The 114637-nt window shown below is 67.6% G+C and carries 99 protein-coding genes and 5 pseudogenes (2 of these 104 only partly in view); 35 read left to right on the top strand and 69 right to left on the bottom strand.

The genetic code is table 11. The annotated features are described in order from the left end of the window. From murJ to recN, 5 genes are all read right to left on the bottom strand, one after another. Positions 1-425, bottom strand: partial view of a murein biosynthesis integral membrane protein MurJ gene (gene murJ / locus ACFTE1_RS07950; RefSeq protein WP_380621769.1) — the beginning only. It extends 1261 nt beyond the left edge of the window; only the first 425 of its 1686 coding nucleotides appear in the window; its start codon is at positions 423-425; its stop codon lies beyond the left edge, outside the window. A 12-nt stretch (positions 426-437) separates the two neighbouring features. Then, positions 438-1322, bottom strand: a complete 885-nt coding sequence (locus ACFTE1_RS07945) for a hypothetical protein (RefSeq protein ID WP_380621771.1) — start codon at positions 1320-1322, stop codon at positions 438-440. Positions 1323-1324: 2 nt separating this feature from the next. Next, a complete protein-coding gene (locus tag ACFTE1_RS07940) occupies positions 1325-2251 on the bottom strand; it encodes a copper transporter (RefSeq protein WP_380621773.1) in 927 nt (308 codons plus the stop codon). Continuing rightward, positions 2251-3444, bottom strand: coding sequence for a putative cytokinetic ring protein SteA (steA, locus tag ACFTE1_RS07935; RefSeq protein ID WP_380621775.1), 1194 nt, complete (start codon positions 3442-3444; stop codon positions 2251-2253). Before steA ends, ACFTE1_RS07940 begins: the two co-directional genes overlap by 1 nt. A 218-nt stretch (positions 3445-3662) precedes the next feature. Continuing rightward, positions 3663-5411, bottom strand: a complete 1749-nt coding sequence (recN, locus tag ACFTE1_RS07930; RefSeq protein ID WP_380621777.1) for a DNA repair protein RecN — start codon at positions 5409-5411, stop codon at positions 3663-3665. Between the two features lie 376 nt (positions 5412-5787). On the opposite strand from recN, the gene ACFTE1_RS07925 reads away from it, so the two are divergent. The 3 genes from ACFTE1_RS07925 (at position 5788) to ACFTE1_RS07915 (ending at position 9185) form a co-directional block, all read left to right on the top strand. Further along, positions 5788-8190, top strand: coding sequence for a hypothetical protein (locus tag ACFTE1_RS07925; RefSeq protein WP_380621779.1), 2403 nt, complete (start codon positions 5788-5790; stop codon positions 8188-8190). Between the two features lie 141 nt (positions 8191-8331). Then, positions 8332-8601: a hypothetical protein gene (locus tag ACFTE1_RS07920; protein WP_380621781.1), complete on the top strand. Its 270-nt coding sequence runs from the start codon at positions 8332-8334 to the stop codon at positions 8599-8601. Next, the gene (locus tag ACFTE1_RS07915; RefSeq protein ID WP_380621783.1) at positions 8598-9185 is read left to right on the top strand and encodes a hypothetical protein; all 588 of its coding nucleotides are present in this window, start codon (positions 8598-8600) and stop codon (positions 9183-9185) included. Before ACFTE1_RS07920 ends, ACFTE1_RS07915 begins: the two co-directional genes overlap by 4 nt. 6 nt (positions 9186-9191) lie before the next feature. Here ACFTE1_RS07915 and ACFTE1_RS07910 read toward each other — a convergent pair whose 3' ends face one another. Then, positions 9192-9728, bottom strand: a complete 537-nt coding sequence (locus ACFTE1_RS07910) for a GNAT family N-acetyltransferase (protein WP_380621785.1) — start codon at positions 9726-9728, stop codon at positions 9192-9194. Positions 9729-9789: 61 nt separating this feature from the next. Here ACFTE1_RS07910 and ACFTE1_RS07905 point away from each other — a divergent pair, with 61 nt between their 5' ends. After that, the gene (locus tag ACFTE1_RS07905) at positions 9790-10560 is read left to right on the top strand and encodes a hypothetical protein (RefSeq protein ID WP_380621787.1); all 771 of its coding nucleotides are present in this window, start codon (positions 9790-9792) and stop codon (positions 10558-10560) included. A gap of 70 nt (positions 10561-10630) precedes the next feature. Here the strand turns inward: ACFTE1_RS07905 and ACFTE1_RS07900 are convergent, their stop codons facing one another. The 4 genes from ACFTE1_RS07900 to ACFTE1_RS07885 form a co-directional block, all read right to left on the bottom strand. Continuing rightward, positions 10631-11950 (bottom strand): M20/M25/M40 family metallo-hydrolase, encoded by a 1320-nt coding sequence (locus tag ACFTE1_RS07900; protein WP_380621789.1) that lies wholly within the window; start codon positions 11948-11950, stop codon positions 10631-10633. A gap of 21 nt (positions 11951-11971) precedes the next feature. Next, complete coding sequence (locus ACFTE1_RS07895) at positions 11972-13177, bottom strand: cation:proton antiporter (protein ID WP_380621791.1); 1206 nt, start codon at positions 13175-13177, stop codon at positions 11972-11974. Between the two features lie 72 nt (positions 13178-13249). Beyond that, positions 13250-13735 (bottom strand): cation:proton antiporter regulatory subunit, encoded by a 486-nt coding sequence (locus ACFTE1_RS07890; protein ID WP_380621793.1) that lies wholly within the window; start codon positions 13733-13735, stop codon positions 13250-13252. 159 nt (positions 13736-13894) lie between these two features. Next, positions 13895-14443, bottom strand: a complete 549-nt coding sequence (locus tag ACFTE1_RS07885) for an NAD(P)H-dependent oxidoreductase (protein ID WP_380621795.1) — start codon at positions 14441-14443, stop codon at positions 13895-13897. Positions 14444-14712: 269 nt separating this feature from the next. Here ACFTE1_RS07885 and ACFTE1_RS07880 point away from each other — a divergent pair, with 269 nt between their 5' ends. Then, positions 14713-15333, top strand: a complete 621-nt coding sequence (locus tag ACFTE1_RS07880; RefSeq protein WP_380621797.1) for a TetR/AcrR family transcriptional regulator — start codon at positions 14713-14715, stop codon at positions 15331-15333. A gap of 63 nt (positions 15334-15396) precedes the next feature. On the opposite strand, the gene ACFTE1_RS07875 is transcribed toward ACFTE1_RS07880, so the two are convergent. From ACFTE1_RS07875 to pyrR, 14 genes and pseudogenes are all read right to left on the bottom strand, one after another. Further along, on the bottom strand, positions 15397-16410 hold the full coding sequence (locus ACFTE1_RS07875) for an NADP-dependent oxidoreductase (RefSeq protein ID WP_380621799.1): 1014 nt from the start codon (positions 16408-16410) through the stop codon (positions 15397-15399). A gap of 106 nt (positions 16411-16516) precedes the next feature. Then, positions 16517-18430, bottom strand: coding sequence for a primosomal protein N' family DNA-binding protein (locus ACFTE1_RS07870; protein ID WP_380621887.1), 1914 nt, complete (start codon positions 18428-18430; stop codon positions 16517-16519). A 238-nt stretch (positions 18431-18668) separates the two neighbouring features. Beyond that, on the bottom strand, positions 18669-19865 hold the full coding sequence (metK, locus tag ACFTE1_RS07865; protein WP_380621801.1) for a methionine adenosyltransferase: 1197 nt from the start codon (positions 19863-19865) through the stop codon (positions 18669-18671). Positions 19866-20003: 138 nt separating this feature from the next. Further along, positions 20004-21206 carry a bifunctional phosphopantothenoylcysteine decarboxylase/phosphopantothenate--cysteine ligase CoaBC gene (gene coaBC, locus ACFTE1_RS07860; protein WP_380621803.1) on the bottom strand — a complete coding sequence of 401 codons (1203 nt, stop codon included), beginning with the start codon at positions 21204-21206 and terminating at the stop codon, positions 20004-20006. A gap of 83 nt (positions 21207-21289) precedes the next feature. Next, complete coding sequence (rpoZ, locus tag ACFTE1_RS07855) at positions 21290-21553, bottom strand: DNA-directed RNA polymerase subunit omega (protein WP_380621804.1); 264 nt, start codon at positions 21551-21553, stop codon at positions 21290-21292. Between the two features lie 96 nt (positions 21554-21649). Further along, positions 21650-22228 carry a guanylate kinase gene (gene gmk, locus ACFTE1_RS07850; protein WP_380621805.1) on the bottom strand — a complete coding sequence of 193 codons (579 nt, stop codon included), beginning with the start codon at positions 22226-22228 and terminating at the stop codon, positions 21650-21652. Positions 22229-22248: 20 nt separating this feature from the next. Continuing rightward, positions 22249-22572, bottom strand: a complete 324-nt coding sequence (mihF, locus tag ACFTE1_RS07845) for an integration host factor, actinobacterial type (protein WP_380621807.1) — start codon at positions 22570-22572, stop codon at positions 22249-22251. Positions 22573-22964: 392 nt separating this feature from the next. Next, on the bottom strand, positions 22965-23882 hold the full coding sequence (gene pyrF / locus ACFTE1_RS07840) for an orotidine-5'-phosphate decarboxylase (RefSeq protein WP_380621809.1): 918 nt from the start codon (positions 23880-23882) through the stop codon (positions 22965-22967). A 625-nt stretch (positions 23883-24507) separates the two neighbouring features. Further along, a pseudogene (locus ACFTE1_RS07835) lies at positions 24508-25542 on the bottom strand (quinone-dependent dihydroorotate dehydrogenase); the annotation flags it as partial. A gap of 155 nt (positions 25543-25697) precedes the next feature. Next, positions 25698-29060, bottom strand: a complete 3363-nt coding sequence (gene carB, locus ACFTE1_RS07830; protein ID WP_380621811.1) for a carbamoyl-phosphate synthase large subunit — start codon at positions 29058-29060, stop codon at positions 25698-25700. Then, positions 29053-30243, bottom strand: coding sequence for a glutamine-hydrolyzing carbamoyl-phosphate synthase small subunit (gene carA / locus ACFTE1_RS07825; RefSeq protein WP_380621813.1), 1191 nt, complete (start codon positions 30241-30243; stop codon positions 29053-29055). The genes carB and carA overlap by 8 nt, the downstream gene beginning before the upstream one ends. Then, positions 30244-31560: a dihydroorotase gene (locus ACFTE1_RS07820; protein ID WP_380621815.1), complete on the bottom strand. Its 1317-nt coding sequence runs from the start codon at positions 31558-31560 to the stop codon at positions 30244-30246. Further along, complete coding sequence (locus ACFTE1_RS07815) at positions 31560-32477, bottom strand: aspartate carbamoyltransferase catalytic subunit (protein WP_380621817.1); 918 nt, start codon at positions 32475-32477, stop codon at positions 31560-31562. Before ACFTE1_RS07815 ends, ACFTE1_RS07820 begins: the two co-directional genes overlap by 1 nt. After that, a pseudogene (pyrR, locus tag ACFTE1_RS07810) lies at positions 32474-33050 on the bottom strand (bifunctional pyr operon transcriptional regulator/uracil phosphoribosyltransferase PyrR). The gene ACFTE1_RS07815 and the pseudogene pyrR overlap by 4 nt, the downstream one beginning before the upstream one ends. A gap of 419 nt (positions 33051-33469) precedes the next feature. On the opposite strand from pyrR, the gene ACFTE1_RS07805 reads away from it, so the two are divergent. Continuing rightward, positions 33470-33970, top strand: coding sequence for a transcriptional regulator (locus tag ACFTE1_RS07805; protein WP_380621821.1), 501 nt, complete (start codon positions 33470-33472; stop codon positions 33968-33970). A 103-nt stretch (positions 33971-34073) separates the two neighbouring features. On the opposite strand, the gene nusB is transcribed toward ACFTE1_RS07805, so the two are convergent. The 12 genes and pseudogenes from nusB to ACFTE1_RS07745 form a co-directional block, all read right to left on the bottom strand. After that, positions 34074-34607 (bottom strand): transcription antitermination factor NusB, encoded by a 534-nt coding sequence (gene nusB, locus ACFTE1_RS07800; RefSeq protein WP_380621823.1) that lies wholly within the window; start codon positions 34605-34607, stop codon positions 34074-34076. 2 nt (positions 34608-34609) lie between these two features. Beyond that, positions 34610-35173 carry an elongation factor P gene (efp, locus tag ACFTE1_RS07795; RefSeq protein WP_380621825.1) on the bottom strand — a complete coding sequence of 188 codons (564 nt, stop codon included), beginning with the start codon at positions 35171-35173 and terminating at the stop codon, positions 34610-34612. Between the two features lie 66 nt (positions 35174-35239). After that, positions 35240-36790 carry a YfcC family protein gene (locus ACFTE1_RS07790; RefSeq protein ID WP_380621827.1) on the bottom strand — a complete coding sequence of 517 codons (1551 nt, stop codon included), beginning with the start codon at positions 36788-36790 and terminating at the stop codon, positions 35240-35242. 8 nt (positions 36791-36798) lie between these two features. After that, positions 36799-38316: a YfcC family protein gene (locus ACFTE1_RS07785; RefSeq protein WP_380621829.1), complete on the bottom strand. Its 1518-nt coding sequence runs from the start codon at positions 38314-38316 to the stop codon at positions 36799-36801. Positions 38317-38335: 19 nt separating this feature from the next. After that, positions 38336-39640 carry a M20/M25/M40 family metallo-hydrolase gene (locus ACFTE1_RS07780; RefSeq protein WP_380621889.1) on the bottom strand — a complete coding sequence of 435 codons (1305 nt, stop codon included), beginning with the start codon at positions 39638-39640 and terminating at the stop codon, positions 38336-38338. Between the two features lie 88 nt (positions 39641-39728). Next, positions 39729-40151, bottom strand: coding sequence for a type II 3-dehydroquinate dehydratase (aroQ, locus tag ACFTE1_RS07775; protein ID WP_380621831.1), 423 nt, complete (start codon positions 40149-40151; stop codon positions 39729-39731). Then, positions 40148-41242, bottom strand: a complete 1095-nt coding sequence (aroB, locus tag ACFTE1_RS07770) for a 3-dehydroquinate synthase (RefSeq protein WP_380621891.1) — start codon at positions 41240-41242, stop codon at positions 40148-40150. Before aroB ends, aroQ begins: the two co-directional genes overlap by 4 nt. 3 nt (positions 41243-41245) lie before the next feature. Continuing rightward, positions 41246-41722 (bottom strand): annotated as a pseudogene (locus ACFTE1_RS07765) (shikimate kinase); the annotation flags it as partial. Continuing rightward, positions 41715-42902 (bottom strand): chorismate synthase, encoded by a 1188-nt coding sequence (gene aroC, locus ACFTE1_RS07760; RefSeq protein WP_380621833.1) that lies wholly within the window; start codon positions 42900-42902, stop codon positions 41715-41717. The pseudogene ACFTE1_RS07765 and the gene aroC, both read right to left, overlap by 8 nt. 95 nt (positions 42903-42997) lie before the next feature. Then, positions 42998-43519: a hypothetical protein gene (locus ACFTE1_RS07755; RefSeq protein ID WP_380621836.1), complete on the bottom strand. Its 522-nt coding sequence runs from the start codon at positions 43517-43519 to the stop codon at positions 42998-43000. Between the two features lie 48 nt (positions 43520-43567). Then, a complete protein-coding gene (locus ACFTE1_RS07750) occupies positions 43568-44155 on the bottom strand; it encodes a prepilin peptidase (RefSeq protein ID WP_380621838.1) in 588 nt (195 codons plus the stop codon). Positions 44156-44459: 304 nt separating this feature from the next. Next, the gene (locus ACFTE1_RS07745; RefSeq protein WP_380621840.1) at positions 44460-44975 is read right to left on the bottom strand and encodes a winged helix-turn-helix transcriptional regulator; all 516 of its coding nucleotides are present in this window, start codon (positions 44973-44975) and stop codon (positions 44460-44462) included. Positions 44976-45058: 83 nt separating this feature from the next. On the opposite strand from ACFTE1_RS07745, the gene ACFTE1_RS07740 reads away from it, so the two are divergent. Continuing rightward, complete coding sequence (locus ACFTE1_RS07740; protein WP_380621842.1) at positions 45059-46399, top strand: MFS transporter; 1341 nt, start codon at positions 45059-45061, stop codon at positions 46397-46399. Here ACFTE1_RS07740 and ACFTE1_RS07735 read toward each other — a convergent pair. Beyond that, positions 46358-47584, bottom strand: coding sequence for an MFS transporter (locus ACFTE1_RS07735; protein ID WP_380621844.1), 1227 nt, complete (start codon positions 47582-47584; stop codon positions 46358-46360). The genes ACFTE1_RS07740 and ACFTE1_RS07735 overlap by 42 nt on opposite strands. A gap of 111 nt (positions 47585-47695) precedes the next feature. Between ACFTE1_RS07735 and ACFTE1_RS07730 the strand changes: the two genes are divergently transcribed. Then, entirely contained in the window at positions 47696-48571 is an 876-nt protein-coding gene (locus tag ACFTE1_RS07730; protein WP_380621846.1) for a LysR family transcriptional regulator, read from the top strand. On the opposite strand, the gene ACFTE1_RS07725 is transcribed toward ACFTE1_RS07730, so the two are convergent. The 4 genes from ACFTE1_RS07725 to ACFTE1_RS07710 all read right to left on the bottom strand — a co-directional run bounded on the left by ACFTE1_RS07725 (position 48561) and on the right by ACFTE1_RS07710 (position 51511). After that, positions 48561-48887 (bottom strand): RNHCP domain-containing protein, encoded by a 327-nt coding sequence (locus ACFTE1_RS07725; RefSeq protein WP_380621848.1) that lies wholly within the window; start codon positions 48885-48887, stop codon positions 48561-48563. The two genes, ACFTE1_RS07730 and ACFTE1_RS07725, sit on opposite strands and share 11 nt — an antisense overlap. Before the next feature lie 596 nt (positions 48888-49483). Next, positions 49484-50074: an FKBP-type peptidyl-prolyl cis-trans isomerase gene (locus tag ACFTE1_RS07720; RefSeq protein ID WP_380621850.1), complete on the bottom strand. Its 591-nt coding sequence runs from the start codon at positions 50072-50074 to the stop codon at positions 49484-49486. Between the two features lie 54 nt (positions 50075-50128). After that, on the bottom strand, positions 50129-50491 hold the full coding sequence (locus tag ACFTE1_RS07715; RefSeq protein ID WP_380621852.1) for a hypothetical protein: 363 nt from the start codon (positions 50489-50491) through the stop codon (positions 50129-50131). A gap of 12 nt (positions 50492-50503) precedes the next feature. Continuing rightward, positions 50504-51511, bottom strand: coding sequence for a helix-turn-helix domain-containing protein (locus tag ACFTE1_RS07710; RefSeq protein WP_380621854.1), 1008 nt, complete (start codon positions 51509-51511; stop codon positions 50504-50506). 152 nt (positions 51512-51663) lie between these two features. Between ACFTE1_RS07710 and ACFTE1_RS07705 the strand changes: the two genes are divergently transcribed. Beyond that, a complete protein-coding gene (locus tag ACFTE1_RS07705) occupies positions 51664-52422 on the top strand; it encodes an SDR family oxidoreductase (protein WP_380621857.1) in 759 nt (252 codons plus the stop codon). Between the two features lie 101 nt (positions 52423-52523). On the opposite strand, the gene ACFTE1_RS07700 is transcribed toward ACFTE1_RS07705, so the two are convergent. Genes ACFTE1_RS07700 through ACFTE1_RS07690 form a run of 3 tightly spaced genes read right to left on the bottom strand, consistent with a single transcriptional unit; the run spans position 52524 to position 55951 of the window. Continuing rightward, on the bottom strand, positions 52524-54305 hold the full coding sequence (locus ACFTE1_RS07700) for a hypothetical protein (RefSeq protein ID WP_380621859.1): 1782 nt from the start codon (positions 54303-54305) through the stop codon (positions 52524-52526). After that, positions 54302-54949 (bottom strand): hypothetical protein, encoded by a 648-nt coding sequence (locus ACFTE1_RS07695; RefSeq protein WP_380621861.1) that lies wholly within the window; start codon positions 54947-54949, stop codon positions 54302-54304. Before ACFTE1_RS07695 ends, ACFTE1_RS07700 begins: the two co-directional genes overlap by 4 nt. Positions 54950-54979: 30 nt before the next feature. Further along, the gene (locus ACFTE1_RS07690) at positions 54980-55951 is read right to left on the bottom strand and encodes a CBS domain-containing protein (RefSeq protein WP_380621863.1); all 972 of its coding nucleotides are present in this window, start codon (positions 55949-55951) and stop codon (positions 54980-54982) included. 124 nt (positions 55952-56075) lie between these two features. Between ACFTE1_RS07690 and ACFTE1_RS07685 the strand changes: the two genes are divergently transcribed. Continuing rightward, on the top strand, positions 56076-57521 hold the full coding sequence (locus tag ACFTE1_RS07685) for a TIGR02710 family CRISPR-associated CARF protein (protein ID WP_380621865.1): 1446 nt from the start codon (positions 56076-56078) through the stop codon (positions 57519-57521). Positions 57522-57585: 64 nt separating this feature from the next. On the opposite strand, the gene ACFTE1_RS07680 is transcribed toward ACFTE1_RS07685, so the two are convergent. Together ACFTE1_RS07680 and uvrA are read right to left on the bottom strand one after the other, a co-directional pair. Then, positions 57586-58614 (bottom strand): proprotein convertase P-domain-containing protein, encoded by a 1029-nt coding sequence (locus ACFTE1_RS07680; RefSeq protein ID WP_380621867.1) that lies wholly within the window; start codon positions 58612-58614, stop codon positions 57586-57588. A gap of 520 nt (positions 58615-59134) precedes the next feature. Continuing rightward, entirely contained in the window at positions 59135-62074 is a 2940-nt protein-coding gene (gene uvrA, locus ACFTE1_RS07675; RefSeq protein ID WP_380621869.1) for an excinuclease ABC subunit UvrA, read from the bottom strand. A 539-nt stretch (positions 62075-62613) separates the two neighbouring features. Between uvrA and ACFTE1_RS07670 the strand changes: the two genes are divergently transcribed. The 3 genes from ACFTE1_RS07670 to ACFTE1_RS07660 are packed head-to-tail and all read left to right on the top strand — an operon-like array spanning position 62614 to position 68496. Beyond that, on the top strand, positions 62614-63669 hold the full coding sequence (locus ACFTE1_RS07670) for a hypothetical protein (protein ID WP_380621871.1): 1056 nt from the start codon (positions 62614-62616) through the stop codon (positions 63667-63669). Then, positions 63666-65258, top strand: a complete 1593-nt coding sequence (locus ACFTE1_RS07665; protein WP_380621873.1) for a DNA polymerase Y family protein — start codon at positions 63666-63668, stop codon at positions 65256-65258. The genes ACFTE1_RS07670 and ACFTE1_RS07665 overlap by 4 nt, the downstream gene beginning before the upstream one ends. Then, complete coding sequence (locus tag ACFTE1_RS07660) at positions 65251-68496, top strand: error-prone DNA polymerase (protein WP_380621875.1); 3246 nt, start codon at positions 65251-65253, stop codon at positions 68494-68496. The genes ACFTE1_RS07665 and ACFTE1_RS07660 overlap by 8 nt, the downstream gene beginning before the upstream one ends. An 18-nt stretch (positions 68497-68514) precedes the next feature. Here the strand turns inward: ACFTE1_RS07660 and ACFTE1_RS07655 are convergent, their stop codons facing one another. After that, positions 68515-69246: a hypothetical protein gene (locus tag ACFTE1_RS07655; RefSeq protein ID WP_380621877.1), complete on the bottom strand. Its 732-nt coding sequence runs from the start codon at positions 69244-69246 to the stop codon at positions 68515-68517. Positions 69247-69705: 459 nt separating this feature from the next. Between ACFTE1_RS07655 and ppdK the strand changes: the two genes are divergently transcribed. Continuing rightward, positions 69706-72330, top strand: a complete 2625-nt coding sequence (ppdK, locus tag ACFTE1_RS07650; protein ID WP_380621879.1) for a pyruvate, phosphate dikinase — start codon at positions 69706-69708, stop codon at positions 72328-72330. Positions 72331-72437: 107 nt separating this feature from the next. Here ppdK and ACFTE1_RS07645 read toward each other — a convergent pair whose 3' ends face one another. The 3 genes and pseudogenes from ACFTE1_RS07645 to ACFTE1_RS07635 all read right to left on the bottom strand — a co-directional run bounded on the left by ACFTE1_RS07645 (position 72438) and on the right by ACFTE1_RS07635 (position 78095). Further along, entirely contained in the window at positions 72438-75242 is a 2805-nt protein-coding gene (locus ACFTE1_RS07645; protein WP_380621881.1) for an AfsR/SARP family transcriptional regulator, read from the bottom strand. A 472-nt stretch (positions 75243-75714) separates the two neighbouring features. After that, positions 75715-76489, bottom strand: a pseudogene (locus tag ACFTE1_RS07640) (transposase family protein). A gap of 436 nt (positions 76490-76925) precedes the next feature. Continuing rightward, positions 76926-78095 carry an IS4 family transposase gene (locus ACFTE1_RS07635; RefSeq protein WP_380762923.1) on the bottom strand — a complete coding sequence of 390 codons (1170 nt, stop codon included), beginning with the start codon at positions 78093-78095 and terminating at the stop codon, positions 76926-76928. Between ACFTE1_RS07635 and ACFTE1_RS07630 the strand changes: the two genes are divergently transcribed. From ACFTE1_RS07630 to ACFTE1_RS07620, 3 genes are all read left to right on the top strand, one after another. Further along, positions 78094-79881, top strand: coding sequence for a reverse transcriptase/maturase family protein (locus tag ACFTE1_RS07630; protein WP_380622364.1), 1788 nt, complete (start codon positions 78094-78096; stop codon positions 79879-79881). The two genes, ACFTE1_RS07635 and ACFTE1_RS07630, sit on opposite strands and share 2 nt — an antisense overlap. A 79-nt stretch (positions 79882-79960) precedes the next feature. Then, the gene (locus ACFTE1_RS07625; RefSeq protein ID WP_380622366.1) at positions 79961-80497 is read left to right on the top strand and encodes a hypothetical protein; all 537 of its coding nucleotides are present in this window, start codon (positions 79961-79963) and stop codon (positions 80495-80497) included. Positions 80498-80536: 39 nt separating this feature from the next. Then, positions 80537-80746 carry a hypothetical protein gene (locus ACFTE1_RS07620; protein WP_380622368.1) on the top strand — a complete coding sequence of 70 codons (210 nt, stop codon included), beginning with the start codon at positions 80537-80539 and terminating at the stop codon, positions 80744-80746. A gap of 302 nt (positions 80747-81048) precedes the next feature. Here ACFTE1_RS07620 and tnpC read toward each other — a convergent pair whose 3' ends face one another. Continuing rightward, positions 81049-82533, bottom strand: coding sequence for an IS66 family transposase (gene tnpC / locus ACFTE1_RS07615; RefSeq protein WP_380762661.1), 1485 nt, complete (start codon positions 82531-82533; stop codon positions 81049-81051). Between the two features lie 148 nt (positions 82534-82681). Here tnpC and ACFTE1_RS07610 point away from each other — a divergent pair, with 148 nt between their 5' ends. Together ACFTE1_RS07610 and ACFTE1_RS07605 are read left to right on the top strand one after the other, a co-directional pair. Then, complete coding sequence (locus ACFTE1_RS07610) at positions 82682-83071, top strand: hypothetical protein (RefSeq protein WP_380623502.1); 390 nt, start codon at positions 82682-82684, stop codon at positions 83069-83071. Between the two features lie 86 nt (positions 83072-83157). Further along, on the top strand, positions 83158-83610 hold the full coding sequence (locus tag ACFTE1_RS07605; protein ID WP_380762920.1) for a GNAT family N-acetyltransferase: 453 nt from the start codon (positions 83158-83160) through the stop codon (positions 83608-83610). Positions 83611-83648: 38 nt separating this feature from the next. Here ACFTE1_RS07605 and ACFTE1_RS07600 read toward each other — a convergent pair whose 3' ends face one another. Further along, a complete protein-coding gene (locus ACFTE1_RS07600) occupies positions 83649-84554 on the bottom strand; it encodes an EamA family transporter (RefSeq protein WP_380623504.1) in 906 nt (301 codons plus the stop codon). Positions 84555-84623: 69 nt separating this feature from the next. Here ACFTE1_RS07600 and ACFTE1_RS07595 point away from each other — a divergent pair. Continuing rightward, positions 84624-85486: pseudogene (locus tag ACFTE1_RS07595) on the top strand (LysR family transcriptional regulator). Positions 85487-85538: 52 nt separating this feature from the next. Here the strand turns inward: ACFTE1_RS07595 and ACFTE1_RS07590 are convergent. Then, entirely contained in the window at positions 85539-86012 is a 474-nt protein-coding gene (locus ACFTE1_RS07590; RefSeq protein ID WP_380623506.1) for a hypothetical protein, read from the bottom strand. Positions 86013-86196: 184 nt separating this feature from the next. Continuing rightward, entirely contained in the window at positions 86197-86709 is a 513-nt protein-coding gene (locus ACFTE1_RS07585; protein WP_380623508.1) for a cupin domain-containing protein, read from the bottom strand. A 124-nt stretch (positions 86710-86833) separates the two neighbouring features. Here ACFTE1_RS07585 and ACFTE1_RS07580 point away from each other — a divergent pair, with 124 nt between their 5' ends. From ACFTE1_RS07580 to ACFTE1_RS07570, 3 genes are read left to right on the top strand one after another with little or no spacing between them, the layout of a single operon-like run. Then, positions 86834-87211, top strand: a complete 378-nt coding sequence (locus tag ACFTE1_RS07580; RefSeq protein ID WP_380623510.1) for a hypothetical protein — start codon at positions 86834-86836, stop codon at positions 87209-87211. Continuing rightward, on the top strand, positions 87208-91551 hold the full coding sequence (gene eccCb / locus ACFTE1_RS07575; protein ID WP_380623512.1) for a type VII secretion protein EccCb: 4344 nt from the start codon (positions 87208-87210) through the stop codon (positions 91549-91551). The genes ACFTE1_RS07580 and eccCb overlap by 4 nt, the downstream gene beginning before the upstream one ends. 13 nt (positions 91552-91564) lie before the next feature. Further along, a complete protein-coding gene (locus ACFTE1_RS07570) occupies positions 91565-92845 on the top strand; it encodes a hypothetical protein (protein ID WP_380623514.1) in 1281 nt (426 codons plus the stop codon). Positions 92846-92859: 14 nt separating this feature from the next. On the opposite strand, the gene ACFTE1_RS07565 is transcribed toward ACFTE1_RS07570, so the two are convergent. Together ACFTE1_RS07565 and ACFTE1_RS07560 are read right to left on the bottom strand one after the other, a co-directional pair. Further along, positions 92860-94317, bottom strand: a complete 1458-nt coding sequence (locus ACFTE1_RS07565) for a plasmid pRiA4b ORF-3 family protein (protein WP_380623516.1) — start codon at positions 94315-94317, stop codon at positions 92860-92862. A 112-nt stretch (positions 94318-94429) separates the two neighbouring features. Continuing rightward, positions 94430-95020, bottom strand: a complete 591-nt coding sequence (locus tag ACFTE1_RS07560) for an NAD(P)H-dependent oxidoreductase (RefSeq protein WP_380762657.1) — start codon at positions 95018-95020, stop codon at positions 94430-94432. 548 nt (positions 95021-95568) lie between these two features. Here ACFTE1_RS07560 and ACFTE1_RS07555 point away from each other — a divergent pair. Both ACFTE1_RS07555 and ACFTE1_RS07550 read left to right on the top strand, forming a co-directional pair. Then, positions 95569-96066 (top strand): HAD domain-containing protein, encoded by a 498-nt coding sequence (locus ACFTE1_RS07555; RefSeq protein WP_380623520.1) that lies wholly within the window; start codon positions 95569-95571, stop codon positions 96064-96066. Between the two features lie 266 nt (positions 96067-96332). Next, entirely contained in the window at positions 96333-96704 is a 372-nt protein-coding gene (locus ACFTE1_RS07550; RefSeq protein ID WP_380623522.1) for a hypothetical protein, read from the top strand. Positions 96705-96731: 27 nt separating this feature from the next. On the opposite strand, the gene ACFTE1_RS07545 is transcribed toward ACFTE1_RS07550, so the two are convergent. Further along, complete coding sequence (locus ACFTE1_RS07545; RefSeq protein ID WP_380762654.1) at positions 96732-96866, bottom strand: hypothetical protein; 135 nt, start codon at positions 96864-96866, stop codon at positions 96732-96734. A 293-nt stretch (positions 96867-97159) separates the two neighbouring features. Between ACFTE1_RS07545 and ACFTE1_RS07540 the strand changes: the two genes are divergently transcribed. Further along, positions 97160-97372 (top strand): hypothetical protein, encoded by a 213-nt coding sequence (locus ACFTE1_RS07540; protein WP_380623524.1) that lies wholly within the window; start codon positions 97160-97162, stop codon positions 97370-97372. Between the two features lie 55 nt (positions 97373-97427). Here the strand turns inward: ACFTE1_RS07540 and ACFTE1_RS07535 are convergent, their stop codons facing one another. Then, positions 97428-100061 (bottom strand): DNA/RNA non-specific endonuclease, encoded by a 2634-nt coding sequence (locus ACFTE1_RS07535; RefSeq protein ID WP_380623526.1) that lies wholly within the window; start codon positions 100059-100061, stop codon positions 97428-97430. 198 nt (positions 100062-100259) lie between these two features. Beyond that, positions 100260-100574: a transposase family protein gene (locus ACFTE1_RS07530; RefSeq protein WP_380623528.1), complete on the bottom strand. Its 315-nt coding sequence runs from the start codon at positions 100572-100574 to the stop codon at positions 100260-100262. A 200-nt stretch (positions 100575-100774) separates the two neighbouring features. On the opposite strand from ACFTE1_RS07530, the gene ACFTE1_RS07525 reads away from it, so the two are divergent. Further along, on the top strand, positions 100775-101911 hold the full coding sequence (locus ACFTE1_RS07525; RefSeq protein ID WP_380762651.1) for an ISAs1 family transposase: 1137 nt from the start codon (positions 100775-100777) through the stop codon (positions 101909-101911). 354 nt (positions 101912-102265) lie between these two features. Beyond that, entirely contained in the window at positions 102266-102919 is a 654-nt protein-coding gene (locus tag ACFTE1_RS07520) for a hypothetical protein (protein ID WP_380624711.1), read from the top strand. 62 nt (positions 102920-102981) lie between these two features. On the opposite strand, the gene ACFTE1_RS07515 is transcribed toward ACFTE1_RS07520, so the two are convergent. From ACFTE1_RS07515 to ACFTE1_RS07500, 4 genes are all read right to left on the bottom strand, one after another. Further along, a complete protein-coding gene (locus ACFTE1_RS07515; protein ID WP_380624713.1) occupies positions 102982-103203 on the bottom strand; it encodes a hypothetical protein in 222 nt (73 codons plus the stop codon). Then, positions 103196-103417 carry a hypothetical protein gene (locus ACFTE1_RS07510; protein WP_380624715.1) on the bottom strand — a complete coding sequence of 74 codons (222 nt, stop codon included), beginning with the start codon at positions 103415-103417 and terminating at the stop codon, positions 103196-103198. The genes ACFTE1_RS07515 and ACFTE1_RS07510 overlap by 8 nt, the downstream gene beginning before the upstream one ends. Beyond that, positions 103414-103626, bottom strand: coding sequence for a hypothetical protein (locus tag ACFTE1_RS07505; RefSeq protein WP_380624717.1), 213 nt, complete (start codon positions 103624-103626; stop codon positions 103414-103416). Before ACFTE1_RS07505 ends, ACFTE1_RS07510 begins: the two co-directional genes overlap by 4 nt. Positions 103627-104335: 709 nt before the next feature. After that, positions 104336-104866: a DUF6624 domain-containing protein gene (locus tag ACFTE1_RS07500; RefSeq protein WP_380624719.1), complete on the bottom strand. Its 531-nt coding sequence runs from the start codon at positions 104864-104866 to the stop codon at positions 104336-104338. Between the two features lie 105 nt (positions 104867-104971). On the opposite strand from ACFTE1_RS07500, the gene ACFTE1_RS07495 reads away from it, so the two are divergent. Continuing rightward, positions 104972-105364 (top strand): hypothetical protein, encoded by a 393-nt coding sequence (locus ACFTE1_RS07495; RefSeq protein WP_380624721.1) that lies wholly within the window; start codon positions 104972-104974, stop codon positions 105362-105364. 345 nt (positions 105365-105709) lie between these two features. Here the strand turns inward: ACFTE1_RS07495 and ACFTE1_RS07490 are convergent, their stop codons facing one another. Then, a complete protein-coding gene (locus tag ACFTE1_RS07490) occupies positions 105710-105937 on the bottom strand; it encodes a hypothetical protein (protein ID WP_380624723.1) in 228 nt (75 codons plus the stop codon). Positions 105938-106143: 206 nt separating this feature from the next. Between ACFTE1_RS07490 and ACFTE1_RS07485 the strand changes: the two genes are divergently transcribed. The 4 genes from ACFTE1_RS07485 (at position 106144) to ACFTE1_RS07470 (ending at position 108224) form a co-directional block, all read left to right on the top strand. After that, a complete protein-coding gene (locus ACFTE1_RS07485) occupies positions 106144-106503 on the top strand; it encodes a hypothetical protein (protein WP_380624725.1) in 360 nt (119 codons plus the stop codon). 78 nt (positions 106504-106581) lie between these two features. Continuing rightward, positions 106582-107082, top strand: a complete 501-nt coding sequence (locus tag ACFTE1_RS07480; RefSeq protein ID WP_380624727.1) for an NUDIX hydrolase — start codon at positions 106582-106584, stop codon at positions 107080-107082. Positions 107083-107238: 156 nt separating this feature from the next. Continuing rightward, the gene (locus ACFTE1_RS07475) at positions 107239-107676 is read left to right on the top strand and encodes a helix-turn-helix domain-containing protein (protein WP_449329518.1); all 438 of its coding nucleotides are present in this window, start codon (positions 107239-107241) and stop codon (positions 107674-107676) included. After that, a complete protein-coding gene (locus ACFTE1_RS07470; RefSeq protein ID WP_380624731.1) occupies positions 107616-108224 on the top strand; it encodes an IS630 family transposase in 609 nt (202 codons plus the stop codon). The genes ACFTE1_RS07475 and ACFTE1_RS07470 overlap by 61 nt, the downstream gene beginning before the upstream one ends. Before the next feature lie 68 nt (positions 108225-108292). Here ACFTE1_RS07470 and ACFTE1_RS07465 read toward each other — a convergent pair whose 3' ends face one another. The 4 genes from ACFTE1_RS07465 to ACFTE1_RS07450 form a co-directional block, all read right to left on the bottom strand. Then, positions 108293-108838, bottom strand: a complete 546-nt coding sequence (locus tag ACFTE1_RS07465; protein ID WP_380624733.1) for an NUDIX hydrolase — start codon at positions 108836-108838, stop codon at positions 108293-108295. Between the two features lie 175 nt (positions 108839-109013). Beyond that, entirely contained in the window at positions 109014-110243 is a 1230-nt protein-coding gene (locus ACFTE1_RS07460; protein WP_380624735.1) for an RNA-guided endonuclease InsQ/TnpB family protein, read from the bottom strand. 171 nt (positions 110244-110414) lie between these two features. Next, positions 110415-110825: an NUDIX hydrolase gene (locus tag ACFTE1_RS07455; protein ID WP_380624737.1), complete on the bottom strand. Its 411-nt coding sequence runs from the start codon at positions 110823-110825 to the stop codon at positions 110415-110417. A 96-nt stretch (positions 110826-110921) separates the two neighbouring features. Next, the gene (locus ACFTE1_RS07450; protein ID WP_380624739.1) at positions 110922-111398 is read right to left on the bottom strand and encodes a hypothetical protein; all 477 of its coding nucleotides are present in this window, start codon (positions 111396-111398) and stop codon (positions 110922-110924) included. A gap of 225 nt (positions 111399-111623) precedes the next feature. Here ACFTE1_RS07450 and ACFTE1_RS07445 point away from each other — a divergent pair, with 225 nt between their 5' ends. Both ACFTE1_RS07445 and ACFTE1_RS07440 read left to right on the top strand, forming a co-directional pair. After that, the gene (locus tag ACFTE1_RS07445; RefSeq protein ID WP_380624741.1) at positions 111624-112631 is read left to right on the top strand and encodes a RelA/SpoT domain-containing protein; all 1008 of its coding nucleotides are present in this window, start codon (positions 111624-111626) and stop codon (positions 112629-112631) included. A 72-nt stretch (positions 112632-112703) separates the two neighbouring features. Continuing rightward, positions 112704-113201, top strand: coding sequence for a hypothetical protein (locus ACFTE1_RS07440; RefSeq protein WP_380624743.1), 498 nt, complete (start codon positions 112704-112706; stop codon positions 113199-113201). Between the two features lie 9 nt (positions 113202-113210). On the opposite strand, the gene ACFTE1_RS07435 is transcribed toward ACFTE1_RS07440, so the two are convergent. Further along, a protein-coding gene (locus tag ACFTE1_RS07435) for a hypothetical protein (protein ID WP_380624745.1) crosses the window boundary here: on the bottom strand, positions 113211-114637 show its 3' portion. 319 nt of this gene lie beyond the right edge of the window; 1427 of the gene's 1746 nt are visible here — the last part of the coding sequence; the start codon falls outside the window, past its right edge; it ends in the stop codon at positions 113211-113213.

The raw sequence follows: 114637 nt of genomic DNA, 5'->3' as shown, positions 1-114637 counted from the left end.
GTGGCCGCGTCGAGCACCTCGGGCGCCATCTTGTCCGAGGCGACCAGCACCACCAGGGGGCGGGCGAACACGACCACCAGGACCGCCAGCGGCACGAGGACGACCACCGCCCAGGTCAGCAAAGTCGAGGCCAGGCGGGAGACCTCGTCCCTGTCGCGGCGCGCGATCGGGGCCGCCAGCAGCGGGACCACCAGGGCCGCCAGCGCGCCCCCGGCCACCAGCTCGAAGATCATGTTGGGAATGGTGTTCGAGTTCTGGTAGGCCGCGGTCATACCGGCCAGACCGACCCCCCAGCCCAGCACGAGCATACGGGCGAACCCCGCCAGGCGCGACCCAATGGTGATCGCGCCGATGAGCGTGGCGGACTTGCCTACTCGGTCGCCGGGCGGGGCGGGCGCCTCGGCTCGCGATGGTTGGTCGGTCATTCGGCTCTTTCGCTACTTGGCGGTGTCGCGTCCCAGTTCGTCCAGTTCCCGCAGGATGGGCGTCTCGGCGATGACCTCGGTGAACGACACCCTCTCGCTGGCGAGCGTGAGTCCGGCTATGGCGGCCAGGGCCAGCCCCCGCCCGATCAGGCCGGTGCGGGCGACATAGCTGAGGCCCAGGAGGGCGCCCAGGGAGTTGGCCCCGCAGTCGCCCAGCATGGTCTTGCCCTCGAGGTCCTCGGGCAGGGCCGTGGCGGCGGCGGACTGGACGGCCACGGCGGTGTTGATCGCCGGGACGGCTGTGGAGGGGGCCCTCTTCCCCGCGCGGGCAGAGAGGAGCAGGGAGGACGCGGTCGAGACCTTCAACGCGCGGCCGGGTCGGAGGTCGAAGAGGTTGACGAGGTTCGCGGCCCCGGCGATGACCCCTCCCCCGACGGCGGTGGAGAGCAGTCCCCTCCACCCGCGCCTGCGCTTGTCCGAAGAGGCGTCGACCAGCGCGGCGGAGGCGAGTCCGGCGGCGCTGATGCCGAGGATCTTCACGGCCCCGGCCGAGAGGCGCCCCTCCTTGAGCGCTCCGAGGTGTCCCTTGAGGCCTTTGGCCGACTCTCCCTTGGTGTCCTCCATGTCGTCGTAGAGTCCGACGGCCCCGCTCACCAGGCCGCTGCAGGCGGCCGCGGCGGCGTAGGCGGGGGTGGAGGCGCCGGCCACGGCCCCGGCCGTCGCGCCGATGGCCACTCCGGGGCCCTCGGCGAGGGAGACCACGTCCCCCTTGTGGTTGACGCGTTCGAGGTCGGCGGCTCGTTTAGAGGAGCGGACGGCGCTGATGGCGGCGGTGGTGGCTCCAGCCGCCACCGCCCCGAGGGCCACTCGCCCCAGCGACTGCTTGATGGTTCCCACTGTCAGATGCTTTCGGGTAGAAGGCTGTCGGCGTTGTCTCCGTTGCCCAAGGCTACCGCTTCCGAGCCGACGGCCAGCGACACGGTCGCGGCCACGGTCGCCACCTGCCCCTGGGTGGTGGAGACATTGTCGACGGTGGAGACGGTGTCGGCGAGGTCGGTGCGCACAGTGGACATCGCGTCGTTCTGGCCGCCGTCGGCCATGGCCAGCGTGGTGGCCGCGTCGGCGGCGAACGCGCCGGTGAGGGTCGCGACCGAGCTGTTGTAGTAGTCGGCGTCGGAGCCGGAGGCGCCGCCCTTGCCGACGATGAGGACCGCGTCGGCCTCGCCGGTGAGCTTCTGGTCGACGGTGAGCACCTCGAGGGCCTGGGCGGCCTCGGTGACCGTGGTGATGTCGCCTTCGCTGACGTCGACCTCCTCGCCGCCGGACTTGGAGGTGGCGATCCCGGAGAGCAGGACGCCGGCGGCCTCGACGCCGTCGTAGACGACCGGGGCGTCCATGTCGTCGGGGGTGACGTCCTGGGCCAGGTCGGTCAGGCGCTCGCTGGTGGCCTGGTCGAAGAAGGAGTCGTGCAGCCGTATCCGCCCGGCGTTGCCCGCCCCGGAGTATCCCAGCATCTTCTCCACGCCCTCGACCGCGTCGGGCTCGGCGTCGGGGAGGGTGACGAGGAGGACGTTCTGCCCGGAGAGCTTGTCGGCGAGGTAGGTCGGGGCGATCTCCGTGGCGAAGGACTGGTCGTCGGCGAGCTCTTCCTTCAGCGTGTTGATCTCGTCGCGCAGCTGCTGGTTGTTCTCCTTGAGGTTGTTCGTCGTCTCCGACAGCGCGTCCACCGCGGGACCGTTGAGCGCGGCGGTGCCGAGGATGAGGCCGACGGTCAGGGCGAGGAACACCGCCGTCAGGGAGATCAGGTGATAGCGGAAGTTGATCATTAGAAGAGCCTTTGGATCTGGAAGATGAGGCCGTCCCACCAGTCGGCTAGGACGTCGATGAAGGAGCGTCCCACCGCCGAGATGGCGACCGCCGTGGCCATGGCGGCCAAGGCGGAGACGATGAGCAGCAGCAGCGCCGAGAAGGAGACGTTCTGGCGGTAGAGGCGGCTGACGCCCTTGGCGTCGACGAGCTTTCCTCCGACGCGCAGGCGGGTGAGGAAGGTGGAGGCCATGCCGCCGCGTCCCTTGTCGAGGAACTCCACGAGCGTGACGTGGGTTCCGACGGCGACGATGAGCTCCGAGCCCTTCTCGTCGGCCAGGAGCATGGCGATGTCCTCGCTCGTGGCCGCCGCCGGGAAGGGCGTGGCCGAGACGCCGAGCTTGTCGGTGCGCTCCATGCCCGGCGCGCGGCCGTCGGCATAGGCGTGGACGACGACCTCGGCGCCGCAGCGCAGGGCGTCGTCGGAGACGGAGTCCATGTCGCCCACGATCATGTCGGGGGTGTAGCCGGCCTCCAGCAGCGCGTCGGCCCCGCCGTCGACGCCGATGAGGACGGGCTTGAACTCCCTGATGTAGGGGCGCAGGACGTCGATGTCCTCTTTGTAGTTGTATCCGCGGATGACGATCAGGCAGTGGCGGCCGTTGAACTTGGTGCGCACCTCGGGCACGCCGACGCCGTCGAGGAGGAGGTCGCGCTCGCGTTTGAGGTACTCCATCGTGTTGGCGGCGAAGGCCTCCAACTGGACCGAGAGCCCCTCGCGGGCGGAGTCCATGTCGGCGTTGACCGAGTCCGCGGTCTCGCGCCGGCCCTGGGCGACGACCTCCTCGCCGAGGTAGACCTTGTCGCCCTCGATGCTGATGCGCTTGCCGTCGCGGACCTTGTCGAAGATCTCCTCGCCGACCTCGTCGATGAGGGTGATCCCGTTCTCCACCAGCACTTGCGGCCCGAGGTTCGGGTAGCGCCCGGAGATGGACTTGGAGGCGTTGACGACGGCCTTGACCCCGGTGGCGACGAGCGAGTCGGCGGCCACGCGGTCGAGGTCGACGTGGTCGATGACGGCTATGTCGACCGGTTCGAGGCGCCCGCACAGGCGCTTGGTCCGCCGGTCGAGCCGGGCCGGTCCGCTGAGTCGGTCGCTGGACCCTTCGGCGTCGCCCGCGCGGGACGACTTTCGCAAACTACGTACACGCATCAGAAATATAATGCCACCTTCCGGTCACGGCGGGCGAGCGACGCGCAGCTTTGTCAACTGTCCCGCGGGGAAATCATACGAACGGCGGAGCGCCGTCCGACGGCGGGGCGGCCCCCTCTCTCCGCCCTGGAGGGAGGGCTACCCGCCGCTAGCGACCCACGCGCCTATGGCGCCATGCAAAGGTCTGCCTCCCTCGAAAACCCTGGGGGCGAGGAAGCTCACACGGTGGAGGCCTTCGCCTTGGCCGCCTGGGCGAGGAGTTCCTCGGCGTGGGCGACGCCCAGGTGGGAGTCGGGCATGCCCGCGAGCATCCGGGCCAGCTCCCGGGCGCGGTCCACGTCGGCCACGGAGGAGACGCCGGAGGTGGTGACGGTGCCGGAGGTGTCCTTGGAGACCACGAGGTGGGTGTCGGCGAACGCCGCGACCTGCGGCAGGTGGGTGACGACGACGACCTGGTGGCGGCGGGCCAGCGCGGCCAGGCACTGGCCGATGGCCGTGGCGGCCTGCCCTCCGACCCCGGCGTCGACCTCGTCGAAGACGAGGACGGGCGGCGAGGAGACGCCGGCGAAGACGACCTCGATGGCCAGCATGACGCGGGAGAGCTCGCCGCCCGACGCCCCCTTGTGGAGCGGAGCGGGCGGGGCCCCGGGGTGGGGGCGCAGGAGGATCTCGACCTCGTCGGCGCCGTCGGCGGCCAGGCCGGCCTCGGAACCGCCGACCGAGAGGTCCAGGGTGCCCTTGCCGGCGGAGCGGGGGCGCACCTCGGCGGTGACCTCCGCGTGGGGCATGGCCAGTTCCTTCAGCTCGGTGCTCACGCGGCCGGAGAACGCCTCGGCTGCCTCGGTGCGCCTGCGGCGCAGTTCCTCGGCGGAGGCGGTCGTCTCGGTTTCGAGGCGGGCGGCCTCCTCCCGGGCCCGTGCGATGAGCTCCTCGGAGTTCTCGAAGCGCTCCAGGCGGTTCCGCGCCTCCTCGGCCCAGGCGAGGACGCCGTCGATGTCGGGGGCGAAGCGGCGGAAGAGGCTCTTGAACGAGGCCTGGCGCTCGTAGATCTGCTCCAGGCGGCCCGGGTCGCTCCCCAGGTCGTCCAGGTAGGACGAGAGGTCGACGGCCGTCTCGGACAACAGGGTCGAGGCTTCGGAGATGCGCTCGGCGAGCGCTCCGAGGACCTCGTCGTGGTCGGCTTCGGCCTGCAGCAGGCCGGCGGCCGAGGCGGCGGCGTCGATGGCGCCGAGCACGCCGGCGGCGTCGTCGCCGCTCATGATCTCCGAGGCTCCTTGCACCGCACGGCGCAGCGTCTCGGAGTTCTCCAAGCGGCGGGCCTCGGCGGCGAGTTCCTCCTCCTCGCCGGGCGCGGGGTCCACCGCTTCGACGGCGGCCAGGCCCTCGCGCAGTTCGGCCGTCTCCCTCTCGGCGCGCTCGGCGTCGGCGACGAGCTTCTCGAGCTCTCCGCGCGCCTCCTGCAGCGAGTGGAACAGCCCCTGGTACTCCTCCAGGGCGGCGGCGAGGCCCGGTCCGCCGAAGCGGTCCAGGGCGCCGCGCTGCTCGGGGGCTCCCAGCAGTCGCATCTGGTCGGACTGGCCGTGCACGCTGAGGCACGCGGTTCCGACGTCGCCGAGCGTTCCCAGCGGGACGGACCGTCCGCCGACCCAGGCGCGCGAGCGCCCTTCGGGCGAGATGGAGCGCGCGAGGAGGACGGTTCCGTCGTCCTCCGTCTCGGCGTCGGCCTCTTCCAGGATGCGGCGCAGCTCCTTGCCGCCCTGGTCGACGCGGAGCCGGCCTTCCAGGCGGGTCTTCTCGACCGATTGGGGGGCGCGGGAGTTGCGGCCTCCGAAGAGGAGCCCGAGTCCCGCCACGACCATGGTCTTGCCCGCACCGGTCTCTCCGGTGACACAAGTGAGCCCGGGGGAGAGCGGTAGCTGAGCTTCGGCGATCACACCAAGATTCCGGATACTAAGCTCGTCCAACACACCGCTAGCTTATCGCCCTCGACTGACGCGGTCCCACGGTCCGGCCGAAGTTGGTGTCCCCTCCACCCCCGGGCACCCTCGGTGCGGTCCCCGTCGCGGAGCGAGTTTTCCCGAACCCGTCGAAGAATGTTCACGTCTCCGTATTGCGCGCGTAAAGATCCCATGATTGAGTGAATTGACATACCTTTATTCACAAGACGGGGTCGGAGCGCCCGTAACGGGGACACGGCGGCTCACCGCCGCGCGCCCAGAGAGCCCGGACCGGTCCCGCCGGCCCCGAACCGACAGAACGAGCCCAGGTGAAAGGCGCCGAGTAGACATGGGATCATATGATGTGCCACACCCCGGCACCTTTCACCGAAGCAAAGGAGCTTCCATGCGCCTCCCGGCATTCCGACGGCCCTGGCGGGCCGCCCTCGCCGCCGCCGGCCTCACGGCCGCCCTCCTCGTCCCGAGCGCCTCGCAAGCCGAGGGAGCCCACACCCGCCTGGGCGAAGTCCAGGGGTCGATCGCCCAGGACGAAACCGACTTCCGCTCACCCCTGCTGAACCAGAAGGTGACCGTCCAGGGCGTCGTGACGCAGCGGACCCTCGACGGCAACGGCGCCAACGGGTTCTTCCTCCAGGAACGCGCCGACGCGACCGACGGGGACCCCGACTCCTCGGACGGGATCTTCGTCTACAACGGCGAGTACACCGATCTCCGCACCGCCTACGACTCGCCCGCCGAAGAAGAGTACGGATCCCGCTGGGACGTATCGGTCGGAGATGAGATCGTCCTCAAGGCCACCGTCAAGTCCTATTACGGCAACACCCAGTTCACCGGCTCCAGCGCCTTCGTGTGGGACGTCGTCGACCACCACGGCGACCCGCGCGCCGTGGTCGCCTCCCAGGAGGCCGCCCCGCCCGACGACGCCGAGGACGCCCGCCGGTACTTCCACCGGCGCCTCGGCATGCAGCTGACCGTCGCGGCCGACTCCGCGATCGTCTCCAACCGCGCCACCTACGGCGCCGACTCCGAGATGTGGGCGGTCCACCCCGACCACGAGATCGCCCAGCGCGGGGACTACTCCGCCCGCGCCTTCCGCGACGCGCACCCGCTGGACAACGACCCCTCCTCCCCCGACGGCAACGGCTACCGCTTCCTCATCGGCGCCATGGGCGTCAAGTCCGCCGCCGGGGACTCCGACGAGCTTCTGCCGCAGGCGAAGACCTACGACCGCGTCACCGAGGACACCGCCGGCGGCGTGTACCTGACCTACGGGAAGTACGCCCTCAACCCCGAGAGCCTGTCGCTCGAGGACGGCCTCTCCCCCGACGCGAACAACCCGGTCTCGGCCCCCTCGCGCTCCGAGGCGGCCGTGGCGGCCTACAACGTCGAGAACCTCTACGACCTGCGCGACAACCCGGAGTCCGGTTGCGACTTCGAGGGAAACCCCGGCTGTGACGACGGCGTGGGCACCATCGACCCGCCGTTCAACTACGTGCCCTCCTCCCAGGAGGAGTACGAGGACCGCCTCGCCCGCACCGCCGACCAGATCGTCAACGACCTGCACGAGCCGGCCGTGCTCCTCGTGCAGGAGACCGAGGACCAGGACGTCTGCTCCGTCGAGGGCGGAGGACTCGTCTGCGACCTCGAGAACACCGGCGAGTCCAACGCGCACAAGGACGGCGCCCCCGACTCGCTGCAGGAGCTCGCGCTCGCCATCGGGGCCGCCGGAGGCGCCGAGTACCGGGCCGTCTACGACTCCGACGCGGGCGACCTGCGCGGCATCACCACCGCCTTCCTCTACCGGACCGACCGCGCCGAGCTCCTCGAAGCCCGCGACGGGGACCCGCTCCTGGGCTCCTCTCCCGCGATCGACTACGACGGCGCCGCCCTGGAGTCCAACTCCGACGTGCAGAACCCCAAGGCGCTCAACGCCGAACTGCCCGAGCGCGTCACCGACGAGTGCACCAAGTCCGGTCCCAAGGAGTGCGACGGGGTGAACGTCTACCCGCGCGCTCCCCAGGTCGGCCACTTCCGCGTCTGGAGCGGCGAGCCGGGCCTCTCCTCGTCCGATGAGGTCTACCTCGTCAACAACCACTTCTCCTCCGGGCCCGACCGCCGTGTCCTGCAGCGCATCGAGCAGGCCGACTACCTGGCCCGGGTGAGCGAGGCCGGTTCGGCCGACGGCGCCTTGCTGCTGGCTGGCGGCGACTTCAACGTCTTCCCCCGGCCCGACGACCCCTACGCCGAGGGCGAGCGCATCAGCGGCGACTGGTACGGGCCCTCCGACCAGTTGAAGGCTCTTTACGACAGCTCCATGGAGAGCCTCTACGCCGTGTCCCTGGAGGAGGAGCCCGTCTCCGCCTACACCTACGGCTATCAGGGACAGACCCAGACGCTCGACCAGTTCTGGGCGAACCCCGCGGCCATGGAGCGGTTGGCGGACGTCGGCGTCGCCCACATCAACTCCGACTACACCGCGGTCAACTACGGTCTCGGCGAGGAGCCGGAGATATGGAACCGCGGCGTGTCCGACCACGACCCGGAGGTCGTGGCACTGGGCATGGTCTCGTTCGACTCGGTCCGCGGACTGGTCGGAGACCTCCGGACGCGAGGAGAGCTGAGCGGCGAGCAGGCTGCTTGGCTGGACAAGAAGATCGGTCAGATCGAACGCCACCCGCACAAGGTCCGTCAGGTGACGGCGAAGCTGGACCAGTGGTCCAGGAGCGGGTCCCTCGACGGAGACGTCGCCGCCGCGCTGAGGGCCGAAGTGGCCCTCCTGGCAGGCTGACCTCGTAGAATCCGCCGGGTGCGGCCCCGTCCGTCACGGGGCCGCACCCGTTTTCGCGTTCCGGAGAGACCTCCGGACAGCTCCACTGGAACTTTGCCGCGCGATTCAGCTGTGTCGGTGGCCTCTCCTACCATCACCGCTATGAAGCGAAAGAGAAACGGCGCTCCAACGCCTGAGAAATTCCGAAATCCCATATCCCACCTACTGAAGACCGTATTCAGTGGAATCGCCGCGCTGGCCGTTCTCATCTTCTCTGCCTGGGCGGTGTACGCCTGGATCCGCACTGGAAACTCCGAGCTTGCGAAACACGCGGCCGAACTCGCGATTGTCCTAGTCGGTGCGTATCTTACGATGCACGGCATCCTGACTCCGATCTCCGTTCCCGAACGCCACAGGAGGATCACCGGATGACGGCGATTCTCACCCTCACCGCGATCAGCCTCTCCACCATGGCGGCATTCACAATTCTGTTCATCCAGAACTTCCGCCGGTATACCGCTCAACGCGGTCGATACCCGATCGGATCGGAGGACACCGTCGATCGGGAGAGAATAAAGTACAAGACGTTCTTCACCGGCCTCCAGATGCGATGGCCCGATCCCGATGAACCGTCGATCATCTTGGACCGTCGAACCGCTTATCGTCTGGCTTACCGAGCGGAACGCCACGCCATTCACATGCAGACCGTCGGCGAATTTCTATTCGTTGCAGGCTCTTCCTTCTTCGCCGTGTCCACATTCAATCTCTGGAACGAGGCGCCCGACCTCGATCCGCGTTCGGCTGTGCCCTTCTTCGTAGTGTTCGCCTTGGTGCTCATGGGAATTCTACTCAAGAACCAGACCTACCGCTTCTGGATCTCCAAGGCCTACTCATACGAGGCCAGGGGCGATGAGATGGCGGACGAGGAAGAAAAGCCCGTTGAGGAACCCGGACGCAAATCTCTCGGTAGTCATTTCCTCATTGCGCTGCGAAACTATCTTCACGAACGCCGTTGACCCGCCTCAGGGTCCCGGCTCGCGCCAGTCCTCATTGACTACCTGGTAGATCACGTGGTCCTGCCACCGCCCGGCAATGCGAAGGAACTCTGGGGCGAAGCCGATCCGCTGGAAGCCCGTCTTGGCCAGTACCCTCTGCGACGCGACGTTGTGCGGCAGGGTCTCGGCCTGGACCCGGTGGAGGCCAAGGTCGTCGAAGGCGATCTCCCTCATCTCCGCCACGGCTTCGGTGGCCAGGCCCTTCCCGTTGGCGTCGGCGCTGACCCAGTAACCGGCGTTGCAGGAGTAGAACGCTCCGCGGGTGATGCCGCTGAGGGTTATCCGGCCGGCGATGCCGCCGTCGGAATCGAGGATCACGTGCGGCAGCATCGTGCCCGCCTCGGCCAGTTCCAGGGCGGACTCGATGAGGCGGTGCTGGCGCCGCACGGTGAAGTAGTCACCGGACCGCTCGGGCTCCCAGGGAGCGAGGAAGTCCCTGTTCTGAGAGGCGAGGCGGGCCAGCTCCGGCGCGTCGCCGACGGCGACCAGGCGTGTTCTGTCCATTGGAGCGAGCATAGGCCTCTCTGTGTTTGATCTGCGACGCGGTGTCCGATAGGATGCCCGCATGATTCCCGACCGAGTGCGCCAGATCGTCGACGAATACGAGTCCCTCGTGGACGAGCACGCGCCCGACCTGGTCGAATCGCTCTATATGACCGGTTCGGTCGCCCTCGCGGGCTGGCGCGAAGGGCACTCCGACATAGACTTCGTCGCCGTGGCCGCGCGCGAGCCCGACGCGGAGGACCTGTCCGCCCTGGGCGAGATCCATTCGCAGATCCCCGAGGACGTCCGCTTCGAGGGATTCTACCTCTCCCCCGCCCAGCTCGTCCGCCCGCGGAGCGGTACCGCCGTCGCGGTATCCGGAAACGAGGTGGAGACCGTCGACGGCGAAGACGTCCCGCTGGCTCTGTGGGCGGAACTGGCCGCGAAGGCCGTCGTCGTCTCAGGCCGCGCGCCCGGCGAGTACGGGTTGACGGAGTTCCCCGAAGGCTGGGACCGGTGGCTCAGGGAAAACCTCGACGGCTACTGGAAGCGGCTGGCCGTGGAAGGCCTCGCGAAGCTGGAGGGCCGGGCGGACTCGGACCCGCTGCCCGCCGTCACCGCCTACCACTACGCCTCGGGGTCGCAGCGGCTCTACTACACCCTGCGCCACCGCGACTTCCTGTCCAAGCAGCAGGCGCTCCGCTATGCGCTGCAGAAATTCCCCCAGCACGAGGCGGTACTGGAGAAGGCCTGGAGGCACGGCGAGGACGAGCCGCAGTCCTTCACCGTCGCGGACGGGAAAGCCGCCTGCCGCCTCATTCTGGACGTGGTTCGGGACGCCGAACGACTCTGACTTCCTCCGCCGCAAAGCCGACGACGATCCGAGGGGGCGGGCCGCCGTCGACCCGCCCCCTCGTCAGCCCCTAGACCTGCTTCAGGAAGCGGTCCATGACCTTCACGCCGAACTGGAGCCCCTCGACGGGGACACGCTCGTCGATGCCGTGGAACAGGCCGGTGAAGTCCAGGTCGGCCGGAAGCTTGAGGGGGGCGAATCCGAAGCAGCGGATGCCCAGCGAGTTGAAAGCCTTGCCGTCGGTGCCGCCGGAGAGCATGTAGGGCACGGTGATCGCACCCGGGTCGAGATGGCGGATCGACTCGGCCATCGCGTCGACGATCGGCCCGTCGAAGGTCGTCTCCACCCCCGGCTCGCGCATCTCGTACTCGATCTCCACCCCGGGCCCGATCAGCTCGCGGATCTTCGCCTCGAGCTCCTCGCTGCGCCCCGGCAGTGAGCGGCAGTCGACGACGGCCTCGGCGGAGGAGGGAATGACATTGGTCTTGTAGCCGGCGTCCAGCATCGTCGGGTTGGCCGTATTGCGCAGCGTCGCGCCGACCAGGCGCGCCATGGGTCCGAGCTTGGCCAGGGCCTCCTCGGGCCGGTCCGGGTCCAGCCGCACGTCGAGGTGCTCGGACACGGCGTCGAAGAAGTCCCGCACCGCGGGCGTGATCTCCACCGGGAAACGGTGGTCGCCGATGTTGGAGACGGCCTTGGCCAGTCGCACGACGGCGTTGTCGTCGGCGACCATGGACCCGTGGCCGGGGCGGCCGGTGGCGCGCAGGCGCATCCAGTCCAGGCCCTTCTCGGCCGTCTGCACGGTGTAGGCGCGCAGGTCTCCGCCGAGCCCGATGGAGAAGCCGCCGACCTCGCCGATGGCGTCGGTCACGCCCTCGAAGATCTCGGGGTGCTTCTCGGCGAGGAACCAGGCGCCCTTCTTGCCGCCGGCCTCCTCGTCGGCGGTGAACACCAGCACGAGGTCGCGGGGCGGGACGATGCCGTTGCGCTTCCAGTGGCGCACCAGCGCCAGCACCATCGCGTCGAAGTCCTTCATGTCGACCGCGCCGCGGCCCCAGAGATAGCCGTCCTTGATCTCCCCGGCGAAGGGGTCGACGCTCCACTCGTCGGCCTGGGCGGGCACTACGTCGAGGTGCCCGTGCAGCAGCAGCGCGGGGCGGGAGGAGTCGGATCCCTCGAAGCGGGCGTGGACGCTCGCGCGGCCGGGCTGGGACTCCAGGATCTCCGGCTCCAGGCCGACCTCGGAGAGCAGCTCGGCCACGTACTCGGCGGCGGCGCGCTCGCCGGCGGACGTGGCGTCGTCGCCGGTGTTGGTCGAGTTGATGCGGATGAGGTCCCGCGCGATGGTGACGACTTCGCTCTCGAAGCCGGGTTCGGAAAGGTTCGTCATGATCTTGTTCTACCAGTCTGGTCAGTCGGCCGCCGCGGCGGTCCGACGGGCGGCCAGCCGCGCGGCCTTGAGCTTGCGCACGCGGCGCTTGATGATGGGATCGGCCGCGCGGACCAGGAGCGGCCCGGTCGCGGCCATGATGAGGACGTAACAGGCCGCGAGGCTTGCCAGTCCGTCCTGGAGCCCGGCCGAGACGGCCAGGCCGGCGATGACGATGCTGAACTCGCCGCGGGGCAGCAGGATCAGCCCGGCGCGGAGCTTCGCGCTGAACTGCCCTCCGGCCTCGCGGGCGGCCCACCACCCGGTGCCGAACTTGGTGGCCATCGAGACGACCGCCAGGGCCAGGGCGACCGGCAGGAACGGCGGGAGGTTCTCCGGATTGGTCTGGAGCCCGAAGTTCACGAAGAAGACGGCTCCGAAGAGGTACTTGAGCGGCTCGATGACCTTCTCCGCCGTCTGCGAGACCTCTCCGGACAGCGCCATACCGACAAAGAAGGCCCCGACCGCGGTGGAGACGTGGATCTGCTCGGCCAGCCCGGCGACGACCAGGATCGTGCCCAGCAGCTTCAGGAGGAGGACCTCGTCGGAGGGGGAGGACAGCGCCCGGCTGAGGAACTCGCCGCAGCGCGAGGCGACGAAGAAGGCCCCGGCGATGGCCAGCGCGGCGAACCCCAGCCCCCAGGCGGCCTGGCTGAACGCGAGCCCGGCGAGCGCCGTGGTCAGGATGGGCAGGTACAGGGCCATGAGGAGGTCTTCGGCGACGAGGATGCCGAGCACGGTGGGGGTCTCCCGGTTGCCCAGCCAGTTGAGGTCGGTGAGCATCTTGGCGATGATGCCGGAGCTGGAGACGTAGGTGACGCCGCCGAGCACCATGGCGCCCAGCGGCCCCCAGCCGAGGAGGAAGGCCACGACGACGCCGGGGGAGGCGTTGGCGACCAGGTCGAACAGCGCCGAACGCCATCCGGTCCTCATGGTGCCGATGAGCTCTTTGGGCGAGTACTCCAGTCCGAGGACGAAGAGGAGGAGGATGACGCCGATCTCGGCGCCGGTGGTGATGAAGTCGCGCGAGGCGCTGAGGCTGTAGACGCCGCCGTCGCCGAAGGCGAGCCCGGCGAGGAGGTAGAGGGGTATGGCGGAGATCCCGATGCGCCCGGCCACAGCTCCGATGACGCCGAGGGCGAGGATGATGCCTCCCAGTTCCAGCAGCAGTTGCACGAGATGGCTCATAGGCGTCCCATTCCTGTCTCCTTCGGGGCGGCCATTATGGCCTGTGCCGGTTACGGACCTCGGTCGCGGGGATTAAATCTCCCCGCGGAGAATCCGGTCGACGGCGTCGACGGACTCGCTGGTGCCGATGGTCACGAGCTTGTCGCCGACGTTCAAGGAGGTGGCCGGGGTCGGCTGAGTGGTGACCTGGTCGCCGTGGATGATCGCCACGACGCTGGCTCCCGTGCGTGTGCGGGCCTTGGTGTCGCCGAGCGTCCTGCCCGCGTAGGGGCTGGCGGCATCGACGGTGAGTTTGCGGGAGACGAGGTTGTCGATCTCCTTGTGGAGGCTGTTGATCTTCTCTATGATGCGGGCCCCGCCGAGAAGCTCCCCTATGGAGGAGGCCTCGTCGGAGTCGAGGACGATGCACTCCAGAGTGGAGTCGGGGTCGTCGGGATCGTAGACGACGAAGTCGCGTCGGCCTTCGCGGTGGGCGACGATGCTCAGGCGGACACCGCGCTTGGTCTCCATCTCGAAGCGCACGCCGATGCCGGGGAGCTCGGTCCTCAGGACGTCCACTGTATTCTCCTTTGTCAGGTCGGGCGGTGCCACAACCTTAACTCGGCGGGCGGGGGCGCGGGCTGTCGGACGCCGCCGGCCCGGCCGGGTTTCGCGGTTCTCACGAAAAGGAGCCGGCGGGGCGCTCCGAGTCCGGAGCGCCCCGCCGGCTCGGCGCGTCTAGGAGCGGGCGGCGGCGACCAGGTCGCGCAGGAGCCCGTCCAGCTTGGCGGCGTCCTCTTCACGGGCGAGGGCGCCGGCCTCGTCGGTGGCCTCCGGGGAGGCCGCGATCGGGGTGGGCTCGCCGACGACGGCGGCTCCGGCCACCGTGTAGGCGCGGTGGAGCGACTCCACGGCCCAGAGGCCGCCGTTCGGGGAGGGGCTGGCGCCGAAGCCGGCGGCCGGCTTGCCCTTGATGACGCCGTTGGCGTAGGGGCGGGAGACCCAGTCCAGGGCGGTCTTGAGGTGGCCGGGGAGGAGGCCGTTGTACTCGGGGGTGGCGGCGAAGACGGCGTCGGCGCCGGCGACGGCCTCGCGGAGCTTGGCGACTTCGGCGCCCGGCTCGGCCTCGTGGTCCTCGTTGAAGGCGGGCAGCCGGTCCAGGTTGTCGATCCAGGTCGCGTCGATGTCCTCGGCGAACCGGTTCAGAGCGGCGCGCAGCACCGAGGTGGAGTGGGAGTCCTTGCGGAGGGAGCCGGCGAGGACGGCCACCTTGACGGGAGTGGTCATGGTTAGGGTTGCCTTTCTTCGCGGCCCGGGGCGGCCCCGGGCGCAGGTTCGGGGGCGTCTGATCGCCGTCCCCGAAAAATTACTTGGTCGACCAAATTTAACTCCGGGAGGCGCCCGTTCATTCCCGCCCGAGCCCGAGTTTGACGACCGTCACACCGATCGGGAACCTGCGAGCGTTTTTCGGGTACCGGACCGTACCGTGAGTACCACGGCAGCGGCCCGCGGCACACCGGCGGACGAGCGGGCGCCCGTAGCCAGGAAGGTGGTCCATGTCCAGCGAACCCGCCCCACCGACCCCGGCCGCGAGCGACGGCGCGCCCTCCTCCCGCCTGACCGAGGGCGACTGGGTGGAGGCCGCCAACGACATCCTCGTCGAGGAGAACGTGCGCGGCGTCAAACTGGAACGGCTGTGCCGCAGACTCGGCGTCACCAAGGGAAGCTTCTACTGGCACTTCAAGAGGCGCGCCGACCTGCTGACCGCCATTCTGTCGGCCTGGCGCAAGAGGACGACGCTGGACACCATCAGCCGCCTGACGGCCGAGGGAGCTCGCTCGCGCCTGTCCGAGCTGCTGCGGCGGCCACGGCGCCCCAGGGCCGCCCGGCCGCAGGCGATCGAGGCCTCCATCCGCGACTGGGCCCGAAACGACCCCGTGGCGTGCGAGGCCCTCACCGAGGTCGACGCCATCCGCATGGAGTTCTTCCGGAGGATCTTCCTCGACGAGGGATTCTCCGAGCGCGAGGCCGAGACGCGGGCCTACACGGCCTACTGCCTCATGATGGGCGACTCGGTCCTGAACAAGTCGCTGGCCAACCGGGGCGGGGACTTCGCCAAAGAGGCGGTGGAGCTGCTCCTCTCCAAAGACCCGCGCCCGGAGTCGGAGGCCGGCTGAAGCGGCCGCCGCCCGAGACGGGCGGCGGATCCTGGTCGCGGCACCGCATCGGGCCCGCGGCCGCTAGTCCCCGGTGAGTCGGACGACCATCTTGCCGGTGTTGCCGCCGCGCATCATCGACAGGAATCCGTCCACGGCGTTCTCCACCCCGTCGACGAACGTCTCCGTCCGGGCGAGCTTCCCCTCGCGCACCAGGTCGGCGGCGAACCGGCGGTACTCGCCCATCTTGTCCAGATGGTCGAGCACCATGACTCCCTGGAAGTCCAGCCTCTTGATCACGATCTGGTAGAGGTTGTCCGGGCCGGGGACGGGTTCGGTGGCGTTGTACTGCGAGACGGCCCCGACTCCCGCGATGCGCCCGTGGTCGTTGAGGACCTCGATGGCCGCGCGCAGCTGGTCTCCGCCGACATTGTCGAGATAGACGTCGATCCCGTCCGGAGCGGCTTCGCGCAGTTCCTTCTCCACGTCGCCGGCGCGGTAGTCGATGCCGACGTCGTAACCGAGCTCTCCGGTCAGACGCGCGGCCTTCTCGGGGCCTCCGGCCGTTCCGATGACCTTGGAGGCGCCCAACTCCCTCGCGATCGCCGCCGCGGCGCTCCCCACGGCGCCGCCCGCACCCGAGATGAAGACCGTGTCGCCCTCGCCGACCCCGGCGGTGTACTTGAGGGCCGCGTAGGCCGTCAGCCCGGTGGGCCCGAACTGGCCCAGGTAGATCGCGGAACCGAACTCTTCGGTGTCGACGACCTCCACGGCCCCGGCCGGGAGCAGCGCGTGGGTGCGCCAGCCGGCCCGGTGCGCCACGGTGGACCCCACCGGGACCTCGTCCGAGGCCGACTCGACGACCGTCCCGACCGCGCCGCCGTCCATGACCGCGCCGAGATCGTAAGCGGGCACGTAGGAGTCGCCCTCGTCCATCCGGCCGCGCATGTACGGGTCGACGGAGAGGTAGTCGTTGCGCACCAGCAACTGCCCGTCCGCCGGGGAACCCAGAGCTGTGTCCACGAGGGCGAAGTCCTCGGGGACGGGTTCTCCGACGGGGCGGGAGACCAGGTGGACTTCTTTGGCGGAGACGGACATCGGGATCACCTTTCCGGGTCGGTACCTGTGTGTCCGAGTTCAACGGAGAACAGTGCCCGCACCTTCCCGCACGAGACGATCACCTCATCCGGGAATAGAGGCGCGCCTAGGCGATCCGGCGCGGATCGACGACCACCTTGACGATCTCCGCCCTGGCCTCCGCCCGGCGCGACCTCGGCTGCGACCGCCGCGAGACCACCTCCGCGAGAGCGTCGACGACCGCTCCGGTGCGCCGCTTCTCCAGGCGCAGCAGAACCCTCTCCGACTTCTCGTCCAAGGGCAGGGGACCGAGGACCTCCACGTCCCCGCAGGCGCGGACGACGTCGTCGGCGACCCTGTCCGGCTCCCCGTTCGGCCCCTCCAGCGCGATCATGCGCGTGACGGGCGGGAAGCGCAGCTCCCGCCGCTCTTCGCACTCCCTCGCCGCGAACCACCGCGCGTCCCAGCGCAACAGCGCCTGCACCGGGCGCATGGCGCCGTCGGCGGCCACCACGACCCGCCCGTCCGAGCGGGCCAGCGACGCGGCGTTCATCCAGCGCCGCAACGCCTCCTCCTGCGCGTTGAGGTCGGCGCGCGTCAACTGCGCCCACGTGTCGATGAGGACGACGGCGCCGTAGCCGTGCGGAGCGGGGGGCTCCACGCCCGGCGTGGCGATGACGATGCCGTCCTCCGCCGCCTCCAGCCTCTCCTCGCCCGTGGAGACGCGCACCTCCGTGCGGGGGAAGGCCAGGCGCAGTTCGTCGGCGGTGCGGTCGGTGCCCCGGACGCTCGCACGGATCTCCGTCGAACCGCAGTCGCCGCACGCCCACCGCGACTCCTGGTGCCCGCACCATCCGCACGCCAGGATCCTCCCCCGGCCGGGCAGCCTCAGCGGCCCCCCGCACCCGGAGCACCACTGCCGACGGTGGCACTTCGCGCACGCCACCGCGGGCAGGTAGCCCAGGCGCGGCACCTGGACCAGGACCGGCGCGCCGTCGGCCAACGACTCCCGCATCGCCTGCAGCGCGGCGGTCGGGAGGCGCGCCTGGGCGTTCGAGGTGTCGCGGGCCAGGTCGGAGTCGTCGCCCGTCGGGGCGATATGGGGCAGCGCCTCGCGCAGGGGCCCCCGCGCGGGGACCATGTCGTGAGCCCAACCGGACTCCACCAGCAGCTGCGCCTGGGCGGTGCGGGCGTAGCCTCCGACCAGCACCGCGCACTCCTCCCGGGCCGCTCGCGTCAGCAGGACCTCCCTGCTGTGCGGATAAGGCGCGTGCCTCTCCGCGTACGACTCGTCCCCGTCGTCCCAGAGGGCCACCAGCCCGAGGTTCCGGACCGGGGCGAACACGGCCGCGCGGGTTCCGGCGGCGACGAGGACCTTCCCGCGCTTGGCGGCCAGGAACGAGCGGTAGCGCGCCGAGGGGCCCGCCAGCGCCGTCAGGAGGACGTGGCGGTCCTCCCCCAGGACGCGGGTGAGAGCGCCGTCGAGGAGGCCCAGGTCGGTATTGTCGGGCACCGCCAGGAGGGCGCCCTGTCCGCGCGAGGCGACGATCGCGGCGGCCTCGGCGAAGCGGGCCGCCCAGTCCTCGCCGGGCAGCGCGTTCCACACGACGCGGGGAGCCTTGCCCTCTCCCAGCGCCCGGACGAAGGCCTCTCCGGCGGTGTAGCGGCCGAACCCGGTCCGCTCCGGAGCCTCGACCCGCGGGGCGGCGGGGATCTCCGTGCGCTCCAGAGACTTGCGCCGGTCGCCGACCGGCACGGCCAGCTGCAGGACGTCCGCCAGCGTGCCGACATACCTCCGGGCGACGGCCTTGGCCAGCTCGTAGACCCTCTCATCGAGCAGCGGCTCGACCGAGAGGACCTTGGCGACCGACTGGAAGGCCCCGGAATAGTCCGACTCGCCCTTCAGGTCCACGACGAAGCCGGAGACGGTCTCGTTCTTGAACGGGACGCGGACCAGCGAGCCGACCGAGATCTCCGGACGGAGCCGGTCGGGGACCTTGTAGTCGAAGAGGTAGTCCAGGTGGGGCAGCGGCTTGTTCACCGCGACCACGGCGAAGAAACCCTGCGCCCTGGACAGGGATCCGGCGGGGTCGAGGGAGTCGAACAGCGAGGCGTCCACCGGTCCATGTAACCACGACCCGCCGACTCCGGCCGGGCCTCGCCCGCCTCGTTCCGCCCGGCTCACCCCCGCCGGCCCCGGGGACGGAACCGCCTGCGGGCACGGTGAAGCCGCCGACGACCGAGTCGTCGGCGGCTTCACCGTGACGCGTTGCGGCGGCCTACTCGCCGACGGCGGACTTCAGCGCCGCCGCGCGGTCGGTCGACTCCCACGTGAACTCCGGCAGCTCGCGGCCGAAGTGCCCGTAGGCGGCGGTCTTCGAGTAGATCGGGCGCACGAGGTTCAGGTCCCGGATGATCGCGGCGGGGCGCAGGTCGAAGACCTCGCGGATGGCCGTCTCGATGCGCGCCGGGTCGACCGCGGCGGTGCCCTGCGTGTCCACCGCAAGGCTCACCGGAGCGGCCTTGCCGATCGCGTAGGCCACCTGGATCTCGCAGCGTTCGGCCAGTCCGGCCGCCACCACGTTCTTGGCCACCCAGCGGGCCGCGTAGGTCGCCGAGCGGTCCACCTTCGACGGGTCCTTGCCCGAGAAGGCGCCGCCGCCGTGGCGGGCGTAGCCGCCGTAGGTGTCGACGATGATCTTGCGCCCGGTCAGGCCCGCGTCGCCCATCGGCCCGCCGATCTCGAAGCGGCCGGTCGGGTTGACCAGGAGGTTGTAGTCGCTGATGTCCAGTTCGAGGCCCTCGACCACCGGAGCGATGACGTGCTCGGCGATGTCGGGCGTCATGAGGGTCTCCAGGGAGATGTCCGGAGCGTGCTGCGAGGAGACCACGACGGTGTCCAGGCGGACCGGCCGCTGCCCCTCGTACTCCACCGTCACCTGGGTCTTGCCGTCCGGGCGCAGGTAGGGCACAACGCCCTCCTTGCGGACCTGGGTCAGACGCTGGGACAGGCGGTGCGACAGCGCGATGGGCAGGGGCATCAGCTCCGGCGTCTCGCGGCAGGCGTAGCCGAACATGAGGCCCTGGTCCCCCGCGCCCTGCAGGTCCAGCTCGTCGTGGGCCGCGGCGTCCTGGCGGGACTCGTAGGCCTTGTCCACGCCCTGGGCGATGTCGGGCGACTGGCTCCCGATCGAGACCGACACGCCGCAGGAGGCGCCGTCGAAGCCCTTCTTGGAGGAGTCGTAGCCGATGCGGAGGATCGTGTCGCGGACGATGGCGGCGACGTCGGCGTAGGCCGCGGTCGTCACCTCGCCCGCCACGTGGACCTGGCCGGTGGTGATCAGGGTCTCGACGGCCACGCGGCTGGCGGGGTCCTCCGTCAGCAGGGCGTCCAGGACCCCGTCGGAGATCTGGTCGGCGATCTTGTCCGGGTGGCCTTCGGTGACCGACTCGGAGGTGAATAGGCGACGTGCCACGGTGCTCCTCAATCGTGCAGTAGTCGACCCCTCGTCGGGTCGGGGACGTGCGGTGGCGCGACCGTAGCCGCGCGTGCAGATTTCCATTTTAGGGCACGAATATCGTGTCACCCAATTCCCACACGCCCGGATGCGATGTCAGTCGCGTTCACCATCTGGGACGAGGCGTTCCGCGATGTGGCCGATCAGGGCGTGGGCGACGGCGTCCTTGTCCGACTCCGCGAGCTCGGCGACCACTCCCCCGGCGTCCAGCAGGCTCACGGCGTTGCGGTCCGAGCCGAAGACGCGCCCGGCGGAGACGTCGTTGTACACGGCCAGGTCGGCGTTCTTCTTCGCGAGCTTCTTCTGGGCGTTGGCCAGGCCGTCGTCGGTCTCGGCGGCGAAGACCACCAGCACCTGGCCGGGCCTCTTCGCCTCGCCGAGAGCGGCCGCGATGTCGGGGTTCGGGTGGAGTTCCAGGTCGAGCGTGTCACCCGTCCGCTTGATCTTGCGCTCGGAGAAGTCCGCGCGGAAGTCGGCCGGGGCGGCGGCGAGGACGGCGGCGTCGGCGTCGGGGAAGGCCCGGGCGCTCGCCTCCAGCAGCTCGACGGTCGTGTTCACCCGCTCGAAGGAGACCCCGGCGGGGACGGGAGTCGACATGTGCGCCCCGATGAGGTGGACGTCGGCCCCCGCGGCGGCAGCGGCGGCGGCGATGGCCGCGCCCTGCTTGCCCGAGGAGTGGTTGCCTATGAAGCGGACGGGGTCGATCGACTCCCGGGTCCCGCCGGCCGAGACGACGATCCGGTATCCGGACAGGTCCGCCGGCGGCCCGTGCGTGTAGGCCTTGAGGAGGGTGAAGAGCTCCTCCGGTTCGGGCAGGCGGCCCGCGCCGGTGTCCTTGCCGGTCAGGCGCCCGACGGCGGGCTCGACGACATGGGCTCCGCGCTCGCGCAGCGTGGCGACGTTGGCGCGGGTGGCGGCGTTCTCCCACATCTCGGTGTGCATGGCGGGGGCGTAGACGACCGGGCACGTGGCGGTGAGGAGCGTCGAGGTCAGCAGGTCGTCGGCGCGGCCGGTCGCGGCGCGGGAGAGCAGGTCGGCCGTCGCGGGGGCGACCGCCACCAGGTCGGCCTCGCGGCCCAGCTTGACGTGGCGGACCTCGTCGACGTCCTCGAAGACCTCGCTGGTCACCGGGTGCCCGGAGAGGGCCTCCCAGGTCGCGCGGCCGACGAAGTTCAGGGCCGAGGCCGTGGGAACCGGGACCACGTCGTGGCCGGCCTCCTTGAGCAGCCGCAGCAGGATGGCCGACTTGTAGGCGGCGATGCCGCCGCTGATCCCCAGGACGATGCGCACGGAGCCCAACCCTTCTCGAAAAACGGCGTATACGTGAGCGGGGCCCGGCGCAGAGTGCACTGCGGCCGGGCCCCGTTCGAGTCTGTCAGACCCTAACCCTCGGTTTTGCGGGTCTCGAGGAGTCCCTTGTCGTACTCGCGCAGGGCGATCGACAGCGGCTTCTCCTCCGGCGTGGTCTCCACCAGCGGACCGACGTACTCCAGAAGGCCCTCTCCCAGCTGGGAGTAGTAGGCGTTGATCTGGCGGGCGCGTTTGGCGGCGTAGATGACCAGCTGGTACTTCGACTGGGTGCGATCGAGCAGTTCGTCGATCGGCGGGTTCGTGATGCCGACTGGGTCGGCTACTGTCCCAGGCACGTGTTTCCCTTCGCAGGTATTTAGGTGTTCGCAGATGGAACTTCGGTTGGTCTCCGGACGACCGCCGCACCGACGCGGCGGACTCGACTCGGGCCTCTAGTGGGCCGCTTTAACCGGAGAGCCGAGCAATTCTACCAATTCCGTGGCCGCCTGTTCAACAGAGACGTTCACGATTGTGTGGTCGAACTCAGGTTCGGCCGTCAGCTCCTCGCGAGCCGCGCTCAGGCGGCGCTCGATGGTCGCCGCGTCCTCGGTCCCCCTGCCGGTCAGGCGGCGCACGAGCTCTTCCCAACTCGGCGGGGCCAGGAATACCAGCTGGGCCTCGGGCATGGACACCCGGACCTGCCGGGCGCCCTGGAGGTCGATCTCCAGCAGGGCGGGCAGACCCGCCTCCAGCTGGCGCTCGACCGGCCCGCGGGGAGTCCCGTAGAGGTTGCCCGAGAAGGACGCCCACTCCAGGAACTCCCCGGCAGCGATCATCTCTTCGAATCGCTCGTGCGAGACGAAGTGGTAGTCAACCCCGTCGGTCTCACCGGGCCGGGGGGACCGCGTCGTCGCGCTGACCGAGAGCCATACCCACGGGTAGTGCTGCTGGATCAGAGCCTTGACGCTGCCCTTCCCGACCCCGGAGGGACCGGCCAAGACGGTCAAACGCTGGGCGTTGATGCTGCTCACAGGTCAACTACTACCCGATACTAGGCGTTGTCGGAGCTGAACTCGGCCAAAAGGGCGGCGCGCTGGTGCTCGCCCAGCCCGCGCAGGCGACGGGAGTCGGCGATCTTCAGCTTCTCCATGATCTGCACGGCGCGCTTGTCGCCGATGCCAGGGAGGGCCTTCAGAACGGCCGAGACCTTCATCTTGCCGGCGATGTCGTCCGTGGCGGCCGACTTCAGAACCTCTTCGAGGCTCTTCTGGCCGGACTTCAGCTGTTCTTTGAGCTCAGCGCGCGCTTTGCGGGCGGCGGCGGCCTTCTTCAGTGCTTCTTGACGTTGTTCCGGCGTCAGTTTAGGGAGCGGCACGGGGTCTCCTTGCAGTCTATCGATGTCTTCATCCCCCGCCCCTGGACGGGGGATCCGGTCCGTAACCACGGTGTAGTTACTTTTTCGTTGTTGTTAGCCGAGGATAGTACCTGCTTGCCGAGTTTGGCGAGCCTATCCGGCCAATGCGAGGCACTTCTCAGCCCATTTCCCAGCTCAGACCGGAGAATCCCAGTGAAACCCCAGCTAGAGCCCGGTATTGCCGACCGGTTCTCCGCGCACGGAATCCGGAGCCCCCACCTGCGAAGCCTTCGCGGCTGTGCAGGTGGGAACGGGTCTGCCTTGAAGCATACCCGGCGAGGGAACTGTAACCCCTCGGTGCGACACGTCGACGCGCGGGGAGGGGTTTCCCCCCTTCGGGGAACAATTCCCGGTCATTGCCCTGTGGCTCTGCGGACTTCGTCCTGGAGTCGCGTGACGGCCTCGCGGAGGCGGGCCGGAGAGGGGCCTTCGCGGGATATCTGCCGGGAATAGGTGGGAATCGCCTGGTCACGGGCCGGACCGAGGACGCGTGCCAGGTCACCGGGCTTGCCGCCCTGGGCGCCCATGCCCGGCACCAGGATCGGGCCGTTGAGGTGGGCCAGGTCGTGCGCCGCGTCACGGTGCTTGACCGAGGTGTGAGTAATGCCGTAAGTCGACTCACTCAAACGCGCGTCGTCTGCCGAGACGCACGGCCCGATCGTCGCTCCGACCACCACTCCGAAGGAGCCCATGGGGTCGGTGTCGCCGTTGTGCGTGGCGACCTCGTCGATGACGGCCTGCGCCACCGTCTGCCCGTCGCGCTTGCGCGCCAGCTGGACGCGCTTGCCCTCCGGGTTGGAGGTGCGGGCGAGGACGAAGACGCCCTTGTTGTGCGCCAGCGCCAGGTCGAAGGCCGGCTGGAGCGAGCCCACGCCCAGGAAGGGGCTGACGGTGATCGCGTCGACCGCCAGTGGCGAGGACGGGTCCAGGTAGGCCTCGGCGTAGGCCTGCATGGTCGAGCCGATGTCGCCGCGCTTGACGTCCAGGACGACCTGGACGCCCGCCTCGCGGGCGGCGGCGACGGTCTTCTCCAGCACCGCCACGCCCTTGGAGCCGAACCGCTCGTAGAACGCCGACTGGGGCTTGACGAAGCCGACGGCTCCGGCGACGGCCTCGACCATGGCCATGGAGAACCGCTCCAGGCCCTCGGGGTCGTCCTCGAGTCCCCAGGACTGGAGGGTCGAGGAGTGGGGGTCTATCCCCGCGCACAGAGGTCCGTATTTCTCGAACATGCGGTTCACGCGGGCGCCGAAGGGCGCTGTCTCTGGCACCGGAGGCACATCCTTTCAAGAAGGCGCTGGATACAGGGCGCTGTGAAGTTCTCTTACAGGTCGACTCTTGAGTGTAGGCCGATGCGGGCGCGCTCGGCCAATCACCGTGGTCCGGCCGTCCCTCCGGGCGTCAGCCCGGCGGAGTCGGTTCGGGACGGCCGGGTTCGTCCGGCCCCTGGTCAGAGGAGTCGTCCGGAGCGCGGTGGCGCCCCCGGGAGGTCCTCGGACCCGACGGGATCCCGCTGGGCGGGGTCGGATTCTGGACAGGGTGGCCGCCCGTCTGCGGCCGAGGGCTCTGCACGGGGTGGCCGCCGGTCCGCGGCTGAGTGCTCTGGACCGGGTGGCCGCCGGTCCGCGGGGCGCTCGGCATCGCTCCGGGCGGGGGAGGCGTGGCACCCGTCGCCGGCGGTGTCGGGCCCGCCGGAGGAGGCGTCGAACCCGACGGCGGTGGCGTCGACGCGGCGGGAGGCGGTGTCGGGCCTGCCGGTGGCGGGGTCGAGCCCGTAGGCGGCGGTGTGGAACCCGCGGGAGGCGGGGGCGAGCCCGCCGGCGGCGGCGAGGGCGGCACTACGGGGGCCTGCACGGAGTTGCTGTGCGCGTGGGCCGGCGGGATGGACATGCGGCGCCGGTAGCGCTTGACCGACTGCTTCACCAGGCCCGGGCCGCCGTAGATGAAGCCCGTGTACAGCTGCACCAGGGAGGCGCCGGCGTCGAACATGGCCTCGACGTCGTCGGGCGTCATGAGCCCGCCCGAGCCGATGATCGGCAGCTTCCCGTCCGTCTCGCGGTGCACGAACTTGACGACCGACCGCGAGTACTCCGTCAGCGGGCGCCCCGACAGGCCGCCGGCCTCGGGGGCCAGGTGGGCGTCGGAGTCGGCGATGCCGTCGCGGGTGAGGGTCGTGTTGGTGGCGATGATGCCGCTGACCTTCGCGTCGACGGCCACCTCCAGCAGCTCGGAGATCGCCTGCAGCGTCAGGTCCGGGGCGATCTTGAGGAAGATGGGCCGCAGCGGCCGTCCGGCCGCCTGGGTCACCCCTTCGGAGTAGAGGGCCCCCAGCAGCTCGCGCAGCCGCGAGGCGTCCTGGAGCTGGCGCAGCCCCGGGGTGTTGGGGCTCGACACGTTGACAGCGAAGTAGGAGGCGTAGGGGTAGAGCTGGCGCAGCGAGGTCAGGTAGTCCTCGACGGCGTCCTCCACCGGGGTGATCTTGGTCTTTCCGATGGACACCCCGATCGGGCTGTTGACCTTCGGCGAGGCGGCCAGGCGGTTGGCCAGCGCGCGGGCGCCCTCGTTGTTGAAGCCCATGCGGTTGATGATCGCCCGGCTGTCCTTCAGCCGGAACATGCGCGGCGCCGGGTTGCCCGGCTGGGCCTGCGCGGTGACCGTTCCGACCTCGGCGAACCCGAATCCGAGCGAGGGCCAGGCCCCGACTGCCTCGCCGTTCTTGTCCAGCCCGGCGGCCAGTCCGATCGGGTTGGGGAAGTGCATTCCCGCGACCTCGACGGGGGCCTGCAGCTGGTTGAGCCGCTGCAGGCGCTGCCGCAGCCAAGGGGTCTCGGCCACCCGCCTGAGCCTCTTCATGGTGAAGGCGTGGGCGGCCTCGGGGTCGCCTTTGCCCCACCGGAAGAGCACGGGGCGCGCGATTTTCTGGTAGAGCATTACAGGTCCTCCTGACGTGGCTTACCAGTTAATTCTGTTGAAAGGGCCTTGAGGAGTCTAGGCGAGGGCGGAGCGGCCCCGCTCCGGCGCCGAGCCCGGCTGTTGCCTCCGACTCGAATCGGGCCCCGGACTGTCCGTCCGGGGCCCATTGTCCGCTATTTCTCGTCGACGCTGTGCAGCTTCTGCAGTGGACTGACCGAGAGCTCGCCTCGGGCGGCGGCCTCGATCCCCATCACGGCCGCTCCCGCGCCCTGGATCGTGGTGATGCAGGGGACGTCGGCCACGACGGCCGCGGTGCGGATCTCCCAGCCGTCGGTGCGCGGCCCCGAGGAGGCCGACGGCGTCGTGATGACCAGGTCGACCTCTCCGGACTTGATGAGCTCCACCGCGTCCGGGGCCCCTTCGAGCCCCTGCGAGTGGCGGCCGACGGGGGTGAACGCGATGCCGTGGCGTTTGAGCACCAGGCCGGTCCCCACCGTCGCGTAGACCTCGAACCCGAGCGAGACCAGCTGCTGCACCGGGAAGACGATGGAGCGCTTGTCGCGGTCGGCCACCGAGACGAACACCCTGCCCCGAGCGGGTGCGGCGGCCTTGCCGGCGCCTTCCCGGGGCGCGGCCGGGCCGACGGGGGCGGGCAGGCGCCCGTGCACGGCCAGGGTGGACTTGGCGAAGGCCAGGCCGAAGGTCGAGTCGATGCCCATGACCTCGCCGGTGGACTTCATCTCGGGCCCCAGCAGCGCGTCGATGCCGCCCCCCTCGGAGGTGCGGAAGCGCTTGAACGGGAGGACGACCTCCTTGACGCTGATGGGCGCGTCGGCTCCCAGGTCCGAGCCGTCGCCCTCGGCGGCCAGCAGGCCCTCCCCGCGCAGCTCCGCGATCGTCGACCCTGCCATGATGCGGGCGGCGGCCTTGGCCAGCGGGTGGCCGGTGGCCTTGGAGACGAACGGGACCGTGCGCGAGGCGCGCGGGTTGGCCTCCAGGACGTAGAGCTGCTCGTCCTTCAGCGCGTACTGGACGTTCATCAGCCCCCGCACGCCGATGGCGAAGGCCAGGCGCGAGGTGTAGCGGCGGATCTGCTCCATGACGTCGGAGCCGAGCGTGACGGGCGGCAGCGCGCAGGAGGAGTCTCCGGAGTGGACCCCGGCCTCCTCGATGTGCTCCATGACGCCGCCGAGGTAGAAGTCCTCGCCGTCGCACAGGCAGTCCACGTCGATCTCGACCGCGTCGTCGAGGAAGCGGTCGACCAGGACCGGGTGCTCCGGGCTCGCCTCGGTGGCCCGGGCGATGTAGTCCTCCAGGCTGGCCTCGTCGTAGACGATCTCCATGCCGCGCCCGCCCAGCACGTAGGAGGGGCGCACGAGCACCGGGTAGCCGATGCCCCCGGCGACCTCCTTGGCCTCCGCGAACGACGTCGCGACGCCGCCGGCGGGATAGACCAGGCCCTCGGCGTGCAGCAGGCGCTCGAAGACGCCGCGGTCCTCGGCGTTGTCGATCGCCTCGGGCGAGGTGCCGATGACCGGCAGCCCGTCGGCCTCCAGGCGCTTGGCCAGCGCCAGCGGGGTCTGCCCGCCGAGCTGGACGATGACGCCGACGACGCCCTCGCCTCCCGCGGCCTTCCCGGAGGAGTCCTCGGCGTGGTAGACCTCGGTGACGTCCTCGAAGGTGAGCGGCTCGAAGTAGAGCCGGTCGGCGGTGTCGTAGTCGGTCGAGACGGTCTCGGGGTTGCAGTTGACCATGATCGTCTCGTAGCCGGCCTCCCGCAGGGCCTGGACGGCGTGGACGCAGGAGTAGTCGAACTCGATGCCCTGGCCGATGCGGTTGGGGCCCGAGCCGAGGATCATGATCTTCTGCTTCGCCGAGGGCTCGACCTCGGTCTCCTCGTCGTACGAGGAGTAGTGGTAGGGCGTCTTCGAGGCGAACTCGGCCGAGCAGGTGTCGACGGTCTTGAAGACCGGGCGGACGTCCAGGCGGTGGCGCAGTTCGCGCACGCCCGCCTCGCCGGCCAGCTCCGGCCGCAGGGCCGCGATCTGGGCGTCGGAGCAGCCGGCCCGCTTGGCCCGGCGCAGCAGCGCCGCGTCGAGGATGTCGGCCCCGGAGACCTCCTCGCTCAGGGCGACGAGCTCGGCGACCTGGTCGAGGAACCACGGGTCGATCTTGCTCGCCTCGTGGACCTGTTCGACCGTGGCGCCCAGGCGCAGCGCCCGCTCCACGGAGTAGAGGCTGCCCTCGCGGGCCGTGCGCAGGTCCTCCATGGTGGACTCGACGGTCGCGCCCTCCGGGTCCGGGCTCGTCCAGAAGCCGCCGGACTTGGTCTCGGAGGAGCGCAGGGCCTTCTGCAGGGCCTGCTTGAAGGTCCGCCCCAGGCTCATCGCCTCGCCGACGGACTTCATGGTCGTCGTCAGCGTCGGGTCGGCGCCGGGGAACTTCTCGAACGCGAAGCGCGGCACCTTGACCACGACGTAGTCCAGTGCCGGCTCGAAGGCGGCCGGGGTCGCCCTGGTGACGTCGTTGGGGATCTCGTCGAGCGTGTAGCCGATGGCCAGCTTGGCCGCGATCTTGGCGATCGGGAAGCCGGTGGCCTTGGAGGCGAGCGCCGAGGAGCGGGAGACGCGCGGGTTCATCTCGATGACGATGATCCGCCCGTTCTCCGGGTCGATCGCGAACTGGATGTTGCAGCCGCCGGTGTCGACGCCGACCTCGCGGAGCACCGCGATGCCGATGTCGCGCATGTGCTGGTACTCGCGGTCGGTGAGCGTCATGGACGGCGCCACGGTCACGGAGTCCCCGGTGTGGACGCCCATGGGGTCGATGTTCTCGATGGAGCAGACGACGACCACGTTGTCCTTGCGGTCGCGCATGAGCTCCAGCTCGTACTCCTTCCAGCCCAGGACGCTCTCCTCGATGAGCACCTCGGTGGTCGGGGACTCGGCCAGGCCGTTGCCGGCGATGCGCTCCACGTCCTCGTCGGTGTAGGCCATGCCGGAGCCCAGCCCGCCCATGGTGAAGGAGGGCCGGATGACGGCCGGGAGGCCGAGGTCGGCGACGGTCGCGCGGACCTCCTCCATGGAGTGGCAGGTCGCCGAGCGCGGGACGTCGCCGCCGACCTTGCGCACGACCTCCTTGAACTTCTGGCGGTCCTCGCCGCGCTGGATGGCGTCGAAGTCGGCCCCGATGAGCTCGACGTCGTACTTCTCCAGGATCCCCTGGTCGTGCAGCTCGATGGCCGCGTTGAGGGCCGTCTGCCCGCCGAGGGTCGGCAGGAGCGCGTCGGGGCGCTCGGTGGCGATGATCTGCTCGATGATCCCCGACTCGATCGGCTCCACATAGGTCGCGTCGGCGACCTCGGGGTCGGTCATGATCGTCGCCGGGTTGGAGTTGACCAGCGTGACGCGCATGCCCTCCGACCGCAGGACGCGGCAGGCCTGGGTCCCGGAGTAGTCGAACTCGGCGGCCTGTCCGATCTGGATCGGGCCCGACCCGATGACGAGGACGTGGTCGATGTCTTGGCGTTTAGGCATTCTGCTCGGCCCCTTTGCTGGACTCGATGAGGCGGACAAGGCGGTCGAAGAGGTAGTCGGCGTCGTGGGGTCCGGCGGCGGCCTCCGGGTGGTACTGGACGGAGAAGGCCGGGACCTCGCGGCAGGTGAGCCCTTCGACGACGTTGTCGTTGAGGCAGACGTGGCTGACCTCGACCTCGCCGAACTCCGTCGAGAAGACCGGCGTCCCTCCCCGGTGCGCGCTCGGGTCGAAGTCGCCTGAGACGGTGGCGGGCCGGGCGCCGTCGGGCATCTCCAGGGCGAAGCCGTGGTTGTGGGCGGTGACCTCGACCTTCTCGGTGTGGCGGTCGAAGACCGGCTGGTTGATCCCCCGGTGGCCGTACTTGAGCTTGTAGGTGCCCAGGCCCAGCGCGCGGCCGAGGATCTGGTTGCCGAAGCAGATGCCGAAGACCGGGACGCGGCGGCGCAGCAGCTCCCGCGTCAGCGCGACCTGGTCGCCTGCCGTGGCCGGGTCGCCGGGGCCGTTGGAGAGGAAGACCGCGTCGGGCTCCGTCGACAGCAGGTCCTCGGCCGTGGCCGAGGCGGGGAAGACGTGGGTCTCGATGCCGCGCGCGGCCATGCTGCGCGGCGTGTTGCGCTTGATGCCGAGGTCGAGGGCCGCCACGGTGTAGCGCTTCTCCCCTTCGGCGGCGACGGTGTACCTCTCGGCCGTGGTCACCTCGTCCACGAAGGAGGCGCCGGCCATCTCCGGGCTCGCCTTGACGCGTTCGAGCAGCTCGGCGGCGTCCTCGGTCGCGGAGGAGACGCCGACGCGCATGGCGCCGCGCTCGCGCAGGTGGCGGGTCAGCGCGCGGGTGTCGATCCCGCAGATGCCGACGACGCCCTGCTCCTCGAGCCACTCCTCCAGGCCCTTCTCGCTGCGCCAGTTGGAGGGGCGCGGCGAGGGGTCGGCGATGGCGTAGCCGGCGACCCAGACGCGGTCGGACTCGTCGTCCTCGGAGTTGATCCCCGTGTTTCCGATCTGCGGGGCGGTCTGGCAGACGACCTGGCCGTAGTAGGACGGGTCGGTGAGGGTCTCCTGGTAGCCGGTCATGGCCGTGTTGAACACGGCCTCGCCGAAGGTCTCACCGACGGCGCCGTAGGACTCGCCGCGGAAGGCGCGGCCGTCCTCCAGGACCAGGATGGCGGGTTTGCGAGCGGTCATCTACTTCTCTCCCATGTCGTCGTTGAGCTTCCCGTCCAGGACGGTCGGCGTTCCGCGCAGGAAGGTGGACTGCACGACGACGGGCAGCTCCATTCCGGCGTAGGGCGTGTTGGTCGAAAGGCTGGCGAGGTCCTCTCCGCGGACCGTCCAGCGGGCGGAGGGGTCGACGAGGGTCAGGTTGGCCTCGGCCCCCTCGGCGGGGTCCTGTCCGTGGCCGGCGAGGCCGGCGATCCTGGCGGGCGTGCGCGAGGTGCGCTCGGCGACGACGTCCCAGTCCGCGTCGTCCACTCCGCCGAGCGCCTCGACGGTGATGGACAGGGCGGTCTCGAGGCCGAGCATGCCGGGCCTGGCGGCGGCCCACTCGCAGTCCTTGTTCTCCGTCGAGTGCGGCGCGTGATCGGTGGCCACGGCGTCAATGATTCCCTCGGCGAGGGCCTCGCGCAGGGCTTTGACGTCTTCGCTGACGCGCAGCGGAGGGTTGACCTTGAAGACCGGGTCGTAGCCGCCGACGGCGGAGTCGGTCAGGATCAGGTGGTGCGGGCAGACCTCGGCGGTCACGTCGATCCCCCGCTCCTTGGCATTGCGGATGATGTCCACGCTGCGGGCCGTGGAGATGTGGCAGAAGTGGACGCGGCTGCCGAGGTACTCGGCCAGCAGCACGTCGCGGGCGATGATGGAGGTCTCGGCGACCTCGGGCCAGCCGACCATGCCGAGCTCGGCCGAGACGGCGCCCTCGTTCATCTGGGCGCCGTCGGTCAGGCGCGGCTCCTCCGCGTGCTGGGCGACCAGTCCGCCGAAGCCCTTGACGTACTCCAGGGCGCGGCGCATGACCAGCGGGTCGTGCACGCACTTGCCGTCGTCGGAGAAGACGCGGACGTTCGCGTCCGAGGCGTGCATCTCGCCCATGGCGGCGAGGCGCTCGCCGGCGAGGCCGACGGTGACGGCCCCGATGGGCTGCACGTCGACGTACCCGGCCTCGCGTCCGAGGCGGGCGACCTGCTCGACGATCGCCGGGGTGTCGGCCACCGGCGTCGAGTTGGCCATGGCGCAGACGGCGGTGTAGCCGCCCTTGGCCGCGGCGCGGGATCCGGAGAGGACGGTCTCGCTCTCCTCGTAGCCCGGCTGGCGCAGGTGGGTGTGGAGGTCGACGAGGCCCGGCAGGGCGATCAGCCCGTCGGCGTCGACGACCTGGGCACCGGAGGCGGAGAGGCTGCCGGTCTCGACGACGCGCCCGTCCGCGAGGAGCAGGTCGGTGCGGCCGCGCCCGAGGACGTCGGCCCCCTTGACGAGGATCTTGTTCCCAGGGGTTCCGGTCATTAGAGCTCTCCGTTCGTCAGCAGCAGGTAGAGGACGGCCATGCGGACCCAGACTCCGTTGGAGACCTGGTCGACGATGGTGGTGCGGTCGGAGTCGGCCACGGCCGAGGCGATCTCGAGCCCCCGGTTCATGGGTCCGGGGTGCATCACCACGGCGTCGGCCGGCAGTTTGCCGGCGCGGCGCTCGTCGAGGCCGTAGAGCAGCGAGTACTCGTGCTCGGTCGGGAAGAAGGAGCCCAGCATGCGCTCGCGCTGGACGCGGAGCACCATGACCGCGTCGGAGTCGGGCAGGGCGGGGTCGAGGTCGTAGGAGACCTCGGCGGGCCAGGAGCCGATGTCCTTGGGCATGAGGGTGGGCGGTCCGACCAGGCGGACGCGGGCGCCCAGGGTGCTCAGCAGCCACACGTTGGAGCGGGCCACCCGGCTGTGCAGGATGTCGCCGACGATCATGACGGTCTTGCCGTCCACTCCGCCCAGCCGCTGCCTGAGCGAGTAGGCGTCCAGCAGCGCCTGCGTCGGGTGTCCGCGCAGGCCGTCGCCGGCGTTGACGACGTGGCTGGGCAGCCAGCCCGAGAGCCGCTCGGGCACTCCGGCGGCGGCGTGGCGGACCACGACGGCGTCGGCGCCCATGGCCTGCAGCGTCAGGGCGGTGTCCTTGAGGGACTCGCCCTTGTTGAGGCTGGAGGTCTTGGCGGCGAAGTTGACCACGTCGGCGCTGAGCTTCTTGGCGGCGGTCTCGAAGGAGACGCGGGTGCGGGTGGAGTCCTCGAAGAAGAGGTTGACCACGGTGCGGCCCCGCAGGGCCGGGAGCTTGGGGACCTCGCGGCCGGTGACGGCGTCGGCCATCTCGGCGGCCTGGTCCAGGATGAGCTCGGCGGAGTCGCGGCTCAGCTCCTTGGTGTCGATCAGGTGCCTCACTCTTCTCCCCCGCTCAGTTCGACGGCGTCGCGGCCGTCGTACTCGTCCAGGCGCACCGAGACCTTCTCGGCGCGGGAGGTCGGGATGTTCTTGCCGACGTAGTCGGCGCGGATCGGCAGCTCGCGGTGGCCGCGGTCGACCAGGACGGCCAGCTGGACCTGCGCCGGGCGGCCCAGGTCGTAGAGGGCGTTGAGAGCCGCGCGGATGGTGCGTCCGGAGTAGAGGACGTCGTCGACGAGGACGACGCGCTGCTCGTCGATGCCGCCGGCCGGCAGCTCGGTCGGCCCCAGTGGCCGCAGCGCGTTGCGCGAGAGGTCGTCGCGATAGAGGGTGATGTCGAGGGTTCCGGCGGGAACGGGGGGCGCCGGAGAACCGTTCGAGGCGCTCGGCCAGCCGTCCGGCCAGGGCCACGCCCCGGGTGGGGATTCCCAGGAGGATCGTGTCCTCGGCTCCCTTGGTCTTCTCCAGGATCTCGTGCGCCATGCGGTTGACGACGCGGTTGATGTCGTCCGAGGCGAGGATCGATTTGACCCCCGGCGGACTCTCGGCCTGTTTCCGGGCATGCGAAACCATGGCCTGACCTCCTTCTCCGCCTCACGGGACGGTTCTTAAAGGGTGGGTCTGCCGCCGAGCTCTCCCGAACCCGGGGCAGCGGTTGTCCACGCTGAATTGTACGCCCTCGCCGGTCCGGGGCCCATAGCTCGTTCGATAATGTGAGGGACCCCTACGGCGCGCTTCACACGTTTGGTACCGTTTTGACAGTCAGTAGCGATCGCCGACCCCACTCGCAGGCGCGCGCTCCGACGTCGGAGGGGCGGAAGATAACCGTCCTGACGTGGGGAAAAACCCTCCGGTTCCGCGGTGACGCCGCCTCGGTCCGAACGAGAATTTCTCCACAATCGGAGAAGGGGACCTTGTTTCCGTCACCGATAGTAGTCAACAATAGGAACAGCCCCTTTTTATAACGACAAATACTTGGAGTTGATCTCAACGTGGCGACTTCCGAATACGCTAAAAGCCTGGGCAACCGCCTACGCGACATTCGCATGCAGCAGGGCCTGTCCCTCCAGGGAGTGGAGGACAAGTCCGATGGTCGCTGGAAAGCGGTAGTCATCGGCTCCTACGAGCGCGGAGACCGGTCCATCACCGTCTCCCGCCTGTCGGAGCTGGCCGACTTCTACCGTGTGCCGGTCTCCGAACTGCTTCCCAACGAGCTCCCCGAGCCGATCGAGAAGCCGGAGAAGGTCGTGCTCAACCTTGAGGCCCTCTACGACCACCCGGATTCCGAGCTGGAGCACATCGCCAAACTGGCCCGCAACATCCAGCAGCGCCGCGGCGACTACAACGGCCGGATCCTGTCCATCCGCGCCGACGACCTGGCCACTCTGGCGGTGGTCTACGGGACCACCCCGAGCGGTTTGGTGGAGAAGCTCGAGGACTACGGCGTCGTAGTACACGACGTTCAGGCCTTCTTCGCCAAGGACGGCGAATAGACCCGACCACACCCGAAGGGGCCGAGGAATCACTTCCTCGGCCTCTTCGGTGCGTTCTGGGGTCCGTGCGGGCACTGTCCGCAGTGCACCGCCCGACCGGCCGCTAGGCGCGCTCTCCGCCCTCGTCGACGGTGTCGGCTCCGCCCGGTGCGGGTTCGGCGTCGGCGTTCGGTCCGGACTGCGCGGCCCGCGCGCTCTCCCTGGCGATGCGGTCGAGCACCGCGTTGTAGAACGCCGGGTCGTCGCTGGAGCCCAGCTGCTCGGCCACGCGCATGGCCTCCTTGATGGCCACCACGTCGTCGACGTCCTCGCGGAAGAGGATCTCGTTGGCGGCGACGCGGAGGATGTTCCGGTCCACGGCGGGCATGCGGTCGAGCGTCCACCCCTGGCTGGCCGAGGTGATGGCCCCGTCCACCTCGCGCAGGTGGTCGGCCACGCTCTCCACCAGCTCCTGGGAGTAGGCGGGGAGGCGGGGCGCCTCGTGCGGGTCCTCCATGTAGCGGCGGCGCCGTTCGGCGAGGACGTCCAGGACGTCCTTGTCGCGGCTCTCGGCCTCGTAGAGGATCTCCACGGCCCGCGCGCGGGCGCGCGAGCGCGCGCCCAGCTCGGGGTGCTTCTTGCCTGAACTTCTGCCCACGGTTACGACGCCCGCGAGAGGTAGTCGCCAGAACGGGTGTCGACCTTGACCTTCTCGCCTTCCTCGATGAACAGGGGCACCTGGATCTCGGCGCCGGTCTCGAGCGTCGCGGGCTTGGTGCCGCCGGAGGAGCGGTCGCCCTGGAGCCCGGGCTCGGTGTGCTTGACGGACAGTTCGACGGCGGCGGGGAGCTCGACGAACAGGGCCTTGCCGTCGTGCATGGCGACGACGACGTTCGAGTTCTCGAGCATGTAGTCGGCCGCGCCGCCGACCAGCTCGGGGCTGAGCGGGATCTGGTCGTAGTCCTCCAGGTCCATGAACACGTGGTCGGTGCCGTCGTGGTACAGGTACTGCATGTCGCGGCGGTCGACGGTCGCGGTCTCGACCTTGACGCCGGCGTTGAAGGTCTTGTCGACGATCTTGCCGGACAGGACGTTCTTCAGCTTCGAGCGCACGAAGGCCGGGCCCTTGCCGGGCTTGACGTGCAGGAACTCGACGACCTGCCAGAGCTCTCCGCCGTCGAGTTTGAGGACCATGCCGTTTTTGAGGTCGTTAGTGGTTGCCACTGATAGTTCTCCGTTGATAGGGACGAGTACACCGACAGTCAATCATACTCACCGGGGCGGCCCGGCTCACGCGAGGAACGCGCCGACTGTGAGGAAGGCGGACACGGTGAGGAGGAGAAGGCCCAGCAGAGGGGCCAGGAATCGCACGTATTTGTCGTAGGGGACCTTGGCGAGGGCGAGTCCGCCCATGACGACCGCGGAGGTGGGGGTGATGAGGTTGACCCACCCGGAGGCCGCCTGCCAGGCGGTGACGGACAGGGAGCGGGGCACTCCGGCGAAGTCGGCCAGGGGCGCCATGATGGGCATGACCAGGGTGGCCGATCCGGAGCTGGAGGGGACGAGGAAGCTGATGGGGATGTTGGCGAGGAAGACGGCGACGCTGAAGGTGGCGCCTCCGGTTCCGGAGACGGCCCCTTCGAGGGAGTTGAGGACGGTGTCGGTGATGTGGGCGTTGTTCATGATGACGGTGACGCCGCGGGCGAGGATGATGATCAGGCCGGCGCCGACGAAGTCGCCGAAGCCGGCGATGATGCCGTCGGTGGTGCCCTTTTCGCCGAGTCTGCCGATGGCGCCGACGACGACGGCCATGACGAGGAAGAGGACGGAGAGCTCGGGGAAGAACCAGTCCAGCTGCCAGGGGTAGGGGTCGGCCTCGTGGCCTTGGATGACGCTGGCCCAGGGGACGATGGAGAAGATCATGAACGCGAAGGTGAGGCCGACGGTCCAGAGGATGGTCTTCTGGCGTCCGGTGAGCGGTTCGGGCATGGGGGCGGCCGTCGCGTCGATGTCGTGGTCGCCGTCGAGGTAGCCGGAGAGGGAGCGGGCGGGGTTGCGCTTGACGCGGATGGCGTAGCGCAGGACGTAGGCGATGACGAGGGTGGTGAGGCAGACCCACATGGCCAGGCGCAGGGCGATGCCGTCGCCGACGCTGGTGCCGGCGATGCCCGAGGCGATCCCGGTGGCGAAGGGGTTGACCGTCGAGCAGATGACTCCGATGCCGGAGCCTCCGATGATGACTCCGACGGCGGTCATGCGGTCGTAGCCCAGGGCGAGGATGAGCGGGACGATGAGGGCGTAGAAGCCGAGGGTCTCCTCGGCGAAGCCCTCGACGGTGCCGGCGAGGGCGAAGACGGCCATGATCGCGGTGATGAGGGTGAGTCCGCGGTCCTGGAGGCGGTGGGCGAGGCGGCCGATGCCGCGTTCGAGGGCTCCGGAGTTCATGACGACGGTGATGTAGGCGCCGACGGAGAGGACGTAGAGGAAGATGCCCGCGGCACCGTACAGTTCGCCGCTGGCGTCGGGGGCGATGGCTCCGGTGGCGGCGTCCTTGACGCCGTAGAGGCCGTTGACGGGCGCCATGAAGAGGTCTTTGAGCCGGTCCATGAAGCTCTGGTCGACGGCGGTGGGCTCGTAGGTGCCCTGGACGGGGCGGCCGTCGCCGTCGGTCTCGTAGCTTCCGGGCGGTATGAGGAAGGCGGCGAGCCACACGAGGACCGTCACCAGGGCGATGACGGTGTAGGCGCTGGGGAAGGAGAACTTCCCCTTCTTCTTTCCAGGGGGGAGCGGGGAGCCCGGAGTCGCGGGGCTCCCCTGCTCGGTGGTGGTCTGCGTGTTCACCGATCCAACTAACTTGTCCAGGCCGCTATCGCTAGGAAAGCGCAGATGAGTACGAAGAGAATGCCCATGAGCGGCGCGACGAACCTGACGTATCTGTCGTATCGGACCTTCGCCAGGGCGAGGCCGCCCATGACCACTGCCGTAGTGGGCGTGACGAGGTTGATCCACCCGGAGGCCGACTGCCAGGCGGTGACGACCAGGGAGCGGGGGACCCCGGCGAAGTCGGCCAGCGGGGCCATGACGGGCATGGCGAGGGTGGCATGCCCGGAGGTCGAGGGGATCAAGAACGCCAAGGGAATGTTAACAATGAACACGCCCACACTGAACACGGCCGACGAGGTCCCGGACACAGCTCCTTCCAGGGAGTGGAGGACGGTGGAGGTGATCTCGGTGTTGTTCATGATGACGGTGACGCCTCTGGCCAGCACGATCACGAATCCGGCCCCGACGAAGTCGCCGAATCCCTCGACGATCTTGGAGGACATGGCCTTCTCCCCCAGCCCGCCGACGAGGCCGACGATGACGGAGGCCACCAGGAAGAGGGCGGTGAGTTCGGAGAAGTACCAGCCCAGTTCCCAGCCGTAGGGCTCGGCGTCGGGTCCCTTGATGATCTCCGACCAGGGCATGATCGAGAAGATCATGAACACGAAGGTGAGGACGACGAGCCACAGGGCGGTCTTCTGGCGCCCGGTGAGCGGGTCGGGTTCGGTGGTGGCCTCGATGTCGTGGTCGCCCTTCTGCCATCCCGACCAGGACTTCCCGGGGTCCTTCCTGACCCGGTTGGCGTACCAGAGCACGTAGGCGATGGTGACGGCGGTGAGGACGACGAGCATGGCGACTCGCAGGACGATGCCGTCCCCGATGGGGATGTCGGCGGCCGAGGAGGCGGTGCCGGTGGCGAAGGGGTTGACGGTGGAGCACAGGACGCCGACTCCGGCGCCGCAGATGATGGCTCCGACGGCGGTCATGCGGTCGTAGCCGAGGGCCAGCATGAGGGGGATGATGAGGGCGTAGAAGCCGAGGGTCTCCTCGGCGAAGCCCTCGACGGTGCCGGCGACGGCGAAGATGACCATGATGCCGACGATGAGGAGCAGGGAGCGGTTGCGCAGCCGGTAGGCGAGGCGGCCGATGCCGCGGTCCAGCGCCCCGGTGGCGAAGGTGACGGTGATGAAGGCGCCCACGGCGAGCACGAAGAAGAACACCGCCGCCGCCCCGTAGAGGTCTCCGGAGAGGTCGGGGCCGACCCTGCCGTCGGACTCCTGGATGCCGTAGAGGCCGTTGACCGGGGCGAGGAAGAGGTCGCGGAGGCGGTCTATGAAGGACTGGTCGGAGGCTATCTGCTCGTAGGTTCCGGAGACGGGCCTGCCGTCCTCGTCGGTGCGGTACTGCCCGGCGGGGATGAAGAAGGCGGCCAGCCACACCAGGAGGGTGACGATCGCCAGGACGGTGTAGGAAGAGGGGAAGCTCCACTTCCCGGCGGGCTGTTCCTCGTCGGTCTCGGCGGGTTCCTTGACGTCGGTGCTCATGGGCGGGTCGCCCCTCTCTCTATCGGCGGGTCTCGGCGAAGAGGCGGAGGAACTCGGCCTCGGCCAGGGCGGTATTCTCCAGTTCGCTGAGGAGGACGCGTTCGTTGAAGCCGTGGAGGCCGCACTTCCCGTCCTCGGCTCCGAGCATGAGGACTTCGGCGCCGGGGTTGGCCCGGGCCAGCGAGGTCGTCAGCGGGATGGAGCCGCCCATGGCCATGTCGACGGTCTCCTCTCCCCAGGCGGTCTCCATGGCGCGGGACATGGCGGCGTAGGCGGGTCCGTCGGTGCGGGCGGCGAAGCCGGACCCGGTGTCGCCGCCGGTGACCTTGAGGTCGATGCCGAAGGGGCGGGCCTTGCGGAGGTGCTCGACGACGGCCCTCTGGCCTTCGGCGGCGTCCTGTTCGGGGTGGACGCGGACGTTCAGGTAGGCCCTGGCGTAGGGCACGACGGCGGAGGCGGCGGTGTCGACCGGCGGGGCGTCGAGGCCGATGACCGTGACGGCCGGTCCGTACCAGAGGCGTTCGCCGACCGGTCCGGAGCCGATGAGCGGCATTCCCGGTTCCATGCCGGTGATCTCGGCGAACTCCTCGTCGGTGTAGTTCGCGCCCTCCCACGCGTCGCGGCGCAGCCCCTCGACGGCGACGTTCCCGTCCTCGTCGTGCAGTGTGGACAGCGCGCGGGTGAGCGCGAGGAGCGCGTCGGGGGCGGCTCCGCCGAACTGTCCTGAGTGCACCGGCGCTTTGAGGGTTCTCACCTCGACGAAGACGTCGGCCACACCGCGCAGGGCGGTGGTGAGGGTCGGGGTTCCGGCCCTGATGTTGCCGGTGTCGCACACCAGGATCGCGTCGGCCCGGAAGAGCTCGGGATTCTCGGGCGGGTAGTCGTCGAACGCGGAGCCGTACTCCTCCTGGCCCTCGATGACGATCTTCACGCCGACGGGAGGCCTGCCGTCGAAGGCCTTGAGCGCCCCGAGGTGGGCGACGACGTTGGCCTTGCAGTCGGCCGCGCCCCTCCCGTAGACCGCGCCGTCCACGGTGGTGGGAGTGAAGGGCGGCGTGTCCCAGGAGGTCTCGTCGCCGGAGGGCTGTACGTCGTAGTGCGCGTAGAGCAGCACGGTGGGGGCGCCCTCGGGCGCGGGGATCTCGCCGACGACGATGGGGGCCGTGTCGGGGAGGTCGAGGGTCCGCACCTCGGGGACTCCGGCCTCCCGCAATTGGGCGGCTATGTAGTCGCAGGCCTCCCTCACCCTGTCCTCGGGGTATCCGGGGAAGGCGATGGAGGGTATGGCGACCAGGTGTTCGAGCTTCTCGGTCAGCTCGGGCATGAGCCCGGCGATCCTATTGCGAAGGTCCACCGTCCCATGAAATCACCCGAGGCGTCCTCACGCGGGGAGTTCGTCGGTTTCTCCCCTGCTAGCGCGCCAGGTGCTCCAAGGCGAGGAGGTAGCCGTCCGTCCCCAGCCCCACCAGGATCCCGTCGGCGTGCGCCGATATATAGGAGTGGTGGCGGAAGGGCTCCCGTGAGTGCACATTGGAGATGTGCACCTCGATGACGGGTGCGGTCTTCTGCGCCACGGCGTCGGCGACTGCCACCGAGGTGTGGGTCCAGGCCGCGGCGTTCAGAATGACAGGGACGGAACCGTCGGCCGCCTCGTGGAGCCACTCGAGCATCTCGCCCTCGTGGTTCGTCTGGCGCGTCTCGACCGCGGCGCCGAGCTCCCGGCCGCGCTTCTCCAGCCGCGCCGCCAGGTCGTCGAGGGTCTCCGAGCCGTAGATGCCCGGCTCCCTCTTCCCCAGGCGGTTGAGGTTGGGGCCGTTGAGGACTAGGATCTTCACTCCGGGGCCTCCCCTTCCCTCACCCTGGCGAACGCCTCTCGCTGCGCCTCGACGGGCACGTCCGAGACCACCGCGGGCTCGGCGAGCGCGTCGAGGAGGACGAACCGCTGCGTCGCGCCGCGATTCTTCTTGTCCACGAGCATGGTGCCGTGCAGGGAGTCCCAGTCGGCTCCACTGTAGCGTGTGGGAAGCCCCACCGACTCCAGGATCGCCTCGACGCGCGCGACGAGGTCGGCCCTGCCGGTCAGGCGGCCCAGCTCGGCGGCGTAGACCATCCCGATGGCGACGGCCTCGCCGTGGCGCATGCGGTAGTCCTCGTGCTTCTCGATGGCGTGGGCGAGTGTGTGCCCGAAGTTGAGGAAGGCGCGCTTCCCCGTTTCCTTCAGGTCCTCGCCGACCACTTCGGCCTTGACCGCGATGGCACGGGCCATGAGTTCGGGCACGAGGTCGCCCGACGGGTCCAGGGCGGCCCGCGGGTCGTTCTCGATCAGCTCCAGGATGCCGGGGTCGGCGATGAAGCCGGCCTTGACGATCTCGGCCAGTCCCCCGGCAGCTTCCCGTTCCGGAAGGGTGCGCAGGTAGCGGGTGTCGCACAGAACCGCTCGCGGCGTGTGGAAGGCGCCGACGAGGTTCTTTCCGGCCGCGGTGTTGATGCCGGTCTTGCCTCCGACCGAGGCGTCGACGGCGCCCAGCAGGGAGGTGGGCACGTGGACGACGTCGATGCCGCGCAGCCAGGTGGCGGCGGCGAATCCGGCCAGGTCGGTGACCGCTCCGCCGCCGACGCCGACGACGAGGTCGGTGCGGGTGAAGGTCTCCTCTCCCAGCGCTTCCCAGCACTGGGCGAGCACCGAGAGGTCCTTGCCCTGTTCGGCGTCGGGAATCTCCAGGGTCACCACGTGCTTGGCGTCGATCAGGGGCGCGGCGATCTCGCGCGCGTGGGGCTCGGTCGAGGCGGTGTGGATGACGGCGACGCGGTCGGCGTCGGCGGCGTACTCCTCCAGGAGTCCGGCCGTCCCCGCGCCGATGTGCGCCTCGTAGGGGCGTTCGCGGTCGTTGACCGGAACGCTCCTCCACCGGGTGAGGCGGGCGATCTCGCGGGCGAGCCGCTCGGGGCTCTTGCCGGTCGTCTCGATCTCGTGGGTGGCGACCTGTCCGTAGAGGGGCAGGCGCTGTTCGGCCAGGGCTCGCAGGGTCGCCCTGGGGTTGACGCGCAGCAGCGGGCGCGGGGCGTCGAGTTGCGCGCGGCGCAGGGCCTCGGCGATCTCGACTTTGAGGTGGACGACGACGGGTTCGGCCAGGACGCGGCGGGTCTCCTCGCTGGTGACCGCTCCCCCGCCCAGGGAGAGTATGCCGCCGTGCTTCTCGACGGCCTCGGCGACGGCGGCCCTCTCCATGGCGCGGAAGGCCTCTTCGCCGTCGTCGACGAAGATCTCGCTGACGGGCTTGCCGGCCTTGGCGGCGATGTCCTCGTCGGTGTCGCGGAACTCGGCGCCGAGCAGGTCGGCGAGGGCTCTGCCTACGGTGGTCTTCCCGGCTCCGGGGAGGCCCACCAGGACGATCGGGTCACTCATCGATGCCGACCGCCAGGTTCTCGAGGTAGGACTTCGCGTTGCGCTCGGTCTCGCGGACGTTGTCGCCGCCGAACTTCTCCAGGGCGGCCTCGGCGAGGACGTATCCGATCATGCTCTCGGCGACGACGCCGCCGGCGGGAACGGCGCAGACGTCGGAGCGCTGGTTGATCGCCTCGGTGCTCTCGCCGGTGTCGACGTCGATGGTCTTGAGCGGGCGGGTCAGGGAGGAGATCGGCTTGAACGCGGCCGAGGCGCGCAGCGGCTGGCCGGTGGTGATGCCGCCCTCCAGGCCTCCGGCCCGGTCGGTGACGCGGTGGACGCCTCCCTCGGCGGGGACCATCTCGTCGTGGGCCTCGGAGCCGAAGGAGTGGGCCTGCATGAGCCCGTCGCCGATCTCGACGGCCTTGACCGACTGGATCGACATGAGCGCCGCGGCGATGCGGGTGTCCAGTTTGCGGTCCCACTGCACGTGGCTGCCCAGTCCGGGCGGGACCCGGTAGGCGATGACCTCGGCGACGCCGCCGAGGGTGTTGGCGTCCTTCTTGGCCCTGTCGACTTCGGCGACCATGCGGGCCGAGGCCTCGGGGTCGACGGTGCGCAGCGGGTCGGCGTCGACCTCGTCCAGACCGCCCGGTGCGGGGCGCAGTCCCTCCTTGACCGACACGGAGCCGATCGCGGTGATGTGGGAGAGGATCTCGATGCCCAGGGCCTGTTCGAGGAAGGCCTTGGCGATCGCTCCGCCCGCGACCCGCGCGGCGGTCTCCCGGGCGGAGGCGCGCTCCAGGATCTGGCGGGCGTCCTCGTGGGAGTACTTCTGCATGCCGGCGAGGTCGGCGTGGCCGGGGCGGGGGCGGCGCAACGGCGCGTTGCGGGCCAGGTTCTCCAGTTCCTCGGCGGGGACCGGGTCGGCGGACATCACCTTCTCCCATTTGGGCCACTCGGTGTTGCCGATCTTGACCGCGACGGGCGAGCCGAGGGTATAGCCGTGGCGGACGCCGCCGATGAAGGAGACCTCGTCGGCCTCGAACTTCATGCGCGCGCCGCGGCCGTAGCCGAGGCGGCGGCGGGCGAGCTCGGCGGCGATCTTCTCGCTCGAGACCTCGATTCCCGCGGGGAGTCCGTCAATCGTCACGACCAGTTCGGGGCCGTGGCTTTCTCCTGCTGTCATCCATCGCAACACCTCACAAGTGTGCCATGCGGGCGGGCCGCGCGGCGTCCGCGGCCCGCGCGTCCCAGGGTTTGAGCACAATGGTGACGGCCGGGTCACGCTCGGGTTCAGGAAGTCCCGGAGATGTGGACGACCATGCCGAGGAAGTAGAGGCCCACGACGGCGACGGTGGCTCCGAGCCCGGCGTAGTCGACGCCGCTGGGGGCCTCGAAGTCCGGGTCCCACCGCCGGTGGCCGACGGTGCCGGCGGTCAGGCCCAGGTTGATCGCGGCGAAGGCGGCGATGCCGATCCACAGGTCGGCGTCGTTGGAGTCGACGAGATCGCCGATCCCGGCCGCGGCGAGGAGCGCCACGGGCGGAGTCAGGGCGTAGAGGCCGGGCAGCGGGAGCTTCATCGTCCAGGCCGTCAGCGGCGAGAGCACGACGAACAGCGCGATGACGACGGTGATCAGCAGGATGAGGTCTCCCAGCGCGTCGAGACCGCGGCCGTCGGAGCCCCTGTTCACGACCTCTATGCCGACCAGCAGGCAGCCGGTCGGTATGAAGTAGGCGGCCCCGGCGGCGATGAGGCTGCGGACGAGCAGAGACGGAGGGAAGGGACGCTTCGGCTCCGGCGGAGAATCTCTCATAGACGCCACTCTAGGGAGCGGGCGCCACGCCGCCGTTCACGCCCCGCCTCACATGGCGAGGACCAGCCCCGCCCACGCGCCCAGCGCCAGGGCCGGGCCGTAGGGGATCACGCGTCCTCCTCTCGCGGCGAGGGCCGTCGCCCCTCCCGCGACCACCGCCGCCACGCCGGCGACGACGGCCGGCGCGTACCCGTCCCAGGCCAGTCCCATCGCCAGGACCCCGGCCAGCTTCGCGTCGCCGGCCCCCATCTGCCCCAGCGCGACGCCCGCCGCGTGGATCGCGATGGCCGCTCCGGCCGCGAGCGCGCACCGGATCATGGCGTCCGGGCGGGCCGTGGCGGCGACGCAGGCGCCGACCAGGGGGTAGGGCGTCAGGACGAGGACGTTCGGAAGGCGTTGGAGGTAGAGGTCGATCCATACCGCCGGAATGACCGCGAGGGCGGTGAGCGTCAAGGCGGTCCTCTGGAGGGCGTCGGCGTGTCCGGTTCCGGCCCAGAGGCTCACGGCCACCGCGGCGTTGACGGCAGTGAAGAGTCGGAACGGCGGTTCCCTCACCGCCGCCAGGGACACGACGCGTGCCAGCGGCGGGCTCAGTGCGATCGCCGCGCCCGCCGCGATGGGGATCTCCCAGGCCATGGCCGTTCGCCCCCTTTGCTTCCCGTGGACGAGGAACGGGGCCGTCGGCGGGAAGCGCCCCCGTCGACGGCCCCGTCGGCGCCTCTGCCGGCGGGGCCGGCAGCGACACAGAACCATTGATTCGAGTGAAGGTCGCACATCCTCGTGCCGGAGGAGACTCCCCCTCTCCGGCGTCGGATGCGCAATGGGCCCCTCACGGTAGTCGACCGTTCACCGGCGCGGGGCACGACACGCCACTGTCGTCTCTGTCCGGTAGGCGACAAATACCCGCCGCCTCCTTCTCAGTCGCGCGCTTCGGTGAAAGTCATTCCACCACAAGGGGTTCGAGGAGGCGGTGGGGCGCGGCCAGGGCTCGGCTGACCGGGTCGTCCCGCTGCGGCCCGGGCCCGGGCCTAGTGGCGACGTCGCCGGCCGGGGGCGTGAGACCGCACTCGGGGCAGAACGCGTTCCCGTCCAGGCGGCCGCCGCAGGCGGTGTGCGTGAAGACGCGGGTCACAGGTTCCTCGCTGAACTCCTGGCCCCACTGGACGAGGGAGTGGAGGGCCGGCCAGAGGCGTTCGCCGCGCGGAGTCAGCACGTACTCGTAGCGCGGCGGCGATTCGCGGTAGAGGCGCTTCTCCAGCACCCCGGCGTCGCAGAGCCGGCGCAGGCGGTCGGTGAGGACGGCCTTGGGGGCGTCGAGCTGGACGGCGAAGTCGTTGAACCGCCTGACTCCGTAGAACGCGTCGCGGATGACGAGCATGGTCCACCGCTCGCCGATGACCTCCAGTGCGCGGGCCAGTCCGCAGTGCTGGCCGGCGTAGTCCTTTCCCAGTGCCATGCCCCGACTCTACCAGAGTTCGGTCATTGAACCCTTGTGCTAGCCTGAATTAGTTCATTCATTGAACCTTGAAAGGCCGCACCATGACAGCCACGTTGACCAAGACCCGATCACGCACCCGCCCCACGGCCGTGCTCGCACTCGCATGCGCGGTGCCGCTTCTCGTCTTCACGAACTTCTCCTCCACGATCGTGATCATGCCCCGCATCGCCGAGGGCCTCCATGCCGGACCCGTGGGTCAGACCTGGATCCTCAACGGCGTGTCGCTCGGGCTCGCCGCGCCCATGCTCGCCGTCGGCAGCCTCGCCGACCTCTTCGGACGCCGGCTCATGTTCATCGCCGGGGCCGCGCTCCTCGCGGCCACCGGATTCCTGGCGGCCGTGTCGACGACGACCGGCGTCTTCATCGCCGCGCGAATCGCCCAGGGAGCCGCCATGGCCGCCCTCCTGACCTCCAGCCTCGCCCTCCTCGCCACCGCCTTCCCCGACGGGCCCGGGCGACGGAGGGCGACGGCCGCCTACGGCGCGCTCACCGGCGCCGGCGTCGCCGTCGGCGTCCCCATCGCGTTCACTCTCACCGAGGCCTTCGACTGGCACAGCCACTTCTGGACCATCGGGGCGCTCGCCGCCGCGATGGGCATCGCCGCCCCGTTCGTCTTCACCGAGTCCAGAGACGTTCGCGCCCGCCGCTTCGACCTGCCCGGAACCGTCCTCCTCAGCGTGGCGATCGGGCTCCTCATGGCCGGCCTCATCCGACTGCGCCTCAGCCTGGGCGATCCGACGGCGTTCGCGCTCATCGCCGCCGCGGCCGGCTTCGCGGCGGGCTTCGCCGCCGTCGAACGGCGCCGGAAGGAACCCATGATCGACCTGTCCCTGTTCCGCTCTCCCCCGTTCACCGTTTCGGTGGCGGGGGCTTTGATCGTCGGCGCCACCCTGGCGAGCGCGACGAACTACATGCCCACCTTCTGGCAGTTCGGTTTCGGCCTGTCCATGGCCCACGCCGGCTGGCTCATCGCCGCGCTCTCCGCCGTCGCGGTCGGCACGGCCCTGGCGGCCAAGAGGATCCGCGTATCGATGAGCGGACTCGTCGTCCTGGTCATGGTCGCCGCCGCCGGCGCCCTCCTGCTCCTGGCGACGGCCGTCGGAGAGTGGAACGCCGCCTGGACCTGGACGACGGCGCTCATTGCCGGATCGGTGTACGGGCTCTCCAATACCGCCCTGGCCCAGATCGCGGTGGGGTCGGTTCCGCCCGAACGGGCCGGCATGGGTTCGGGGGCGAACAACTCGGCCCGGTATCTGGGCATGGCCGCCGGGATTCCCCTCGTCTCCGCGCTCCACTCCGCCTTCGGCATGGCCGCCGCGCTGGTCGTCTGCGCCGCGGTCCTATCGGCCGGAGCGCTCTGGTTCACGGCTCTGCGCCGGTAGGTTCCGCCGGGGTTCCGGGTCGGCGGTCCCTGCGGGATCTCCGGACCGATTCCGGGACGCCGCCACGAGCCCGACTACCACGACCGCCGAGGCGGCCAGCCCCGTCGCGATCCAGGACGGCGAGAGACGGCCCAGGCCCGCGCTAACGGCCGCACCGCCGAGGAACGGCCCCAGGGCGTTGCCGATGTTGAACGCCGAGATGTTCGCCGCCGAGGCCAGCCCCTCGGCCCCGGCGGCCTCCCCGATGACCCACGTCTGCAGCAGGGGCAGCGTGGCCGAGGTGGCGACGCCGAAGGCGGCCACCGCGACGGCCAGCGTGAGCGGGGACCTTGCCATGAAAGTGAAGGACGCGGACAGCGCCGCCACCGCCACGAGGGCCCACAACAGGCCCTGGAACAGGTTCCGCTCCGCCAGGCGGCCGCCCAGCGGCGTCCCGGCCAGCATGCCCGCGCCGAACAGCAGCATGATCCCCGCTACCAGCGTCTCTGGGCCGCCGGCCACCTCGGTGACGACCGGTGCGATGTAGGTCAGGACGGCCAGCATCGGCGCCCAGCCCAGGGCGGTGGCGGCAATGGCCGCCCAGACCTCCCCCTTGCGGAAGACGGCCAGTTCTCCGCCGAGCCCCGTACCCTGCGGCCTCGGTAGGCGCTCCATGGTGAGCGCGACGCCGGCCATCGACAGAACGCCGATCGCCGTCACTATCAGGAACGCGTAGCGCCACCCGAGGTTCTGCCCGACGACCGTCCCCAAGGGAACGCCCACCACGTTGGCGACGCTCAGCCCCATGAAGACGAAGGCCACCGCCCTCGCCTTCTTCTCCGGCGGCACGAACCGCGTGGCCACCGCGATACCCGTCCCCGCGAAGGCCCCGCCGGCGAAGGCCGACATCACGCGGCCGACCACCAGGACCGCGAGGCTCGGAGCGAAAGCGCTGACGAGGTTGCCCGCCACGAACAACGCGAGCAGCCCCAGAATGAGGCCCTTGCGGGGCATTCGCACCGTCAAGGCGGTCAGGAGCGGAGCTCCGACGACCATTCCCAGCGCGTAGACCGACACCAGCGATCCGGCCGCGGGCAGTGACGTTCCGTACTCCGCCGCGATCTCGGGCAGGATCCCGGCCACGACGAACTCTGTCGTGCCTATGGCGAACGTCCCCGCTGCCAGGGAAATCAATACGAGCGGCATGATCTCTTCCTCTCCGTTCTCTGGAACCGCTCAAAACTAGGTCCGACCGCCGCCGGGAACATCGGCCCGCCGTTACACGTTCGATGAGCGAGACTCAACAATGGAGGCGGTATGGAACGGCACGAGATCGAGATCTTCCTGGCGCTCGCCGAGGAACTCCACTTCGGCAAGGCCGCCGGGCGCGCGGGCGTCTCGCCCTCCCGAGTCAGCCAGGTGATCCGCGGCCTCGAAGAACGGTTGGGCGCGCCCCTGTTCACACGTACGTCCCGTCGCGTCTCCCTCACGGCCCTCGGCGACGAACTGCGGGCCGACCTGGCCCCCGCATGGGCCGACGTCCTATCGGCCTGGGAGAAGGCGTCGGCCTCGGCGCGGCCCCCTGTCCGAGAGATCCGCGTCGGCTATCTCGGGCAGCTCACCGCCGGGCTCCTCACCAGCGCGAAGGCGGCCTACACCCGAGTCCGGCCGGATGTTCGGATCCGGCTGACGGAAACGCACATCGGCGACCCGGTCAGGCCGCTGCGCGAGGGCGCGGTGGACCTCTTGCTCACCGAGACTCCCGTGGAAGAGCCCGGCGTCTCGGTCGCCGAGGCGATCCTGAGCGAACCACGAGTACTCGCGGTGCCCCGCGGCCACCGTTTTTCCGACCGCGAATCGGTCCACCTCGACGAGCTGGCCGGAGAGTCGACCTTCGCGCTCGACGGGGAGCCGCCGGAGTACTGGGAGCGCAGCTGCGTCCTGCGCGAGACTCCGTCGGGTGAGAAGGTCGGGCACGCCTTCGGCGTCTCCTCTTTCGGCGAGGCGCTGGCCATGGTCGGCGTCGGCACCGTAATCGGCCTTGTCCCCGAACACGCTTCACAGTTCCACGCCCGTCCGGACGTCGTCTACGTCTCGGTCATCGACGCGCCGGTCATCGAGTACGCGTTCGCGTGGAAAGAGAACGCGCCGAACTCGGACGGTACCGAGTTCGGCGCGTTCGTCAGCGCTTGAGCGCCTGGAGCGACACCGCCGCGACCCGCTCGACGTCGTCGGGCTGGACGGTGTCGGCGGCGATCTTGTTGACCGACCGGGCACCGCACTCGCGGCAGCGGAAGCGGATCTGCAAACCCTTGCCGGGCCTGTCGGTCAGGCCGACGGGGTCCATCAGGCCCCCGCAGCCGGACGCCCTGTCGCCGGGGCGGTCGTCCAGGTGCCTGGACCGCAGGCAGACGGGGCAGTGGTTGCGGTACCCGCCGTTGGTCAGCGCCCGGACATGCGCGCCGCAGTGGGCGCAGTCGAAATCGTCGTTCTCTTCTCGTCGTCCCATCCGGAGTCCCGTAAATCGAAGGAGTGGTTCGATTCGCGGAATCCAGGGTTCGGTTTCCTCTCACCGCGCCGGGCGCGGCCATCGGGCTGGGCGGGGCAGGGACCGGTTCACCGCCCGTGCGGGCGATTAGTTCCGCCTCCGGCTTCATGCCGACATGCGGCAATCCGGACCTCGACCGCTGTTGGGGACTGTGGCGGCCACTGTCTCCCGGGACCTCCTTGGAGCCGGCGGTAGGTGTGGGTCCCGCCGCACCGACTGCGGCGTCCACCCCTGTCAGGACGGGACGGGGTAACGGTGGCCCATGCGCCTCCTCGGGTCGGAACGGGTGTCTCGCCGGTATTCTCGCCGACCGCGGTTCCGGGGCGCAAGCGGTTATCCGCCGACGGGCGCCGGTGAAACGCCGGCTCGCCGCGGAACCCCCGCGGCCCGGCCGCGCTCAGCGGTCGAAGCCGGATCAGGAGGAGGCGGCCATGTCCTCCCCGTCCGTGGCCCAGCTCCACGGACCGCTCGAACCGTTCGGCGGCGGCCTCCGGACGATCGTAATTCCTTCCGGTGGCGGCATGCTCGATACCGCCCGATCCCCGGCAGGGGCCTGTTCAGGACACTTCGAGGACATCCACCGCGAACACCAGGGTCTCGCCTTCGGTCCCGTCACCGAAACCGCGATCGCCGTAGGCTTTGTCCGGCGGAGCGACTATGAGGCGGCGTTCGCCGGGCTTCGCCCCGACCAGCCCCTCGTCCCAGGCCTTGATGACCATTCCGGAGCCGACCGGGTCGACTGCGAACGGCGCTCCCCGCTCCCAGGACGAGTCGTACTCCTCACCGGTGGACCACAGCCACATGGAGTACCGCGTGACCACGGTGTCCCCCTCGGCGACGGCCTTCCCCTCTCCCTCGACGACGGTCTCCACCACGAGTTCCCCAGGGGGTTCCTCGTTCGGAAGGTCCACCGTCGGCCTCGTCTCCGTGTCGGCGGGGACGCCGAGCCGTTCCCACAGGGCAGGCGGAATCTCCACGGCTCCTTCGGTGGTCCGGGGCTGCGCGACTATGAGGGCGATCGCTCCGATCAGACCCGCCGCGACGACGGCCGCCACACCTCCGAGCCACCACCGACGGCGTCTCGAAACGGACGGCGGACGTCCCGCTCCGTAGTACTGCTCATGGGGGTTCGGCGTGTACTGGCTCATGTTCCGACAATACTCCCCTGTGCCACCGGTCGGTCTGACGCGGTACCGCGGCATTCAGAGTACCCAAGTGCCCCAAGCGGTCAGAAACAGCGGAGCGGCGACCGGCCAGTAGGAGAGCAGCATCCGCAGCTTCGCCGGAGTGCGCCCCCGGTAGGAGCGGGCCGACTGGACGAAGTGCATCACCCAGGCCGCGACGTGCACCGGCAGGCTCAGGCCCCACAGGAGCACGAGGACGAATCCGACCGTTCCGGCGCCCGTGCCGAACGGGGTCTCGATGGACTTCGCGAAGATGTCCGTGTCGAAGGCCATGAGGGTGAACGGGAGGAAGAGGACCAGGGAGAGGACCAGGCCGCCGTAGCTGAAGACCTTCATCCAGTTGTCGTGGTCGAGGTCGAGCCTGAGTCGTCGGGAGGGCATGTCCCCAGTGAACTACGTCCGGACCGATCCGTCAAGGCGGTCGTCGAGCTGCTTTTCCTTCTGCCACAATGGAATACACAGATCTATGCCTGGTCGCGCCGAACCTCCGCCGAAACCGGGACGCGGACGTAAACTCCGCATCGGACGGAAGCCGTCCCGCCCTGCCCCGCTCCATACGGCACCCCTCTCCCCCGCCTCCAGCTTCATCCGCAGGAAGGCCAGCCGCTCCGCCGTCGCCGACCCCGGTTCGGCGTTGTAGACGCAGAGAGTCTGGTCGGCGTCCCCCGGCGCCTCGAACGACTCGTAGTGGAAGTCGAGGTCGCCCACCTCGGCATGGCGGTAGTACTTCCGGCCGTGGGTGCGGCGCAGGACGGCGTGGTCGTCCCACCAGCCGGCGAACTCCGGGCACCCCTCGCGCAGGTCGCCGACCAGAGCGGCCAGGGCCCGGTCGTCCGGGCGCAGGCCCGTCTCGTACCGCAGGACTGCCACCGTCTCGGCCGCTATCCGCTCCCAGTCTCGGATGCGCTCCCTCGCCGACGGGTCGAGCAGGCAGTACCGTGCCAGATTCCGGTCGGCGGGAGGCGCGGCGCGGATATCGCCCATCACCTCGCGGGAGAGGGCGTTCTGCTCCAGCACGTCGAGGCGCCTGCCGACGATGAAGGCGGGTACCGCGGAGAGGCTGTCCATCATGAGCGCCATGCCTTTGCGCACGCGCTGGGCGGGACGCCATTCCGCCGCCGAACCGCCTTTCAACAGGTGCTCCAGGTAGGCGCGTTCGGAGTGGTTCAGGCCCAGCGCCTTCACCAGCCCGGCGACGACCTCCGGCGACGGATTGCGGGCGCGGCCCTGCTCGAGCCGCGTGTAGTACTCGGTGCTTATATGCGCCAAGCGCGCCACTTCGTCTCGTTTGAGGCCTGGCACCCGCCTCTGCCGGCCGTCGTCGGCCAGGCCGGTCTCGGCCGGGCCGAGGCGGGCCCGGCGCGAGGTGAGGAACTCTGCTGTAGACGCCGCGTTGTCCATGGCCCCATCGTGGCGCGGCCCGTCCCGGCGGACAAGCCGTTATCGGGTACTGCGAGTACCACCTACGGCGGGGACCGGCAACCGGTGGATCCGGCCTCGGGGCGGTGGTGGACTTGGTGCCACGGGGAAACGCCCCGGTCGAAAGGAAACGTATGAACGACATCGAGAACCGCGTCGCCGTGATCTCCGGCGCCTCGTCCGGCATCGGAGAGGCCACCGCCCTCCGCCTGGCCGAAGGGGGCGCGAAAGTCGCCCTCCTGGCGAGGAGGACCGACCGCGTCGAGGAGACGGCCTCTCGAATCGCGGACAAGGGCGGAACGGCCCTGGCCCTGACGGTGGACGTCACCGACGCCGACTCCGTCCGCCGGGCCGCCGAGCGGGTGCGGAGCGACTTCGGACCGGCCGACCTGGTCGTGAACAACGCCGGGGTCATGCTCCCCTCGGCGCTCGAGGACCGGCGCTTCGCCGAGACCGAACGCCAGATCGACGTGAACGTCAAGGGGCTCATGACCGTGGTGGACGCCTTCCTCCCGCAGTTGACCGATGCCGCGGAGTCCTCCGGCAGGGCCGACCTGGTCAATATCTCGTCCATCGCCGCGCAGAACCTCTTCGAGAAGTTCTCCGTCTACTCGGGCACCAAGGCCTTCGTGACCCACATGTCCAAAACGCTGCGTGCCGAGCTGGGCGTCAAGGGCGTCCGCGTCTCGGCAGTCGAGCCCGGGCTCGTGTCGACAGAGCTGGCGGGCCGCGTGACCGTCCCGGAGATCAGGGACTGGCTCGAGCCCATGTTCGAGTCGATCGAGACGCTCACACCCGAGGACGTCGCGGAGACCATCGCGTTCCTCGCGTCGCTTCCGAATCGGGTCAACCTCCAGCAGGTGACCGTCATGCCGACCGGCCAGCCGGGCTGACCGGGGAAAGGCAAGGCGGCCCGAACGAACCGCTTCACCCGGGCGGAAACGTGGGCGGGAAAGCCGAGCCGGTTGCCGAGTCGGCCTTCCCGCCCGGTCCCTCAGGCCTCGAAGACCTGCCGCATCAACCCGGTCCGGCTCATCGGCCTGTTCGCGCGCAGCCATTCCGCGTAATCCCCGGGACGCTCGTCCTCCAGCGCCTTCAGCGCCCAGCAGACCTTGAGATCCTCCACCCCGAGGTCGACCACTGTCAGCCCCCTCTTCTCGAAGGCCCTCAGATTCCGCCTCATCGTGTCCGTCAGATCCCACGGCCGGGTACGCAGAGCGACCGCCGAGACTTTGGAGTCCTTCTCCGTTCCCGACCGCTCCAACAGCCACCGCAGCCTGCCTTTGAAAGCCGACCCCTTGCTGCTGGAGATTCCCCTGAGGCACCACCGGCGGTCCTCTTCCCGCACGGCCACGTGGATCTCGTGCTGCCCCAGCTTGTTCTTCGGCTGGGGCCTGGCCGTCATCGCCCTGCCGGTCTCTTCGGCGTACGCACGCAGCCCGGCCAGCAGGAGCGGCGGAAGATCGGAATCCTCCTTCCCGTGCGCCCGCGCGTCCGAGACGTCGGCCTGCTTGACCAGCTCTTCGAACCGGGCGGTGAGGGGTTCGCCCGACTGGGGCGCGGGTTCCGCTTCGCGGGCGGTACCGGAACCGGCAAGTGACATGAGCGGAGTGAACTCGTCGATATCGAGGCAGCGATCCACGTGCTCCCTCACACGGCGCACGATTTCGCGCGGGGTGCTCACTTGGTCGCCCTTGAACGCCTCATCGGCCACCGGCCACGTTCTCCACGGCCGCTTGAAGTCCACACCTTTCAGCCGAGCCTTCACATGCCCCGCTATGATCGACTTCGCCGCGTCCGTGCTGACGTTGGGATCCAATGCGCGCGGCGACCAGAACCGTTCCGGCACGGAGTCTATGGTGGACGTCTTCAACCGCTCCCACGAACCCGGCAAGCACGATACGACGATCACGACCCGGTGGGTGTAGTCGATGAAGTCCATCAGGCCCTTGGCCAGGTTGTCCAGCTGTTCGCTCCGGCCCTGTTCGGTGCCGACGCCCCTGGTGTCCAGATTCGCCCGATCCACCAGCTCATCGATCTGGTCGACGCTGAACATCACCGGCCCCACCAGTGAGACGACCCTGGTCAAGGCGAACAGCAGATCGCGGGGACGGCGCATCGCCGAGCGGATGCCCCACTCCTCCCGACTGCCGCGCACCGTCTCGTCACGACAGGACAGCCAGTCTTCGGCGAAGTCCTGATACTTGGGGATATTGGAGCCGAGCAGGCACAGCGCTCGGACGACGTCCCTGGCGGCGCCGTCGAGCGCAGTGCCGAAGGACTGCCCGACCGCCTTCACCACGGCCTCCACCGCCTCCGGAGTAGGGTCCCCTTCCAGCACGGGCAGTTGGGGGTCGTCCGGGAGAGACGCCTTCTTCAGCAGTTTCACCAGCAGCTGGCGCACCTGCTGCCCCGGATCGTCCATTCCCTGGGTCAGGCTCGACACGAACGACAGGAGGGCGGCGGTGGCGAAGTCCTCGTCCTTGTGGATGTCGAACTGGACGAACAGGCCGCCTTTGTCCTCCAGCCTCATTCGCCCCTGGCGGATGAGGTGTGTCTTGCCCGACCCGGTCCGACCGTGGAATACGAGGCTGAGCGTGTTTCCCCGCGTCCGCTCGGCCGCCTCCGCCAGGCCGCGTTGAAGGTCCTGGACCGCGTGCTGATTGTGCAGGTCCACGTGGACTTCCGAGTCCCGCCACACGTCGGTGGACTGCACCACGGGTTCCAGTTTCCGAAGAGCCTCGAGCGCCTTGCGCTCCTCCGGGGTCAAGGTCATACGAACGCCACCCAGTGCATCCGGGTCCCGGCCACTTCTACGGCCGCCTCTTCATCGGCGTCGGTCACCCGTCGGCGGTTGGCCTCCGGGACCATCCTGACCAAACGCCGGTTGTAGAGGATCCGCAGGGTGTCGTCCAGCTCGGCCCGCTCTATCGAGGAGAGCGACTCGCGCAGCTCCCGCATCGGCACCCAGGCGGACTGGCCCTCCACCAAATTGCGGTACTCCTTCTCGACCCTGCCGGTGTTGGAAGGCACCGGAACGTCGCCTCCGCCGTCGCGGTCCTCGTCGGAGAGCACGGACTCGCCCGAAAGGTGGTTGCGTTCCAAGAACCGGTGGACGGCGTTGAAAAGGGCGTACACGACGCGGACATTGACCGTCGACTTCGGGTCGGGACTTCCGGCCAGCTCCTCGACGGCGCGGCGGCGCCCGTCAGGCGTCAACTCGTACATGAAGGGATTGCCATGGCCGCGAGCGCGTACGGCGGCCAGGAATCCGGCCTTCTCGAGGTTCTCGCGCTCGCCCTTCTTGACATCGACGCCGAAGGCGTCCTTCAGCTGGGGGTTGGTGACGTCCTCCGGCGGCCGGTGGACCATGAGGGCCAGGAGGATGAATCGTTCACGTTGCGTCAGTGCTTTCTTCATGGGTGGGACTCCGTATCGGTAGTTCGAACGTCAGGTCAGTTCATGGAGTGTCCGCGCGAACGCCTCGATGTCGGCGAGGCTCTCCGCCGAGGGCGGGTCCGGCGAGAAGTGGGTGATCTCGTTGCGGATGCGCGCCGTTTTCCCGATCATGCGCAGGAAATAGTCGTGGTCGATGACCCATCCGAGCCGCTCCCAGTGTTCGAGGGGCCGGAGCATATGGGCGTACTTGCCCAGGGTGAGAGCCGCGTCGGGATCGCCCTTCGACCGCTTCGGGAGGTGCCTGTCCAGCACCTTCCGGTCGATGCGCTCGGCGACCCGCTTGCGGACTCGCAGTTCGATGACGCCGATCGTCAGGATGGGCGAGTGGCGCATGACGAACTCGCGCAGCAGATCGCCGACCGTGACGATGCCGATCGGCCGCTGGGCGTCGTCGACGATCGCGGCGAAGCCGGCCGCGTACACCTCGTCCAGGAGGTCGAGCACGCGATTGTCGCCCATGACCGGGCGCTGGTCTCTGACAGTCACCTCGGCGACCGTGGTCGGCTTGGCGGGCTTGAAGAGCGCTGCCGCGATGCTCCGTTCGGTGACGACGCCGCGGTAGTCGCCGTCCTTACCGACGACCGCCAGTTGGGAATGCTCCCGGTCGACCATTTCGGTCCAGGCTTTGACCAGCGAGTCGGACTCCCTCACCGTGTGGACCCTCCGGCTGGCGGACGTCAGATGCGCGAACCGCAGGGCGCCTTCGGAATCATAGTCCTCGGGCTCCGATCCCTCGTTCGGACGGCGTCTCCGCAGTGTCACCGTGTTCTCCGGCCACACCCGTGTGAACGGAGGGTCGGTGGTGAGGCCGAACTGCGCCAAGTCCGTCCGAATGCGCTCGACCACGTCCGCCGAGCGTCGTTCCTCTCCCCAAAGTCGGAGGAGTTCGGTGACGGACAGGGATACGGGTGGATCGGATTCACTGGCGCGCTTCAGGAACTGCAGGGGGTCGTCATTTTCCATCGATTCAAGCTAACGCATATCCCTGAAGCATAGGATCCCTCACGATCTGTCGCGTTGACGACAAAACCCGCTCCTGCCGATCAGCGTCTACGGGAACGCCGACGCCGCTCGTAACGTTGGATCAATGCCAGATCCCATGAAGTCCATGAGCGACCGCCTGCGCCGCATCAAGTCCGGCGAGGAGTCCTACGGTGCCGGAACGCGGGAGGAGCAGATCCTCCGGTACCGCAGAACGGTACTGGTCCCCGCGGCCGTCGAGCGCATCGAGGCCCTGGTGTCCACCGACCCCGGCGCCTACCCCGAGATCGACCTCCTGGTGAGCCTGTCGGGGTACTCCCCCGAGGTCACCGTCTTCGCCTCGGCGTTCCTCCGCCCCAAGCAGCTCCTCGTCCTCGCCTCGCACAAGGCCGTGGACGGATTCAACTTCATACAGTCCCATGTGGCTTTGCCGCCCTCATGCGTCAAGCTTCAGGAAGTCGACCCTCTCGACCCCCACGACCTCTACGAGCGCGTTCAGAAGGCCGTGGACGACGTCAAACGATTCGCGGTCGAAGAACCGCGGGTCGTCATCGACATCACCGGAGGCAAGAAGTCCATGACGGCCGGAGGCGCGCTCGCCGCCGCCCAACTCGACTACCAGATGTGCTATATCGACGGGACGTTCGATTCAGCGCTGCGGCAGTCGGAACCGGGAACCGAGAGCCTGGTGCTGCTCGACAACCCCACCAAGATGTTCGGCGACAAGGCCAGCGACGCGGCCGCGACGGAGTTCGCGAACGGCGGTTACGGCGCGGCGCGCCAGCGGTTCGGGGACATCGCCGGCTCGGCGCCGCTTCCGGCGAAGGCACGGTTCGGCCGCGACCTGTCCGCCCTCTACCAGACCTGGGTCGACCTGGACTTCGATCGCCTCGGCACGGCCGTCGACGTGATGCGCGATCGCTTGAAGGACAGGGCCTACCAGTGTTCTCCGCAGATGGAGTCCAAGATCGAGGCCCAGCTGGTATTCCTGGGAGAGCTCGCGGCCGGCGACAGGGGGCGCCCGTGGACGCTGAACTTCTTCCTCCTCGCCGAACACTATTCGCACCTTGAACGGCACGAGTTCGCGGCTCTGCTCTACTACCGGACGCTGGAAAGCATTTTCGCCCAGCGGCTGGCCGAGCTCGGGTTGAACGTTTCCGCACCGCGATGGGAGGCCCTCTCGCCAGACGAGCACAAGCTGACCGCCGCGTTCTCCGACATCGCCGAGCAGGTGTACGGAAAGAGACCGTCCGACCTGCCGTTCACCGTCGGCATGGTGGACGCGGCCCTGCTGCTGTACATCATGGAGGACCCGTTCATCGAACGCTTCCGCCTGGGAAGCACCAAGGCCCTGAAACACCTTCGCGGTTTGGCGGACATCCGAAACCGTTCGATACTCGCTCATGGAACGAAGCAGATAGGCCAAGAGGACAGCCGCAAGCTGGGCGACTTCGCCCTCCGAGGGCTGCGCGAACTCTGGAAGCTCTCTGGCGACCGCCGCAAGATCGACGATCAGATTTCAGAGCTGCGCTTCGCCAAGAAGCTCTTGTAGCATTTCGCCGCTCTGCGTTGGGAACGGGTCCGGCGGTCGGCCGCCGGACCCGCGCCGCGGTGGGTCAGACGCTGATCGTCCAGCCGTTCAGGGTGCCGGTCGAACCGCCGTCGTAGGTGTCGGTGACCTTGAGCGTCCAGGTGCCGGAGGCGGACTCGCTGGAGAGGTCGAGGTTGTAGGTCCGCGACCCGAAGTTCCCGGATCCCGAACCGCTTTCCTGCAGCACCCGGTACGAACCGTCCGGTGCCGTCAGGGCGACGCGGATGTCGCCGTAATAGGGGTGGCTGATGTTCACCGTCACGGAGCTGGAGGACGAGGCCGATCCGTCGCAGTCCAGGTCGACGGTCGAGGAGATCGTGGTGCCCTCGGCGATGGTCTGCGAAGAGCCGTTCGAGCCGGTGCATTCGCCCTCGCCCGGGTCGCCGCCCGAGGTGCCGCAGTAGTCGGTCATGTGCGACTGGAGGGCCTCGTGCTCGGCCGAGTCCGCGGTGAGGTCGTAAGTGTACTTGACGTGGATCCAGGCCTTGACGTAGTCGCAGCGCACGGAGCTGTTCGAAGGCATCCACTCGGCCGGGTCGTAGGAGCCCTTCGAGCTGTTGGACGACCGGCTCGCGATCCACAGCTGCGGGTTCTCGATGTCGTTGGCGAAGGCCTCCCGCTCGGACGTGCTCCACGCCCAGGCACCGGACCCCCACGCCTCATGCAGTGCCACCACGTGGTCGATGGTGGCGTTGGAGACGTCCTCGGTCCAGGTGTCGTCGAAATCGGACTGCCAGGAACCGGAGTCGGGCTGGCAGTCGCTGCCGGTCTCGACGTTGGACCCGTCGCGCTGGAGAACGAACTGGCGTGCGGTGCAACCGCCTCCGACGCTGCTCCAGTGCGGGAACAGGTCCCGGTCGTACGACGAGTTGTGGGACTCGGCGGCGACGGTGAGCCGGTCGAGCTCGTACTGCGCCGTTGACGCCGAGGGTATGGCCGGCGGGCGGACGGCCTCGGCGGGAGCGGTCTCCAGGCCGAGGAGGCCGATGGTGGTCAGGGCGGCCGCCGCGATGACGGCGATGGCTTGTCGCGCAACGCCTGTGGTGCGGTGCATGATGGTCTCCTGTGAGTGATCGGGGTGCGATCGGGGCGCGAGGTGGCGGGGTGTCGCGTTCTTGCACGAAATCGGGATCAATTAATTTCGATTAGATCATGGGGTGATGGGTTGTTTCAAGTGATCGGATCGAACATTAACGCGATCGACATGAGCAGGTAACTGTCTGCGCCTTGGCTTCTACTCGATAGTCTGAGGACGGGCGGAGACAAAGGCCGTTCCGGGACTTGTGAATGCGCGATGAACGGCCTGGGATCCGGTGTCGAACTCGCGGGGCGGAGTCCGGGGCCGCCATGGGGCAATGGCTCGTCGCCTTCGGCGAAGGCCGCAGCACATGCGAGGCCGGAACTCCCGGACCCGCCTACGCGATCGGGCCGCCCAAGGCGCTCATCTGCGGTCGGGTCCTGCGCTCTGGGAAGGGTGTGGGAAACGGCGCTCCCCTTCGGGTCGCGGCCGCGACCCGAAGGGGAGCGCACGGAAAAGGGCCCGGCGGTCTCCCGCCGGGCCCGACTGGGTCGGGTTACTTCCCGTGCTTTCTTCCGTTGTTGCCCGCTTCGGCGCGCTTGGCGGCGGCCTCGGCGGCCTTGCCCGTCGCCGTGTGGTCGAGCATCGGTTTGAGGAAACGGCCGGTGTGGCTCTCTTCGACGGCCGCGACCTCCTCGGGCGTGCCGATCGCCACGAGCGAGCCGCCCTTGTCGCCGCCCTCAGGACCGAGGTCGATGATCCAGTCGGAGGACTTGATGACGTCGAGGTTGTGCTCGATGGTGATAACCGTGTTGCCCTTGTCCACCAGCCCCTGGACCACGCCCAGCAGCTTGCTCACGTCCTCGAAGTGCAGTCCGGTGGTCGGCTCGTCGAGGATGTAGACGGTGTTTCCCGTCGATCGCTTCTGCAGTTCGGAGGCCAGCTTGACGCGCTGGGCCTCGCCGCCGGAGAGCGTCGGGGCGCTCTGTCCGAGGCGCACGTAGCCCAGTCCGACCTCGACCAGGGTCTTGAGGTGGCGGTGGATGGACTGGATGGGCTCGAAGAACCCGGCGGCCTCCTCGATGGACATCTCAAGGACCTCGGAGATCGTCTTGCCCTTGTAGTGCACCGTGAGCGTGTCGCGGTTGTAGCGCGCGCCGTGGCAGGTCTCGCAGGGCACGTAGACGTCGGGCAGGAAGTTCATCTCGATCTTGATCGTGCCGTCGCCCGAGCAGGTCTCGCAGCGTCCGCCCTTGACGTTGAAGGAGAACCGGCCGGGGCCCCAGCCGCGGACCTTCGCCTCGGGCGTCTCGGCGAAGAGCTTGCGGATCTTGTCGAAGACGCCGGTGTAGGTCGCCGGGTTGGACCGCGGGGTCCGCCCGATGGGAGACTGGTCGACGCCCACGACCTTGTCCACGTTGTCGAGACCCGAGATGGACCGGTGCTTGCCGGCCACGAGCTTGGCGCCGTTGACCTCCGAGGCGAGCGTGTTGTAGAGGATGTCGTTGACCAGAGTGGACTTGCCCGAGCCGGACACGCCCGTGACGGCCATGAGCACGCCCGCGGGGACGGGGACGGTGACGTTCTTGAGGTTGTTCTCCCGCGCGCCCTGGATGACCAGCTGGCGACAGGTGTCGGGCGCCCGGCGAATCGCGGGGACCTCGATCCGGCGGCGGCCCGACAGGTAGTCGCCCGTCAGCGATCCGGGGTTCTCCTTGAGGCCCTTGACGTCGCCGGAGTAGACCACCTGGCCGCCGTGCTCGCCGGCCCCCGGGCCCACGTCGACGACCCAGTCGGCGGTGTTGATGGTGTCCTCGTCGTGCTCCACCACGATCAGGGTGTTTCCCAGGTCCCTCAGCCGCGAGAGCGTCTGGATGAGCCTGTTGTTGTCGCGCTGGTGCAGGCCGATCGACGGTTCGTCGAGCACGTAGAGCACGCCGACGAGACCCGCGCCGATCTGCGTGGCCAGGCGGATGCGCTGTGCCTCGCCCCCGGAGAGCGTCCCGGCCGCGCGCGCCAGGGTCAGGTAGTCGAGTCCGACGTCCAGCAGGAAGCGGAGCCTCTCGTTGACCTCCTTGAGGATCGGGGTCGCGATGACCACGTCGCGCTCGGAGAGGTCGATGGAGGCGAAGAACTCCTTGGCGTCGGCGATCGACAGGTTGCACACGTCGGCGATGGAGCGCCCCTCGACGAGCACGGCCAGCACCTCGGGCTTGAGGCGGGCGCCGCGGCAGGTCGAACAGGGGATCTCCCGCATGAACTGCTCGTACTTCTCGCGCGTCCAGTCGGAGTCGGTGTCGGCGTGGCGCCGCTGCACCCACGGGACGACGCCCTCGAAGCGGGTCTCGTAGGCGCGCCTCTGCCCGCGCTTGTTGCGGTAGGCGACCTGGAGGACCTCGTCGTATCCGAAGAGCACGACGTCCTGGGCCTTCTTCGGCAGCTTCTCCCACGGGGTGTCGACCGAGAATCCGACCGCCTCGCCGAGCGAGACGATCTGGTAGAGGAAGTAGTCGCCCATGCCGACCGACGACCAGGGCGCGAGCGCGCCGTCGCGGATGGAGGCCTCGTGGTCGCGGATGACCAGTTCGGAGTCGACCTCCTTGCGGACGCCCAGGCCCGAACAGGTCGGGCAGGCGCCGAAGGGGGCGTTGAAGGAGAAGGTGCGCGGCTCGATCTCGTCGAGCGCGATCGGGTGGTCGTTGGGGCAGGCGAGCTTCTCGGAGAAGCGTCGCGTGCGCTCGGGGTCGTTCTCGTCCTTGTCGACGAACTCGATCTCCACGACTCCGTCGGCCAGCCCCAGCGCCGTCTCGATCGAGTCGGTCAGGCGGCGCATGCCCTCGGGTTTGAGGCTGATGCGGTCGACCACGACCTCGATGTCGTGCTTCTCCTGCTTCTTCAGCTTGGGCACGTCGGCTAGCGCGTAGACCTCGCCGTCGACGCGGGCGCGCGCGTAGCCCTGTTTCTGGAGGCCGTCGAAGAGGTCGAGGAACTCGCCCTTGCGCTGCCGCACGACCGGCGCGAGCACTTGGAACCGGGTGCGCTCGGGCAGTTGGGCGAGCTGGTCGGTGATCTGCTGGGGCGACTGGCTGCCGATGGCCTCCCCGCAGACGGGGCAGTGCGCCTTGCCGATGCGGGCGAAGAGGAGTCGCAGGTAGTCGTAGATCTCGGTGATGGTGCCGACCGTCGAGCGCGGGTTGCGCGAGGTGGACTTCTGGTCGATGGAGACCGCGGGGGAGAGTCCTTCGATGAAGTCGACGTCGGGCTTGTCCATCTGGCCGAGGAACTGGCGGGCGTAGGCCGAGAGCGACTCGACGTAGCGGCGCTGTCCTTCGGCGAAGATCGTGTCGAAGGCCAGGGAGGACTTTCCGGATCCGGAGAGGCCGGTGAAGACGACGAGAGAGTCGCGGGGCAAGTCGAGGTCGACGTCTTTGAGGTTGTGCTCGCGCGCCCCGCGCACCACGAGCGTGTCGGAGGAATTCCGTTTCTTGGCTGCCACAGACTGAACCTATCCCCTGGGTCTGACATTCTCCGCGGGCCCCTGCGGCGCGGTGTTTCGAACACGGGCGCTGCCTGCGTTTCCGGATCACTTTGAGAGGATTGCCACCCTTCGGGGACGGCGCTCGGGCTCCGGAGGGGCCGACCATCCATGCTAGCCCGTTTCACCGCCCTCTCCCAGTCGCCGCTCCGGGTGGTCCTTCCCCGGTCTCGGGGAGGCGGCCGTGCGTTGCGGCCGGGGCGGGACGGCACTCCCCCGTCAGAACAGCCGACGGGGGCGGCGGGGTCGACGGCCCGTTCGGAGGGGCGTCCGACGCCCGGCGGGCATTTTTCGAACAAAGGTTCCCTGAAGTGTGCGAAACGATCACGGGCGAACCCTCCGCAGGCCGGGGCACATTACCGCATAGAAGCCATGAACTGGGAATACGATGTCCGATTCCGCGCCGCGGAGATCAATAGAACAAATGTTCGAGTTCGCCTTGAGCCGGGGGCCGGGCCGTGTTTTTATAGAACACACGTTCGAAAAAGGAAGGAGGAGGCATGGGACTCTCCCCCCACTCTCCCGACCTGCGCGAAGACGCGAAACGGCCTTCCTCCCGAGAGCTCGCCGACCGCTTCGGGCTCCTCCAGGCGCGCGAACTGCTCATCGGCACCCGTATGACCGAGCGCCTGGGGGAACGGGCCGCCGACCCGAACCGCCGCGGTGGCGGGCGGGCGGACGCCGCGGCGCCCGAAGATCCTTCCGCCGGATGGACGGCTCGCGGTGCGGACGGTCTCCCTCCCGTCGGGCAGAAACGCGCCGACACGGTCGAGCCTCCCGCCGCGAGTTCCCCGGGGATCGGAGCGGACATGCTCCCCTCCCCCGCCCCGGGCGAAGTCCCGCCCCCGCTCCGTGCCGCCGCCGCGGGTCGGCCGCCTCTCGACGCCCCTCCGGCCCCGGCAACGCCCAAGCCGAAGGACGCCGGGTTCGCGCACCTCGCCCCCGTCCGGCCGCAGTCCTGGACCGCGGTGCGCCCCACCCTACCGGTCACCCCCGACATCGCCGCCCTCCTTCCCGACCGGGCGCTGACCGGCTTCCTCTCCCTCGACGCCTCCCGCCCCGGCACCACCTCCCTCCTCTGGCGGCTCCTGGCCGGCCCCACCGCCGGCGGAGTCTGGTGCGCCCTGCTGTCCCTCCCCCGCCTCCACCCCAACGCCGCGGCCGCCGCCGGGGTCGACCTCGCCAGGGTCGCCCGCGTGGAGGCCGACCCCGCCCTGCTCGCCGACGCGGCGGGGACCCTCGCCGAGGGGGTCGGCGTCCTCGTCCTCCCCGCCCGGGCCCTGGCCCCGGCGGCGCTGCGCCGCCTGGCCGGGCGTGCGCGCCGCCGGGGCTGCACGGTCGTCCTGTGGGGCGACCGGCCCCGGGCGGGGACCGAGGTGTCCTGGAGCGTCCGGGAGGCGGAGTGGTTCGGCCTGCCCGAGGACGGCAACCGGGGCCGCCGGTTCGGACCGGGGCTGATCCGGGGGTGCAGCCTCACCGTCGCCGCGCGGATCAAGGGCGGCCGGACGGTCGAGCGGACCCTGTGGCCCTACGGGCGGCGGAGGGAGGCGGCGTGAGGCATCCCGCGTCCCGTGGAGACGCCCTGTTCGACCCGCCGGAGGAGCGCGCGCTGCTCGCTCCGGAGGCCCTCTCCGCGAGCGTGGAGAGGGCCTCCGCCGACGCCGCGAAGCCCTCGGGGAAGAGGGACCTCTCGGGCGGGGCCGGGGCGGGGAGGCCCTCCGCGGAGGACGGGGACGCGTCCTCGGAAGGGGCCGCGGAGCGGGGAGCGGTCGGCGGGCGGAGGGGCGCCGCGTCCGCCTCCGTTCGCCGCACGGCGGTCCTCCGCCTCCCCGACTGGACGCCGGACACGCCCGAGTCCGCCTTCGAGCCGGTCGTCGAGGCCGTCTCGCGCCACGCGCCCTATATAGAGGTGCTGCACCCCGGCGTGCTCGCGCTGTCGATGGACCGGCGCGCCTCCGAGCGGCCCTACGCCGAGGCGCTCATCGACGATGTCACCGCCGCGACCGGCTGGGACGCCCTCCTCGGGATCGCCGACGGCCTGTACGCCGCCCTGCTCGCCGCCCGGTTCGGGATGCTCGTCCCGCCCGGCGGCGACGCCGCCTTCCTCGCCCGCGCCGACGTCTCGGCCCTCGGGCTCACCGGGCTCGTCGATCCGGGCACCTGCGACGTCCTGCGCCATCTGGGCGTCCGCACCCTGGGCGAGTTCACCGCCCTGCCCGCCGACGCGGTCCTGGAGCGGTTCGGCCCCTCCGTGCGCGCGGCGCAGCGCCTGGCCGCCGCGGAGGCCGACCGGCCGCTGCGCCCCGAGGAGCCCGAGCGGGACCTGTCGGTCGGGAGGGAGTGCGACCCGCCGTTGGAGAGCCTCGACCAGGCCGTGGCCCTGACCCGGTCCATGGCCGAGGAGCTCGCCTCCGTCCTCGACGCGCACAACGTCTCCTGCCACCGGATCACCGTCCGGGCCCGCACCGTCGTCGGCACCGTCCGCGAGCGCACGTGGCGGATCGACGAGCCGACCGTGCCGGAGATCGTGCGGCGCCTGCGCTGGCAGATCGAGGGGTGGCTGGTGGACGGCGCCCGTTCCGGGGGCGCGGAGGGGCCGAACCGGCTGGAGGGTCTGGAGCTCGTCCCGGTCGACACCGTCGGCCTGGTCGACGACCAGGTCCCGTTGTGGGAGGTCCGCGCGTCGGGGGCTCGGAAGGGCGAGAACGCCCTGGCGCACACGCAGAGTCTGCTGGGCCCCGAGGCGGTGACGGTGTGCGCGCCCGTCCGGGTCCGCGACGCCCTCGCCCCCGAGCCGGAGGCCCAGTGGGACCAGGATCTCCCCGAGGCGGCCGAGGGGCCGTGGCCGGGGGCGATGGAGGGGCTCGTTCCCGGCGTCCCCGACGGGCACGCGGTGGAACTCTTGGACGCCGGCGGAACCCCGGTCGGGGTCGGCGCCCGGGGTCTGCTGGACGCCGACCCGGCCTTCGTCGCCGTGGAGGGCCGTCGGCTGCGGGTGCGTTCGTGGGCGGGCCCCTGGCCGGTCGCCGAGCGGTGGTGGTCGGCCCCGCGCCGCTACGCGCGCCTCCAGGTCGTGTTGGAGGAGAGGCCCGCGCTGCTGGTGCACGAGTCGGGGCGTTGGACGCTGGGGGGCTGGTATGACTGAGCGGCGGGGAGGCCGGGCGGGCGGGGGCCTCGGCGCGGCGGAGCGGGGCGGCGGATCCCGCGCGGTGCCCTATGCCGAGCTGCACGCGCACAGCCACTACTCCTTCGCCGACGGGGCGGACTCCCCGGCGGACCTGGTCGCGGAGGCCGAGCGCCTGGGCTTGGAGGCGTTGGCGATCACCGACCACGACGGTTTCTACGGCCTCAGCCAGTTCGCCACGGCGGCGCGGGGCTCGGCGGTCCGGACCGTGTTCGGCGCGGAGCTCAACCTCGACCTGGCCCGTCCGCGGCGCGGCCGTCCGGACCCCAAGTCGACGCACCTGGTCGTCCTGGCGCGCAATCCCGCCGGGTACCGGGCGCTGTCGCGGTCGATCACCGCGGCCAAGCTCGCCGGGGAGGAGAAGGACCTCCCCCGCTACGACCTGGCCTCGCTGGCGGAGGAGGCGGCCGGGAACTGGCAGGTCCTCACCGGCTGCCGCAAGGGCCCGGTCAACCGGGCGCTGGCGGAGGGGGGACCGCGGGAGGCGGAGGCGTCCCTGCGCGAGCTGGTCGGGTTCTTCGGCCACGACCGCGTCTCGGTGGAGCTGACCCACCACGACCTGCCCGGCGACAGCGACCGCGTCCGCGCGCTGGCCGAGGTCGCCGAGCGGGTCGGGGTCCCGGTCGTGGCGACCAACGGGGTCCACTTCGCCTCGCCCGAGCGCGCGCACGTCGCCGCGGCCCTCGCCGCCACGCGCATGGGCCGTTCCATGGAGGAGGCCGATCCCTACCTGGCCGGCAGCGCGGCGGCGTTCCTGCGGTCGGGCGAGGAGATGGCGGAGAGGTTCCGCGACCATCCCGGGGCCCTGGCGCACTCGGTCGCGCTGGCCGAGGACTGCGCCTTCGACTTCACCCTGCTGACGCCGAGGCTGCCGCTGTTCGAGACTCCCGAGCGGCACGACGAGTTCTCCTATCTGGCCGAGCTCACCCTGGAGGGGGCGCTGGAGCTGTACGGCCCGCCGCGGGAGGAGAAGGTGGAGGGGGCGTGGAGTCAGCTGGACTACGAGCTGGGGGTCATCCGCGAGCTGAACTTCGCCGGGTACTTCCTCATCGTGGCCGACATCGTCGACTTCTGCCGCCGGAACGACATCCTCTGCCAGGGCCGGGGGTCGGCGGCCTGTTCGGCGGTCTGCTACGCGCTGGGGATCACCAAGGTCGACTCGGTGCGCTACGGGCTGCTGTTCGAGCGGTTCCTCTCCTCTGCGCGGGAGGGCCCGCCGGACATCGACCTCGACATCGAGTCCTCGCGCAGGGAGGAGGTCATCCAGTACGTCTACCGCCGTTACGGACGGCTGCGCGCGGCCCAGGTCGCCAACGTGATCACCTACCGGCCCCGCTCGGCCGTGCGCGACGCGGCGAAGGCCTACGGGCACGGCCCCGACCGGGCCGCGGAGTGGTCCAAGCGCCTGCACCGCTGGTCCGGCTTCGACCCCGAGGAGGTCCCGGAGGTGCCCGCCGAGGTCGTCTCGCTGGCCGGGGACCTCCTGACGCTGCCGCAGCACCTGGGCATCCACCCCGGGGGCATGGTCATCTGCGCGACGCCGGTGTCCGAGGTCGTCCCCATCGAGCCGGCGCGCGCGGAGGACCGGACGGTCCTGCAGTGGGACAAGGAGGACTGCGCCGACGCGGGCCTGGTCAAGTTCGACCTGCTGGGCCTGGGCATGCTCGGGGCGCTGCACAAGATGACCGACCTGGTCGCGCTGCGCCACGGCGTCGCGATCGACCTGGCGAAGCTTCCTCCCGAGGAGCCGGAGGTCTACGATCTGCTGTGCGAGGCCGACACCGTGGGCGTCTTCCAGGTCGAGTCGCGGGCGCAGATGTCCACCCTGCCGCGGCTGCGGCCCCGCTGCTTCGACGACCTGGTCGTCGAGATCGCGCTCATCCGCCCGGGCCCGGTGCAGGGCAACGCGGTCCACCCCTATCTGAGGCGGCGGCGCACCGGAGAGGACTGGCGGAAGGACGTCCACCCGAAACTGCACCGGGCGCTGGAGAAGACGCTGGGCGTGCCGCTGTTCCAGGAGCAGCTGATGCAGATGGCCATGGACGCCGCCGGCTTCACCTCCACCGAGTCCGACCGGCTGCGCCGCGCCATGGGCGCCAAGAGGTCTGCCGAGCGGATGGAGGAGCTCAAGGCGCGCCTGTACGAGGGCATGGCCGGCAACGGCATCACGGGCCGGGAGGCCGACGGGATCTACCACCAGCTGAAGTCCTTCGCCGACTTCGGCTTCCCCGAGAGCCACTCGGCGTCGTTCGCGTTCCTCGTCTACGCCTCGGCGTGGCTCAAGTGCCGCTACCCCGCGGCGTTCTACGCGGGCCTGCTGGCCAACCAGCCCATGGGCTTCTACTCCCCCGCCTCGCTGGTCGCCGACGCCCGGCGGCACGGCATCACCGTCCGCAGCGCCGACGTCAACGCCTCCAGCGCGGAGGCCGACGTCGAGCCGCTCGGCCGCGAGCCGTCGGGACCCGTTCTGGCGCACGCCGACCTTCGCCTCGGACTGGACTCCGTGCGGGGGCTGTCGACGGCGACGGCCGAGAGGATCACCGCCGCGCGCGGGGAGGGCGGCCCGTTCACGTCGCTGTGGGACCTCACCCGCCGTGCCGAGCTGACGTCCGCGCAGGCCGAGGCCCTGGCCCTGGCCGGCGCCCTCGACTCCCTGGAGGGCGACCGGCGCCGGGCGATGTGGAAGGCGGGCATGGCCCGCCACGACCCGGACGCCCTGGAGGGGACGGACCCGGCCTCGCGGGCGCCGACCCTGCCGGGCATGTCCGACGTGGAACTCGCGCACGCCGACTGGTCGGGGCTGGGCCTGTCGGTCCGGGCGCACCCGATGTCCTTCGCGCGCGACGGCCTCGACGCCGAAGGGGTCCTGCGCATCGCCGACCTGGTGGACGCCGAGGACGGGACCCGCGTCGAGATCGCCGGGGTGGTCACGCACCGCCAGAGGCCCGCCACCGCCGGGGGCACGACCTTCGTCGGGCTGGAGGACGAGACGGGCCTGGCCAACGTCATCTGCTCCGAGGGCCTGTGGAAGGTCTACCGGGAGACGGCCGTCTCCGCTGCGGCACTGCGCATCCGCGGGCTCGTCACGCGCGCCTCCGACGGCAAGGAGGGCGTTCTCTCCTCCACTAGCCTGACGGCCGACCGCCTCGCGAAGCTCACGCTCACCACGCCGACCGGACGCTCGCGGAACTTCCGCTGACCGGCGGCCGGAGGGTCGCTAGGAGGTGTGTCCGTCGAGGACGGTCGCCAGCTCGTTCCAGCCGAAGTCGGTCAGGGCCTGGCCCGGCGCGGCGGGGTCGATGTCGTGCGCGCTCCAGGTCGCCGCGAAGACGTTCCCTCCGACCCGTCCGACGACGGTGGTGGAGGTGAGTCCGGGGCCGTCGCCGTTGCGGTAGTAGAAGGTGGTCTCCTCCGGCTCGCCGCCTTGGAAGACGAGTTCGGTGGCGTCGAGCTCCTCGCTCGAGTAGGCGTCGTCGGGGCCGGGAAGTTTCTGCTCGTAGACGTCCTGGGCCGGGTCGGGCAGGAAGGTCACCGTGAGTTGGTTGAACGCGGCGCGCGCCTCGTCGGAGGCGTAGTCCTTGGAGAGCTCCGGGTAGGTGGCGTTCACCCAGAGGCAGGTCTGCTCGGTGTGCCCTGGCTCGTTGTTGCCTAGTTTCTCCTGGTAGAGCATCATTTCGCCGGAGGACATGTTCGCGAAGCCCGACAGGTCGAACTCCTCGCACACGGCGTCGTCGAAGAAGTCCTGTTCGACCGAGGCGGTCTCGATGTCCGCGAGGCTGAGCACGTCGTCCTTCGGGGCTTCGGAGGCCGCGTCGGAAGGCTTGTCGCCGGCCGGGGCCTCGCCTTCGCCCTTGTCCCCGGCGGCGGTGCAGGCGCCGAGGAGCGCCAGCGAGAGGGCTCCCGCGGCGGCGGCCGCGGTTCGTCCTTTGTGATCTTTTTTGTTCATCATGGAGCCATGGTAGGAGTGGCCCGCAACTGCGAAAACGGTCCTCCCGCATCACAGTGGGTAGTGGTTTTCCCTGGGCGGTAGGGATTCTCAGTCAACGACGGCCGGTCCGCCCTGCGCAGGCCCCTGCCTTCCGGTTTATAAGAGGGATAATCGCACTCGTGATATTAGAGCGATTTTCTGATTCACCCCGAGCCCCCGAATAAAATTCGAATGTGGGAACAGATTTGAACGGAACCCGTGCACATTGTGGGAATTCATCCCATGACTCCGTGCACGAGCTGCGAAGTCTATGCGCATGGACGATCGTACGAATGCATTTGTGAGCACTTATTACCACCCGGTAGTAAAGTGAGACACATACACCTTCCCTTGGCGGTGGGAATTGGCTTAACCTCCCAGAAATACGCATGAACACACGATCCCAGGCGCCCCCGGGGCACCCTGAGACCGGAGGATGACATGACACAGTACGTTTTCGACTTCGCGTCCGGAGACGCAACCCAGACCGACCTTCTGGGAGGGAAGGGAGCCAACCTCGCCGAGATGACCCGGCTGGGGCTACCCGTACCTCCCGGATTCACCATCACGACCGACGCCTGCCGCCACTACCTCGCCGAGGGCGCCGTGCCCGGCGCGCTCGCCGACCAAGTCCGCGACCACACCGCGGCGCTGGAGAAGGCCATGGGCCGCCGCTTCGGAGACACCGCCGACCCCCTGCTGGTCTCCGTCCGATCCGGAGCCAAGGTCTCGATGCCCGGCATGATGGACACCGTCCTCAACGTCGGACTCAACGACGAGACCGTCCGGGGGTTCGCCGCCGTCTACGGCGACGAGTCCTTCGCCGCCGACACCTACCGCCGCCTGCTGGCCATGTTCGGCCAGACGGTGCTGGGCGTCGACGGCTCCCTCTTCTCCCGCGCGCTGGACGAGGCCAAGAAGAAGCAGGGCGTCACGGCGGACAGCGAACTGACCGCCGCCGTACTCTCCGAACTGGTCGAGACCTATAAGGACATCATCCTCGAAGAGACCGGGTCCCCCTTCCCGCAGGACCCGCACGAACAGCTGCGCCAGGCCACGGAGGCGGTCTTCCGCTCCTGGAACGGCGAGCGCGCCCGCGTCTACCGCAAGAGGGAGAACATCCCCGACGACCTGGGCACGGCCGTCAACATCGTCGCCATGGTGTTCGGCAACCGCTCGGCCGACTCCGGCACGGGCGTGGCCTTCACGCGCGACCCCTCCACAGGGGAGCAGGGCGTGTGGGGCGACTACCTCGCCGACGCCCAGGGCGAGGACGTCGTGGCCGGCATCCGCAACACCGAGCCGCTGGCGGCCCTGGAGGGGCACGACGCCGAGTCCTACCGGGAGCTGCTGTCCTACATGGAGCTGCTCGAGAAGCACTACCGGGACGTGTGCGACATCGAGTTCACCATCGAGGAGGGCAAGCTGTGGATGCTGCAGACGCGCATCGGCAAGCGCACTCCCGCCGCCGCGTTCCGGGTCGCCTGCGACCTGGTCGACGAGGGTCTCATCACGATCGACGAGGCGCTCGGCCGCGTCAGCGGTGAGCAGTTGACGCAGTTGATGTTCCCCGCCTTCGACCGCTCGAACGCTCCGGCGCCGCTCGCCAAGGGCGTCGCCGCCGCCCCCGGCGCGGCCGTCGGCAAGGCCGTGTTCGATCCGCACCGCGCCGCCGAGCTCGCCGAGTCCGGGGAGAAGGTCGTGCTCGTGCGCGACGAGACCAACCCCGACGACCTGCCTGGCATGATCGCGGCCGAGGGGGTGCTGACCGCGCGCGGAGGCAAGACCAGCCACGCGGCCGTCGTCGCTCGAGGCCTCGGCAAGACGTGCGTGTGCGGTGCCGACTCGCTGGAGATCGGTCCGGACAGCGCCCGCGCCGCCGACGGCACGGTCGTCAACGAGGGCGACGTCGTCTCCCTCGACGGCGGCACCGGCGAGATCTGGACGGGTTCCATTCCCGTCACCGACTCCCCTGTCGCGCAGTACTTCGAGGGGAAGCTGGGGGCCTCCTCCGATCCGCTCGTCACGGCCGTCGACCGCCTGGTGCGGCATGCCGACGAGTCGGCCCGCATGGAGGTGTGGGCGAACGCCGACACCGGTTCGGACGCGCGGCGGGCCCGCCGGTTCGGGGCCAGGGGCATCGGCCTGTGCCGCACCGAGCACATGTTCCTCGGCGACCGGCGCGAGATGGTCGAGAGGCTGATCCTCGCCGAGCCGAGCGACCGCGAACCGATCCTCGACGAGCTGGGGCGCCTGCAGGAGTCCGACTTCGCCGAGATCTTCGAGGCCATGGACGGCCTGCCCGTCGTGGTGCGGCTGCTGGACCCGCCGCTGCACGAGTTCCTGCCGTCCCTGGTGGACGTGTCGGTCAAGGAGGCCGTCTCCCCCTCGGCGGAGAACGCGGACCTGCTGCGGGCGGTACGCCGCCTGCACGAGCACAACCCCATGCTCGGACTGCGCGGGGTGCGCCTGGGCATCATCCTGGAGGGCCTGTACTCCATGCAGGTGCGCTCGATCGCGCGTGCCGCGGAGGCGCTGCGCGCCAAGGGGCTCGACCCGAAGCCGGAGATCATGGTCCCGCTGGTCTCGGAGGCCAGCGAGCTCGACGTCGCCCGCCGCGCCGCCGAGAAGGTCCTCGAAGGGTTCGACGTGGACGTTCCGATCGGGACGATGGTCGAGACGCCGCGCGCGGCCCTCACCGCCGGCCGGGTCGCCCGCTTCGCGGACTTCTTCTCCTTCGGCACCAACGACCTCACCCAGATGACGTGGGGCTTCTCGCGGGACGACGCCGAGGGGTCGTTCTTCGGCGACTACCTCGACCTGGGGATCTTCGAGTACTCGCCCTTCGCCGTCCTCGACGAGGCGGGCGTGGGGGCCCTGGTGGAGACCGCGGTGAAGACGGGTCGAGAGGCCAATCCCGATCTGCACCTGGGCATCTGCGGCGAGCACGGAGGCGATCCGCAGTCGATCGCGTTCTTCGACAAGGCCGGGCTGGACTACGTGTCCTGCTCCCCCTACCGGGTGCCGGTCGCTCGGCTGGCGCGCGGCCAGTCGGCCGTGAAGTAGCGGACCGAGACTCGCAGGCGTGAGGGGGACCGCCGTACGGCGGTCCCCGCTTACCAGGGAGTTCTCGTGAAGCGGTGCTCCAGGACCGGCCCGGAGCGGGCGCGTCTTCACCCGATCGCTTGAGCCAGGTAGACGGGCGGCGCGGGAGACCGATCCGATCTCACGGCCTCCAGTTCGGAGGCGGCGATGATCCCGGCCTTGTAGAGGACGCGCACGGACTCGTCGAATCTCGCCTTCGCCTCCCGGCTCTGCCCGAGTCCGGCGAGCGCCTCCCCCAGACCCCAGAGGTAGATGGCCTTCAGGTCGGTCTTGATCGCGGCGTCCGGGTCCGTCGGAGAGAGGAGGTCGTCGAAAATGTCCCGGGACTCCTCGACCCGGCCGGCCCGCGCCAGACGGAACGCCAGTGTGCAGCGCCCGTTGCTCACGTAGCTCGGATTGCCGGACTTTCGGGCCGCCGTGATCGACTCCTCCGCTAGGGAGCAAGCCTCGTCGGCGAGTCCCAGCCCCTCGGCGGATTCCGCTCCCCGTACGAGGGCCCAGAACTCGAGGATGGCGTTGTCCAGTTCCCTCGCCTTTGCCACGGCGTCGGCGGCGAGACGGTACGCCTCAGCGTTCTCGTTCATGCACCGCAGCGTGTGGGATTTCCAGTTGAGATAGGCGACTCTCCATTCCACCGGCTCCTTTTCCGCCGCCTCTGCCTGCCCTTCGTCGAGAATGGGCAGGCACGACTCGGGCTTTCCCCGGTACACCATGGACGTGTGTTTGGAGAACCTGATCAGGTGCCTGTGTTCGTCCGAGAGGAGGTGGCGCTTGTCGAAGGCGAAGTCCACCAGTTTGTCGATCCACTGCAGCGAGTTCCCGAATCCGGGGTCGATGCCGACTCCGAGCCTGGCGATGACGGCCCACGAGAACGCCAGCGCGTCCCGGTCTTTCACAGCCTCCGACACCGCCACGATGTTGCCCAACTCCTTGCGGTACCAGTCGGCCGCGTCCTCCTGCTCCTCGAACCGGAGAGTGGTGTTGTTGCGGGGGTAGGCGTCGCTGGTCCTGAGATACTCGGCCTCGGAAGGCACCAACGTGGCGGCCGCCTCCACCACCCCGACCGCATAGAACTCGACAGCCCTGGACAGCGCTTCGTCACGACGCGCCTCGTCCACGGCCTTCGGACCGACGTCTCCGGCGTACTCCCGCACCAGGTCGTGGAAGCGAAAGCGGTCCTCCCCCACCATGTGGACCAGTTGGTAGTCCTCCAGCACTTCGAGCAGGTTCGCGGCGAACGCCGAATCCGCGTCGATGAGGGCGCCGGCGGTGTACGACGTGAACGTGAGGCCGGGGAACAGTCCCAGCCGGTGGAAGAGGCGCACCACGTCAGAGGTGTCTCCGAAGCTCCTGGCGAGGTCTTCGAAACTGGCGCGGATGCTGGCTTTGACGGCGACGTCGTCCAAGGACAGGGCGCCCAGTCTGGCCTGCTCGTCGTCCAGGCGCTTGGCGAAGGCGTCGATGCGGGTCGCGCTCGACAGGCGGCACTTCGACCCCGCGATCGTCAGAGCCAGCGGCAGTCCCCCGCAGGCCCTGATCATCGACTCCACGCCCGCGGAGTGAGCTCTGGCCTTCCGATCCCCCATGTAGGCGGTCATGAGGTCCTTCGCCGTAGGGTGGCCCAGGGGTTCGAGGTGGATGTTGGTGCCCGCCTGTTCGAGTGCGAGCGGCCTTCTGGCCGTGACGATCGCAGAGCTCCGCCCGGCGCCGGGGATCAGCCTGCGCACCTGGGCGGTGTCCCGCGCGTTGTCCAGCACCAGCAGCGCACGCCGGTCGGCGAGCTCGGTCCGAAAGCGCGATTGGAGTCCTCGCAGGCTCTCACCCGCGGCGGTGCCGACGCCGAAGGACTGCAGTACGGTCCGCAGGGCTTCGGCCGGTGTCACGGGCTCCATTCCGGGTGAGTGTCCCTGCAGGTCGATGTAGACCTGACCGTCGGGGAACGCGCCGGCCTCGCAGTGGGCCACGTGCAGGGCCAGTGCGGATTTCCCAATCCCTCCCGGGCCGCTCACCGCGGCCACACGCGGGCGGCCGTCATCCGTCCGGAGGGCCCGGGACACCGTCGCGGCCTCGTCGTCCCGGCCGACGAACACGTGCGGCTCGGCTGGGAGCTCGCGGGGAACCCGGCCGATCGGCTCATTGCGGGGCGCGCGCTCGCGCAACAGGCGGGTATGGAGCTTTCTCGTCTCCTCGTCGGGATCGAGTCCCAGTTCGTCCGCGAGCCTCCGCCGATGTTCTTCGAAGATCGTCAATGCTCGGGGCTGGTCCTCGTCGCCGCGCAATGCCCGCATGTACAGGCGCACGGCCGTACCCGACAGAACGTTCGACTCGTACAGGCCTTGTGCCGCGTCGACGGCCTCCCGGTACCTCCCTTCGCGCAAGAGGCACTCCGCGATCTCGCCGCGTAGGGCTTCTCTCAGGTTGAGGAGCCGGACTGACTCGGAGGTGAACGGTTCGACTCCCAGGCCGCCCATCGGCTCGTCCGGGATCATCGCAGCACACTGTTCCAGCAGTGGCAGCGCTTCTCCGTGACGTTGCCGGCTCATCAGGGACCGCGCCCGGTTCACGTCGGAGTCCAGCTGCCCCACATCCGTGGTGGCATCTGTGAGGACGCAGATGCGGTTCCTGGTGCTCAATCCGTTGAATCCAGCGGACTGGAGGATCGATCGCAATGCCGACAGCTGGTTCGATATCTGGCGGTGGGCTGTAGGCGGCGCTTTCTCGGGCCACAGCATCGACTGGATGCGGTCGTGGGGCACCGACCGTCCCGACTCGAGCGCCAGCAGGGCGAGGATCTTGGGAGCCTGTGCGCCGGGCAATGCGATCGTCCTGTCTCCGATGGAGACGGCGAACCGATCGATCATGTGGACGTGCATCGTCTCATTCTAGGATTCCTCGCTTTTCCCGGGTCACCGCGTCGACGGGGGGACGATTCATCGCGGGCGCACGGTGATCGCATGAGCGCTCCCGGCCACAACGAACCCTCGATCAGAACGACGGACGGACATCTGGCACTTCAGCTGCCGTTCGCGCATGGTGACTCCTTCCCATGGGTAAATCCGCGGGGAGCAGTCACGACAGTGTGCCAGGACAAGGAGAGGCCGGACCACTGCGGACCCTCGTCGTCCTCGAACTTGGACGCGAACGGAACAGGCCAACCCGTCAGCCGGCCTCTGCCTTGCGCAGCGCGGCCCAGTACTCGGAAGCCCATTCCGCCGACCGCTGTTCCGAGGGAAGGCCTTCGAGTCCAGCGCGAATTCTATCGGCCGCATCCTCCTTCTCACCCAGCCCGAGCAGAGCAAGGCCGATGTTCACATTGCAGAAAACGGACGTGAGCCAGAGGCCCTTTCATCCTGAAGACCGTTCGATCCGGTTGAGTTCAGCAACGGCGTGGACCAGGTCGGTGGCGTAGTCCGGGTTTCCTCGCAGTCGCCGAAGAATGGCCCATCGTTTGAGCTCGGCGAATGCCCGCTCTCCCAGGGCTCTCCATGACGAATGTTCCCGGTTGTACGCTCGCTTCCACGCTGGTAGGTCCCGGCCTTTGTACGGGGTTCCCACCCGTTCAGGTGCGAGGCCCTGATAGCCCTTGTCGGCCAATCCGAAGAGGCCGGTCCTGCGCAGTGCTGGGACGATGCCCCATCGTCGGGCGGCGGTGATGTCGTGGGTACTGGCGCCGAGGGCGTCGGAGATCCAGAGGAGGTTGCCCTCCAAGTCCATGACGGCCTGCGCGTTCATGCCGAAGTGCTTGTGCTTGCCTGACCAATATCCCCGTCTGGTCAGGATGCGCCAGGTGGGGATGACTGTGCCGTCGATGATGACCGACCGGACGCCGGCTCTTGCCGCTCGGCGTAGTGCTTGCCGGAGGTCGGGGGCGTGCTCGGCCAGGGGGGGTGACGGTCTCTCGGACGCGGCGCCAGGCGGTGGCGCGGGAGACAGTCCAGGAAGCAGCGAGGTTGTCGAATGTTTCGCCTTTGTGCAGGTAGACGAGGGTCATCAGGGCTTGCTGGCCAGGTTCGAGGAGCCGCCAGCGGGTTCCATTCTGGCGGTGGTGAGAGCGGATGATCCGAGCGACGTGGGAGAGGGTGCGGTTGGACAAGGGCAGGACAGCCTGGTAGAAAAGCATGTGAAGCCTCTGGCGTTCGGTTGGATTAAGCAACTACCGTTCTACCAGGGGCTTCACTGCTGTCTCCAGAGCGGACAGACAAGGTTTCATGGCGTGGGAACCTAATGTGGTTGCAGCGCAAGGCGGTCCAAGCAGGATGAAAGGCCCTCCCAGTATGCGGTTGAAGGAGGCTCCAGGCCCTCACTGGAATCACGCGAATACTCCGCTTCGGTCATAAGACCGGCAGCGGTAGTCAGATCGTTCTTCATGGCGTGACCATGGGCCAACGCCACGTCTTTAGTTCATGTTTGCAGGTAGGGCGGTAGTATTGCTGAGGTGGATGTCGTGATCGGCGCGGGTGGTGGCGGGTTCGTCGGTTCGGCGGGCGCGGAAGCGGTGGTTGGCTCGGCGGCGCGCTCGGGGCGCCTGGCGCCCTGGCCGGGACTTGACCAGAAACCTAGTTAGTTCCACTACGGCCCTGTCGATGACGGATTTCCACTGTCGAGGGGGAAAAAGCCTCGGCGACCGAGGTGATGGTGGAACGGAAGAACCGCAGGGTGTCGGAGAACGAGATCCGATCCGGGCTTTCGCCAGCCGTGTCGCCGACCTGCACGACGAGGTCCCCGATCGCCTGGTAAACGCACAACAGCGCCCACGCCTCGCCGCGGGCCAGTTCCGGCGACCTCGACCGGAGCACGGCGTCGGTCCCGCCTCGCATATCGGTCTTGACCGCGTCGAAAATTTCCTCGGACACCCACCGGGACCGGTAGAGGTCGGGGAAGTCCTCCGCCGGGTAGGCCTCCACGTCGAGCAGGTCGGTGATCAGGCGAACGGTCTCTCCTTCGGTAACCTCACCGGTGGCGTGGTCGGTGGTGGTCACCGAGTACTCGATCACCCGCACCGTGATCGCCTCACGCCCGGCCTTGTGCAGTTCGGCAAGGTACGTCCCGTCAGGCAGGACCTTCGCCTGCGTCAGCGGGAACTGCGAGCCGGCCCTCATGACCACGTGTGCCCCGGTCGCTCTGAGACGTCCGAACAGGTCGTAGCCACAAAATCCCCGGTCGAACACGTAGACATGACCTTCTTGGAACACCAATTGCGCAGCCAGATCGACCGTCAACGTCTTCTCCCCGGTCGCGTAGGCCCCGATTGCCGCTCCGGTCAGCAGGCGGGAGGCGATCTCGCAGGCGGCGACAATCTGCATTTGCGGAAACGCCGCCTCGGGGTGGGAACCGAAGGCTTCGCGATTGGCCTCGGTATCGGGGACGTCGACGCACATGCCGTCGACCCCCACAGCCGTCAGGCCGTGCCACCGTTCGTCCTCGAACGTGTCTCGGGCCGCGATCGTCTGCGCGAACAGGGACTCGTAGACTTCGTAGCCCAGGCGTTTGCGGGCCTTGGTGATCGAGGAGGAGTTCACCACCGCCGGGCTCTCGGCTCCAGTGTCGAGAGCCGCCCAGGTCAGGGCGTCGGTCATGTTCCGCAGGACTTTCACCGCTCCCTGGCCGGGCCACAGCCACAATCCCAGACCCAGGTAGGTCGTCAACGCCGCCGGGAGGGTCCGGTCGCGTTCCTCGCGCACTCCGCACTCGTCCACCGCCTCCTCAACCATGGCCTGCGGAAACATGTTCACAAGCCCGCCGATGGAAATCCGATCAGTAACAGCCACAACCCATCTTAACGAACCGGCCGTCCTTAAAGACGCGGCGTTGCTGTATCGACAGCTGTTCAACGAACAGCTGTACTTGGTCGCTTACGGACGCATCTACGCCAATGACGGCGCGATGACGCCCGGAGCCGACGGGGAGACCCCTGACGGGATGAGCCTGGAACGCATCCGCGAGATCATCGACGATCTGCGGGCCGAGCGCTACCGGTTCACTCCAGCACGGAGGGTCTATATTCCCAAGAAAAACGGAGCGAAGAGGCCCTTGGGCCTGCCCGCCTGGTCGGACAAGCTGGTCGGAGAGGTCATCCGCCTACTATTGGAGGCCTACTACGAACCGCAGTTCTCCGACCGATCGCACGGGTTTCGCCCCGGCAGGGGCTGCCATACGGCGTTGAACGAGATCGCCTCAACATGGACCGGGACCACCTGGCTCATCGAAGGCGACATCGCTGACTGCTTTGGCAGTCTCGACCACGAGGTCATACTCAATATTCTGGCTGAGTGGATCCATGACGAAAGGTTCCTGGGCTTGATCGCCCGCATGCTGAGAGCCGGGTATTTGGAAGATTGGATCTGGCACGCCACTCGTTCGGGCGCGCCGCAGGGAGGCGTCGTCTCTCCGATCCTGTCCAACATCTATCTCGACCGGTTCGACAAGTTCGTTGAGGAGGAGCTGATTCCGGCCTGGACCAAGGGCCGCATCCGTCGGAACAACCGGGAGTACAAGAACGTCACCGCTAACATCGGCTACTGGAGTCGCAAGGGCGACCCTGAACGGGTCGCGCCCTTGCGCCGACGCCAGAGGTCGATCCCTGCCAGTGACCCTCGTGATCCCGGATACCGCCGGCTGCGCTACACCCGCTACGCCGACGACCACCTTCTGGGATTCGTCGGAACCAGAGCCGAAGCCGAACAGATCAAGGAAGAGATCGCAAAGTTCCTGCACGAGACACTCAAGTTGGAACTCTCGATCGAGAAGACCTTGATCACCCACGCCCGCACCAAACGGGCACGGTTTCTCGGCTACGACATCGGGACCCTGCACAACGACACGAAACTGACACGAGGACACCGTAAAGTCAACGGGTCAGTCGCGCTAGAAGTGCCGCCCGAGGTCGTCAACTCCAAATGCCACCTCTACCAACACGACGATGGCAGAGCGGCCATCCGAGGCGACTTGAAGAACCTCAGCGACTATTCCATCATCGCCGTCTACGGCGCGGAATATCGCGGCTACGTCCAGTACTACCAGATGGCGGGGAACCTCAACTGGTTGAACAAACTCCGCTTCGCCATGGAACGATCGATGCTCTCGACGCTCGCGGCGAAACACAGGAGACCGCCATGGCGATTGAGGGATCGGTTCAAAAGCACGATTGAGACCCCATATGGGACTCGACGCTGCTTCGAAGCCTCCCACACCACGCCGAGCGGCAGTGTCGCCACTGCACGATTCGGCGGTATCCCACTGGTCCGCCAGCGACACACAACGATCATCGACGGACGATGGCCCGCACGGCAGAAACGCCTGCTGGTCAAGCGCCTCAAAACCGGAATATGCGAACTTTGCGGCTCGGACCGGACGATCACCGTCCATCACGTCCGCCGCATGAGCGATCTCGAACGATACAGCACGACGAATCCACCGAAATGGGTTGCGGACATGCGGCAGTACCGGCGGAAAACCATCATCGTCTGCGCCCACTGCCACGCCGCGATCCACGGAGGCTCGTCGGACTCGTGAGATCAGCTGGAGAGCCGGGTGCCGGGAAACTGGCATGCCCGGTTCGGGGAGGAGCCGCGCGGAAACGAATCACCGCCAGGTGACACCGCGCTGCGCGGCTTACTCCACGGAGCTCCAATACCAGGAGCTTGAGGCGCTGCCCTGGAACACGATTCCCATCGGCCACACCGCCTCAGGCAAAGAGCACGGCCGCAAGGAGTCCCGGTCAGTCAAGATCACCTGCGTCGACGAATCGGTCGAGGCCCTGCGACTGCCCGGAGCGAGTATCGCCATCCGCCTGCACCGTCGCCGCAAACCCAGAGGGAAGAAGGAGACCCGAGAGACCGTCTACGCCGTCTCCAACCTCCCACCTCGCGAGGCCACAGCCGAAAACTTCAACCACTACCTGCGAGGACAGTGGAGCATAGAGAACAGATCGCACCATATCCGCGACCGCGTGCTAGGCGAGGACGCCTCCACCATTTCCATCGGCACCACCCCTCGAGTCATGGCCGGTATCCGCAACCTCGCCATCGGAGCGCTCCGTCTGAGCGGAGCGACCAACATCGCCGCCACCATGCGCTACAACGCTAAAGACCCGCTCCGAGCTCTACCGGCCCTGGGCATCACCACGTAACCGACTCTCGCACACGCCCTGCTCCATTGGGTCAGAGATGTGACCTTCGGCGAGGACGCCTCGCAGGTTCGGATCGGCCACGCACCAGAGAACATGGCCGCTTTGCGTAACTTCGCCATCTATTTGCTGAGCTTGCTGGGCTATGACACGATTCCTGCCGCGATAGAACACGTCGGCGCGAAGCCTCATGTCACCCCGATCAACCTGCTAGGACTCGGAAGACTCAAACAGATCGTCCATCCTATATAGAACGGAAAGGCCGTGGTCAGGGATCCGTCGGGGTTGACGGTGACCTGCTGCGTGCCGTTGTCCATGAGGACCTCCTCGGTGCCGGGGTGCCGCGCTGCGGTCGTCCGTACAGCATACCGTGGAAGCGTGCGCCGCCAGAGCGGGAGGCGGCCCGGCCGAACGGCCGGGCCGCTATTCCACTTGCGCCCCAACACGCGCCGATGTATCGTTCAAGGGCCGACGAGCCGTGGAGCCCGTCGGCGCAGAGACTACCGAAAGGAGGCACTGACATGTACATCGCAGGAGTCTGGTCAGGGGTTCGGTTAAAGCGCTGGTTGCCAGATGTGGGGCGTGAATACCGAGGAAAGGGCCTGGGTGGCGGTTTTGCCGTGTTTCTGGGCGGTGTGGACATAGGAGCGCAGCACGGCGAACCGGTCGGCTCCGTCCCAGGATCGGAAGCCTCCGGACACCTTCATCTTGACCTTCGCCATCCGCACTTGCCGTTCGGCGGCGTTGTTCGAGAACTCCGCACGTTCGTCGGTGACGAACCGCAGGTAGTCCTCCCGTCGGTCCCTCAGGCGTGTGGCGAGGTTGTTCGCCTTCTTCTCCAATGGACTGCCCCGGTTGGCCGTCTCGGCCACGCCCTGATCGACGGCCTTCTCCCACGCCGCCAGATGCGTAGCGAGGTACCAGGGCCCGGTCATGGGCTCACCGGGCTCGGCCTCGACGCAGCGCTTGATCCGCTTCAAACTGGCCGAGACTCGGCAGGACCAGCAGTCGTCTCCGACATCGGCATCGCGGTGGACCGCATCGCACACGGCCTGCAACTCTCGCAGCGCGTGAGCATTACACAGCTGGTGGGCAACGATATTCGCGTAGGCATCGTACGGCGCCCAGCAGTCATGATGCATAACCCCGGTGAAGTGCGGGAGGATGTCCATCGCCGCGATGGCGTCCTTGCCTCGTTTGGGATGGGCGAGGAACACAGCCGCGGTCTCGTTCGAGGCCGAGTGCAGCCAGGCGAGTGTTCCTGCCACGCGGATACCGGTCTCGTCGACGAACAAGACCTCGCCCTCAGCCAGGTAGGCGCGAACACGCTCGATGAACTCCGACAAGCTGATCTTCTCCGCCGCGCGGGAGGCCATAGCCTCGACCGTCGCCGTCGACATGCGAGTACCAGTCACGGCCTCGATGGTCTCGGCCACCCGTTCTTTGGCGACAAACTGCACCTCATAGAGGTAGGCGGCCAGCGCTGAGACCTTTGGGCCGTATTGGACCGGCGCGACCACACCTTCCGGGGCCTGTGCCTTCTCTCGGTTCCCGCACTCGCACCGCAGCGAGTGAAGACGATGCTCGATGACCTCGGTACGCGGGTCGGGAATGTCGAACATCTGCCGGGACTCAAACCCCAAGGAATCGATATCGGACAGGTCAGCCTCGCACACACCGCAGGCGGCGGGGAAATGATCGACCACCCGGTCAGGGACAGCCACCCGCTGGAGGGTCCTCCCCTCATGGCCGGCCTGCCCGCCGGGCTTACGGTTCGACTTACGCCGCAGCGAACGCTTCTTCGCCGGCTTCTTGAACTGGTCAATTGATGAGGGCTTGGATGAATTCGAGGAATCCTTCCGAAGACGGGCCTCCAACTCCGCAACCCGCGCCTCCGCCTTCGCCGCCCGAGCCTCAGCTTTCACCGCGCGGGCCTCGGCCCGCTCTGCCCGCTCCTCAGCGGCATCAAGGCGACACCTCAGGTCGACAACGAGCGCAGCCAGCTCCTCATAGGAAGGCGCGTTCTCGTTGTGACTCACCGAAACAGGCTAACAGTCGCTCTCTGGTTAGATCCGAAGACCTGACCAGTCTCCATCGCAGTTCAGGCGCTTCCCCAGAGGATCTACTCCCTCTGACCCCGGAAGCGCCGCTCCGGCCGCGACACCGCGGCCGACCAGTGGAGGCTTCATGAAATTCACCCACCTCACCGAGGAACACCTTCCGCAGGCCCTGGCCTGCACCGTCACCGAACCGATCCGATGGGTCGACCCCGACCGGTACCGCGCCGATTTCGACGCCGGAAACTACCGATTGGAGCACACGTGGATCGCCGCGGACGACGACGGCATCCACGCGCGCGCCGTCTGGTGGACCATGCCGGACGGGGAGCACCCGCTCGCCCTCGATTGCCTGTGGGTCGGCGATGACGTCGAGGACCGGACCGGCCTCGCCGCCGGACTTCTCAATGCCGCGCACGCGGAGTTCCGCGCCCGGGGCTGCCGTCAGATACCCGAGTACCAGTTCTCCCTCGACCCCGACTGGCGCGAGCGCGCCGACGTGGTCGCCGCCGTCGAGTAGCGCCGCGAGGCCCTGGCCCGAGCGGGCCTGACCGAGCAGACCGAGCGGTACGGGTTCCGGCGCGACGCCGATGCGGCGCTTCCTGAATCGTCGCGCCGCCTGGTCTTCGAACCGGCGGACGACGCGCTCTTCCTGGACGTCTGCCGCCAGATCGCGCAGGACACGCTGTACGTCAACCTGCAGCGCGAGATCGCGCAGTTCGGGCTGGAGGAAGCGGTCCGGAACGACTTCGAGATGAACAAGTCGATGCCCGGCGAGCGCTCATGGTGGCGCGCTCGGCGGGGAACGTCGTCGGCATGGTCATGCCCTCGGCCAACCCGGGCGGCAATGTCATCGCCTATGCGGGAGTGGTTCCCGAGCATCGCGGCAACGGCTACGTGAACGACCTGCTGGCCGAGGGGCTGCGGATCTTGGCGGCGGAGCGCCCGGGACGGGTGACGGCGTCGACCGACTTCGGCAACACTCCCATGGCCGGCGCCCTGCTCCGCGCTGGCTTCGACCACCGGTTCACCGTTCTCGAAGTGGCCGTTCCGGTGTGATGCTTCCGGCCGGGGCTCTGCCCCGGCCGGAACCGCTTTCACGCCTTTCCCGTCCGCACCGCTCCCGCGCTGGCGGCGATGACGAGGACGATGGCGAGGCACTGCGTCCACGACAGCGTCTGCCCCAGCACGAGGAATCCCGCGAGCGCGCCGATCGCCGGGGCCAGGCTCATCAGCACCGAGAACGTCGACTTCGGCAGACGCCTCAAGGCCAGCAGCTCCAACGCGTACGGGACTCCCGACGACAGGACCGCCACGGCCGCGCCGAACCCGAGCACGACCGGATCGAGCAGGGCCGACCCCGCCGACCCGATGCCCAGCGGCAGGCTCACCAGGCTCGCCACCACCATGGCCAGGGCGAGCCCGTCGAGCTTGGGGAAGCGGGCGCCGGTCCGGGAGCTGAACACGATATAGCAGGCCCACATGGCCGCCGCGGCGAGAGCGAAACCGGCGCCGACCAGGTCGAGGTCGCCGATCCCGCCCTGCCCGAGCAGGAAGACGCCTCCCAGGGCCAGCCCGGCCCACACGAGGCTCAGCCCGCGGCGGGAGACGATCACCGACAGGGCGAGGGGGCCGAGCACCTCCAGCGTCACGGCCAGGCCGATGGGAATGCGTTCGATGGCCAGGTAGAAGAAGATGTTCATCCCGCCCAGCGCCAGCCCGAACAGGGCGGCGGTGCCGAGGTCGGCGCGGCTGTAGTCGCGCAGCCGGGGGCGGGCGACGAGGATCAGGAGGACGGCGGCGATGGAGATGCGCAGCATCACCACGCCGAGCGCCCCGGCGATGGGGAACGCGAGCGCGGCGACGGCCGAGCCGAACTGGACCGAGAAGGCGCCGCCGAGGACGAGGGCGATGCCGCCCAGGCGGCCGTCGAACCGGCCTTGCGGGGAGGAGGCGGGGGAAGAGGCGTCCGCCGGAAGGCGAGCGGTGGTCGTGTGTGTCATGACGTCCACGATAAGAAGCCTTCGAAAGAATGGGAAATGCGTATCTCACGGTGGTTATGCTTGACGGGAATGACCATCGAACTGCGCCACCTGAGGGCCTTTCTCGCCATCGCCGAGGAGGGCGCCATCACACGCGCCGCCATCCGGCTGAACCTCGGCCAGCCCGCCCTGTCGCGCACGCTGCGGCAGTTGGAGGACCATTTCGGCGTTCGGCTCGTCGACCGCTCCACGCACCACCTCGAACTCACCGCCGCCGGCGAGCGCTTCCGGGACCAGGCCGCCGCCGCGGTGGCGGCCGTCGAGACGGCGCTCGACCCCCGCTCGCTACAGTCGCTGCCTTTGCGCCTCGGCCATTCCTGGGCGGCGTTCGGCGATCTCACGATTCCCCTGCTGCGGCGCTGGGACCAGGAGCATCCCCCGACGTGTTGCTCGAACTGCGCCGCCTCGACGACCGCACCGGCGGGCTCACCACCGGCCGCGCCGACGTCGCCCTCCTGCGCGGCGACGTGGGTGCGCCCGGGCTGGTCACGGAACTGCTCCTGGACGAGGCCCGCCTCGCGGTCGTCCCCGCCGGGAGTGCGCTCGCCGACAAGGATGAACTGTCCCTGGCGGACTTGGTGCCGCTCCCGCTCGTCTTCAACACCGTCGCCGGGACGACCACGCTCGACCTGTGGCCCTCCGGTTCGCGGCCCTCTCCGGTCATCGAGGTGGGGAACACCGACGAGTGGATGACGGCCATCGCCGCCGGCCGGGGCGCGGGGATCACGACTGAGGCGACGCCGAGCCTGTTCCGGCATCCCGGGATCGCCTTCCGTCCCTTGGCCGACGCGCCGCCCGTGCCGCTGTACGTCGCTTGGCGCCGGGGCGCGCCGACGCACCGGTCCGTCCCGGACCTGGTGGACTTGGCGCACGAGATCGCCTCCGGGGTTTGATGGCCGGGGCCGGCCCTGCCGGAAGGCGGGACCGGCCCCGGCGCCGCTGTCGTCAGGCCCTGCCCCAGGCGAAATCGGAGCTACAGCCGATGTCTCCGACGCACAGGCGCATCTCAACGCGGTAGCCCTCCGGGATGTTCCCCGATCCGTCGGGGGTGCCGAGGTTGTAGGTTTCGGTCCCGGCGTTGGCGAAGACGTCCGTGTCCTTGAGGTTGTCGCCGTTGTACACCTCCACGATGGTCCTGGCCCGGCGGCCGTCGGTGTGGCGGTCCTCCAAGCGCAGTTCCTCGCCGTAGGCGTTGAAGTTGACCTTGTAGTAGACCTCGCCGTTGCAGCGGCCGTTGATCCAGGCGTCCGCGCCCCCGGAGTCGTAAGGGGTGGTCTTCGTACCGGACCAGTAGTCGAACCTGAGCGAACAGCCTTCGACCGCGACGGCCTGGGCGGTGCCCGCCGAAACGGTGAGCGCCAGCGTGAGGCCCGCCAACATGGCGAACGTTCCGGCGGCGAGGCGTTTAAGGGTTGTCATGACCTTCTCTTCTTTCCGGCTCCTCAGTCGGAGAGGGCCCGATGTCGGGAATTCCCCGATGGAAACAGAGGAGATCGTAAATTCGTCATAAGTCTTGCACACGCGTCCGACTCAACGGTGGGGACGCCGAGTGGCATCAGGACCAGACTGAAATCCGAAACCCGGGCCGCGGCCCGAGAAGCGCTCAGACCCAGTAGGTGTCGTGAGTCGCGAAGAACTCCCGGCGCTCCTCCTCGGTCATCTCGCCGAGCCGGTGCAGCCCTTCGAAGTACCCTTCCCTCGGAGCGCCCGGCGCGAACAGCAGCAGCATCGACGCCGGCTCGCCCGACTCGTTCTTGAACGCGTGGACGCCGCCCTCCGGCACGTACAGGAAGTCGCCCTGGTCCGCGTCGACCCACTGGCCGCCGTTGTACAGGCGCACCGATCCCGACAGGATGAAGAACGTCTCCGAGATGCTCTTGTGGAAGTGCGGCTCGGGCCCGCTCACTCCGGAGGCGAAGTTCCACTGGTAGAGCCCGAACTGCCCATTCGTCTCCGCCCCCGTGGCGAGGTAGTCGGCCGAACCGCCGTTGGCGAACAGCAGGCGGTGGGCGTCCCCGGCGGCCTTGAAGACCGCGTTCACCTCACCGGACTCGCCCTCGTAGACCGGCGGGGGATAGGCGGGGTAGGACATGGCGTCTCCTTTCTCGGCGGACATCTTCCTCCGGGAGAACCATACTGCGGAACGGGCAGTTCCGTCTGCGCCCCAACGACCTACGCTTGCGGTATACGACGCGGCAGGCCAGAATGGAGGGGATTCCGAACCCCGGAGGAGGCTCGCCGTGCCCGACACGATCACCATCCGCCTTGCGCCCGATGAAACCTGGACCCCCTCTCAGCTGGACAGCGTCTGCGAGGAGCTGGAGCTGGACTTCAAGGAGATCCGTGGCGTCGCCGCCGAGACGGAGACGACTCCGCCGAAGCCGGGCTCCAAGAGCGGCGGCGGCATCGGGCTGGGGACGATCGTTCTCTCCGGTCTTTTCTCCTCCGCCGGACTCACCGCGATCACGACCGTCATCGTCGCCCTCATCAAGCGGACCAAGGTCGGCGAGGTGACGATCCGGCGCGGCGACAACGAGGCCACCGTCAAGGACTTCCGCGCCAAGGACACCGACAAGGTCTTCGAGCAGATCCGCAAGGTGGTCGGAGCGGACGAATGACCCGCCGCGCCCTGCTGGTCGCCAACGACCGGTACTCCGACGCCGACCTCGCCGGACTCATCTCCCCGGAGTCGGACGCCATGGAGCTCGGGGAGCTCCTCCGCGACCGCGACATCGGGGCGTTCGACCACGTCGACATCCTGGTCAACGACTCCAAGGCGACCATCGAGGAGCGGATCGAAAGGCTCTTCGACGAGGCCGCCTCCGACGACCTCGTCCTCCTCTACTTCTCCGGGCACGGCGTCCGGCACCGCCGCCGGCTCCACCTGGCCGTGTCCAACACGACCGTCAAGACCGGCCTCGCCTCGACCTCGGTAGAGGCGCGCTTCATCAAGGACCGCATCCGCGACAGCTACGCCGAGTCCGTGGTCGTCCTCCTCGACTGCTGCTATTCCGGCGCCTTCGTCGACGCGGGGTTCAAAAGCGCGCCCGAGATCGACCTCGGTGAGGAGCTGGAGTCCGGCCAGGGCGTCTACATCCTCACCGCGACCAACGCCCTGGAAGAGGCCTCAGACGGCTCCCTCGGCGACGAGGGCGATCCCGGGCAGTCGGCCTTCACTTCCACCATTGTGGAGGGACTCCGCACCGGCGCCGCCGATGTCCGCCAAGCCGGCCGGATCTCCCCCGGCGACCTGTGGGAGTACGTCAGCCGCGAACTGCCCCGCCGCTTCGCGGGGCAGACCCCGACCCAGTACGGCCAGATCGAGTCGTCCATCGATCTGGCCCGGGCCGGCGCTCGAACCGGGCCGGGGCTTCTCGTGCGGCGCTCCGACGTCAAACTGGCCGACGTCCTCGGCGAGACGCGGGCGACCGACGCGCACGGCCTGCGCGCCGAGGACTGGCAGGGCTGCGGCCGCCTCATCGTGCCGATCGGGCAGCGGGCCGCCCGGGGCGAGCGGGGCAATGCCCAGCCGATCGCATTGGGCGACAAGGGCGGGCATGTGCTCGTCGTCGGAGAGTTCAACAGCGGCAAGAGCACCATGCTCCGCAGTCTCGTGTGCTCGCTCGCCCTCACCCACGACCCGAACGAGCTGCGGTTCGAGTTCTTCGACTCCGGCGCCAACAAGCTCGGCTCGCTGTCGCGGCTGCCGCACGCCGGGGAGACCGTCTGGGACGACGATCCCGACATGGTCTCCCGCAAGCTGGAGAAGATCACCGAGCTCGTCCGCGAGCGCAAGCGCCTCTACCGCGAGCTCGGGATCTCCTACGCCGAGGAGTTCCGGGCCCGGCGCCGCCACCTTCCCGGCGGACCCCACCCCGATCTGGTCGTGGTCATCGACCAGTGGTCGGACTTCAAGGGGAGCATCCCCGGCTTCGGCGACACGGTGGAGCGGCTGGCAAACATCGGCCCGGTCCTGTGCGTCCACCTCGTCGTCGCCACGCGGCGGCCCGACGACCTCATCCGGCGGCAGCGCGACCTCCTCACCCAGTACGTCGAGATGCGGCTGCCCGATCCCCACGACTCGCTCGTCGACCCGGAGCTGGCCCGGCGCCTGCCGAAGTCGGAGCCCGGCTGGGCTCTGCACGGGCGCACGCGGTTCCGTGTCGCCGTGCCCTGGACCGGTGAGGACGACAGTATCGCCTCCGACGACGACGGCGCCAGGTTCACGGTCGAGCGGATCGCGTCGGCATGGTCGAACCGCGCCGGCTCCGAGCCCGACGATCCGGTCGAGACGCCCGCCCACGGCATGCCCCCGGTGGCCGACGACGTCCCCACCGTCGAACTGGAGCCCGTGGACCCTATGGAGTGGCCACGTACGCTCTCCGACGTGCTCGGTTTCGACGTGGGGGAGTTCGACCCGGCCGTCCAATGGGAACCTAAGGCCCCCGGAGACCGGCTGAAGGTCCCGATCGGTATAGGTGCCGACGGCGAACCTGTCGTGGTCGACTTCAAGGAGGCGGCGCAAGGCGGGATGGGGCCTCACGGCCTCGTCATAGGCGCCACCGGTTCGGGCAAGTCCGAGGCGCTGCGCACCATCGTGGGCGGACTCGCGGGCACCCATACCCCGGACGAGCTCAACTTCCTCCTCCTCGACTTCAAGGGCGGTGCCGCGTTCCATCCTCTGAGCGCGCTGCCGCACACCTCCGCCGTCATCACCAATCTGGCCGACGAGCCCTCGCTGATCGAACGCGTTTCCGACTCGATCGGCGGCGAGATGGTCCGGCGCCAAGAGATCCTTCGCGACGCGGGCAACTACGCCAATCTCGCCACCTACGAGAGCGCTCGCGCGGGCGGCGCGGACCTGCAACCGCTGCCCACGCTCATGGTCGTCGTCGACGAGTTCGCCGAGCTGCTCATCGCCAACCCCGACTTCATCGACGTGTTCCTGTCCATCGGACGGCTCGGGCGGTCGCTCGGCATTCACATGCTGCTGTCGTCGCAACGGATCGAAGAGGGCAAACTTCGCGGTCTGGACGCCTTCCTCTCTTACCGCATCGCGTTGCGCACCTTCTCGGCCTCGGAGTCCCGCACCGTCATAGGCACCGGCGATGCCTATGAGCTGCCGCAGGCGCCGGGCTATGCCCTCCTCCTAACCGGCAGCGAGGAGCTGGTTCGGGTCCGGGTCGCCTATTCCGGGCGGCAGTTCTTGCTTTTGAAGGGATCGCACGACACCGAGCTGGATACGCTCGTGTCCGGAATGCGAGGCTACGGCACGCCGGCCCACATGCTCTGGATGCCCCCGCTCGACGAACCGTTTACTCTCGACCAGATTCTGCGGCCCCTCGAACCCGACCCGGAGCGGGGCTTGTCGATCTCGGGTTCACCGCTCAATTCGCGGTTGATCGCCGTTCTCGGCGAAGAGGACCGTCCCCGTGAGCAGAAGCGGATGCCGTTCACCGTCGACCTCTCGGGGGCCGGCGGTTCGGCTGCGATCGTCGGCGGCCCGCAGTCCGGCAAGTCGACCATGCTGCGCACAATGATAACCTCGCTGTCCCTTTTCCACACCCCGGAAGAGGCACAGTTCTACTGCCTCGACTTCGGCGGCGGCACACTGCAAAGACTGTATGGTCTCCCGCATGTGGCAGGGGTATTTGGGCGCCGCAGCGAAGAGGGAGTCCGCCGGACCGTCCAGGAGGTCGCCTCGCTCCTCGATGAGCGCGAGGCCTACTTCGCTGAGCAGGCCATCGACGGCATGTCCATGTTCCGCATGGGGAAGCGCCGGGGAAGGTACCGATCCGACCGTCGCGGCGACATATTCCTGGTGATCGACAACTGGATGGCGTTCCGTGAGGACTTCGATGACCTCGTCGATGGTGTCAAGTCCATCGGAAGCCGCGGCTTGGCCTACGGCATCCACGTTATTGTCGCGGCGAACCGGTGGGGCGACATCCGGATGAACATGAGCGACATGTTCGGCACCAAGCTGGAACTCAAGCTGGCGCACAATATGGAGTCCGAAATCGACCGAAAAATCCAGGGCGGCGTCCCGGCGAATCTCCCGGGCCGCGGCGTCACTCTGAACAGGCTGCACTCCATGGTCGCTTTGCCTCGTATCGACGGGGTGGGGGACAGCGGAGATCTGGACCGAGGAGTCACCGATCTGGTGGAGCGGGTGGAGCAGGCATGGCGGGGGAAGCCCTGTCCGCAGGTGAGGCTCTTGCCCAAACAGCTGGATCCGGAAGATTTCCTGAAGGAAGTGGACCGCGCCGGACCGGAGATCGCCATCGGTCTGGACAGCGCCGATTTTCAGCCGGTGTACTGGGATATCGACCGGGACCCTCACCTCGTCGTATACGGCGACGCCGAGTCGGGCAAGACCAACCTGCTGCGTTGGATCGGGCGCCGTATCGAGGCGCAGTTCGAGTCTGACGGGGCCACGATTCGGACGGTAGATCTGAGGCGCGGCATGTTCGGCGATCTCGACAAGCCGATTGAGCTCATGAACCCGTACAGGCTGAAGGAGGCGGTTCAGGGTCTGGTTCTGGTGATCGAGAGGAGACTGCCGCAGCCGGACGTCACCCCGCAGCAGCTGCGCGACCGGTCCTGGTGGAGCGGCCCGGAGCTGTTCTTCCTGGTGGACAACTACGAACTGGCGGGCTCAGGAAGGTCGAACCCCTTTGCCGACCTCGCCTCCCTGGCCGCTCAAGGCGCGGATCTCGGACTGCACTTGGTGATCGCGCGCCGCATGTCCGGCGTGTCGAGAGGCGGCGCCGATCCTCTTCTCCGGCAGTTGCGGGATCTCGAACAGCCGACTCTCGTCATGAGCGGGCCGAGAGAGGAAGGGAACATCGTGCCCGGCCTGCGGGCGAGTCCGCAACCCCCCGGGCGCGGCACGTTCGTCACCCGCAAGGAGGGCAAGCGGATCATTCAGACGCCGTTCTTTCCCGACCCGTCGTGAGACGAGGGAACAGGTGACGCTCTACTACCTCATCGGATACCCGTTGGCCGTACTCCTCCTCGCCGCCACCTGGGCCACATATGCGTTCCACCCCGGGCCGAAGTGGGCTCGAACGATGGTCGCTGCGCAGTACGTCTTCGGATGGGGGTCGGTCTGGTGCTTCGGCATCGCGCTGACCTTCGACCCGCCTGTGATCGTCATGTTCGTGAACTGCTATCTGATGTGGTGGATGATCGGGACCCTGTCGGCCATCGGTTCGAGGACCAGGGCCAAGGTCTGGCGGGAGAGGTGGGGGTTCGCCAAAGGCCGTGTGGCGAGGAAGCTGGAGGCGGACATTCACCGCAAACCGTCCGCCGCCGATTCCGAGGAGGCCTGGACCGACCGTGTGCTCGGCCGCGCTGTTCAGACGATCGCGCTTCCGGTGGCGATGATGACGGGTCTGGTCATCCCGACGCTGTACATCGCCGCTGACAGACAGTTGCTCCTCGCAACGGCCGCGGCATCGGGCTTCAGTCTGCTCGGTTACTTCGGAACTCGGTTTTTCAATGTGGGGAGGGATCTCGTCCTGGACTCGCGGCGGTCGACCGCGCCGACCTTGCCGGAGGGGACGGAACTTCCGACCGGGGAGTTCGTGCTCTACCTGCGGACGTTCCGCACGGATCGTACCCTCGACAATATTCCCGTCACCGAACCTCGACCCGAAATGGGACCCGACAGGCATTTCATTCCCACGCTCACTCAAGAGGAGAGCCTTGTCGAGGCGCTGAGCCCAGCAGGTCCGGTCGTCGCCATTGGCAACCCAAAGGAGAACCTGCCCCGGCTCGGAGCCGTGAGGATGTACTGCTCTGGATCGGACTGGCAGGCCACGGTTGCGGATATGATCGGCAAAGCGCGGTTGACGGTCATCTCCATCGGCGCCGGCGAGGGAACGATGTGGGAGATCGCCGAAGCCATGCGACTGCTGCCTCCCCAGAGACTGCTGCTGCTGGTTCCCGACAGGCTGGGAGACGAGGAATACCGGAGGATCAGCGTCCGGGTAGCCGAACACGCGCAGAATTGGCCCCCGGCCGCAGCGGGACCGGTGAAGGTCGCCGACCGCTTTCCGCCGGACCTGCCGTGGCGACGGCTCCGCGAGGTCGGATTCCTGCACTTCGGCGCCGACTGGACTCCTCACTTCGCGACCTTTCAGAAGTTCATTCCGACCGACTTTCTCGCCGATGCCCCGAAGACCTACCGTGCCGGACTCAAGGCGCCGTTCACTCAGCTCGAAGAGTGGGAGTCCGCGTCCCGGTAACGGAATGCAGAGCCTCACTGTCGTCTGAGCGGGGCGAGGCCCTCGTTGATCGCTCGCCTGTCGAACTGGCGCGGCACGATCGCGCGCACCGCATCGACGCCCCATTCGGCCAATTCGGCCTCGGCGCCTGTCGGAGCCTTCCCTTCCAGGACATCCAGGACGAGGCACCAGACGCCTATCCCGCCCGTGTCCTCCAACGGCGCCGGCCGTCTCCCGGCCGTGCAGCGCGGATACACCGAGTCCGGCTCGGCGTCCACGACCTTCTCCACGGACAGCACGACTTCCCAGGAATCCCCGAAGTCGTACGTGTAGTGGAAGGTCTCGCCCTCCCCGACGAGTCGGCCCAGCACCTCTCCCGAGGCGGACGGGACTCCGTCCAGGCCGCAGTCGCTGTAAGAGCTGGCGCCGATGTCGAACTCCCACAGGTGAGTGTCGGTCCAGCCGAACGCCGCCTGAAGGATCCGGTGCAGATCGCTCAGCCGGGTGTCCGCCGGAACTTCGAGCCGCCTCCAGATGGGCGGCTTGGCCTTGCGGATGTCGGCGCGGATGCGGAACACCGTGTCCACCGGCCGGAGGACCGCGTTCCTTTCGCGAATCGACTCCCAGGTGCGATCGCTGCGGTGTTCCTCCGGCGCCGTTCCCGGGCGGCCGCCCTCCAGGTGCTCGCCGTGTTCGCGGCCCGCCCTGCCCAGGCCCGCCTGATTCATGCGCGTGACCAGCAGGTTGAGGTGCAATGGCAGGTACGGATCGTCCGGCGCGGTGGCGGACAGCTGGTCCCAGCCGCCGCCTCCGCGGTGCGCGATGGTCGTTTCCAGGGCCGAACTCAGGTACAGGGCCGCCTCTTCCTTTTTCAGCTCGCGGGGCTCGACGGGCACGCCCGGCCGGTGTTCTCTGCCCTGATCGAGGGCGTCCAGCACCTCTTCGACCTCGTCATCGCCGTGCGCCGTTTCGAAGTCCCGGATCGCGCCGCAGTCCTCGGTGTCGATGGTGAGGAGGAAGAGGTGCGGCGTGCCGTTGCGGAGGAACGTGACGGAGAGGAGCCGCAGTGGACTTCCACCGATGAGGTACTCCGCCGCGTCCAGGAAGCGCGGCGGGTGCCTGAGCTCCGGGGCCCACTCGGGAGCGAAGACGCCGTAGTACTCGAAAGCCTCGACGCCCGCTCGGGTGTCCTCCCGCGATTCGGCGCTCCCCATGTCCGCCAAGGCCGTCAGCACGGCGGCGGCTTCCGGCGAGAGGTGGTTGTTGAGGTGGTCGTTCAAGGTGACGGTCTCAAGGTAGTCCAGCGGACGCCCGAGGGACAGCATGGGCATGAGCACGTTCAGGATCATGGTCTCGGCCTTGAGCGGATCCCGCTCGGCCCCGATCAAGTCCAGGAGCCGCCGGTCCAGGACCGGGATGATCTCGTCGACTGGCGAGTGGCGCTGCCGGATCCATCGAACGGGTTTGTCCCTGCGTCGTCGATTTCCTGCCATGTGTTCACTTTCCTACGTGTTCAGGGCGATGAGGCGGAAGCGCAGGCCGGTGTCGCCATTCGGTCGCAGGTGCCGCGATGATCGGACATCGGCCCGCCCGGCCGCTTTGCTCTCAGCTCTTCCGGTGCAGTTGCAGCCCCGATCTGCCGGAAGCCTCCCGCCCCGGCTTGAGCTGCCGAGCCTCGTCGTAGTCCCCTCCGGCCTCGGCGCGGTAGGGGATCGGCTCGTCGGACTCGATGCCGATCAGGCGCTTCCGATACCTTTCGGCGATCGCGGCGTACTGGTCGTCGTTCACATGCACGGCACTATGCGTGACGAACGGCGGCAGCACTGCGAACCCGGTGAAGTACAGGGTCCCGTGCAGGACATGGTGGAGCAGGTCCTCGATGCCGCCGTTGACGCCGCGCTCGCCGAAGTGGCTCTCCGCTCCTCCGGTGAACGTGGTGACGAGGGCCTTCTTCCCGGCGAGTGGACCGTTGCCGTAACGCGGGAGGCTCCCGTACGCGAAGTCGCGGGTGAACACCCGGTCGATCCAGCCTTTCAGAATGGCGGGCATGGAGAACCACCAGAGTGGGAACTGCAGGATCACGAGGTCGGCCTCCAGCAGCCCTCGTTGCCGACCTCCCGGTCGACCTTGTTCCTCACGTGGACATGACGGAGCCTCTGCCCACGGACCGGGAGAAAACCGAGCAGTGGCTTGCACAGGCGCTGCCTCGTTCGACCGCGGTCTTGGATGAGAGCGGTCGCGCTCGCCCCGAGGGCATCGTGGCACGGTCCGCTGATAGGTCCCAGATCGCTAAGCTGCGATTCTCTGACTACGCCGGAACCCGCCGACGGTTGCAAAAGACTCGGTAAACTTTGGTGTAGGTTCTCGTCAGTTCTGTCGGTGCCTCTTCGAGATGACGGTCCAGATGTCGGACCCGTCAACAAGATGAGGAACCAGGCTTGGGGGTGACAGACACCACATATTGCCGCGTTCATGCCGTTCTCATGGTGGGAAAGCTGAAGAATCGGCTGTCCGCGGTCGAGTTGCGGTATCGGACAGATGGCGACGAGTTCGTCGACACATCGATGAACTGCGCCCCGATCGACGCGCTCTCCGACTCCGTTCCGGTTCGTGAGTTCCGTTGATACAAGGGCCGAAAGCACTACTCCGGTCTCCAAGCCATAAAAGGACTCAACTCGTTGCGTTCCAGCCGAACACGCACGAGATTTCAAACGTCACCAACGGGCGACTACAATCGGCAGGACATGACCGAGCACAACGAGCGACCATTCCTCTTTCTCGACGTCGACGGGACCGTGATCCCTTTCGGCCGGCAGAACGGGAACAGATCGGCAGCAACCACCACCGAGTCCTACCTGACAGGGATCAACTCTGAACTGGGCGAGCGACTGGCTGAATTGCCCTGCGAACTGGCCTGGGCTACAACCTGGGAAAATGAGGCCAACACCGAGTTGGCGCCTAGACTGGGGTTGCCTTCATTGCCAGTGGTGCACTGGCCGGAGCCGACGCCTGACGAGGAACTCGAAGACCAGTGGTTCAACCTGCACTGGAAGACTCGCACGCTGGTCGCACGAGCCAACGGGCGTCCGTTCGTCTGGTTCGACGACGAGATCACCAGCGCTGACGCCGACTGGGTCGCCGCACACCACCACGGCCGCGCCCTTCTCCACCGCGTTGACGCCTCCAAAGGCATCACTTACCGCGATCTAGAATCCCTCGACGCTTGGCTCCGCTGGGCCTGAACTGGCTCACTAGGAGGCAGCCCGGCGCTCCGTTCGGTTAGCCCAACCGCTTCGAAGAAAGCGACAAGTCAGATGAGACCAACCTGATGACATGATGTTGAGACTTGTTGCGATGCCGGAGGTCAAGCGTTTGGGTTCCGACATCCTCGCTGAGAACCTACACTTTGGTCGAAAGGAGGCTGGCACATATCGGCCTCCTTTTGACGTTGTCCGGCAGCGTCCTCACCCGGTTGCGCCTGTCGGGGGCTCCTGACACGATAACGTCCGTGTTCTCTGAACTTCACTCCATAAATTGGGCGTCTCTGAACCACGCCTATGGTCCGGCTGACGATCTCCCTGCCATGCTGGAGGGCCTGTCGAGCCCTGACGAGTCGGTTCGCGACCAGGCGGTGACCGCTCTTCACATCTCTGTTCATCATCAGGGCGATGTCTGTAAGGCAACCGTGGAGGCGCTGCCGTTCCTGTTCGACATCGCCGCTGAACCGACTTCTCCTGGCCGCGTGGACGTCATCTACTTGCTCGTGTCCATCGGCCGGCACGCCGTCGACGGAGTAGCGCACGGCTACACCATGCATGAGACCGCGTACGCTGCCGCGGTCACGGCTTTGCACGACCGTGTGGACGTGTTCCAGGCATGATGTGGCGACCAGGACGCAGAGGTGCGGTCAGCGGCAGCCGGTGCTCTCGAGTGGTGTTTCCCCACTGCTGGTGACGCGGTCTCCTTCGGCCGTGACCTGTACGGTCAGGAAGAGGACTTGCGGGTCCGGTTCGACCAGGTCGCCGCTGTGCAACCTCGACACCCGGTATGACCGTACAGCCGGTATCACAGCCGTTCTTCCGGCCCGGATTGCTTTACCCCAACGAGATTCAGGTTCAAGCAGTACAGCCTTCTCCTTATCGCGCAGCCGCTCCCGACACGCCAGGTCCGGCTGAGGCCCGTCTGTCGGTTTGCTGACCTGCTATGGTCCCCCGCTACCGTTTCCGGGCGAGGTGAGTCATTGCGGCTATCGACCTCCTTCCGAGTCGATTCCGGCTGGACCGGGAATAACACAGCGCCTGACACGGCGCACAGGTCCTGCACTGGATCAGGGACATGACGTTCGGGGAGGACGCCGCCCAGATTCGTGTGGGCCACGGTCCAGAGAATATGGCGTCGCTGCGGAACTTCGCCATCCTCCTGCTGACGCTTCTGAAGGAACCGACATTGCCCAGAGCGATCGATGTGGTTGCCGCCCAGCCTCATGTCAACTCGATCAACCTGCTTGGCCTGGGGAAACTCGAACAGATAGTTCAGGAGATGAACTGACTACCGAAAATGGAGAAACTGTGTTCGGTAGACGTAGCATCTGTTTGCCCCAAGTTCAGCAGCGATCACCGCGGGCAGGCGTGTCGGCGATGATCCGATTGATGAAGCACCGGTTCAGGAAGGTACCGTTCTTAGCGATGGCGATGACATGGATAGCCGAAAGGGATTTCTCACGCCTAGGAGCAGCGGGACCCTTATATACGGGAATCGAAATGTATAGAACGTCAGTCTCCTTGACCAGTTTTCTGATATCTCCCTCAAATCCCGACATGACTGGGCTGTTCATCGGCATCTGCAAGCAGGTCACTAGGTTATCAGTGATGTTCCTACCACCTAGCTGTCTGGCGACAAGGTGGCACCGGGCAAAAATTTCCTGGTTCTTTCCGGTGACTGCATTGCTCTTGGGCCAATCCCAAGGAGTCTTCGTCGCTGTTTCGCCTTTCCTTGGCGGATCGCAGAGGTAGGCGGCCGCCCCCAAAGCCCTGTAACCGCTTTTGCGTGTGTCATCGCTGCCCGGGGTTTTGTTTTTAACCTCTACTTCTTCGTAGGAAGGGCGGCACTTCTCGTCCTTGTCGCGCCACTTGATCTCGGTAAGCTGTTTACTCGTCGGATCGACCTTCACGACTCCGGCGTTGATCAAATCAGTCCAGATGGTGGAATCCGGGATGAGCTGGTTGATTTTATCGAGCTGTTCCTTGGTCGTGCGCGAAGCATTCACCATGCAGAGTTCCTGCCCGGCCCATTCATAACGGTTGGAGGAGGTTACGACCGTCAACCGGGAGAGGTTCGCATCGCCGTTGGTACAGGCCCTGGACTTGTCGCGGTGTCCGCGGATCCGGTCGTCGAGGCGGGTGCGGTCACGTTGGGAGTTCGGAGAGGGACCGGTCTGATCAACGGACGTCAGAGGAGAGTCGGGGATGATGACAGCGTGGCGCTGACACGAGCCGTCGGAGGTGAAATCCTTAATCGCCTCGTCCACCGCGTGTTCGATGTCCATACTGCCGTCACCGGTGATCAGGTAGCACCGGGATTGCTCGGGGGAGCCGGTATCACTCACGACTTCGGTGGCGACAGGTCTGCCCGATGAGTCGGTATGCGTCGTGAGTGAAACGTTCGGTTCGGCCGTTCGGCCCAGTTCGCTGATGACGGTGTTCATGCTCTCCTGGTAGAGCGGCACTACTTCGGGCACGGTGAGACCGGGCAGCACATCCCACCCGCGGAACCGTTTGCCAGCCTCGAACAGGCGTTTATGTTGAGGCAGAGGGCTGTACACACCCTGGGACGGATTGGCTTCCACAAGTCTTTCCGCGCTGTCAAGCGCCTCGGCAGCACTGTTTCCTTCCTCGATCAACCGGTCGACGGTGTCAATAAGAAGTGGTTTATACGGCTTGGGTGAGCGGCTGAGGGTATCGTTGAACCGGCCTCGGGACCGGTCGTCGGGGAGTTTTTCAGCGACTTTGTTGTAAGTGTCAGGGTCCGGCCCTTGGATTTGCGGAGCGTAGAAGATCACCTGGAGGTCGATGGTGACGGTCTTGCCAGGCGGCGCGGGGTTGGGGAAGGTTATCTCGGAGGAGGATTTGGTATCGCCAGGAGCGAGCGTTCCGATCGTGACGGGAACCGTTCCCATCCCTGGAGTGGCGCTGGCGTATCCGGTGACGGTGGCTGGTCCGGTGCCGCTGTTAGAAATGGTGAACGACCACGAGCAGGTGGGGGTTGTGCAGGAAGAGCTGTTGATGGTCCCGTTCAGACGGGGCTGAGGGACGACGATCTTTTCCAGGTTCTCAGGTGGTTGGGGCTCGCTTTGTTTCGAGGTGGCTGGGGCGGCATAGGGTTTGGCTCGGGAATCCTTGCCGGAGACAGTGTCAGTTGTGCCCTTGTCGACTATTTCGGCCGTCTCTTTCGCAGAAGGCTGGGGGATGATCTCGATGAGTGGGTAGGGGCGTGTCATAGTGTCCTGCGCTTGGCGTACTTCACTGTCGCCATTGAGATCGGCCGTGACAATGGCGGGCCCCTCCGAGGTGCGGGCGGTGGTGAAACGCTTGGGATTGAGCGGCCCTGACAGTGATACCACAGTGGAGGGGATCGCGTCGGAGACGACGAGCGTCCAGTCTTCGTAGGTTTTCGCAATAACTGGCATGCCGTCACGCTCAGTATAGTCGGCTAGGACGGCGCCGTTCTCATCGATGTCGCGAATGAGACCGCTGATGGCCAATGGAGTGAATTCCTTGCGAACGTCCACGGGGAAGGCCGTGCCCTCGTCGATCTTGACCCACCGGCCGGCAGTTCGGGACGTAAGCTCGGGGTGTCTGCGGGCCCACCAGGCTTCACTGCCCCAGACTGCCGCGTCGTCGGGCGTGGCTTGGTAGGTTGCCCGGCCCGCGTAGTAATCCGCGATCTCGCCGGTGGCGTGTCCGTCGGAGGTGACAGTAAACCATCCGGAGGTGGTGACGCCGTCTCTGGCACGGTAGTCGTAGGAAAACGTGACGGCTGGAGCGCGGTTGAAGGGACCAGCAGGATCGGCATCTATCACCCCGATGTCGTTGCCCAATCCATCCCGCAAGACGATGAACGCCAGAGTGACGACGAGGACGGCAGTCAGCCCCGCAGCGATCCACGCGGCGATGACGGCATTGAATCGGCGCCGTTGCGGTGGGAACGCCGGGTTGTCAGAATACGGTGTGATGGCCATGTAACAGCTCCTTCTCGGGTCTATCCCGGCGCGCCAAGTCATTTTCAAGAGGCATGCGGGCCGTTGCAGCGCATTCGCCCCGCAGTTGTACGTAGTGGCGCGCCCGTGCCTTTTACCTTGGGGTGCAAGGTTTAAGAACGCCCTAACAGGTACTAGAGATTCATTCTAATCCATGCTCGCCAGAGTGCTTTCAGCCTTTTATTCGAGAGCACGGAAGACGGCGCCGAGGACGCGGCGGATCGTGTTGTAGGAGGGCGGGATGAACCGGCCCTCGACATAGCGGCAGCCGATCGCTCGGAGGGTCGCGGTCGGGGCGTGGCGGATCCAGGACCAGATGGCGGAGAAGGTCTTTCGTCCGGCCAGCATCGCTGAGCACGCCGCGGCGAGGATGCTGAACAGGGAGTGCCGGCGCCCTTGTGGGCTGCGGGGGTCGCTCAAATGGCCGAGAAACTCAGTAAAGCCGGACACGATGGGGCCTGAGGTGAGCAGGGCGTGCTGGAGTTCCTGCTTCATCCTGAAGTGACAGAGCGTGATCGGTTGGGGTGCAGATAGAAGCAGGCACGGTTCCCCGCATCATATGAGTGTCTAGTTCGTATGGTGCTCAAGGAGAAGCCGTGCCCTCGTCCTCATCTTCGCAAGTTCCCGCTGTCTTGTCGCAGGCGGGTGACCTCCAGCGTGACGACCTTCCCGACCTGCGACGCTACCTCGAGACAGTGCCTGATCCCCGCTCACGCAGAGGCCGATGGTACCCGCTGGCATCGGTCCTGGCCATCGCCGCTGCCGCCGTCTCCTGCGGGGCCACCACCATCTCAGAGATCGCCGAATGGGCCGAAGCGCTGAGCGCCGACGTCCTCCACCGGCTGGGATTCCGGTTCCACCCCTTCCGGCTACGCCGCTCACCCTCCCGCGCCTGTATCAGCACCATCCTCACCCGTATTGACGCCGAAGCCCTTGACCAGGCGCTATGCCAGTGGCTGATCGACCGCCACCAGATCACCCTGAACCAAGACAAGGACCAGGACGACTCCGATCCGACACCGCGCAAGCGCCGGCCCCTGGCAGCGAAGGCACTGGACGGCAAATCCCTCAAAGGATCCAAAACCCGGGGCAACGACCGCCGCCACCTGCTGTCCCTGGTCACCCACGACGACGGGATCACCTACGCCCAACAGGAAGTCGGCAAGAAAACCAACGAGACGACCGGTTTCAAACCCCTACTCGAACCCTTCGACCTGACCGGCACCGTCCTCACCTTCGACGCCCTCCACACCGTAAAAGAGCTACTGCGTTGGGTCCACGAAGAGAAGAACGCCTACTACGTCGCCATCGTGAAGCGCAATCAAGAGCTCCAATACCAGGAGCTTGAAGCCCTGCCCTGGAACACGATTCCCATCGGCCACACTGCCTCAGGCAAAGAGCACGGCCGCAAGGAGTCCCGGTCAGTCAAGATCACCTGCGTCGACGAATCGGTCGAGGCCCTGCGACTGCCCGGAACGAGTATCGCCATCCGCCTGCACCGTCGCCGCAAACCCAGAGAGAAGAAGGAAACCCGAGAGACCGTCTATGCCGTCACCAACCTGCCCGCCCACCTGGCCATCCCCGAACACATCAACCACTACACGAGAGGACATTGGACGATTGAAAACCGCTCCCACCACGTGCGAGACCGCACCTTCCGCGAAGACGCCTCCACCGTCTCGACCGGCAACGCTCCACGGGCCTTGGCCGGACTCCGCAACCTGGCCATCGGCGCCCTCCGACTGAGCGGAGCTGTCAACATCGCCAAAGCCTGCCGACAGAACGCCAAGAACCCCGAACAGGTCCTCCCCGCCCTCGGAATCAAACCATAACCGGAACTCCAGCACGCCCTGCTGAGGTGAGAGGATTGCAGGACAGGGGACTTCTCCTTGTTGACGATATGGTTTGCCAACTACGTCAACGGAAGTCCCGTTCTTCACGTCATGGCCCCGAACAGGCGAAATCCCTCTACCCTACGAAAATGGAGAAGCCCTGAACAAAGCACCATGAAAGCCTGAAGCAATGCATTTTTATCGTCCTGTAGTCTTTCACCGTTACCCGAACACATTGCACTACAAGGCAATAAGAACTTCATATCATCACGTGTGTTTTCTCCATGAGTGAGAAACAATTGCAGGAGATCAAACAGGAAAGCATTTCTCCTATCTTTTGTAGAAAGCATACCCATGGCTGCGAAGTTCTCTTCACCCACAATGCACGCAATCCCAGACCTCGGCGACGTCGCCGTCACCTGGATCGATTCGGTCGACAATGAAGTTCTCACCACCTACCGTCTCGACATCGACTACACACGCCTGTACCTCACGATCGCGTACTCGCCCTGCTCGAATTTTTGGAGGCATGAGGACAACCAACTCAGCGACGCGAACCTGTGCGTCCTCGCCACCACAACCGAACCGGACCACGACTTCGGTCATGACTGGCTGGACAACGTTCCCATTCAAGCGGGCTGCCAAGTCAACGTTAAAACTCTCGACAGTAACAGCGACTCCCTCCCCATCGACTTCGATGAAGCCACAGACAAGGAAAAGACCGTCCTTGAGGCCGCAATCGCCTTCATCGTCTCCCACTGGAGAACTGATCACCCCGACCGGGAACGTCTCCGAGCTGCCACGCTCGCTCACGCCTATCATGAGTCGGCACATGACGCCATGGGAGCGCTCATCACGCACTTGGAAGTCGTAAACGACAGGTGCGGTTGCGTGACCGAGCTGAGGAAGCATGTCGAACGCACGGCTGCGCTCGCCGGGCTGTGGCGGGACGAAGCAGGCCTCCCTGCCTCGATTGACGAACCTGACGACACACCCGCGGCAGCGTAGAGTCAACAAGTCGCGAGCGGGGGTGTGAGCCGATGATCGGCTCACGCCCCCGCTCGCGTGTGTCAGGCAGCTATACGACGAAGTACGGTGACTTCGAGGACTTCCCTCTCTGTCTCCCCGTCCCAATAGGTGACCGTGCCGTCCCGGTCGGCTGCTTCAGCGTCCTGCAGGCACTCGTTGTCCTCGTCCACGCTTCCGTCGTCCTCGAACACGTCACTGGCGGGGAACTCGCCGGTGAACGTCTCGGTTAGCTTCCATGTCACCTTCACCATACGGTCACCCACGTGAGGCCTCCTTTGCTGCGATGAGCGTCCATTCCTCACACGTGCAGGACTCTTCCAGGTGATCGAACTCGCCGGCGAGCGCGTCAATGTTCACGCTTCCGTCCTCACTGAGCGGCACGTCGTCGACGAAGACAGTGTGTTCGCGCACGTGCCGGGTTTTCATGGTGAGGCGCTGGAACGGGTCCTCAATTCGGATGAAAGCGGTCCCGGTCATGTCGTCTGCCTAGCGACGACGTGGGCGACGCATTCGTCGTGTCCTATTTCGAACGTGGCGACGCCGCGAAGGACGTGCCCGTTCCACGTATATCTGCTGGGTGCCCATCCGTTGTTGATGAAGTCTTCGGCGGCGTCTCGGCAGACGGTTTCTTCGCCTCGGTCGGGGTGTGTCAGCCACTCGACGAGGTCGTCTCGGGTGGTGAACACGGGGCTGATGGGGCTTCCTTCAGTAACGTCCTCCCAGACTTGATAGGCCGGACCCGATGGCTTGTTTCCTCGTTCATGCCAGTCGTTCCAGTTGAATTTGAAATCGATGGGAACTCGTTTGATGGCGCGTGCGATAATTGATTCCTGATCCTGTTAATTGACTGTTTTCACAGGTCAATCGTATCGCTGTATCGGTTCATGAACGCTTTTCGTAGCCGTACTGAATTCAAATGGAATCACATTGAAGCTCTACACCGACGCTTTTTCAAAGACATACGTGCAGCACCTCGTCTTTAACGGTCGTGGCCACTACGCAAGAGCTTCCGCCAGTCACGTCGCGAACGCCTCATAGGTCGCGCTCACCGACACTGTCATTCTGCGACCGTCCGCCGAAGCTGTGGCTCGTCCCTTACACCCCATGGCAACGAGCAGCGACTCGAACGCCACGAACCTCTCCCCTGCTGCCGCTGAGGTCGTCAACGCCTCATGCATGAACGCCCCGTCCCCTCGTTCCTGTTCCCGCAACGCGAAGTGACGGGCTGTGACGTGCCACCACGCCTCACTGGAGGCCTCGAACGACTTCCCAGCGGAGACCTAGTGTTCAGCTCGATCACCGGGTTGAACGTGACGGCCGAGGTCACCAGCTGCAATGCACGCGACCGTCGGAACTCGTCCCGCCGGCAGACTGCCTGTGTTGATACTGTCGTGTTCACGACGGTCGTGAATCCTCAATTGTCGGCATTCCGAGTGCGGCTCGGCGCCGTTCAACGTCCTCAAGAGTGCCATCGTAGGGGAACAGTGCGAACCCGCCTTCGTCGCCGACCTGACGCCATTGCGTGCCGCTGAGTTGAGGTCGGCCGGTAGAAATCAATACGCGATCCTTAAGGTAGGCGACGTCACGGTCGGTTGCCTCGCCTGCGGCGGCGGCCTCCTCCATGACACGAAGGGCCGTGTGTTCCATCCAGTCGAGGTCGCCGGCATGTTGTGCCAGCAGCCATGCCGCATGGGCGGCCTCCTCACCTACGTAAGAAATCAACGGCCACCCGTGGTCGGCTACGACCTGTTTCAACCAGGCCGTGTTGTCGTCGTCCACCTGCCGCCACGTAACGGCGAGAGCTTCCGGTACTGGTTTCGTGAACTGAGCGGTCGCGTCCTCCACCTGTCGTCGCATGTCCTGGTCTGTCTCGCTGCGTTCCAGTAGCTCACGTCGAATCCCTGCCCAGTGGGCCACAATAGTCATTGAACAGTCCTCTTCTCGTTAGGTGTCGATATCATGCACGAGTGGGTCGACGGTGTCGTCTGTGCCATCTGTCCTGCGCTCACCCGCGGGCCAGGCTAATTCGACGTGTCCAACAAGCCCGGACCTGACAGCCAGTTCGACAAGGCCGCCGACTGTCGACTGAACACAACCACGGGCGCACCGACGTGCGTCCACCCTTACCGGGTCGGTCTGCCGGCAGCTTCCTACGCCTCCCAGAACTTGCCCATCCCCGACATCACGGTTGTCCGCGACGACGACCTTGCCCCCACATCGACAGCGCTCGCCCTGTCGGCAGAGGACGACGACTTGGAAGGTTGGCTGGTCGCGCACCTCACCGTGAACGGGGCAAGCGCCCAGACGATTGAAATGGCCGAGACGCTCGCCGGTGAACGGTTCCCTGCCGACCGTGTCGTGGAGGCGTTGCGGCAAGTGCTGTCGTATCGGTTGGCGACCGAGCGTCTACCGCGGAACGGTTGACGTTTTGACATCCTCCCCGCCGTGAACAGGCGGAGATTCCCGGCTTGGCTCCCGAATGAGCGCTACGGGTGGGTTCCTGCTTCCTTCCCTTACGGGTGTTTGCGACCACTGCCGCCTAGGCGGTCTTATACGGGCTCCACAGGCTTTACATCGCGCATGTCCTGCGCTAGAGGCTTCAGCTTGATTCTCACATGCCTGCATACAGTTTACACATGTGGCGAGGGCAGCTCGCGTGGGGCCGGTCGATCCTCCGCGCGGAGTTCTGAGGCGCAGTGCCCCGCCCCTCAAGGACGGAGCACTGCGCCTGAGTCGGGTAGCGCCAGTCCGTTTGACCCGCGTCGCACATTAGGGCGAGGTAGTTCGGCCCTTGCATGGAATTGCGTAGTATTCGACGTAGTCAACTAGGTAGTCCTTGAGCAGGTCCACGCGAGGGCCGACGTGAAGCTCAAGCACCTCGGGGTACTTGTCGGTGTACTCCATCGCCGCGTGCACGAGAAGGCGATGGCCGGCGCCTGTTATCTTCTTCGCCCCGCGGGCGGCGCTTTTCTCCCAGTTATAAGCTTTGCGGTGCATGACTTCTCCCCAGTTGTGTTTCCCCGGACGCCGTCGTCTGGGGTACGTAGCTGAGTTTAAGGATTTATTGCCGCCTCGCAACTAACCGTCAAGTGCGTGAACAACACGCGGAGGTACTGCTTGAGTCTCAAGGCTCGGCTCTATAGCATGCGCTACCGCTGCGGTAGAGTCGTGAATCTCTTGCAGTGCGACCGTAGAGGAGTTCCATGGGCGACTTCGAAAATTTGACCGATCGTGAGTTCATGGCCCAGGTAGCGAAGCGTCCTGGCATGTACACCGGCTTTGTCTCTTATGAACGCATGGTGCACTTTTTGACCGGCTACGACATTGGGCAGCGTCGCAGCGGCGCGCAGGGCTTGGACGGGTTTCCGGAGTGGTTGGTCGCTCGCGTGGGTCGTTCGTCGTCTCTCGGATGGCCGCATTTGGCTCTGCTTGCGGCGTTTCCCGACCGAGACCTCAATCCCTATCGTCTCGCCGGTGAAGAGGAGAGTGAAGTGGTCGCTGGCCTTTTCGTCGTCCTGGACCAGTTTCTCGCTGAACGGGAAGCCTCTGGCGCAGCGACGTAGGTCGGTGCCAGTGCCGGGTCGCGTCAAACTGACGTTGACGCTCTCCCGCTCAGTGCTCGCCTGGCCAGAATCTTGTCCATGCCAGAGCACTGCTCGTACACTGACCTCATGCGCTCGCCACTAGCGTCGAGGGGCCGTCGTGCCGCCCGGACCATCCTCATTGACGATTCCGGCCGCCTCGTCCTCATCAAGCGAACCAAGCCCGAACAAGCGCCCTATTACACGACACCGGGCGGCGGAATCGAGGATCATGATCGGTCCCCGGAAGCAGCGATGCGTCGTGAACTGGTCGAGGAGCTCGGCGCGCACGTCGGTCCTGCCACACAGGTCTACTTGACCAGTTCTACTTCTTCGAAGGGCCAGGTAGCGGTACAGTACTATTTCGTCGCCCGGTTGCTCACCCTGGACATGGCCAAGCGAACCGGTAGCGAGTTCGCTGACTCCTCACGAGGCTCCTACGACATCGAACGAGTCGCCCTTCGACAGGACACGCTCACGTCGATCAACCTGAGGCCTATTGAGGTCCGGGACTTCATCACCGTAAACCAGGACGCCCTTCTTCTCGAGGTCTCTCCATGAACATGTAGGCGGCTACTGAACTTGTAGTTTCGGGGTCATCTGGCGTATCCGAGTGGGCCTGTCCTCGTTGAACTATCTGTGAGATATGGAGACGGGGGCGGCCTGAACGCCGCAGCGCGCGCAAAGCGCGAGGCGATTCGTCTTGAGGCCGCCGCAATGTTCGACGCCGGAGCCACACCTTTGGAAGTGTCCCAGACGTTCGAGGTTTCGACCAAAACCGGCCATCAGTGGCATCGTGCCTGGAAGGAAGGCGGAGATGCTGCACTGAAATCCAAGGGCGCCTCGGGAGCAAAGGCGCGCCTGAATGCCGACCAGCTCGCACAGTTGGAGAAGGCACTGGAGGCCGGTCCGCAGGCCGCCGGCCTCGGAGACGATCAACGCTGGACTCTAGCGCGGGTGCGGTCCCTGATCCAGCGCCGGTTCGCCACCACCTACAGCCTCAAAGGCGTCTCCCTTGTACTGCACAGTATGGGCTGGAGTCCGCAGATACCCGACGCCAAAGCCTCCGACCGAGACGACGAAGCCATCGTGCAGTGGCAGAAGAAGACCTGGCCGCAGGTAAAAGGATCGCGCGCAGGCTGGGCGCGTGGATAGTCTTCGAAGACGAAGCGTCGCACACCCTCGTACCAGCCCGGTCCCGTACCTGGGGCCGACGAGGACGAACCCCGGTGGTCCGGGTCCGCAAACGCGGGTCAGGGCGGGTCTCCCTAGCCGGACTGTCCGCCTACCGACCTGGTGAGCGCTCCCGGTTCTTCTACCGAACTATGCCTCATCGCAAGCGCAAGGGCGAGAAGAGCGGTTTCCGCGAACGCCAGTTCGCCGACCTCCTCGATGCCGCCCACCGCGCTTTGGACGGCCCGATCGTCCTCGTATGGGACAACCTCAACGCCCACAAATCAGCGCGAATGAAGAAAATGATCGCGGCCCGCCCCTGGCTACGGGTCTACCAACTGCCCTCCTACGCTCCCGAACTCAATCCCGTCGAGAGTGCATGGTCCCTGCTCAAACGCCGCATGGCCAACACCCTGATCGAGGGTGTCGACCACCTTCTCGAGCTCGTTCGAACACACCTGGAAGATATCCAGGCCCGCACCGACCTCATCGACGGATTCTTCGCCGGAACCGGCCTCAAGCCTCCATAGACCCCGACACTACAAGTTCAGTAGCAACGCCCGTTCTAAGCCAACCTGCCCGTGCGTTGCCGGCGACGTCAGGTGGCCAGTACCGTGGTCAACCTCGCCTTGACTTCGCCCTCCGGCATGTCCTCCACGGAAACCCACTGGTATCCGTCGACTTCTTCATCCTGCAGCGTCACTGTCTGCTCCCCCGTCACGGTGAACACGAACTGGAAGTCGTAGTGGTCATGTTCAGGTTCGTTCTTTGCCACCGAGTGAGGGATCGTGTGAATGTCAATCCACACCGGTGCGCTCTGGCCGTTCATGACCGTCAGCTCAGTCAACCCGGTCTCTTCACCAACTTCACGGCGGGCCGCGCCGATGAGGTCCTGGTCTTCTGGTTCGGTGTGCCCGCCCGGTTGCAGCAGCGTTCCCAACGCTTTGTGTTCGATGAACAGTACCCGGCCGGCGTTGTCGACCACGTAGGCGCTTGCGGTCGCATGCCCGGACAGCCGTTCGCGCGTGGCGAGAGCGTTCGCGTCGTCAAGTGCATCCAAGAGCAGGCGAAGGCGGTCCTTGTCGCCTGGATAGTGTGCGAGGTAGTCGCTGGTAACGGTCGCAATGTGGTCGTTTGTAATCATGTGAGTTCACCTTTCGGCAGGGTTGTCGACGGCAGCGTCTCTTGACTTCCTCCCCACGGCTAAAGGGTGCTGTTGGGCAACGGACAGAACAGTCGAGCGTCTATCGGGAATTCCCCGGTCGCGCGCGCCGAGGACCGTGCTTCGGACGGAGATTTGTCCCTTTACCAACAGCACCCTAAAGCCGGGGGATTCCAACCGGTGGACCCGGTTGGTGCGGAATCCTCGCGGACGCCACTGGTTCCTGCTTCACAGACCGACCAATATCGAGATCTCCACAGGCTGAGACCGCAAGCCCTGCGGCCTTGAGAATGTTCTTCGCCGCGTTGGCGTCCGCGTTCGCCCGATGCCCGCAGTCCTTGCAGCGGAAGATCGATTGGCTCTCTCGGTTCTCCGCTGACAGGTGTCCGCAGGCGTTGCAGGTTTGGGACGTGTACGCAGGATGGATCTTGACCAGCTCGGTACCGGTGTACCGGGCCTTGGAGGCCAGGGCGAGTTCGAGCCGGTGCCAGCCCTTGTCCAGGATGGCCCGGTTGAGCCCGGACTTCGCCGCGACGCTCCGTTCACCAGCCCGGGCGGTCATGTTCTTCGTCTTCAGGTCTTCCAGCACGACCACGGCGTTGCCGGTGGCGATCCGGTGGGCGGTCTGCGCGGTGAAATCGCCGCGCCGGTCGGAGATGCGGCAGGCCAGACGCCGCAGGCGTGCCAGTGTACGGCCCCGAGAGGCGGAGCCTTTCTTCTGCCGACTGAGAGCCCGCTGCAGCCGTCTATACCGCTTCACTTCTCCCGGGGAGGCGAACGCGCGGTCATAGAACTGTTCGTCGCTGGTGACCGCCGCGTATGCCACTCCCCGGTCGATCCCGACCGCAGCTGCGGGGTTGGCGTGCCATTCGGGCGTAGTTTCGCCGTCGTCCACAAGGAACGATACCCACCACGACCCCGCTTTGAACGAGACGGTGGCGGACTTGACCGCCCCGCCGAGACGGCGGGTGGAACGGTAGGTGACCCACCCGAGTTTCGGGAGCTTGACCCGCCCCCACTTCCGGTTGATCCGCTCCACGTCCATCTGTTTCGGGTCGGGAAAACGAAACGACGGGGACCACCGGTGCTTCGCTTTCCACCGCACCTTGAAGGTTCCATGGTCACGACATGCCTTGTCCAAGTCGCGGAGGGTCTGCTGGAGAATGTGGGAGGGCGCGACCCGCAGCCATTCCAGGACGGGTTCACGTTTCGCCTCGGCCAGTTCACGAGCCTGCGGGGCGTAGTTCACCCAATCTCCCCTACGGCGGTACTCACGCCGCTGCTCAAGGGCACAGTTCCACACGAACCGACACGCCGACGCGAACTCACCACAGGCCTCGGCCTGTTCGGGAGTGAGTTTGAGGCGGTATCGGCGTCCGGTGAGCACGAAAAGATCCTATCCGTGAGGTCTGACATCGTAGTCGTTGACGTGCTTACCCCACGGCTAAAGCCGGGGGTCTGCGCACTACGAAATTCCGATCATCGCGGATGCCGCGGCCAGACGCAACCAGGCTCGCCAGGTGACCCCACACAGAGACGTATATGTTCTTCTTCCTGGTTAGAGCTTTGCGAGGAGGCCTGCGACTTCGTCGGAGACGGCAACAGTGCTGCCTGGTGGCACCCACCCGTAGGTGTCGTGTTCGCTCAATTGCACTGGTTCAGTGGTGGCCACCGCGACGGTAAACGTGAACTGGCGTGAGGGTTTAGCGCTGGATCCGACGTAGTCGAAACTCCCTAGGTGCGAACCGGTCGACGTGACGTGAAGGCCGGTCTCTTCGGCAACTTCCCGGCTGACGGCGTCAGTGAGTGTTTCCCCTGGTTCGACCTTGCCACTGGGCAACTCCCATAGCCCGCCGTAGAAGTCCGCGCTCGGTCGTCGCAATAGAAGTGTGCGTCCTTTCTCGTCACGGATGACCGCTCCGACGACAAGTTGGACAATCCCGTCGCGGCGGGCTTGGGCTACGAGCATCGCAGCTCGGTCAGCTTCGGTCTCGATCGTAGAGTCCTTTCCTCGTACGGGTCACTCGGTGCGCGTTCATCGCCTCCCGGTGAGCGCCTTCCTCTGCTACCGGCCTGTTCGGTCAATACCCAGTTCGCGGGCCACCCATTGGGCGAGAATACGCGTGCAGGCGAGCGCGACCAGGTAGATAACAGCCGTTCCGGCGACGTAGGCGACTTTGTTGATCGTCTGCTCGAACCCAAGTTCCATGGGTATGAGCGCGACCGCGGCAAGAACGAGGGCCATAAGGAACGTCCAGGTGAGTGTGGAGCCAGCCTTTATTCCTCGCGTGGCGATGAACCAGGAGACGACGGCGACTACGGCCAGGCTGAGGAAGTAGGCGGCTGCGGCGAGAACGATCGAGTAGAACAAGGTCGCGCCGGCCTGCTTGTAGGCGTAGGCGGTGAGGCCGACGAGGGTGATTCCGCCGGGGACGAGGTTGACGAAGAAACCGATGGTAACGGCCACGATGGCGGAATCGTCAGCGTCGGTGTCGATGAGGTTGTGGACGAGGGAGGGGCGGCGAAGGTCTGTGTGCGTCATCGGTGCGGTCTTCCTATCGTGCTGGGGGCGAGAGTCGCTGCGAGGGTAGCAAGGTTGAGGACTCCGCGCATCCGACCGTGCGTGTGTCCACGTCGCATGTCCGGGGTGAAACTGACTTGGTGTTCAAGCGGTAGTGGGAGTGAGGCGTCCAACGGACTTCCCGTTGCCCACGTGCCGCGAATGCCGCTCGACGTAGGCAACGCGACCTGCGATAATAGAGGGACGATGTGGACTCGACTGCAGTTTTCCAAGAGAGAAGCCAAACGGGCTGGCGTCGTCTTGGCTGGCGGCATGCCTGTTCACGAGCACCCTCACGCGTTGGCGGTATTGAACAACTGGCGTTCGGCTCATGGCTACCCTCTCCATGTCATCTCTCAACACCTGCAGCGGATCGCCACTGATGTCGAGTCCAGTGCCGTGGTGGCCCGGCGGTTCAAGAGACTGCCTTCGATCGTGCATAAACTGGAACGGTTCCCGTCGCTGCACCTCGCCAAGATGCAGGACGTGGCCGGATGCCGTGTCATCATGCCGTCCATCGAGCAGGTCCGAGACGTTGACGCCTTGCTGAGAGCCGCGCTCTCACCGCATCGGCTGGTCCGCCACAATGACTACCTGGCTGAGCCGAAGTCTTCCGGGTATCGAGGCCTCCACCTCGTCTACGGCTTTCACGACGACGGCGCCGCTCAGTGGAACGGGCTCCACGTCGAGATCCAGATGCGCACCGTGTTGGAGCATGCCTGGTCAACAGCAGTAGAGACAGCGGGCCTGGTTACTGCTCAAACGTTGAAGTCCAGCCGTGGGCATGCACTGTGGCTGCGGTTCTTTCAACTGGCCAGTGCCCTCATTGCGGCTCGGGAACACACTGCGCCGGTGCCGGAGGCGCCCACGTCGCTACGTGATCTGCGCGCTGAGTTGAAACGCATCGACGATAAAATCGGGCTGCTTCAGACCTTGACCGAGTCCTCACGTGCCTTCGATCAGTCGGTTCACGCTGTGCACGACGGAGGCTTCGTGCTACTTGCGCTGAACCCGCACGCCAGGAGCCTATCGGTCACCGGCTTCGCCACGTTCGCAGCGGCGGCTGCCGCCTATGAGGCCGCGGAAGTTCGCATGGGCGCGAACATGGACGTCGTGCTCGTTGGTGTGAACGCGGTCAAGAGACTGGAGAACGCCTACCCGAACTATTTCCTGAACGCTGACCCGTTCGTACAGTTCATGAACGACGAACTGTGACCGTCGCACATCACGTTCTGGCTGCTGCGTGTCGCACCGCTGAAACCAGACCGGTTCTCGTACGGTGAATGGATGATTCGAAAAGTTCTCGCTCTTGGCGTGGTTGTCGTCTCTGCCCTGGTTCTGTCCGGCGCTTCCACCGAGACTGCACCACGCACGTTCCCCATACCGGACGCGCGCACCCAGTTCGCCAGTCTCGGCCCTTCCTGCCTCCCACCGGTGGGATCTGAGCCGATCGAAACGATCGACTTCCCGGACGCCGGCGTCGCCATGGAGATCTGGACCATCCATGTTGGCTCGACCTGCAGCGGTGCGGCGTGGATTCTGCGTGCCCGCCCTGGCGCACCGGAGTGGGTGGTCGACACGTGGACGGTCCTCGACCAGGACGGAACCGAATTGACGCGCTATCGGTCTGCTAGCCGTTTGGAGAACACCGACGGTGGAGCCAGCATCCTCACGTTCATGAACGGTGACGTCACGAAGGACACGAACACCAAGGTGGCCGCACTCGTGCCTCATGTGCAGGCGGCCACGCGCGAGCAGGTCCTGGATGAGGAACCCTTCGATTAGCGGGTCGACTCACTCCGTCACCGTAGGCGCGAACCGTCCAGTCCCCGTGGAAGCCTCTTTCAGCAATGACAGAAAGTCGGTGGCCGCGATCCACGCTTTTTTCTCGTCAATGACAACGGCCGCTGCCAGAAGCATCTGTGCGCGTGTCTGCGGTAGTTTGAAGTAGAACGGAGCAACCTCGCCGTCGTCGCAGTCGTTGTGCACGAGTTTCCACACTGGTGGCTTAGGTCCTTCTGTGGCCAGTTCGAGCACGAGCTGCATGGCGTTCGGTTCTGTCGGAATCAATGCTTCTTGTTCTTCTTCCCAGACCGATCGCTTGATCGCGGCGTACTTGTCAACGGTCAGCCAGGCGTGGCCAACGTCAAGGGGCTCGTCGCACACCGCACACAACAGTGGCCCGTCAAAGGCCCCTTCGATGACGGGTTGAGTGACCGGCCATTGCCGGGACTTCGGGGCCTCAACGTCCGGTTCGAGGACTGTCGTCATCGGGTCGGCGTGGAGAAGCGTTTCGAACAGCGCTCGTGTTGCCGGCGCCAGTGCGAGCCGACTGTCACGCCGGTAGTGTTCCAAGGTGGACTGGTCTTTCGTGAGTGCCTCAGCGATGAGCTGTTCCAGTTGGTTGACAGCGTGCGTGGTCATTTTCGCCAAGGGAGCCCGCGGGTTATGGCGGGCGGCCGTGGCACCGCGGCGCGAGGCCACCCATGTCAGCCTGTACAACTGGCCGAGCGACAGGCTCTCGGCGGCTTTGTCGATCATCATCTGTAGTCGTTCCCGGTGCGGTTGCGGCACAGCGGGCAGGTTCACGTAATCCAGTTGGAACGTGAAGTACCGTCTGGCTTCGGCGGCGATCAGCTCTACCGACGCCTCGTAGAGCACGTGGGCGTTCGTCCCGTCGGTGAGGATGTCACGCAGTGTGGCAATCGCGTCCTTGTGGGCGGTGGCAACGTCAGGGCCGTAGGGCGTGTACCAGGCGGTGCGAAGGGGCCAGAACTGTGTCGTGAGTTCGACAGCCTCGCCGGCGTCGTTGTTCTCCCACTCGAACGCCGAGGGCGGCGTTGAGGGGTGGATGCGAAGATAGTCAGCGCGGCACAGTTCGCCAAGGCGCTCCACGTTCTTCTCTGGGTCAGGGTGGACGAGATCGTCCCAGGTTTCGAGCGGAGCGAACGTACCGTACGTGGGCGCGTGTGTGAGCACCGCGAAAGCGAACATGGCCAGTGGGCCAATGTCGAGCCAGGGCGCGGCCTTGTCTGGTTCGGTCTGGACGGCATAATGCGCCACTATGATCTCTCGCTGAGTCCGCGCGACCGCACCGGCACGTTCGCGTTTCCGTTGTTTCTCTCGCTGCTGTTCCTGCTCCCGTTCGAGCCGTTCACGGGCTTTCGCCGCCTGGCGGGCAGCTTTCTGACTCTTCGTCTCGGTCAGGCGCGCCATGTTCT

The organism is Salininema proteolyticum (assembly GCF_042685645.1).
GTDB classification, from domain to species: domain Bacteria; phylum Actinomycetota; class Actinomycetes; order Mycobacteriales; family Micromonosporaceae; genus Salininema; species Salininema proteolyticum.
The sequence above is the reverse complement of the archived record's forward strand: the minus strand, read 5'-3'. Positions and strand labels throughout refer to the sequence as shown.

Excerpts from the sequence above, each read along its gene's own strand:
- ACFTE1_RS07940 (WP_380621773.1), bottom strand. The coding sequence starts at position 2,251 with ATGATCAACTTCCGCTATCACCTGATCTCCCTGACGGCGGTGTTCCTC.
- steA (WP_380621775.1), bottom strand. The coding sequence starts at position 3,444 with ATGCGTGTACGTAGTTTGCGAAAGTCGTCCCGCGCGGGCGACGCCGAA.
- ACFTE1_RS07925 (WP_380621779.1), top strand. The coding sequence starts at position 5,788 with ATGCGCCTCCCGGCATTCCGACGGCCCTGGCGGGCCGCCCTCGCCGCC.
- ACFTE1_RS07920 (WP_380621781.1), top strand. The coding sequence starts at position 8,332 with ATGAAGCGAAAGAGAAACGGCGCTCCAACGCCTGAGAAATTCCGAAAT.
- ACFTE1_RS07915 (WP_380621783.1), top strand. The coding sequence starts at position 8,598 with ATGACGGCGATTCTCACCCTCACCGCGATCAGCCTCTCCACCATGGCG.
- ACFTE1_RS07910 (WP_380621785.1), bottom strand. The coding sequence starts at position 9,728 with ATGGACAGAACACGCCTGGTCGCCGTCGGCGACGCGCCGGAGCTGGCC.
- ACFTE1_RS07905 (WP_380621787.1), top strand. The coding sequence starts at position 9,790 with ATGATTCCCGACCGAGTGCGCCAGATCGTCGACGAATACGAGTCCCTC.
- ACFTE1_RS07900 (WP_380621789.1), bottom strand. The coding sequence starts at position 11,950 with ATGACGAACCTTTCCGAACCCGGCTTCGAGAGCGAAGTCGTCACCATC.
- ACFTE1_RS07895 (WP_380621791.1), bottom strand. The coding sequence starts at position 13,177 with ATGAGCCATCTCGTGCAACTGCTGCTGGAACTGGGAGGCATCATCCTC.
- ACFTE1_RS07885 (WP_380621795.1), bottom strand. The coding sequence starts at position 14,443 with ATGACCACTCCCGTCAAGGTGGCCGTCCTCGCCGGCTCCCTCCGCAAG.
- ACFTE1_RS07880 (WP_380621797.1), top strand. The coding sequence starts at position 14,713 with ATGTCCAGCGAACCCGCCCCACCGACCCCGGCCGCGAGCGACGGCGCG.
- ACFTE1_RS07875 (WP_380621799.1), bottom strand. The coding sequence starts at position 16,410 with ATGTCCGTCTCCGCCAAAGAAGTCCACCTGGTCTCCCGCCCCGTCGGA.
- carB (WP_380621811.1), bottom strand. The coding sequence starts at position 29,060 with ATGCCTAAACGCCAAGACATCGACCACGTCCTCGTCATCGGGTCGGGC.
- carA (WP_380621813.1), bottom strand. The coding sequence starts at position 30,243 with ATGACCGCTCGCAAACCCGCCATCCTGGTCCTGGAGGACGGCCGCGCC.
- ACFTE1_RS07820 (WP_380621815.1), bottom strand. The coding sequence starts at position 31,560 with ATGACCGGAACCCCTGGGAACAAGATCCTCGTCAAGGGGGCCGACGTC.
- ACFTE1_RS07785 (WP_380621829.1), bottom strand. The coding sequence starts at position 38,316 with ATGAGCACCGACGTCAAGGAACCCGCCGAGACCGACGAGGAACAGCCC.
- ACFTE1_RS07780 (WP_380621889.1), bottom strand. The coding sequence starts at position 39,640 with ATGCCCGAGCTGACCGAGAAGCTCGAACACCTGGTCGCCATACCCTCC.
- ACFTE1_RS07755 (WP_380621836.1), bottom strand. The coding sequence starts at position 43,519 with ATGAGAGATTCTCCGCCGGAGCCGAAGCGTCCCTTCCCTCCGTCTCTG.
- ACFTE1_RS07750 (WP_380621838.1), bottom strand. The coding sequence starts at position 44,155 with ATGGCCTGGGAGATCCCCATCGCGGCGGGCGCGGCGATCGCACTGAGC.
- ACFTE1_RS07745 (WP_380621840.1), bottom strand. The coding sequence starts at position 44,975 with ATGGCACTGGGAAAGGACTACGCCGGCCAGCACTGCGGACTGGCCCGC.
- ACFTE1_RS07740 (WP_380621842.1), top strand. The coding sequence starts at position 45,059 with ATGACAGCCACGTTGACCAAGACCCGATCACGCACCCGCCCCACGGCC.
- ACFTE1_RS07735 (WP_380621844.1), bottom strand. The coding sequence starts at position 47,584 with ATGCCGCTCGTATTGATTTCCCTGGCAGCGGGGACGTTCGCCATAGGC.
- ACFTE1_RS07730 (WP_380621846.1), top strand. The coding sequence starts at position 47,696 with ATGGAACGGCACGAGATCGAGATCTTCCTGGCGCTCGCCGAGGAACTC.
- ACFTE1_RS07725 (WP_380621848.1), bottom strand. The coding sequence starts at position 48,887 with ATGGGACGACGAGAAGAGAACGACGATTTCGACTGCGCCCACTGCGGC.
- ACFTE1_RS07720 (WP_380621850.1), bottom strand. The coding sequence starts at position 50,074 with ATGAGCCAGTACACGCCGAACCCCCATGAGCAGTACTACGGAGCGGGA.
- ACFTE1_RS07715 (WP_380621852.1), bottom strand. The coding sequence starts at position 50,491 with ATGCCCTCCCGACGACTCAGGCTCGACCTCGACCACGACAACTGGATG.
- ACFTE1_RS07710 (WP_380621854.1), bottom strand. The coding sequence starts at position 51,511 with ATGGACAACGCGGCGTCTACAGCAGAGTTCCTCACCTCGCGCCGGGCC.
- ACFTE1_RS07705 (WP_380621857.1), top strand. The coding sequence starts at position 51,664 with ATGAACGACATCGAGAACCGCGTCGCCGTGATCTCCGGCGCCTCGTCC.
- ACFTE1_RS07700 (WP_380621859.1), bottom strand. The coding sequence starts at position 54,305 with ATGACCTTGACCCCGGAGGAGCGCAAGGCGCTCGAGGCTCTTCGGAAA.
- ACFTE1_RS07695 (WP_380621861.1), bottom strand. The coding sequence starts at position 54,949 with ATGAAGAAAGCACTGACGCAACGTGAACGATTCATCCTCCTGGCCCTC.
- ACFTE1_RS07690 (WP_380621863.1), bottom strand. The coding sequence starts at position 55,951 with ATGGAAAATGACGACCCCCTGCAGTTCCTGAAGCGCGCCAGTGAATCC.
- ACFTE1_RS07685 (WP_380621865.1), top strand. The coding sequence starts at position 56,076 with ATGCCAGATCCCATGAAGTCCATGAGCGACCGCCTGCGCCGCATCAAG.
- ACFTE1_RS07680 (WP_380621867.1), bottom strand. The coding sequence starts at position 58,614 with ATGCACCGCACCACAGGCGTTGCGCGACAAGCCATCGCCGTCATCGCG.
- ACFTE1_RS07670 (WP_380621871.1), top strand. The coding sequence starts at position 62,614 with ATGGGACTCTCCCCCCACTCTCCCGACCTGCGCGAAGACGCGAAACGG.
- ACFTE1_RS07660 (WP_380621875.1), top strand. The coding sequence starts at position 65,251 with ATGACTGAGCGGCGGGGAGGCCGGGCGGGCGGGGGCCTCGGCGCGGCG.
- ACFTE1_RS07655 (WP_380621877.1), bottom strand. The coding sequence starts at position 69,246 with ATGATGAACAAAAAAGATCACAAAGGACGAACCGCGGCCGCCGCCGCG.
- ppdK (WP_380621879.1), top strand. The coding sequence starts at position 69,706 with ATGACACAGTACGTTTTCGACTTCGCGTCCGGAGACGCAACCCAGACC.
- ACFTE1_RS07645 (WP_380621881.1), bottom strand. The coding sequence starts at position 75,242 with ATGCACGTCCACATGATCGATCGGTTCGCCGTCTCCATCGGAGACAGG.
- ACFTE1_RS07630 (WP_380622364.1), top strand. The coding sequence starts at position 78,094 with ATGTTCACAAGCCCGCCGATGGAAATCCGATCAGTAACAGCCACAACC.
- ACFTE1_RS07635 (WP_380762923.1), bottom strand. The coding sequence starts at position 78,095 with ATGTTTCCGCAGGCCATGGTTGAGGAGGCGGTGGACGAGTGCGGAGTG.
- ACFTE1_RS07610 (WP_380623502.1), top strand. The coding sequence starts at position 82,682 with ATGAAATTCACCCACCTCACCGAGGAACACCTTCCGCAGGCCCTGGCC.
- ACFTE1_RS07600 (WP_380623504.1), bottom strand. The coding sequence starts at position 84,554 with ATGACACACACGACCACCGCTCGCCTTCCGGCGGACGCCTCTTCCCCC.
- ACFTE1_RS07590 (WP_380623506.1), bottom strand. The coding sequence starts at position 86,012 with ATGACAACCCTTAAACGCCTCGCCGCCGGAACGTTCGCCATGTTGGCG.
- ACFTE1_RS07585 (WP_380623508.1), bottom strand. The coding sequence starts at position 86,709 with ATGTCCGCCGAGAAAGGAGACGCCATGTCCTACCCCGCCTATCCCCCG.
- eccCb (WP_380623512.1), top strand. The coding sequence starts at position 87,208 with ATGACCCGCCGCGCCCTGCTGGTCGCCAACGACCGGTACTCCGACGCC.
- ACFTE1_RS07565 (WP_380623516.1), bottom strand. The coding sequence starts at position 94,317 with ATGGCAGGAAATCGACGACGCAGGGACAAACCCGTTCGATGGATCCGG.
- ACFTE1_RS07555 (WP_380623520.1), top strand. The coding sequence starts at position 95,569 with ATGACCGAGCACAACGAGCGACCATTCCTCTTTCTCGACGTCGACGGG.
- ACFTE1_RS07540 (WP_380623524.1), top strand. The coding sequence starts at position 97,160 with ATGACGTTCGGGGAGGACGCCGCCCAGATTCGTGTGGGCCACGGTCCA.
- ACFTE1_RS07535 (WP_380623526.1), bottom strand. The coding sequence starts at position 100,061 with ATGGCCATCACACCGTATTCTGACAACCCGGCGTTCCCACCGCAACGG.
- ACFTE1_RS07530 (WP_380623528.1), bottom strand. The coding sequence starts at position 100,574 with ATGAAGCAGGAACTCCAGCACGCCCTGCTCACCTCAGGCCCCATCGTG.
- ACFTE1_RS07520 (WP_380624711.1), top strand. The coding sequence starts at position 102,266 with ATGGCTGCGAAGTTCTCTTCACCCACAATGCACGCAATCCCAGACCTC.
- ACFTE1_RS07510 (WP_380624715.1), bottom strand. The coding sequence starts at position 103,417 with ATGACCGGGACCGCTTTCATCCGAATTGAGGACCCGTTCCAGCGCCTC.
- ACFTE1_RS07500 (WP_380624719.1), bottom strand. The coding sequence starts at position 104,866 with ATGACTATTGTGGCCCACTGGGCAGGGATTCGACGTGAGCTACTGGAA.
- ACFTE1_RS07490 (WP_380624723.1), bottom strand. The coding sequence starts at position 105,937 with ATGCACCGCAAAGCTTATAACTGGGAGAAAAGCGCCGCCCGCGGGGCG.
- ACFTE1_RS07485 (WP_380624725.1), top strand. The coding sequence starts at position 106,144 with ATGGGCGACTTCGAAAATTTGACCGATCGTGAGTTCATGGCCCAGGTA.
- ACFTE1_RS07480 (WP_380624727.1), top strand. The coding sequence starts at position 106,582 with ATGCCAGAGCACTGCTCGTACACTGACCTCATGCGCTCGCCACTAGCG.
- ACFTE1_RS07475 (WP_449329518.1), top strand. The coding sequence starts at position 107,239 with ATGTTCGACGCCGGAGCCACACCTTTGGAAGTGTCCCAGACGTTCGAG.
- ACFTE1_RS07465 (WP_380624733.1), bottom strand. The coding sequence starts at position 108,838 with ATGATTACAAACGACCACATTGCGACCGTTACCAGCGACTACCTCGCA.
- ACFTE1_RS07455 (WP_380624737.1), bottom strand. The coding sequence starts at position 110,825 with ATGCTCGTAGCCCAAGCCCGCCGCGACGGGATTGTCCAACTTGTCGTC.
- ACFTE1_RS07450 (WP_380624739.1), bottom strand. The coding sequence starts at position 111,398 with ATGACGCACACAGACCTTCGCCGCCCCTCCCTCGTCCACAACCTCATC.
- ACFTE1_RS07445 (WP_380624741.1), top strand. The coding sequence starts at position 111,624 with ATGTGGACTCGACTGCAGTTTTCCAAGAGAGAAGCCAAACGGGCTGGC.
- ACFTE1_RS07440 (WP_380624743.1), top strand. The coding sequence starts at position 112,704 with ATGATTCGAAAAGTTCTCGCTCTTGGCGTGGTTGTCGTCTCTGCCCTG.